The organism is Janthinobacterium saanense (assembly GCF_014200675.1).
In the GTDB taxonomy this organism is placed as follows: domain Bacteria; phylum Pseudomonadota; class Gammaproteobacteria; order Burkholderiales; family Burkholderiaceae_D; genus Janthinobacterium.
This window is the reverse complement of sequence record NZ_JACHCI010000004.1, coordinates 115,056-227,848: the sequence shown is the minus strand read 5'-3', so window position 1 is coordinate 227,848 and position 112,793 is coordinate 115,056. Positions and strand designations below refer to the sequence as shown.

Annotated in this window: 112 protein-coding genes and 10 tRNA genes (2 of these 122 cut by a window edge); 57 read left to right on the top strand and 65 right to left on the bottom strand. The window is 60.5% G+C overall.

Annotation, left to right across the window (positions count from 1 at the left end):
* Nucleotides 1-599, top strand: partial view of a bifunctional diguanylate cyclase/phosphodiesterase gene (locus HDE72_RS08200; RefSeq protein WP_183738741.1) — the 3' portion only. The gene continues 2,278 nt to the left of window position 1, outside the view; 599 of the gene's 2,877 nt are visible here — the last part of the coding sequence; its start codon lies beyond the left edge, outside the window; its stop codon occupies nt 597-599.
* Nucleotides 600-611: 12 nt separating this feature from the next.
* On the opposite strand, the gene HDE72_RS08195 is transcribed toward HDE72_RS08200, so the two are convergent.
* From HDE72_RS08195 to HDE72_RS08175, 5 genes are all read right to left on the bottom strand, one after another.
* A complete protein-coding gene (locus tag HDE72_RS08195; RefSeq protein WP_183738739.1) occupies nt 612-1,661 on the bottom strand; it encodes an MORN repeat-containing protein in 1,050 nt (349 codons plus the stop codon).
* Between the two features lie 90 nt (nt 1,662-1,751).
* Nucleotides 1,752-2,633 carry a LysR family transcriptional regulator gene (locus tag HDE72_RS08190; protein WP_183738737.1) on the bottom strand — a complete coding sequence of 294 codons (882 nt, stop codon included), beginning with the start codon at nt 2,631-2,633 and terminating at the stop codon, nt 1,752-1,754.
* 80 nt (nt 2,634-2,713) lie between these two features.
* Nucleotides 2,714-3,331: a PAQR family membrane homeostasis protein TrhA gene (gene trhA / locus HDE72_RS08185; RefSeq protein ID WP_183738735.1), complete on the bottom strand. Its 618-nt coding sequence runs from the start codon at nt 3,329-3,331 to the stop codon at nt 2,714-2,716.
* 122 nt (nt 3,332-3,453) lie between these two features.
* Nucleotides 3,454-4,953, bottom strand: a complete 1,500-nt coding sequence (locus HDE72_RS08180) for an NYN domain-containing protein (protein WP_183738733.1) — start codon at nt 4,951-4,953, stop codon at nt 3,454-3,456.
* 111 nt (nt 4,954-5,064) lie between these two features.
* Nucleotides 5,065-6,276 (bottom strand): dienelactone hydrolase family protein, encoded by a 1,212-nt coding sequence (locus HDE72_RS08175; protein ID WP_183738731.1) that lies wholly within the window; start codon nt 6,274-6,276, stop codon nt 5,065-5,067.
* Between the two features lie 169 nt (nt 6,277-6,445).
* Between HDE72_RS08175 and HDE72_RS08170 the strand changes: the two genes are divergently transcribed.
* The gene (locus HDE72_RS08170) at nt 6,446-6,808 is read left to right on the top strand and encodes a flagellar basal body protein (protein ID WP_221291200.1); all 363 of its coding nucleotides are present in this window, start codon (nt 6,446-6,448) and stop codon (nt 6,806-6,808) included.
* Between the two features lie 48 nt (nt 6,809-6,856).
* Here the strand turns inward: HDE72_RS08170 and HDE72_RS08165 are convergent, their stop codons facing one another.
* Complete coding sequence (locus HDE72_RS08165; RefSeq protein WP_183738729.1) at nt 6,857-7,453, bottom strand: TetR/AcrR family transcriptional regulator; 597 nt, start codon at nt 7,451-7,453, stop codon at nt 6,857-6,859.
* A gap of 140 nt (nt 7,454-7,593) precedes the next feature.
* On the opposite strand from HDE72_RS08165, the gene HDE72_RS08160 reads away from it, so the two are divergent.
* From HDE72_RS08160 to HDE72_RS08150, 3 genes are read left to right on the top strand one after another with little or no spacing between them, the layout of a single operon-like run.
* On the top strand, nt 7,594-8,646 hold the full coding sequence (locus HDE72_RS08160; protein WP_183738727.1) for a sugar phosphate isomerase/epimerase family protein: 1,053 nt from the start codon (nt 7,594-7,596) through the stop codon (nt 8,644-8,646).
* A gap of 26 nt (nt 8,647-8,672) precedes the next feature.
* The gene (locus HDE72_RS08155; RefSeq protein ID WP_183738725.1) at nt 8,673-9,539 is read left to right on the top strand and encodes an alpha/beta fold hydrolase; all 867 of its coding nucleotides are present in this window, start codon (nt 8,673-8,675) and stop codon (nt 9,537-9,539) included.
* Nucleotides 9,536-10,459, top strand: coding sequence for an alpha/beta hydrolase (locus tag HDE72_RS08150; RefSeq protein ID WP_183738723.1), 924 nt, complete (start codon nt 9,536-9,538; stop codon nt 10,457-10,459). Before HDE72_RS08155 ends, HDE72_RS08150 begins: the two co-directional genes overlap by 4 nt.
* Here HDE72_RS08150 and HDE72_RS08145 read toward each other — a convergent pair.
* On the bottom strand, nt 10,456-10,992 hold the full coding sequence (locus HDE72_RS08145; RefSeq protein WP_183738721.1) for a molybdopterin-dependent oxidoreductase: 537 nt from the start codon (nt 10,990-10,992) through the stop codon (nt 10,456-10,458). The genes HDE72_RS08150 and HDE72_RS08145 overlap by 4 nt on opposite strands.
* 192 nt (nt 10,993-11,184) lie before the next feature.
* Between HDE72_RS08145 and HDE72_RS08140 the strand changes: the two genes are divergently transcribed.
* From HDE72_RS08140 to HDE72_RS08100, 9 genes are all read left to right on the top strand, one after another.
* Nucleotides 11,185-12,021 carry an IclR family transcriptional regulator gene (locus tag HDE72_RS08140; RefSeq protein WP_183738719.1) on the top strand — a complete coding sequence of 279 codons (837 nt, stop codon included), beginning with the start codon at nt 11,185-11,187 and terminating at the stop codon, nt 12,019-12,021.
* 38 nt (nt 12,022-12,059) lie between these two features.
* Complete coding sequence (locus HDE72_RS08135; RefSeq protein ID WP_183738717.1) at nt 12,060-13,214, top strand: acyl-CoA dehydrogenase family protein; 1,155 nt, start codon at nt 12,060-12,062, stop codon at nt 13,212-13,214.
* A gap of 11 nt (nt 13,215-13,225) precedes the next feature.
* Nucleotides 13,226-14,767, top strand: coding sequence for a class I adenylate-forming enzyme family protein (locus tag HDE72_RS08130; RefSeq protein ID WP_260176568.1), 1,542 nt, complete (start codon nt 13,226-13,228; stop codon nt 14,765-14,767).
* A gap of 83 nt (nt 14,768-14,850) precedes the next feature.
* Nucleotides 14,851-16,029 carry an ABC transporter substrate-binding protein gene (locus tag HDE72_RS08125; RefSeq protein WP_183738716.1) on the top strand — a complete coding sequence of 393 codons (1,179 nt, stop codon included), beginning with the start codon at nt 14,851-14,853 and terminating at the stop codon, nt 16,027-16,029.
* Nucleotides 16,030-16,123: 94 nt separating this feature from the next.
* Nucleotides 16,124-16,996 carry a branched-chain amino acid ABC transporter permease gene (locus HDE72_RS08120; protein ID WP_183738714.1) on the top strand — a complete coding sequence of 291 codons (873 nt, stop codon included), beginning with the start codon at nt 16,124-16,126 and terminating at the stop codon, nt 16,994-16,996.
* Nucleotides 16,993-17,964, top strand: a complete 972-nt coding sequence (locus HDE72_RS08115) for a branched-chain amino acid ABC transporter permease (RefSeq protein WP_183738712.1) — start codon at nt 16,993-16,995, stop codon at nt 17,962-17,964. The genes HDE72_RS08120 and HDE72_RS08115 overlap by 4 nt, the downstream gene beginning before the upstream one ends.
* Nucleotides 17,957-18,670, top strand: coding sequence for an ABC transporter ATP-binding protein (locus tag HDE72_RS08110; protein ID WP_183738710.1), 714 nt, complete (start codon nt 17,957-17,959; stop codon nt 18,668-18,670). The genes HDE72_RS08115 and HDE72_RS08110 overlap by 8 nt, the downstream gene beginning before the upstream one ends.
* Entirely contained in the window at nt 18,663-19,364 is a 702-nt protein-coding gene (locus HDE72_RS08105; protein ID WP_183738708.1) for an ABC transporter ATP-binding protein, read from the top strand. The genes HDE72_RS08110 and HDE72_RS08105 overlap by 8 nt, the downstream gene beginning before the upstream one ends.
* A gap of 3 nt (nt 19,365-19,367) precedes the next feature.
* The gene (locus tag HDE72_RS08100; protein ID WP_183738706.1) at nt 19,368-19,952 is read left to right on the top strand and encodes a DinB family protein; all 585 of its coding nucleotides are present in this window, start codon (nt 19,368-19,370) and stop codon (nt 19,950-19,952) included.
* A gap of 1 nt (nt 19,953) precedes the next feature.
* Here the strand turns inward: HDE72_RS08100 and HDE72_RS08095 are convergent, their stop codons facing one another.
* The gene (locus tag HDE72_RS08095) at nt 19,954-20,346 is read right to left on the bottom strand and encodes a VOC family protein (RefSeq protein WP_183738704.1); all 393 of its coding nucleotides are present in this window, start codon (nt 20,344-20,346) and stop codon (nt 19,954-19,956) included.
* An 82-nt stretch (nt 20,347-20,428) separates the two neighbouring features.
* Between HDE72_RS08095 and HDE72_RS08090 the strand changes: the two genes are divergently transcribed.
* The 5 genes from HDE72_RS08090 to HDE72_RS08070 all read left to right on the top strand — a co-directional run bounded on the left by HDE72_RS08090 (nt 20,429) and on the right by HDE72_RS08070 (nt 23,430).
* Nucleotides 20,429-20,968, top strand: a complete 540-nt coding sequence (locus HDE72_RS08090) for a GNAT family N-acetyltransferase (protein ID WP_183738702.1) — start codon at nt 20,429-20,431, stop codon at nt 20,966-20,968.
* 150 nt (nt 20,969-21,118) lie between these two features.
* A complete protein-coding gene (locus HDE72_RS08085) occupies nt 21,119-21,370 on the top strand; it encodes a hypothetical protein (RefSeq protein WP_183738699.1) in 252 nt (83 codons plus the stop codon).
* Complete coding sequence (locus HDE72_RS08080; protein WP_183738697.1) at nt 21,367-21,633, top strand: hypothetical protein; 267 nt, start codon at nt 21,367-21,369, stop codon at nt 21,631-21,633. Before HDE72_RS08085 ends, HDE72_RS08080 begins: the two co-directional genes overlap by 4 nt.
* A 187-nt stretch (nt 21,634-21,820) precedes the next feature.
* Complete coding sequence (gene lepB / locus HDE72_RS08075; protein WP_183738695.1) at nt 21,821-22,507, top strand: signal peptidase I; 687 nt, start codon at nt 21,821-21,823, stop codon at nt 22,505-22,507.
* A gap of 56 nt (nt 22,508-22,563) precedes the next feature.
* Nucleotides 22,564-23,430, top strand: a complete 867-nt coding sequence (locus tag HDE72_RS08070) for an NAD-dependent protein deacetylase (RefSeq protein WP_183738693.1) — start codon at nt 22,564-22,566, stop codon at nt 23,428-23,430.
* A gap of 233 nt (nt 23,431-23,663) precedes the next feature.
* Here the strand turns inward: HDE72_RS08070 and HDE72_RS08065 are convergent, their stop codons facing one another.
* Complete coding sequence (locus HDE72_RS08065; RefSeq protein ID WP_183738692.1) at nt 23,664-24,722, bottom strand: aldo/keto reductase; 1,059 nt, start codon at nt 24,720-24,722, stop codon at nt 23,664-23,666.
* Between the two features lie 148 nt (nt 24,723-24,870).
* Here HDE72_RS08065 and fghA point away from each other — a divergent pair, with 148 nt between their 5' ends.
* Nucleotides 24,871-25,731 (top strand): S-formylglutathione hydrolase, encoded by an 861-nt coding sequence (gene fghA / locus HDE72_RS08060; RefSeq protein ID WP_311735222.1) that lies wholly within the window; start codon nt 24,871-24,873, stop codon nt 25,729-25,731.
* 11 nt (nt 25,732-25,742) lie between these two features.
* On the opposite strand, the gene HDE72_RS08055 is transcribed toward fghA, so the two are convergent.
* The 4 genes from HDE72_RS08055 to HDE72_RS08040 form a co-directional block, all read right to left on the bottom strand.
* A complete protein-coding gene (locus HDE72_RS08055; protein WP_183738690.1) occupies nt 25,743-26,414 on the bottom strand; it encodes an alpha/beta hydrolase in 672 nt (223 codons plus the stop codon).
* 140 nt (nt 26,415-26,554) lie between these two features.
* On the bottom strand, nt 26,555-28,831 hold the full coding sequence (locus HDE72_RS08050; RefSeq protein WP_183738688.1) for a xanthine dehydrogenase family protein molybdopterin-binding subunit: 2,277 nt from the start codon (nt 28,829-28,831) through the stop codon (nt 26,555-26,557).
* Nucleotides 28,824-29,297 (bottom strand): (2Fe-2S)-binding protein, encoded by a 474-nt coding sequence (locus HDE72_RS08045; protein ID WP_183738686.1) that lies wholly within the window; start codon nt 29,295-29,297, stop codon nt 28,824-28,826. The genes HDE72_RS08050 and HDE72_RS08045 overlap by 8 nt, the downstream gene beginning before the upstream one ends.
* Nucleotides 29,298-30,596 (bottom strand): cytochrome c, encoded by a 1,299-nt coding sequence (locus HDE72_RS08040; RefSeq protein WP_183738684.1) that lies wholly within the window; start codon nt 30,594-30,596, stop codon nt 29,298-29,300.
* A 208-nt stretch (nt 30,597-30,804) separates the two neighbouring features.
* Here HDE72_RS08040 and HDE72_RS08035 point away from each other — a divergent pair, with 208 nt between their 5' ends.
* From HDE72_RS08035 to HDE72_RS08010, 6 genes are all read left to right on the top strand, one after another.
* The gene (locus HDE72_RS08035) at nt 30,805-32,469 is read left to right on the top strand and encodes a Na+/H+ antiporter (RefSeq protein ID WP_183738682.1); all 1,665 of its coding nucleotides are present in this window, start codon (nt 30,805-30,807) and stop codon (nt 32,467-32,469) included.
* Between the two features lie 114 nt (nt 32,470-32,583).
* Nucleotides 32,584-33,162, top strand: coding sequence for a regulatory sequestration protein YfiR (gene yfiR / locus HDE72_RS08030; RefSeq protein WP_311735221.1), 579 nt, complete (start codon nt 32,584-32,586; stop codon nt 33,160-33,162).
* The gene (gene dgcN, locus HDE72_RS08025; protein WP_183738680.1) at nt 33,159-34,418 is read left to right on the top strand and encodes a diguanylate cyclase DgcN/YfiN; all 1,260 of its coding nucleotides are present in this window, start codon (nt 33,159-33,161) and stop codon (nt 34,416-34,418) included. Before yfiR ends, dgcN begins: the two co-directional genes overlap by 4 nt.
* A gap of 17 nt (nt 34,419-34,435) precedes the next feature.
* Nucleotides 34,436-34,939, top strand: a complete 504-nt coding sequence (yfiB, locus tag HDE72_RS08020) for an outer membrane lipoprotein YfiB (RefSeq protein WP_183738679.1) — start codon at nt 34,436-34,438, stop codon at nt 34,937-34,939.
* Nucleotides 34,936-35,445 (top strand): gluconokinase, encoded by a 510-nt coding sequence (locus HDE72_RS08015; protein ID WP_260176567.1) that lies wholly within the window; start codon nt 34,936-34,938, stop codon nt 35,443-35,445. Before yfiB ends, HDE72_RS08015 begins: the two co-directional genes overlap by 4 nt.
* 70 nt (nt 35,446-35,515) lie before the next feature.
* The gene (locus tag HDE72_RS08010; protein ID WP_183738677.1) at nt 35,516-35,821 is read left to right on the top strand and encodes a DUF3144 domain-containing protein; all 306 of its coding nucleotides are present in this window, start codon (nt 35,516-35,518) and stop codon (nt 35,819-35,821) included.
* A gap of 34 nt (nt 35,822-35,855) precedes the next feature.
* On the opposite strand, the gene HDE72_RS08005 is transcribed toward HDE72_RS08010, so the two are convergent.
* The 4 genes from HDE72_RS08005 to HDE72_RS07990 form a co-directional block, all read right to left on the bottom strand.
* Nucleotides 35,856-36,398 carry a gamma carbonic anhydrase family protein gene (locus tag HDE72_RS08005; protein WP_183738675.1) on the bottom strand — a complete coding sequence of 181 codons (543 nt, stop codon included), beginning with the start codon at nt 36,396-36,398 and terminating at the stop codon, nt 35,856-35,858.
* A gap of 37 nt (nt 36,399-36,435) precedes the next feature.
* Nucleotides 36,436-37,170 (bottom strand): CPBP family intramembrane glutamic endopeptidase, encoded by a 735-nt coding sequence (locus tag HDE72_RS08000; RefSeq protein WP_183738673.1) that lies wholly within the window; start codon nt 37,168-37,170, stop codon nt 36,436-36,438.
* 118 nt (nt 37,171-37,288) lie between these two features.
* On the bottom strand, nt 37,289-37,906 hold the full coding sequence (locus tag HDE72_RS07995; protein ID WP_183738671.1) for an OmpW/AlkL family protein: 618 nt from the start codon (nt 37,904-37,906) through the stop codon (nt 37,289-37,291).
* 146 nt (nt 37,907-38,052) lie between these two features.
* Nucleotides 38,053-38,949 carry a LysR family transcriptional regulator gene (locus HDE72_RS07990; protein WP_183738669.1) on the bottom strand — a complete coding sequence of 299 codons (897 nt, stop codon included), beginning with the start codon at nt 38,947-38,949 and terminating at the stop codon, nt 38,053-38,055.
* A 304-nt stretch (nt 38,950-39,253) separates the two neighbouring features.
* Between HDE72_RS07990 and fur the strand changes: the two genes are divergently transcribed.
* From fur to HDE72_RS07955, 7 genes are all read left to right on the top strand, one after another.
* The gene (fur, locus tag HDE72_RS07985) at nt 39,254-39,691 is read left to right on the top strand and encodes a ferric iron uptake transcriptional regulator (RefSeq protein ID WP_183738667.1); all 438 of its coding nucleotides are present in this window, start codon (nt 39,254-39,256) and stop codon (nt 39,689-39,691) included.
* Between the two features lie 69 nt (nt 39,692-39,760).
* Nucleotides 39,761-40,114, top strand: coding sequence for a MerR family transcriptional regulator (locus HDE72_RS07980; protein WP_183738665.1), 354 nt, complete (start codon nt 39,761-39,763; stop codon nt 40,112-40,114).
* A gap of 73 nt (nt 40,115-40,187) precedes the next feature.
* Nucleotides 40,188-40,766 carry an NAD(P)H-dependent oxidoreductase gene (locus HDE72_RS07975; RefSeq protein ID WP_183738663.1) on the top strand — a complete coding sequence of 193 codons (579 nt, stop codon included), beginning with the start codon at nt 40,188-40,190 and terminating at the stop codon, nt 40,764-40,766.
* A gap of 171 nt (nt 40,767-40,937) precedes the next feature.
* Complete coding sequence (locus HDE72_RS07970) at nt 40,938-42,164, top strand: SpoIIE family protein phosphatase (RefSeq protein WP_183738661.1); 1,227 nt, start codon at nt 40,938-40,940, stop codon at nt 42,162-42,164.
* Nucleotides 42,165-42,235: 71 nt separating this feature from the next.
* Nucleotides 42,236-42,793 carry a SiaB family protein kinase gene (locus HDE72_RS07965; protein ID WP_183738660.1) on the top strand — a complete coding sequence of 186 codons (558 nt, stop codon included), beginning with the start codon at nt 42,236-42,238 and terminating at the stop codon, nt 42,791-42,793.
* A gap of 22 nt (nt 42,794-42,815) precedes the next feature.
* Nucleotides 42,816-43,214 (top strand): DUF1987 domain-containing protein, encoded by a 399-nt coding sequence (locus HDE72_RS07960; RefSeq protein WP_183738659.1) that lies wholly within the window; start codon nt 42,816-42,818, stop codon nt 43,212-43,214.
* A gap of 15 nt (nt 43,215-43,229) precedes the next feature.
* Entirely contained in the window at nt 43,230-43,958 is a 729-nt protein-coding gene (locus HDE72_RS07955; protein WP_260176565.1) for a GGDEF domain-containing protein, read from the top strand.
* Between the two features lie 3 nt (nt 43,959-43,961).
* Here the strand turns inward: HDE72_RS07955 and HDE72_RS07950 are convergent, their stop codons facing one another.
* From HDE72_RS07950 to HDE72_RS07910, 9 genes are all read right to left on the bottom strand, one after another.
* Entirely contained in the window at nt 43,962-44,684 is a 723-nt protein-coding gene (locus HDE72_RS07950) for a substrate-binding periplasmic protein (RefSeq protein ID WP_183738655.1), read from the bottom strand.
* 206 nt (nt 44,685-44,890) lie between these two features.
* A tRNA-Sec gene (locus HDE72_RS07945) sits at nt 44,891-44,986 on the bottom strand.
* Between the two features lie 18 nt (nt 44,987-45,004).
* The gene (gene selB, locus HDE72_RS07940; protein WP_183738653.1) at nt 45,005-46,954 is read right to left on the bottom strand and encodes a selenocysteine-specific translation elongation factor; all 1,950 of its coding nucleotides are present in this window, start codon (nt 46,952-46,954) and stop codon (nt 45,005-45,007) included.
* Nucleotides 46,951-48,357 carry an L-seryl-tRNA(Sec) selenium transferase gene (gene selA, locus HDE72_RS07935; RefSeq protein WP_183738651.1) on the bottom strand — a complete coding sequence of 469 codons (1,407 nt, stop codon included), beginning with the start codon at nt 48,355-48,357 and terminating at the stop codon, nt 46,951-46,953. The genes selB and selA overlap by 4 nt, the downstream gene beginning before the upstream one ends.
* A complete protein-coding gene (fdhE, locus tag HDE72_RS07930) occupies nt 48,357-49,397 on the bottom strand; it encodes a formate dehydrogenase accessory protein FdhE (RefSeq protein ID WP_183738649.1) in 1,041 nt (346 codons plus the stop codon). The genes selA and fdhE overlap by 1 nt, the downstream gene beginning before the upstream one ends.
* 136 nt (nt 49,398-49,533) lie before the next feature.
* The gene (locus HDE72_RS07925) at nt 49,534-50,199 is read right to left on the bottom strand and encodes a formate dehydrogenase subunit gamma (protein WP_183738647.1); all 666 of its coding nucleotides are present in this window, start codon (nt 50,197-50,199) and stop codon (nt 49,534-49,536) included.
* Nucleotides 50,186-51,109, bottom strand: a complete 924-nt coding sequence (gene fdxH, locus HDE72_RS07920) for a formate dehydrogenase subunit beta (RefSeq protein WP_183738645.1) — start codon at nt 51,107-51,109, stop codon at nt 50,186-50,188. Before fdxH ends, HDE72_RS07925 begins: the two co-directional genes overlap by 14 nt.
* Before the next feature lie 13 nt (nt 51,110-51,122).
* Nucleotides 51,123-54,194, bottom strand: coding sequence for a formate dehydrogenase-N subunit alpha (fdnG, locus tag HDE72_RS07915; protein WP_183738643.1), 3,072 nt, complete (start codon nt 54,192-54,194; stop codon nt 51,123-51,125).
* Nucleotides 54,195-54,439: 245 nt separating this feature from the next.
* A complete protein-coding gene (locus HDE72_RS07910) occupies nt 54,440-56,593 on the bottom strand; it encodes a TonB-dependent receptor (RefSeq protein ID WP_183738641.1) in 2,154 nt (717 codons plus the stop codon).
* A gap of 352 nt (nt 56,594-56,945) precedes the next feature.
* On the opposite strand from HDE72_RS07910, the gene HDE72_RS07905 reads away from it, so the two are divergent.
* The 11 genes from HDE72_RS07905 to HDE72_RS07850 all read left to right on the top strand — a co-directional run bounded on the left by HDE72_RS07905 (nt 56,946) and on the right by HDE72_RS07850 (nt 70,883).
* Nucleotides 56,946-58,667, top strand: coding sequence for a methyl-accepting chemotaxis protein (locus HDE72_RS07905; protein WP_183738639.1), 1,722 nt, complete (start codon nt 56,946-56,948; stop codon nt 58,665-58,667).
* A 366-nt stretch (nt 58,668-59,033) separates the two neighbouring features.
* Nucleotides 59,034-59,690 carry an ANTAR domain-containing response regulator gene (locus HDE72_RS07895; protein ID WP_183738634.1) on the top strand — a complete coding sequence of 219 codons (657 nt, stop codon included), beginning with the start codon at nt 59,034-59,036 and terminating at the stop codon, nt 59,688-59,690.
* A gap of 54 nt (nt 59,691-59,744) precedes the next feature.
* Nucleotides 59,745-60,860 (top strand): CmpA/NrtA family ABC transporter substrate-binding protein, encoded by a 1,116-nt coding sequence (locus tag HDE72_RS07890; RefSeq protein ID WP_183738632.1) that lies wholly within the window; start codon nt 59,745-59,747, stop codon nt 60,858-60,860.
* Nucleotides 60,861-60,870: 10 nt separating this feature from the next.
* Complete coding sequence (cobA, locus tag HDE72_RS07885; protein ID WP_221291199.1) at nt 60,871-61,644, top strand: uroporphyrinogen-III C-methyltransferase; 774 nt, start codon at nt 60,871-60,873, stop codon at nt 61,642-61,644.
* A 266-nt stretch (nt 61,645-61,910) separates the two neighbouring features.
* Complete coding sequence (locus tag HDE72_RS07880; protein ID WP_183738628.1) at nt 61,911-62,210, top strand: type II toxin-antitoxin system Phd/YefM family antitoxin; 300 nt, start codon at nt 61,911-61,913, stop codon at nt 62,208-62,210.
* The gene (locus HDE72_RS07875) at nt 62,191-62,466 is read left to right on the top strand and encodes a type II toxin-antitoxin system RelE family toxin (protein ID WP_183738626.1); all 276 of its coding nucleotides are present in this window, start codon (nt 62,191-62,193) and stop codon (nt 62,464-62,466) included. Before HDE72_RS07880 ends, HDE72_RS07875 begins: the two co-directional genes overlap by 20 nt.
* A 320-nt stretch (nt 62,467-62,786) precedes the next feature.
* Complete coding sequence (locus HDE72_RS07870) at nt 62,787-64,079, top strand: MFS transporter (protein WP_183738624.1); 1,293 nt, start codon at nt 62,787-62,789, stop codon at nt 64,077-64,079.
* A 10-nt stretch (nt 64,080-64,089) separates the two neighbouring features.
* Nucleotides 64,090-66,615 (top strand): nitrite reductase large subunit NirB, encoded by a 2,526-nt coding sequence (gene nirB, locus HDE72_RS07865; protein ID WP_183738622.1) that lies wholly within the window; start codon nt 64,090-64,092, stop codon nt 66,613-66,615.
* Between the two features lie 9 nt (nt 66,616-66,624).
* Complete coding sequence (nirD, locus tag HDE72_RS07860) at nt 66,625-66,966, top strand: nitrite reductase small subunit NirD (RefSeq protein WP_183738620.1); 342 nt, start codon at nt 66,625-66,627, stop codon at nt 66,964-66,966.
* Nucleotides 66,963-68,183, top strand: coding sequence for an NAD(P)/FAD-dependent oxidoreductase (locus HDE72_RS07855; protein WP_183738618.1), 1,221 nt, complete (start codon nt 66,963-66,965; stop codon nt 68,181-68,183). The genes nirD and HDE72_RS07855 overlap by 4 nt, the downstream gene beginning before the upstream one ends.
* A gap of 15 nt (nt 68,184-68,198) precedes the next feature.
* Nucleotides 68,199-70,883, top strand: coding sequence for a nitrate reductase (locus tag HDE72_RS07850; protein WP_183738616.1), 2,685 nt, complete (start codon nt 68,199-68,201; stop codon nt 70,881-70,883).
* Here HDE72_RS07850 and HDE72_RS07845 read toward each other — a convergent pair whose 3' ends face one another.
* The 6 genes from HDE72_RS07845 to HDE72_RS07820 all read right to left on the bottom strand — a co-directional run bounded on the left by HDE72_RS07845 (nt 70,884) and on the right by HDE72_RS07820 (nt 73,575).
* Entirely contained in the window at nt 70,884-71,336 is a 453-nt protein-coding gene (locus tag HDE72_RS07845; RefSeq protein WP_183738614.1) for a hypothetical protein, read from the bottom strand.
* A gap of 32 nt (nt 71,337-71,368) precedes the next feature.
* A complete protein-coding gene (locus HDE72_RS07840; protein ID WP_183738612.1) occupies nt 71,369-72,844 on the bottom strand; it encodes a SulP family inorganic anion transporter in 1,476 nt (491 codons plus the stop codon).
* Nucleotides 72,845-73,162: 318 nt separating this feature from the next.
* Nucleotides 73,163-73,236: transfer RNA gene (locus HDE72_RS07835), tRNA-Cys, on the bottom strand.
* A 41-nt stretch (nt 73,237-73,277) separates the two neighbouring features.
* Nucleotides 73,278-73,353: transfer RNA gene (locus tag HDE72_RS07830), tRNA-Gly, on the bottom strand.
* A gap of 58 nt (nt 73,354-73,411) precedes the next feature.
* Nucleotides 73,412-73,487: transfer RNA gene (locus HDE72_RS07825), tRNA-Gly, on the bottom strand.
* A 14-nt stretch (nt 73,488-73,501) separates the two neighbouring features.
* A tRNA-Cys gene (locus HDE72_RS07820) sits at nt 73,502-73,575 on the bottom strand.
* 457 nt (nt 73,576-74,032) lie between these two features.
* Here HDE72_RS07820 and HDE72_RS07815 point away from each other — a divergent pair.
* The 3 genes from HDE72_RS07815 (at nt 74,033) to HDE72_RS07805 (ending at nt 77,159) form a co-directional block, all read left to right on the top strand.
* Nucleotides 74,033-76,168 (top strand): TonB-dependent receptor family protein, encoded by a 2,136-nt coding sequence (locus HDE72_RS07815; RefSeq protein WP_260176564.1) that lies wholly within the window; start codon nt 74,033-74,035, stop codon nt 76,166-76,168.
* A gap of 164 nt (nt 76,169-76,332) precedes the next feature.
* On the top strand, nt 76,333-76,728 hold the full coding sequence (locus HDE72_RS07810) for a BlaI/MecI/CopY family transcriptional regulator (protein WP_183738609.1): 396 nt from the start codon (nt 76,333-76,335) through the stop codon (nt 76,726-76,728).
* Complete coding sequence (locus HDE72_RS07805; protein ID WP_183738607.1) at nt 76,725-77,159, top strand: hypothetical protein; 435 nt, start codon at nt 76,725-76,727, stop codon at nt 77,157-77,159. Before HDE72_RS07810 ends, HDE72_RS07805 begins: the two co-directional genes overlap by 4 nt.
* On the opposite strand, the gene HDE72_RS27720 is transcribed toward HDE72_RS07805, so the two are convergent.
* On the bottom strand, nt 77,091-77,315 hold the full coding sequence (locus HDE72_RS27720) for a GDCCVxC domain-containing (seleno)protein (RefSeq protein ID WP_260176563.1): 225 nt from the start codon (nt 77,313-77,315) through the stop codon (nt 77,091-77,093). The genes HDE72_RS07805 and HDE72_RS27720 overlap by 69 nt on opposite strands.
* A gap of 95 nt (nt 77,316-77,410) precedes the next feature.
* Here HDE72_RS27720 and merR point away from each other — a divergent pair, with 95 nt between their 5' ends.
* Entirely contained in the window at nt 77,411-77,809 is a 399-nt protein-coding gene (gene merR / locus HDE72_RS07800; protein ID WP_183738605.1) for an Hg(II)-responsive transcriptional regulator, read from the top strand.
* Between the two features lie 66 nt (nt 77,810-77,875).
* On the opposite strand, the gene HDE72_RS07795 is transcribed toward merR, so the two are convergent.
* The 27 genes from HDE72_RS07795 to HDE72_RS07665 all read right to left on the bottom strand — a co-directional run bounded on the left by HDE72_RS07795 (nt 77,876) and on the right by HDE72_RS07665 (nt 98,711).
* Nucleotides 77,876-77,951: transfer RNA gene (locus HDE72_RS07795), tRNA-Gly, on the bottom strand.
* A 48-nt stretch (nt 77,952-77,999) separates the two neighbouring features.
* Nucleotides 78,000-78,075: transfer RNA gene (locus HDE72_RS07790), tRNA-Gly, on the bottom strand.
* 50 nt (nt 78,076-78,125) lie between these two features.
* Nucleotides 78,126-78,201 (bottom strand) — tRNA-Gly (locus HDE72_RS07785).
* 63 nt (nt 78,202-78,264) lie between these two features.
* A tRNA-Gly gene (locus tag HDE72_RS07780) sits at nt 78,265-78,340 on the bottom strand.
* A 94-nt stretch (nt 78,341-78,434) separates the two neighbouring features.
* A tRNA-Gly gene (locus HDE72_RS07775) sits at nt 78,435-78,510 on the bottom strand.
* Nucleotides 78,511-78,629: 119 nt separating this feature from the next.
* Complete coding sequence (gene pgsA, locus HDE72_RS07770) at nt 78,630-79,211, bottom strand: CDP-diacylglycerol--glycerol-3-phosphate 3-phosphatidyltransferase (RefSeq protein ID WP_183738603.1); 582 nt, start codon at nt 79,209-79,211, stop codon at nt 78,630-78,632.
* Nucleotides 79,212-79,324: 113 nt separating this feature from the next.
* Entirely contained in the window at nt 79,325-81,187 is a 1,863-nt protein-coding gene (gene uvrC, locus HDE72_RS07765) for an excinuclease ABC subunit UvrC (protein ID WP_183738601.1), read from the bottom strand.
* A 9-nt stretch (nt 81,188-81,196) separates the two neighbouring features.
* Nucleotides 81,197-81,592 carry a holo-ACP synthase gene (acpS, locus tag HDE72_RS07760; protein WP_183738600.1) on the bottom strand — a complete coding sequence of 132 codons (396 nt, stop codon included), beginning with the start codon at nt 81,590-81,592 and terminating at the stop codon, nt 81,197-81,199.
* A 13-nt stretch (nt 81,593-81,605) separates the two neighbouring features.
* On the bottom strand, nt 81,606-82,367 hold the full coding sequence (gene pdxJ, locus HDE72_RS07755; RefSeq protein ID WP_183738598.1) for a pyridoxine 5'-phosphate synthase: 762 nt from the start codon (nt 82,365-82,367) through the stop codon (nt 81,606-81,608).
* Between the two features lie 38 nt (nt 82,368-82,405).
* Nucleotides 82,406-83,257, bottom strand: coding sequence for a DNA repair protein RecO (gene recO / locus HDE72_RS07750; RefSeq protein ID WP_183738596.1), 852 nt, complete (start codon nt 83,255-83,257; stop codon nt 82,406-82,408).
* A 34-nt stretch (nt 83,258-83,291) separates the two neighbouring features.
* Complete coding sequence (gene era, locus HDE72_RS07745) at nt 83,292-84,194, bottom strand: GTPase Era (RefSeq protein WP_183738594.1); 903 nt, start codon at nt 84,192-84,194, stop codon at nt 83,292-83,294.
* 1 nt (nt 84,195) lies between these two features.
* On the bottom strand, nt 84,196-85,029 hold the full coding sequence (gene rnc / locus HDE72_RS07740; protein WP_183676224.1) for a ribonuclease III: 834 nt from the start codon (nt 85,027-85,029) through the stop codon (nt 84,196-84,198).
* A 98-nt stretch (nt 85,030-85,127) separates the two neighbouring features.
* On the bottom strand, nt 85,128-86,051 hold the full coding sequence (gene lepB, locus HDE72_RS07735; protein WP_183738592.1) for a signal peptidase I: 924 nt from the start codon (nt 86,049-86,051) through the stop codon (nt 85,128-85,130).
* Complete coding sequence (lepA, locus tag HDE72_RS07730) at nt 86,048-87,841, bottom strand: translation elongation factor 4 (RefSeq protein ID WP_183738590.1); 1,794 nt, start codon at nt 87,839-87,841, stop codon at nt 86,048-86,050. The genes lepB (HDE72_RS07735) and lepA overlap by 4 nt, the downstream gene beginning before the upstream one ends.
* Before the next feature lie 297 nt (nt 87,842-88,138).
* On the bottom strand, nt 88,139-88,402 hold the full coding sequence (locus HDE72_RS07725; RefSeq protein WP_183738588.1) for a glutaredoxin family protein: 264 nt from the start codon (nt 88,400-88,402) through the stop codon (nt 88,139-88,141).
* A gap of 54 nt (nt 88,403-88,456) precedes the next feature.
* Entirely contained in the window at nt 88,457-89,962 is a 1,506-nt protein-coding gene (locus HDE72_RS07720; RefSeq protein WP_183738586.1) for a DegQ family serine endoprotease, read from the bottom strand.
* Nucleotides 89,963-90,207: 245 nt separating this feature from the next.
* Entirely contained in the window at nt 90,208-90,501 is a 294-nt protein-coding gene (locus HDE72_RS07715) for an RseA family anti-sigma factor (protein WP_183738584.1), read from the bottom strand.
* Between the two features lie 91 nt (nt 90,502-90,592).
* A complete protein-coding gene (rpoE, locus tag HDE72_RS07710; RefSeq protein ID WP_183738583.1) occupies nt 90,593-91,216 on the bottom strand; it encodes an RNA polymerase sigma factor RpoE in 624 nt (207 codons plus the stop codon).
* 64 nt (nt 91,217-91,280) lie between these two features.
* Complete coding sequence (locus HDE72_RS07705) at nt 91,281-91,856, bottom strand: hypothetical protein (RefSeq protein ID WP_183738582.1); 576 nt, start codon at nt 91,854-91,856, stop codon at nt 91,281-91,283.
* Nucleotides 91,857-91,995: 139 nt separating this feature from the next.
* A complete protein-coding gene (fabF, locus tag HDE72_RS07700) occupies nt 91,996-93,246 on the bottom strand; it encodes a beta-ketoacyl-ACP synthase II (RefSeq protein WP_183738580.1) in 1,251 nt (416 codons plus the stop codon).
* 29 nt (nt 93,247-93,275) lie between these two features.
* Nucleotides 93,276-93,515, bottom strand: a complete 240-nt coding sequence (gene acpP, locus HDE72_RS07695; RefSeq protein ID WP_183676215.1) for an acyl carrier protein — start codon at nt 93,513-93,515, stop codon at nt 93,276-93,278.
* A 178-nt stretch (nt 93,516-93,693) separates the two neighbouring features.
* Nucleotides 93,694-94,437: a 3-oxoacyl-ACP reductase FabG gene (fabG, locus tag HDE72_RS07690; protein ID WP_183738579.1), complete on the bottom strand. Its 744-nt coding sequence runs from the start codon at nt 94,435-94,437 to the stop codon at nt 93,694-93,696.
* Between the two features lie 18 nt (nt 94,438-94,455).
* Nucleotides 94,456-95,397, bottom strand: a complete 942-nt coding sequence (fabD, locus tag HDE72_RS07685) for an ACP S-malonyltransferase (RefSeq protein ID WP_183738577.1) — start codon at nt 95,395-95,397, stop codon at nt 94,456-94,458.
* A 157-nt stretch (nt 95,398-95,554) separates the two neighbouring features.
* Nucleotides 95,555-96,553, bottom strand: a complete 999-nt coding sequence (locus HDE72_RS07680; RefSeq protein ID WP_183738575.1) for a beta-ketoacyl-ACP synthase III — start codon at nt 96,551-96,553, stop codon at nt 95,555-95,557.
* 13 nt (nt 96,554-96,566) lie between these two features.
* On the bottom strand, nt 96,567-97,634 hold the full coding sequence (plsX, locus tag HDE72_RS07675) for a phosphate acyltransferase PlsX (protein WP_183738573.1): 1,068 nt from the start codon (nt 97,632-97,634) through the stop codon (nt 96,567-96,569).
* Between the two features lie 207 nt (nt 97,635-97,841).
* The gene (rpmF, locus tag HDE72_RS07670; RefSeq protein ID WP_034749653.1) at nt 97,842-98,024 is read right to left on the bottom strand and encodes a 50S ribosomal protein L32; all 183 of its coding nucleotides are present in this window, start codon (nt 98,022-98,024) and stop codon (nt 97,842-97,844) included.
* Between the two features lie 189 nt (nt 98,025-98,213).
* A complete protein-coding gene (locus tag HDE72_RS07665; protein ID WP_183738571.1) occupies nt 98,214-98,711 on the bottom strand; it encodes a YceD family protein in 498 nt (165 codons plus the stop codon).
* Nucleotides 98,712-98,925: 214 nt separating this feature from the next.
* Between HDE72_RS07665 and HDE72_RS07660 the strand changes: the two genes are divergently transcribed.
* Both HDE72_RS07660 and HDE72_RS07655 read left to right on the top strand, forming a co-directional pair.
* Nucleotides 98,926-99,534: a Maf-like protein gene (locus HDE72_RS07660; protein ID WP_183738570.1), complete on the top strand. Its 609-nt coding sequence runs from the start codon at nt 98,926-98,928 to the stop codon at nt 99,532-99,534.
* A 35-nt stretch (nt 99,535-99,569) separates the two neighbouring features.
* Nucleotides 99,570-100,337 carry an SAM-dependent methyltransferase gene (locus HDE72_RS07655; RefSeq protein WP_183738568.1) on the top strand — a complete coding sequence of 256 codons (768 nt, stop codon included), beginning with the start codon at nt 99,570-99,572 and terminating at the stop codon, nt 100,335-100,337.
* Between the two features lie 13 nt (nt 100,338-100,350).
* Here the strand turns inward: HDE72_RS07655 and HDE72_RS07650 are convergent, their stop codons facing one another.
* Nucleotides 100,351-101,658, bottom strand: coding sequence for an EAL and HDOD domain-containing protein (locus tag HDE72_RS07650; RefSeq protein WP_311735220.1), 1,308 nt, complete (start codon nt 101,656-101,658; stop codon nt 100,351-100,353).
* Nucleotides 101,659-101,831: 173 nt separating this feature from the next.
* Nucleotides 101,832-102,749, bottom strand: a complete 918-nt coding sequence (locus tag HDE72_RS07645; protein ID WP_183738566.1) for a 23S rRNA (adenine(2030)-N(6))-methyltransferase RlmJ — start codon at nt 102,747-102,749, stop codon at nt 101,832-101,834.
* Nucleotides 102,750-103,024: 275 nt separating this feature from the next.
* Between HDE72_RS07645 and HDE72_RS07640 the strand changes: the two genes are divergently transcribed.
* Nucleotides 103,025-103,453, top strand: a complete 429-nt coding sequence (locus HDE72_RS07640) for a thioredoxin family protein (RefSeq protein ID WP_183738564.1) — start codon at nt 103,025-103,027, stop codon at nt 103,451-103,453.
* 9 nt (nt 103,454-103,462) lie between these two features.
* On the opposite strand, the gene HDE72_RS07635 is transcribed toward HDE72_RS07640, so the two are convergent.
* Nucleotides 103,463-106,618: a bifunctional diguanylate cyclase/phosphodiesterase gene (locus tag HDE72_RS07635; protein ID WP_183738562.1), complete on the bottom strand. Its 3,156-nt coding sequence runs from the start codon at nt 106,616-106,618 to the stop codon at nt 103,463-103,465.
* A 237-nt stretch (nt 106,619-106,855) separates the two neighbouring features.
* Between HDE72_RS07635 and HDE72_RS07630 the strand changes: the two genes are divergently transcribed.
* Nucleotides 106,856-107,362 (top strand): DUF1993 domain-containing protein, encoded by a 507-nt coding sequence (locus tag HDE72_RS07630; protein ID WP_183738560.1) that lies wholly within the window; start codon nt 106,856-106,858, stop codon nt 107,360-107,362.
* 183 nt (nt 107,363-107,545) lie between these two features.
* On the opposite strand, the gene HDE72_RS07625 is transcribed toward HDE72_RS07630, so the two are convergent.
* A complete protein-coding gene (locus HDE72_RS07625; protein ID WP_183738558.1) occupies nt 107,546-107,734 on the bottom strand; it encodes a DUF1289 domain-containing protein in 189 nt (62 codons plus the stop codon).
* Nucleotides 107,724-108,308, bottom strand: coding sequence for a DUF1415 domain-containing protein (locus tag HDE72_RS07620; protein WP_183739242.1), 585 nt, complete (start codon nt 108,306-108,308; stop codon nt 107,724-107,726). The genes HDE72_RS07625 and HDE72_RS07620 overlap by 11 nt, the downstream gene beginning before the upstream one ends.
* A 332-nt stretch (nt 108,309-108,640) precedes the next feature.
* Between HDE72_RS07620 and HDE72_RS07615 the strand changes: the two genes are divergently transcribed.
* The 5 genes from HDE72_RS07615 to HDE72_RS07595 all read left to right on the top strand — a co-directional run.
* Nucleotides 108,641-110,053, top strand: coding sequence for a transglycosylase SLT domain-containing protein (locus HDE72_RS07615; RefSeq protein ID WP_183738556.1), 1,413 nt, complete (start codon nt 108,641-108,643; stop codon nt 110,051-110,053).
* A 126-nt stretch (nt 110,054-110,179) separates the two neighbouring features.
* Nucleotides 110,180-110,968 carry an enoyl-ACP reductase FabI gene (gene fabI / locus HDE72_RS07610; RefSeq protein ID WP_183738554.1) on the top strand — a complete coding sequence of 263 codons (789 nt, stop codon included), beginning with the start codon at nt 110,180-110,182 and terminating at the stop codon, nt 110,966-110,968.
* A 72-nt stretch (nt 110,969-111,040) separates the two neighbouring features.
* Entirely contained in the window at nt 111,041-111,319 is a 279-nt protein-coding gene (locus HDE72_RS07605; protein ID WP_183738552.1) for a hypothetical protein, read from the top strand.
* 5 nt (nt 111,320-111,324) lie between these two features.
* Nucleotides 111,325-111,846, top strand: coding sequence for a helix-turn-helix transcriptional regulator (locus HDE72_RS07600; protein WP_183738550.1), 522 nt, complete (start codon nt 111,325-111,327; stop codon nt 111,844-111,846).
* A 391-nt stretch (nt 111,847-112,237) separates the two neighbouring features.
* On the top strand, nt 112,238-112,793 hold the 5' end (the start) of the coding sequence (locus HDE72_RS07595) for a DEAD/DEAH box helicase (RefSeq protein WP_183738548.1). Its footprint extends 851 nt past the window's final position; 556 of the gene's 1,407 nt are visible here — the first part of the coding sequence; the start codon lies at nt 112,238-112,240; its stop codon lies off the right edge, out of view.

Sequence of the window (112,793 nt, the reverse complement as noted above, 5' to 3'; positions counted from 1 at the left end):
CGGGATTGATCGTGCCGATTGGCGCCTGGGTCATGCGCCAGGCGTGCGCGCAAGTGCAAAGCTGGCATGCGGCCGGCCTGGGACCGCTGCGCCTGGCCGTGAATCTGTCGGCGCGCCAGTTCAATGAACCGAACCTGGTGGCGTCGATCGCCACGGTGCTGGCGGATACGCAGTTGCCGCCAGCGTGCCTGGAACTGGAATTGACGGAAAGCCTGTTCATGCACGACGTGGCGCTGGCCGTCAGCCAGCTGCACGACATGAAGGCGCTGGGGGTGCAGTTGTCGATCGACGATTTCGGCACCGGCTATTCGAGCTTCGCCTATCTGCGCACCTTCCCCATCGACGTGCTGAAGATCGACCGCAGCTTCATCAACGACGTGGCGCGCGATGCCGACGATGCGGCCATCGTGGTCTCCATCATCGCCCTGGCGCACAATTTGAAATTGCGGGTAGTGGCCGAGGGCGTGGAAACGGCCGAACAGCTGGACTACCTGCGCCGCCACGGCTGCGACGAGGTGCAAGGCTTTTACTTCAGCCAGCCGCTGCCGGCGCAGGAAATGGAGACGCTGCTGAGAAGCGAGTTTTCCCTGACACAATGACGGGACGCCACACTATCGCGTGATGCTGAGCGTGTAGCTGAACGGTACCGCCATCGCGCACGGCTGCCCCGCGCAACGGCCCGGCGTATATTTGACATGCATCAGCATGGCTGCCGCCAGCTTGCCCGACTCGCTGTCCGGACTTTTCAGTAAAGTAACACTCTGCGCTACACCATGCTCATCCACGTGGACATTGGCGCGCAATGGGCCACTGGCGCCCTGGTATGAGATCAAACGCCCCATGGCGCGCGAGATCGCCAGCGTGCCCTTTTCCGGATAGGGTGGCACGTCGTCATCCTGCAAGGCTTTATAAAACCCTTTTACAAACAGTTGCTGCTCCGGCGTCAACTCGGCATACGACTTTTCTGGCGGCACTGCATGCCCTGAGCTGTAGACCTGACGAATGTTCGAGCCCGTCCGCGCATCCCGCTTGATGGTGTACAGCTTGGGCGCCGCAGGTTTTTCTGCCTGCTCCTTCAACTGGAAACTGCCATCAAAGCGCGCCTTCAGCACCTGCCCGTTGGAATACAATATCTCGCCGTCACCGACCGGCTTTCCTTCGCGCCATGCTCCCTGATAGGCACCGCCCAGCGCAAATGTCATCGTGCCGCTACCTTCCGGACCATGCTGCCAGCCGCCCTCGTAGCGATCGCCATTGCCATAAGCGACCTTGACATTGCCAACTGGCTTGCCATGCTCGAAGCTGGCTTCCAGTTTGTCCTCGCCTTTCAACATTACCACGGCCGGGCCATGCAATTCACCATCGCGATACCTGCCTTCATACAGACTGCCGTCCTCCCATTGCGCGATGCCCTCGCCTTCCGGCACACCCTTGCTCAAATTGCCTTCATAGCGTTCCGTTGCCTTGCCATCTTTGCTCCACTGCAAGGCACCGTAACCACTGGCATACCCATCCTTGCAAGCGCCATTCCAGTAGGCTTGCTGGCCGGCGACCCGTGCATGTGCAGCCACGCGGCAATTCGCCTTGCCAGCATAGGGCAGATCGGCGGCGCCAGCGCCGGACACGCACAGCATGGTGATCAGGGTAAGGCTTATTCTCATATTAGTTTTGCAATAATTAAAATTGCAATATGATAACAGGCCTTATCTAGGGGAAAATACGTGCATTCTCACGCAAACCCCTGCGGCTGCTTACAGCTTCTGCTGCAGGAACTCCAGAAAACAGCTGATGCGCTGCGACAGCTGCGTATTGCGGTAGTAGACCGCGTGGATCTGCTGGCGGTAGCCCGTGTAGAACGGCTGCAGTATGCGCACCAGCCGGCCGGCGGCGATGTCGTCTCGGGTCATGAAATCGGACAGGCAGACGATGCCCTGGTCATTCAGCACCAGCTGGCGCAAGGTTTCGCCGCTGGAGGCGGCCAGCGCCGGCACGATCTGCAGGCTGTTGCCCGTTGCGTGGCGCAGCGGCCAGTTATTACCCAGTTCGTATTGGGCAAACCCCAGCAGCGCGTGGCCGGCCAGCTCTTCCGGCGTGCGCGGTTCGCCATGCCGTGCCAGGTAGGCCGGCGTGGCCAGCACGTGCAGTGGACTGGAGCTGAGGGGGCGCGCATGCAGGGTCGAATCGCTGAGCGCGCCGATGCGGATGGCGATGTCGGTGCGGTGTTCCAGCAGGTCGGCGATCTGGTCATTGCTGCTCAGTTCCAGGCGGATGTCCGGATACATGGCGCGAAACTCGGCCACATGAGGCACCACGCAATGGAGCATGAAGGGCGAAGCGGCATCGATGCACAAACGGCCGGCCGGCTTCTGGTGGCGGATGCGTATCGACTCCTCCACCTCTTCCATCGCATCGAGGATGGTGCGGGCCCGGTCCAGGAACAGCTGCCCTTCTTCCGTCAGTTCCATGCGCCGCGTGGTACGCGTCAGGAGCGACGTGGCCAGCTTCTCTTCCAGCCGCGACAGGGCGCGGCTGACGCCCGAAGTGGTTTGTCCCAGGTGCACGGCGGCCGCGCTCAGTGTGCCGCTGTCGATGACGGTGACGAAGATTTTCAAGTCGTCCGAATTGATGTCCATGATTGCCTTATTGTTGCCTTGATTTCACATATCTCGCCATTATAGTGGAATCATGGCAACAGTGAGTCCAGCAAGCAATATCAGGCAACGTAGAACAAAATGGCGGCAAAATGGCAGCAACTGCCCGCCAGCACGAACAGATGCCAGATGCCGTGGCCATGGCGCAGCTTGTGGTCGGTGGCATAAAAAACGATGCCGCCCGTGTAGCACAGGCCACCGGCCACCAGCCACAGGAAACCATGCCATTCCAGCGCCGCCAGCAGCGGCTTGATGCCGATCACCACCAGCCAGCCCATAGCCACATAAATCACCAGCGAGAGAATGCGCGCGCCCCTGGCGTACAGATATTCCTGCGCGATACCGAACAGCGCCAGGCCCCACACCACGCCGAATAGCGACCAGCCCCACGGCCCGCGCAGGGTGACCAGCATGAACGGCGTGTAAGTGCCCGCTATCAGCAAATAGATGGCACAGTGATCGAGGCGCTGCAGCACGGCCTTGGCCTTGCCGCGCACGCTGTGGTACAGGGTAGAAGTGAGGTACAGGGTCAGCAGCATGGCCGCATAGACGCTGCAGCTGACAATTTTCCACGGGTCGCCCGTGCGGGCAGCGGCGACAATCAGGATAATGCCGCCGATGGCGGCCAGCGCCGCGCCTACCGTATGGGAAATGCTGTTGAACCGTTCGCCGTAGTACATCGTTGACCGCCAGACTGGGTTAAAACGTATGCGTATAGCCTAGCGGAAATCCGGGGTCAGACCCGCCGGGGGTATGCGTCCCAATGGGACGTATACCGATTCCGTAGGAACTGACCCCAGCCTCACGCTGCTTCAGCTTTCTTGCGCGCAGGACGGCGTGGCGCCGCCTTGCGCGGCGCCTTGGCAGGCTGGTCTTCGGCCACTGGCGCGGTTTCCACTGGCGCCGCTTCGATTACAGGCGCGGCGTCGACGACAGCTTCCACTGCCTTCTTGGCCGGCTTCTTCGCTGCCGCGACCTTGCGCGCCGGTGGGCGTGGCTTGGCTTTTGGCTTGGTGTCAACGACCGGCTCGGGAGCCACGTCGACTACCGGCACAGGTTCTGGAGCAAACGCCACGGCTTCAACGACCGCTTCCACGACGGCAGCACGCGCTTCGCGGCTGGCGTCACGGCCAGCCTCGCCATTCTTGCGGCCACCACGGCCATTGCGGCGCGAACCGCGCTTGGCGTTGCCTTCTTCCGCCACGGCAGGCGCTTCCGCCACCTCAGGCGCCACCTCCAACTGCGGCGCTTCCTGATATTGCTCAACAGCGGCGACAGGCGCTTCCGCCTCGCTCACCGGCACGGCAAGCTGCGGCGCTTCGTTGCGGCGGTGCTCATTCTGCTTGCGTCCACCACGGCCATTGCGGCGCGATTCGCGGCGACCGCCTTCACGCTGATGCTCTTCCGGCGTGGTGGCGGCATCTACTACCACGGCTTGCTGCTCGGTCTCGGCATTGGCTTCAATAATCGCCACTGCGGCTGCGCCGCTGCTGCGGTAAACATAAGCGCCCGATTTTTCATCGCGGCCAAACTCCAGCAAGCCGCGCGTTTGCGCTTCTTCCAGCAAATTGCCGAAGGTGCGGAAACCATAATACGATTCGCTGAAATCGGGTTTGCGGCGCTTGATCGCTTCCTTCAGCATCGAAGCCCAGATCTTGCCGCTGTCGCCGCGTTCGGACACCAGCGCATCGAAGGTGGCGACGGCCATCTCGATTGCCTCGGTCTTGCGCGACTCGTATTTTTCCTTGCGGCGTACTTCTTCGTCCGGCGAGCGCTTGACGGCCGGCGTTTCGCGCGCATCGCGCTTGGCGGCCGTGCGGCGGCTTTCGCGCACCAGGTCATCGTAGAAAATGAATTCGTCGCAGTTCGCCACCAGCAGGTCGGAAGTCGATTGCTTGACGCCGACGCCGATCACCTGCTTGGCGTTTTCACGCAGCTTGGAGACCAGCGGCGAAAAGTCGGAGTCGCCACTGATGATGACGAAGGTATTGACGTGGGCCTTGGTGTAGCACAGGTCCAGCGCATCGACCACCAGGCGGATGTCGGCCGAATTCTTGCCGGACTGGCGTACGTGGGGAATTTCGATCAGTTCGAAGTTCGCTTCATGCATGGTCGACTTGAAGCTTTTATAGCGGTCCCAGTCGCAATAAGCCTTCTTGACCACGATGCTGCCCTTGAGCAGCAAGCGCTCGAGGATAGGCTTGATATCGAATTTTTCGTAGTTTGCATCGCGTACGCCGAGCGCGACGTTTTCGAAATCGCAAAACACGGCCATGCTGAGGTTTTCTGGGGATGACGCCATAGGGGTGTATTCTCGCTTGAAATAAGGGCGGATGGGAGGCGTCTCGCCTCCCTTTTCCCCTAGTATATTCGCCCGCTCCCCATTTCGGCGACAACTATCGTGCGCAGCCGCCTATTCGGCGCCACCGGCGGCGCTGCTGGCGTTGCCTGGAGGAGGCCATACCACGCTGTCATCGACCAGATATAAATGACAGGGCTTGCTGCTGCTTTGCTGGCAAGAAGCCAGCGCGCGGTAATCGGGGCTCTCGCCCTCCTCGGCCCAGCCCCAGGCGCCCGTTTCCGAGACGGCGAATGCGCGCGGCAGTTGCTTGCCCAGAAAAGCGCGGTAGGCGGCGCGGCCCTGGTCGGCCAGGAAAGGCACGGCGCCCACATCGTCCAGCAGCGCAAAATGTGTTTCGGGCGGCGGCGGTGGATCGATCACGCTGTAGACGGGCCGGGTCGGCATGCCGATGGAATCGAGGAAACGCTCGACCCTGGGCAGCCAGATGGCCACGCCGTCGCGGCTGCCCAGGGTCAGGTGCGCGTCGCGCTTGAAGGAACCATAGGCAAACAATTCAGCCTTGCCGCCCGATCCCGTGTAGGAACGGTACCAGCGCTGCGCCAGTTGCGGGCCAAAATAGGAATCGTTGGCGCCATACAGCCACAGACTGGGTACCTGGCTGTAGGCGCCGAAGGTGGCATACGCCTTGGCCAGCGACGACTGCCAGTCGCAAACGGGCTTGTCGACGCGCAGGCCGCCCGCAAAATTGAGCAGGCCGCGCACGCCGGGCAAGTTGGCAGTCGCCAGCGCCATCGCCGCCAGCCCGCCATACGACTGGCCGGCCACAAGGATGCGTTCCGGGTCGACCCAGCTCTGGCGCCGCGCATAGGCCAGCGCATCGAGCACGTCGCGCGCCTGGGCGACGCCATTGGCCGTCATGTCGCAGCCATGATCGCGGTAGGCGCCGGTGGACAGGGCAAAGCCGCTGCGCATCGGCAGCATCACGGCATAACCGCGCCGCACGAATTCAGTCGCCATATAGATGAAACGTTCGCGTTTTTGCTGCCTGGCCGGCCCCTCTTGCTTGCCATGATTCATCAGCAGCAAGGGAAACGGACCGGGGCCGCTGGGACGAAAGATGGTCGTTTCCAGCATCTCGCGCCCGCCGGGACCGGCAGGCACCATGACGATCTGTTCATTGAGCCGCGTATCGAGCGGCAATTGCGCAGGCAGGCGCTGCGCCAGCGACGGCACGGAAAATAGACATAAGCACAGGCACAGCAGCGCCAGCAAGGAAGGATGGGGGCGAAAAATGGCGGACTCCAGGGGATAAACAGAAAACATCCCAAGCAGTCTAGGCAGCAAAACAACCTATCTCAATGTTAAAAAGTTACTGAAAACAATTTTTTTTGAGCAAGCGATATGCTCGCGCCCTTTGACCGTTGATGTTGCCCTACACCAACCACTACCGCCACGAAGCGGAGTACACTAGTACTACTTTCAAGGAATCGCCATGTCCATTTCCGCTCTCACCACCGGCACTGCAGGACTGACCGCCAACCAGCGCGCGCTGGATGTATCCGCCAACAACATTGCCAATGTCAATACGCCCGGCTTCCAGCCACAAAGCGCAAACTTCCAGGAAAACAGCCCGGCCGGTACGGGCGTGACGCTCTCTGTCGAGGGGCGCAAGCTGGCCGCCGATGATCAGGCGGGCAGGACCGAAAACAGGCTGGCCGAAAACCGCCCCAGCGGCGTGGGCCTGGCCTCGGAGCTGACCGATACCCTGATCTACAAATCAGGTTTCAATTTATCAGCCAACGTCGTCAAGACCGCCGACCAGGCGCTGGGCAGCCTGATCGACGTCAAATCCTGAGCGGCGCTGGCTATCAATATCGCAGTCTCATCAAGAGCTAAACAAGCATTAAACAAGCGCCAGATCCAAAGGCGCCATGGCCGGGGCGATTAGCGCCAGCAGGCGTGCTGCGGGAACGCCATCGCGCGCCTGCACCGACAAGCCATGCAGCAGCGCCGCATAATAATCGCCCAGCGCCTGCATATCGACGCCTTCGCGCAACTCGCCCTTGCCTTGCGCATCGCGCAGACGTTCGACAAGACTTTGCGTGCGTGCGCGACGATGCTGCGCCAGCCAGTCGGCAATACCGGCGTTTTCCGCACTGGTGTTGGTCGCCGCCGTGACCACCATGCAGCCTTGCGGCTGGCCGCTGCGCGTGTACAGCAGCACGGCTTCTTCCAGCATGCGCACTAGCGCATCGCGTACGTTCAGCCTGGCGGCCAGCGCGTGCACGGCAAAAGCGCCCTCGCCTGATTTGTACAATTCCACAGCTTCGCGGAATAACTGCTCCTTCGAGCCGAACGCCGCATAGATGCGCGCTGAAGCGATACCCAGCGCCGCGACCAGATCGGCCATCGATACCCCCTCATAACCACGCGTCCAGAACAAGTCGCGCGCTTTTTCCAGCGCCTGCGCGCGGTCAAATTCCCTCGGTCTTCCTGCCATTGTCATCCTCCGCTAGCAAACTGGCGGCCAGTATAACGCCTGGCCGCAAGGGACGTCCGCGCCTTTTTTTGTCATGCCAGCCTTGACCGCGTCGAAAGTTTCATCTATTCTTTGTCAATCGACAAACAATAGGAGCCGATATGAAAACCATCCAAGGACCCAGCCTGCACCTGGCACAATTCGCCGCCGATACGGCGCCCTTCAATAGCCTGCCCGCGATTGCGGAATGGGCTTCCGGCCTGGGCTTCAAGGCCCTGCAGATTCCTGCCTGGGATGCGCGCCTGATCGACGTGGCGCAAGCGGCGCACAGCCAGGCCTATTGCGACGAACTGACCGCCATGCTGGCCCGCCACGGCCTGGTCATCAGCGAATTGACGACGCATATCTTCGGCCAGCTGGTGGCCGTACACCCGGCCTATGACGCTCTGTGCGACAGCTTTGCCCCGCCCGACCTGCAAGGGCAGCCGGAAGCACGCACGGCCTGGGCCATCGAGCAGATCAAGCTGGCGGCAATGGCGTCAAAACGCCTTGGATTGACGGACATGGGAACGTTTTCAGGCTCTTTTGCCTGGCCTTATTTATTCCCGTTCCCGCAGCGCCCACCCGGCTTGATCGAGACGGCTTTCGATGAACTGGCGCGCCGCTGGCTGCCGATACTCGACGTGTGCGAAGAACAGGGCGTCAATCTGTGCTACGAAATTCACCCCAGCGAAGACCTGCATGACGGCGTCAGTTTCGAGATGTTTTACGAACGGGTAGGCCGCCACCCGCGCTGCAAGATGCTGTTCGATCCCAGCCACTTCGTGCTGCAGCAGCTGAACTATCTCGATTTCATCGATATTTATAAAGACCATATCCGCATGTTCCATGTGAAGGATGCCGAGTTCAATCCTAGCGGACGGCAAGGCATTTATGGCGGCTACCAGTCGTGGGAAAACCGCGCCGGGCGTTTCCGTTCGCTTGGTGACGGCCAGGTCGATTTCAAGGGGATTTTCTCGAAGATGGCGCAATACGATTACGCGGGCTGGGCCACCCTGGAATGGGAGTGCTGCCTGAAGGACCAGGAGGTGGGCGCGCGCGAAGGCGTGGCCTTTATCAACGCCCACATCATTCCTGTGACGGGAAAAATCTTCGACGACTTCGCTGGCGCCCCCGTCAGCGCACAACAGATCAACACCCTGCTCGGCATTTAACACAATTAATTAAGTAAGGACGCACCATGCATCAACATGAAAACCACATCACCCACGAGTATGTGCGCATAGCTGGCCAACGCCTGCACTGCGCCATCACAGGAAGCGGCAAGCCGGTGCTGCTGATCCCGGGCTGGCCGCAAACCTGGTATGCCTGGCGCCATGTGATGGCCGCCCTGGCCAGCCAGGGCTATCAGGCAATCGCCATCGACCCGCCCGGTAGCGGCTATTCGGACCGCCCGTCCGGCGGCTACGACACGGGCGCCGTGGCGGCGACCCTGCACCGCGCCATGCTGGCGCTGGGCCACACGCAGTACGACGTGGTGGGGCACGATATCGGCATGTGGGTAGGCTATGCGCTGGCCAGCGATTTTCCGCAAGCCGTGACAAAACTGGCGCTGACGGAAGCCGTGATTCCCGGCCTGGCGCCGGCACCGCCCATCTTTGTCGCCCCTGCCGACAATATCTTTTTGTGGCACTTCATGTTCAATCAGGTGCCTGATTTACCCGAGATGCTCACGGCCGGCAAGGAACGCGAATACATCCGCTTTATCTTTGACCGCTGGTCCTACCGCCGCGACAAAGTCGCCGTGGACGTGTATGCCGAGGCTTACGCCACGCCAGGTGCACTACGCGCCGGCTTCGCCTATTACCGCGCGATACCCGAAACCATACGGCAAAACCTGGAACGGGCAAAACGCAGCCTGGCCATGCCGGTGCTGGCCATCGGCGCCGATCATGCAACCAATGACGCTCCGCTGCTGACCATGCAGGGCAAGGCCAGCATTTTGCAGGGCGCCATCGTCACCGAGTGCGGCCACTTCATCATGGAAGAGCAGCCTGAAGCCTTCATCGCCCACCTGCTGCCCTTCCTGGCGGGAGTGGCAGCATGAGCCTCGATCCACTGATCGCCGCGCATCTGCGCCAGGCGCAAGAGGCACCGCAGCCCGCCTCGCTGGCAGCGCTGCGGACGGCCACGGACGCTAGCTTGCGCCAAATGCACGGCCCTCTGGAAGACGTGGCGTCGATCAGGGATTACATCGTGCCAGGTGAACCTGCGTTGACCGTGCGCGCTTATGTGCCTGCCGCTGCGCAAACCGCAACCGCGCTGCCCGCCATCGTCTTTGCCCACGGCGGTGGATGGTGCCTGGGTAGCCTGGACGTATATGACAACCCTTGCCGCGCGCTCGCCAACGCCACCGGCAACGTCATCTTTTCCGTCGATTACCGGCTGGCGCCCGAGCACCCATTCCCGGCGCCTTTGAACGACGTGTACCGCGCCCTGTGCTGGGTGGCCGAACAGGCAGCGGCGCTGGGTATCGATGCAGGCCGGCTGGCGGTGGGCGGCGATAGCGCGGGAGGCAATCTGGCGGCGGCAGCGGCCCTGATGGCGCGCGACCTCGGTGGTCCTGCGCTGGCGCACCAGTTGTTGCTGTACCCGGCACTCGACTTTTCCTTCGACACGCCGTCTTACCAGCGCTACGCCGAAGGGTATTCGCTGACGCGCGAGGCCATGCGCTTTTGCTGGTCGGCCTATCTTGCCACCCCGGCCGATGGCGAGCAGCCGTATGCGGCCCCGCTGCGTGCCGCTTCACTGCAAGGCTTGCCGCCGGCGACCATCATCGTATGTGAATACGATCCGCTGCACGACGAAGGCGTGGCCTATGCGCAGCGCCTGCGCGAGGCTGGCGTGGCAGTGGCATGCCAGCGGCTCGATGGCCTGATTCACGCAGCCATGCATATGCCGGGAGTGACGCCAGCCGCACGCCGGCTATATGCCTTGGCCGGGGAGGCGATGAACATGCCCGTTTAATCAGCCAGCTTGCGCACTTCGATGCGGTTGAGCCACTTCACGTGGCGCGGCCCCGTGCGGATATCCTTGGCCGAGATCAGCGCGATCTCGCCATCGCGCTCGTCTAGCGGCTTGCCATTCTTTTCCACATACACGATCACGCTGTCGCCAGCGGGCGAGTTATACAGCTCGCCCCATGAAAACACTACCGCGTAGCCATCGGTGGCGCTGGCGATGATGGCCAGCTTTTTCACATCGTTATGGCCGGGCGCGTCCAGCACCGCCTTGTCGAGGATATCGCGCAGGCGCACGCCCTGGTAGCTGGTGATGGTTTCAGCCTGATCGCCGTTCTGGCGCGTGACTGCCAGTTCGCCGCCGCTGGCAGGCGCCATCTGGCGCAGCTCGGCCACCGTCAGGATCAACGGTGTTTTCACCAAGCCTGTCAGCTGCAGGCTGTGGCTCATGCTGTCGCGCGAGGGCGCCGGCGGCCCCGCCTGCGCGCTGACTGGCAGCAGACAGGCCATCAGGGCCAGCGATCGAATAGTTTTCAACATTGGTGCATCCTTTCTTTTGCTGCACGGCCCACCTGCGAAGTTCGCAATATACGCAGGTAGATAGCGATCTTCAAGCAGCGTTTTAATGGTCTTTTTTCTTGCGCCGCAGCATTTCGCTATGCGAACGAATGTTTCACAAAACCGTTGACATGAGGAATTCAGCTAGGCAAACTGGTTTGCAGGGGGACGCACATGAACGCCAAAACAAGCCATCAGCAGCCAGCAGCAGATCCGGATTTGATTGTCTTCAGCGATGACGAGGAAGGCAAGGACCGGCAATTCGTCAACGCGCTGGCGCGTGGCTTGGAAGTGCTGCGCTGCTTCCGCCCCGGCGAAGTTTTCCTGTCGAACGCAGAGATCGCCAAGCGCACGGCCATCCCCAAACCCACCATTTCGCGCCTCAGTTATACCCTCACCAGGCTGGGCTACCTGAGCTACTCCGAACACCAGGGAAAATACCAGCTGGGCGCCGGCGTGCTGGCCCTCGGCTACCGCATGCTGTCCAATCTCGATGTACGCAAGATGGCGCGCCCGCTGATGGAAGAACTGGCCGAACATGCGCAGGCTTCCGTGGCGCTGGGCACGCGCGACCGTCTCAGCATGGTGTACGTGGAAACCTGCCGCAGCAGCGCCAACGTCACCTTGCGCCTCGATGTCGGTTCGCGCATCCCCCTGATGACGACCGCCATGGGCAAGGCCCTGCTGTGCGTCCTGCCGCAAGCGGAGCGCGACTACCTGATGGACCATGCGCGCCTGCACGACACGGAACGCTGGCCGCGCATCAAGGCTGGCATCGAACAGGGCTATAAGGATTACCAGGACCGGGGCTTTTGCATCTCGGCCGGCGAGTGGCAAAACGATGTGCACGCGGTGGGCGTGCCCATGCTGGGCTTTGACGGCGAACAGGTGATGGCATTCAATTGCGGCGGCCCGGCCTTTCTGCTGTCGCGCGACAAGCTTGAAAACGATCTGGGACCGCGCCTGGTGGCCCTGGTCAAAACAGTTGAAACCAATCTGGGACGCGGTTAGACTGCGCGCCCCTCCCTATCAAGTCTCCGAGGACCCCGATGATACGCGACCAAGAAACCCTGAATATCCTGCTCGACAGCATCAGCCGCTTCGTGCGCCAGGTACTGGTGCCGAACGAGGCGCTGGTGGCTGAAACCGACACCATCCCGCCCGCCATCGTGGCGCAGATGCGCGAACTGGGCCTGTTCGGCCTGTCGATCCCGGAACAATACGGCGGCCTGGAACTGAGCATGGAAGAAGAAGTGCGCGTGGCCTTTGAAATCGCCCGCACCTCTCCCGCCTTCCGCTCGCTGATCGGCACGAATAACGGCATCGGTTCGCAAGGCATCGTCATCGATGGCACGCCGGAGCAAAAACAGTACTACCTGCCCAAGCTGGCGTCCGGCGAGATCATCGGCTCGTTCGCCCTGACGGAAGCGGGGTCGGGATCGGATGCCGCCTCGCTGCGCACCAAGGCCGTGCGCGATGGCGACTTTTATATCCTGAACGGCAGCAAGCGCTACATCACGAATGCGCCGGAAGCGAGCATTTTTACGGTCATGGCCCGCACCGATCCGGCCAAGCGCGGCGCTTCGGCCATCTCTGCCTTCATCGTGGAAAAAGACACGCCAGGCCTTACACTGGGCAAGATCGACAAGAAGATGGGCCAGCAAGGCGCGCATACCTGCGACGTGATCTTTGAAAACTGCCGTGTGCCGGCCGCCAATCTGATCGGCGGCAAGGAAGGCGTGGGTTTTAAAACCGCCATGAAAGTGCTCGACAAGGGCCGGTTGCACATCGCCGCCGTCTGCGTGGGCGCGGCCGAACGCATGCTGGCCGATGCGCTGGCCTACGCCATGGAGCGCCAGCAGTTCGGCCAGCCCATCGCCGAATTCCAGCTGATCCAGGCCATGCTGGCCGACAGCAAGGCCGAGATTTACGCGGCGCGCAGCATGGTGCTCGACGCCGCCCGCCGCCGCGACAACAAGCAAGACATTTCGACCGAAGCCTCGTGTTGCAAGCTGTTCGCCTCCGAGATGTGCGGCAGGGTCGCCGACCGCTCGGTGCAGATACACGGCGGCGCCGGTTATATCAGTGAATACGCGGCCGAACGCTTTTACCGCGACGTGCGCCTGTTCCGCATCTACGAGGGCACGACGCAGATCCAGCAAATCGTGATCGCCCGCAATATGATCAAGGCTGCGCAAAAGTGATGGAGACCGTGATGGATATCCCTGCCCTGCTGGCCGGCTTGCCGGCGCGCCTGTCAGCCATTCCTGCCCACTGGGCGGCGCGCACGCCCGATGCACCCGCCCTGCATGAAGATGGCCGTCACTGGACTTACGCCCAGCTGCAGCAAAGTGTGGACAGCGCCGTGCAATTGCTGCGCGCGCTGGACGTGCGCGCCGGCGACCGCCTGATGGTGGTCGGTGAAAACTGCGCCCAGCAAGTGGCGCTGATCTTCGCTTGCGCCAGCATCGATGCCTGGATCGTCAACGTCAATGCGCGCTTGTCGCCGCGCGAAGTCGACACCATCTTTGAGCACGCCGGTGCACGGCGTGTGCTGTTCTTGACCGCCAATTCGCCGGAAGCGGCAGCCCATGCGGCGCGGTACGGCGCAATACCTGCCAGTATCGATGGCATGGGTGGGCTGCTGGCGGGAGAACTCAATATGTCAGCGGTGGCGGAAAACACCGTGACCGGCAATGAACAAGTGGCCGCGCTGATCTACACCACCGGCACCACGGGCCAGTCGAAAGGCGTGATGCTGACCCATCGCAACCTGCTGTTTATCGCCGCCGTGTCCAGCACCTTGCGCGGCTTGAGCCGCAGCGACCGCGCCTATGGCGTGCTGCCCATTTCGCACGTGTACGGCCTCGCCTCGGTCACCCTGGGCACCCTGTATGCGGGCGCCAGCCTGTATCTGGTGCCGCGTTTTACCACGGCCGGCCTGCTGGCGGCGTTAAAAGACGATGGCTTGACCATCGTGCAGGGCGTACCCGCCATGTATGCCAAGCTGCTGCAAACCCTGGGCGGCGCGGACACACCGCTGGCGACGCAGCTGCGCTTCGCCTACGCGGGCGGCTCGCCACTGGCGCCCTCGCTCAAACGCGACGTGGAAAAGCTGCTGGGCACAGCGCTGCACAATGGCTATGGCATGACAGAAAGCGCGCCCACCATCAGCCAGACGCGCCTGGAAACACCGCGTCACGACGATTCGGTCGGCACGCCGATACCGGGCGTAAGCGTGCGCGTGGTCGACGTGGCAGGCAACGATGTCGCCCCCGGCGAGCCAGGCGAACTGTGGATACACGGACCGAACATCATGGCCGGCTATTACCACGAAGCGGCCATGACGGCGGCCACTATGCGCGCAGGCGGCTGGTTGAATACAGGCGACATGGCGCGCCAGGATGCGGACGGCGCGCTGTTCATCGTCGGGCGCACCAAGGAGCTGATTATCCGCTCGGGCTTCAATGTCTATCCGCTGGAAGTGGAAACGGCGCTGAACGCCCACCCGTCCGTGGTGCAATCGGCCGTGGTCGGGCGCAGCGTGGCAGACGGCAATGAAGAAGTCATCGCCTACGTGGAGCTGGACCCGCGCCAGCCTGCGACGGTGGCGGCCCTGCAAGACTACCTGGCGCACACGCTGTCGCCCTACAAATGCCCGTCGACCATCGTCGTCATGGAGGCGCTGCCGGCGGCGGCCACCGGCAAGATTTTGAAAGGCCAGCTGCGGAAAATGGCGCAAGACTGGCAGCAGTAAAACAACAAGAAAGCCGACAATAGCAGCGGCTTGTCAAGCCGGCGCCCATCCTGGCGCCGGCGCATATTACCGGAGGAGACACGATGAAGCACACACTGAATTACGCCATCAAGCGCATCGCCCTTGCCACGCTGGTTTCCAGCGCCTGGATGTCCCATGCCAGCGCCGATGAATTCCTGGTCGGCGCCGAAATCCCTTTGACAGGCAACCTGGCGCGCGTCGGCGCCGGCATGCAGGAGGGGATCATGGTTGCCGCCGAGGTGTTCAACAAAACCAACGGCAAGCACAAGATCAAGATCGTCACCGTCGACGACGAATCGGCGCCGGCCAAGGCGATTGCCGCCGTTGAAAAACTGGCCAGCCAGGGCGTGGTGGCCATCACGGGCGGCTACGGTTCCAACAACATCTCGCCCGCCTCCGACACGGCCAATAAACTGGGCCTGGTCTACATCACCTCGGGCGGCGTGGACGACAGCCTGGTGGCCAGCGGGCGCAAGAATTTTTTCCGCATCAATAACACGGCCGGCTACGAAAAAGCCATGCTGGGACTGCTGCAGGATGTGGGCGCGAAATCCGTCTCCATCGTGTACTCCACCAAGGACGCCACCACCGGCCTGGCCAAGGATGTGGAAAAAGCCCTGGCCGCCAAGGGCGTGAAAGTGACCACCCACTCGTTTGACCCGGCCATCACGGACTTCAAGCCCATCATCAACAAGATCAAGCTGCAGGACAAATCCGAAGTGGTCGCCATGGTCGGTTATGAAAACGATTATGTGGGCATCATCCGCGCCGCCCGCGTGCTCAAACCGAAGGTCAAGGCCATGGTCGGCGTCTGGTCGCTGGCCACGCCCAAGATGGCGGCCGATTTCCCTGATTTGATGCCGAACGTGTTCGGCACGGCGCTGCTGCCCTTCCCTACCGAATTCAAGACGGCCGACGGCAAGGCTTTCAGCGATACCTACCGCCAGTTGTACAAGAAGGAACCCGATTACCTGGGCCAGTTCGGCTATGTGCAATCGATGCTGCTGTTCGAAGCGATCGCGCGCGCGGCCGACAAGGGCACGATTAAAAAAGGCGGCGTGGCCGAGGAAATGCGCAAGACCGACCGCGACACCCTGATCGGCCGGGTGCAGTTCGCCGCCAATGGCGACAACCAGAATTTCGTGCACCGCATGGCGCAGCACCAGGACAAGAAAGTGGTGATCGTCTGGCCCAAGGAAAACGCCACCGGCAAACTCATCTACCCAGCAGTGCCCTGGTAAGCGCCCACTCTTCCTGCATACATGCGTCCACCTTGGGCGTGTTTCGATCAACGGCAGTTCTGGCCCGCGCCGGGCTGCCTGACGGGATAAAGACATGACAGAATTAATCCTGCAAGCCCTGTATTCGGGCCTGCTGCAGGGCGGTTCCTACGCCCTGATCGCGCTTGGCCTGGCGCTGGTGTTCGGCACCATGAAAGTGATCAACCTGGCGCACGGCGAACTGGTGCTGCTGGCCGCCTATATCGCCTACAGCGTGGAGTCCGGCCTGGGCCTGGGACCGATGTTCGCCATCCCCATCGCGCTGGTGATCGTCAGCCTGGCCTCGGTCGGCGTGTACGCCATCGTCAGCCGCATCAAGAAAGACCGCGAAATCAATTCGCTGATACTCACCTACGGCATCGGCGTGATCCTTACCAACGCCATCCTGCTGATCTGGAAGGCCGATATCCGTTCCACTTCTTCCAGCTGGCTGCAGGAAGGGATCGAGATCGGACCATTCTTCAGCATGCGCAGCGAAGTCATTTTCTTCGGCGTCAGCCTGCTGCTGATGGCGGCCCTTTGGCGCTGGCTGTCGACCAGCTGGTATGGCCGCGCCGTGCGCGCCGTGTCCAGCAACCGCGACGCGGCCAAGCTGATGGGCATCGACCCGGGCCGCACGGAGCTGGTTTCCTTTTTGGTGGCCGGCATCCTGGCCGCGTTTGCGGGCGTGGCCCTGTTCAGCTATGGCGTGATCCAGCCAGCCTATGGCGGCGCACTGACGGTCAAGGCTTTCATCATCACGGTATTGGCCGGCATCGGCTCGATCCCCGGCGTGCTGATTGCCGCCGTGCTGCTGGGCGTGGCCGAAGCCTTGACCGTCACCCTGGCCAGTTCGGCGCTGCAGGAATTGTCGGGCATGGTGCTGTTCCTGCTGGTCCTGTTCATCATGCCGAACGGCTTGTTCGGTGCACAGCGGAGGCGTGGATGAAACGTTCAACAGTATTTTCCGTCATTCTGCTGCTGGCGGCCTACCTCGCGGTGCCGCTGGCCCTGGGCAGCAACCAGTATGTGATGAGCATGGTGGTAGCCGCCCTGATCATCGGCGGCGTGGCCCTGTCGTGGGCCTTGCTGGGCAATCTGGGTGGCATGGTCAGCTTCGGCCATGCGGCCTTCTTTGGCGTGGGCGCTTATGTCTCGGCCTTGAGCACCGTGAAACTGGGCCTGCCCGTGTTTGCCGGAATGCTGCTGGGCGGCTTGGGTGCGGCGCTGGCAGCCATCATCATGCTGCCCGTGCTGCGCCTGCGCGGGCCCTATTTTGCGCTGGCCATTCTGGCCTACGCCCACATCTTCCGCATCCTGGCCACCGAATGGAGTTCCGTCACGGGCGGCGCCGGCGGCGTGAACAACATCCCCACCCTGCCCACCGTGTTTGGCTTCGACCTGGCCAGCAAGACGGGCGCCTACCTGGTGGTGCTGACGCTGACCGTCGCCTGCGCATTTGCCTATAGCCGCATCCGTTCCAGCCATTACGGCATCGCCCTGCGCGCCATGCACGACAGCGAAGACGCGACGCGCGTGGTGGGCGTCAACAGCACGCTGCTGAAAGGCGCGATGCTGCTGGTGTCGGCTTTCATGGCCGGCCTGTTCGGCGCCTTCAATGCGCACTACATCAATTTTCTGGAACCCGACTATGCCTTCAGCAGCCTGTGGGTCACCTTGCCTATCGTGGCAGCCATCTTCGGCGGCTACCGCACCATCCTCGGCCCCGTGCTGGGCGCAGTGGTGGTCTACCTGGTCGACCAGTTGATCTTCAAGTCGCTGATCCCCACCGGCCACCAGCTGGTGCTGGGGGTATTGCTGGTGGCGATGATCGTTTTCAGCCCGAACGGCTTGCTGCCGCTGCTGCGCAAACTGTTCAAGGGCAAAGCCAAGGCCGAGGGAGAAAAACATGCTTGAACTCGATAATGTCTCGGTGCGCTTCGGGGGCCTGACGGCCGTCGACAGGGTCACCCTGAAGGTGGGCAGCCACGATGTGATCGGCCTGGTGGGCGCCAATGGCGCCGGCAAAACTACCCTGTTCAACGCGATTTCAGGACTGGTGCGTCCCACCGGTGGCGCCATCCGTTTCGAAGGTCGCGACATCATGGCCACGCCCATGTACCAGCGCGCACGCTTGGGCCTGGGCCGCAGCTTCCAGATTCCGCAGCCTATGCATGAATTGACGGTGCGCGAAAACCTGATCGTGGCGCAGCGCTTCGGCACCGGCAAGGTCGACATGCGCAAGATCGATGAAATCCTGGACTTCACCAGCCTGGCGAACAAAGCCGAACGCGATGCGGCCAGCGAACTGGCGCTGACGGAATTGAAGGCGCTGGAGGTAGCCAAGGCGCTGGCCACGAATCCCAAACTGCTGCTGCTCGATGAAGTGCTGGCCGGCCTGGAAACGAATGGCAAGCGCCGCTTCATGGGCATGCTGAAAGACCTGCATGCGAAGTTCGGCGTGGGCATCGTGATGATCGAGCATGACATCGAAACCATCAGCAATCTGTGCCAGCGCGTGGCCGTGCTCAATTTTGGCCAGCTGATCGCCGATGGTGCGCCGGACACCGTTTTCCGCGATCCGGCCGTGATTGAAAGTTATACGGGAGCGTCCCATGCTTAAGATAGAGAATCTGCGCGCCGGTTATGGCGCCATCAATGTGTTGTGGGATGTCTCGCTGAACATTGAAAAGGGCAAGCTGACCACCATCATCGGTCCGAACGGCGCCGGCAAGACCACCCTGCTGCGTGCCATCATGGGCTTGCTGCCGGCCAGCGCGGGACAGATCATCCTCGATAACAAAATCCTCAATGGCACGCCCACCTGGAAAATGGGCGACACCGGCGTGACCATGATCCCCGAAGGGCGCATGGTTTTCCGCGACATGAGCGTGGAAGAAAACCTGATCATGGGCGTGTTCGGACTGGCGCACCGCGCGCACTGCAAGGCGCGCCTGGAACAAGCCTGGGCCATGTTCCCCCGCCTGCACGAACGGCGCCGCCAGCTGGCCGGCTCGCTGTCGGGCGGCGAGGCGCAGATGCTGGCGATGGCGCGCGGCTTGATGTCCGATCCGTCGCTGTTGATCATCGACGAGCCCTCGCTGGGCCTGGCGCCGCTGGTGGTCAACGAGCTGTTTACCATTTTGGAACGGCTGAAGGATGGCACGCGCACCATTATTTTGGTCGAGCAGAATACGGCCCGCGCCGTGGGCGTGGCCGACCATGTTTATCTGTTGCAAAGTGGTAAAGTGGCGCTCTCGCAGCCAGCGTCCGAAGTGAACCTGGAACATCTGCATGCGCTGTATTTTGCCAGGTAATCCATGAACAACGCGCTAGCCCGCCATGTCGCCAGCCAGGCTTATAACAATGCCTGGGCCAACCACCGTTTGCTGAAAGCGTGCGGCCTGTTGACCCAGGCCGAATTCCAGGCCACGCGCACGAGCTTTTTTCCCACCATCCAGTTCACCCTGAACCATATCCTGACCTGCGACTGGTTTTATCTCGATGCTCTCGAGCGCGAATTGCGCGGCCAGGCGCCACATCCCGACTGTTATGTATTCTTTGAAAAGGATGAACCGTTCGACGATTGCGCCTCGCTGCACGCGGCGCAGCGCGCGTCCGATGAACGCCTGCTCGCCCATTGCCGCAGCTTGTGCGATGCGGACCTTGCGCGGCCCGTGACGATTTTGCGCGACAGGCCGCAGATCGACACCCGCCTGCGCCTGCTGGCGCATCTGTTCCAGCACCAGATCCATCACCGTGGGCAAGTGCACGCCATGCTGGCCGGCACCCGCGTGGAAGCGCCGCAGCTCGATGAATTTTTCTGTGCCGGCGAAGCCGATGAGCGGGCACAGGATTTTCTTGAACTGGGTTGGACCGAATCCCAGGTCTGGCGACAGGGCTGAACTATTCTGCGCGATGGCAGCAGACGCACAGTTTGTTGCCATCCAGATCGCGGAAATACGCGCCATAGTAATCAGGATGGTAATGCGGCCGCAGGCCGGGCGGACCTTCACAGACGGCGCCTTGCGCCAGCACGGCTGCGTGGCATCGGTCCACTTGCGCGCGGCTACCCGCCAGGAAGGCGATCATTTGTCCATTGCCTGGCACTGCCGGCAAGCCGTCATAGGGGGCGCTCAATACGAACAGTGGCCGCGGCGCATCCTTCGCCATCCAGCCTGCAACAGACTGAGCTGGGTGCTGAAATTTTTCGGTCAGATCCAGTTCGTGCATCAGTGCCGTGTAAAGCGGATAAGCGCGGGGGAAATCGTTGGTGCCGATAAAAACATGGGACAGCATGGGTTTCCTTCATGAAGGGAGTCAGTGCGCTGCAAAATGCGCTGCCTGATTATAATGGCGCAACTCTTTTTTACGAGCACCCATGTCAGATTTCAACCACCTCCAACTGCACCCGCTCGCCGGCGCCGACCTACACGAATTGCTGGCCTTCGAGCTTGAAAACCGTGCTTATTTTGAAACCTGGGTTGCCGCCCGCGCGCCCTCGTATTACAGCCTGGAGACCATAGACGCCGTCATCGAACAGGCCCAGCGCGAACGCCAGCAAGATATCTCGCACCAATACCTGGCCAAGCTGGACGGGCAGATCGTCGGACGCATCAATCTGACCGCCGTCACGCGCCCGTATTTCAACAAGGCGCAGCTGGGCTACCGCGTGGGTGAAAAATTCGGCGGACGCGGCTACGCCACGCGCATCGTGGCATTGCTGCTGGAAGAAGCATTCGGCAAGCTGGACCTGTGGCGACTGGAAACGACGATACAGCCGCAAAACCTGGGCTCGATCGCCGTCATGCAGCGCAATGGTTTCAATCAATATGGCAGGGCAGAAAAAGCCATGCTTTTCCAGCAGGAATGGTCGGACTTGCTGTACTTTGAACGGCGCAATGAAAAGCTCGACATCTAGGCAAACCAAGGATTTCCTGACTTAAATTCTCTTTTTGCAGCAGGGCGCGCGACTTTATGCCAGCGCAAGGCAGGACAAGATTGGACTGATAACGTCAAGCTTAGTGAGTTCTCAAAGTTTTTGAATCTTTTATAGCTTGCAGAGTCCAACATGAAACTGCGCAACCGCCTGTTTGAACAGGTGCTGCTGATGCTTGCGTTGGCAATGGTGATTTTTGCCGCCGCCATCATGCTGGCATGGATGACGCAATGGGTGGAAGTGCACGACTTGCCTGCTTACCTGTCACATGGCATGCATCTGATCGGCATGGTGCTGTTCTTTCTCGATGGCTGCTTCGTCATCGCTGCCAGCAGCATCCTTGCCGCCCGGCTGTACCGTATGTTGACCAAGGAGGACTTATGAATACATATATGAATGAGCTGCAGCAGCTATACACCCTCAAGCATCCCCGGCGTTTCTGGTGGGGTTTGCTCACCGTCGCCATCGTCTCGGCAATACTGCTGGGGCCGTGGCTCGCCGATACGCCATGGCTGGTCGCCATTCCCCTGGTCGCAGGCGGTTTGCTGGTCGCGCTGGGCGAACTGTGGGAAGAACTGGGCGGCAAGCAAGTATCCAAAGGAACACGCAAGAAAGACGACACACAGTCGCCTTGCCGGCGCCAGTAAAAGCGGCAGGGGCTGACGCTGACATGCAACACATGCCTGTCCTTCAGCATCCCTGTGCTACCTTTAAGATGCCTATTTAAGACAGTCTTCAGTCTCACCCTGCATCGTAGCTATTGCGCGAGTAATAAGACGAGTAACACGACGCGCATTCCCAACGATCACGGGCACAGGCCCAGAGTGAGACACGATGAAACCATGGATGCGGGCCAACAAAGGCTTTTTGATGTTTTTGCTGCTGTTCGGCGTATTCCGCACGGCCGTAGCTGACTGGAATCCCATCCCCTCCGGCTCCATGCGGCCCAACTTGCTGGAAGGCGACGTGGTGTTCGTCAACCGCCTCGCTTTCAACTTGAAAGTACCGCTGACCAATATCGTGCTGCAGCGCCTGGGCGAACCGGAACGGGGCGATATCGTCACCTTTTTCTCGCCCAAGGATGGCACGCGGCTGATCAAGCGCGTCATTGCCCTGCCCGGCGATACCTTGCAAATGCGCGATGAACATTTGACCATCAATGGCCGCCCGGCCCAGTACACCATGCTCGATAGCGTGCCGGAAACCGTCGACCATGTAGGCCAATTGACGGCCCAGCACATCAGTGAAAGCAATACCGGCAACAACGGCAACGACGGCCATGCGCATCGCATCCAGGTACTGGCGCAACTGCCGGCACTACGCAGCTTTGGCCCCGTCACCGTGCCTGCCGATCATTATCTGATGCTGGGCGATAACCGCGACAACAGCGCCGATTCGCGCTACTTCGGTTTCGTGCCCCGCGAACTGCTGATCGGCAAGGCCGAGCGCATCCTCGTCTCGGCCAATATCCAGGATCACTGGCAGCCGCGCTTGCAGCGCTTTGGCATGAAACTGGAATAAAGCCGCAGGCAACCCCAGCAAACGCCAGCGCCATGCTTCGGTTAGTATGGCGCATCATGCAAATTTTTTCCTTTTCCAGCCTACAACCCGACAAGGAACGACGGGCGGTCGAACAGCTGGCGCAATTCCTGCTACGCCATCCGGACGTGCTGCTGCTGACGGGGGCCGGCATCAGCACGGCGTCCGGCATACCCGATTATCGCGACGCGGATGGCGTGCGGCGAGGAAATGCCCCCGTCCAGGGACCCGAATTTCGCCGCCAGGAAGCCGTGCGCCGCCGCTACTGGGCGCGCAGCATGGTCGGCTGGCCATTGCTGTCGCGCGCCACGCCGAATGCGGGCCACCTGGCCATTGCCCAACTGGCGCAACAAGGCCACGTCGGTGGCTTGATTACGCAAAACGTGGATGGCTTGCACCAGCAAGCGGGCAGCGATGACGTGACGGAATTGCACGGCAGCATACATGGCGTGGTCTGCCTGGCTTGCCATGCCGCTTATACGCGCCGCTTCATCCAGGATATGCTGGAGCAAAACAATCCACAGATGGCGGGCGCCATCGCCACGCCAGCGCCCGATGGCGACGCCCTGCTGGAGCCTTCGCAACTGGCCTCCTTTCATGTTCCGCACTGCCCGCAATGCGGCGGCGTACTCAAACCCGACGTGGTGTTTTTCGGCGATGGCGTAACGCTCGAGTGTGCAGCCGAAGCACAGCGCAAGATGGAAGAAGCCAGCGCACTGCTGGTCATCGGTTCATCCGTAATGGTGTATTCCAGCTTTCGCCTGTGCCGGATGGCGGCAGAAACGGGCAAGCCCTTGGCCGCCATCAACCTGGGCAAGACACGCGCCGATCATTTGCTGGCGTTCAAGACTGAAGCCCCGGCGCAAGTCATCCTGCCTGCCGTGGTGGCATTGCTGAACACATGACAACGCTGCCGCGCAGGCCAGCCCTCGCCGTCACGACGATGGTACTGGTGCATGCGCTGGTGCTGTGGCAACTGGCGAGCCAGCGCAGTCTGCCATCGCCCGCGCCGCCCGCCCCAAATGCGATAACGATTACAAGCCACAAATAGGCAACCTCAAGTTCGAGGGCCTGGCGAAAATCCCTTTCCTGCTCAAGGGCGCTACCGGCGACAGCGGCTGCAAGTGGTGAGGATAAACTAGGCGACAGGAAGGAATGGCGCCCGCAACAAGGTGCCCTGCCCGCCCGTGATATTGCCCGTGCTATTGGCGATCGCCTCGAATGGCGCACCCAAGGCGATGGCGCTGGCGGTGTCCAGGCGCTGCAGTTGCTCTGGCGTCAAGCTCAGCGCCAAGGCACCCAGGGTGGCGTCGAGCTGGCTGCGCGTGCGCGAACCGAGGATGGGCACCAGCGCCGTCGATGAGCGCGCCGCCCTGGCCAGCAGCCAGGCGATGGCAATTTCACCGGGCGCAGCATCCAGCTCAGCGGCGATGGCCAGCACGGCATCGAGGATGGCCGTTTCGCGCGCGCTTTTCTCTGTATGCACCAGCACGCCGCCCAGGCCCGTCAGGCGGCCCTCCTTGCTGTCGCGGTACTTGCCGGTCAACAGCCCGCCACCCAATGGCGACCACAATGCCGCGCCCAGGCCCAGCGCCTCGGCCATGGGCAGCAATTCGCGGTCGGCGCTGCGCTCGACCAGGCTGTATTCGGTCTGGATGGCGATCAATGGCGCCCAGCCACGTAACTCGGCCAGCAGATCGGCGCGGGCGATGCGCCAGGCGGGAAAGTTCGACAAGCCTGCATACAGGATCTTGCCGGAACGCACCAGGTCATCGAAGGCGCGCACGATTTCATCGATGGGCGTGACGCCATCGCTGAAATGCGCCCAGTACAGGTCAATGCGGTCCGTCTTCAGCCGCTTCAGGCTCGCTTCCACAGACTGGATCATATTCTTGCGGCTATTGCCGGTGCGCGACAGGCCGCCATTGGGCGCACCACCGAGTGTGTATTTGCTGGCCAGCACGAAATGATCGCGCTCGGCGGCAATGAAATCGCCGACCAATTGCTCCGATTGGCCCACCTGATAGGTGTCGGCCGTGTCGATGAAATTACCGCCTGCCGCCACATAGCCGTCAAACACGGCTTTTGCCTCTGCGCGCTCGGAGCCATACCCCCAGCCCGTGCCGAAATTGCCCGTGCCCAAAGCCAGTTGCGAGACGCGCAAGCCCGTGCGGCGGCCGAATGTACTGTATTGCATGATTTATCTCCCGTGATTGAATAATTGATGATGATCATCATGTATCTAGCATACACGGAATTTTATATAAATGTCGATCATAATTTATTACATCCTCACGCTGTGCAATGCCACTCTGGCTATACTGTGGGATTGACAAGGAGAATTCATGCTGGAACTGTTGAGTGAGCACGCCTGTTTTGGCGGCGTACAACGTTTTTACCGCCACGACGCACACGCCATCGGCTTGCCGATGCGTTTTTCCGTGTTTATTCCGGCTGGCGCGCAAGCAGCCTCGGCCGATAAGCAACACCCCGCCCTGTTTTACCTGGCCGGCCTGACCTGCACCGAAGAAACGTTCATGATCAAGGGCGGCGCCCAGCGCGTGGCGGCCGAAGAAGGCTTGATGTTGATCGCGCCCGACACCAGCCCCCGGGGCGCCAATATCGCGGGCGAAAGCGAGTCCTGGGATTTCGGCGTGGGCGCCGGCTTTTATGTCGATGCTACCGAAGCGCCATGGAGCAGCCACTACCGCATGTATAGCTACCTGCTGGAATTGCGCGCCCTGCTGGTGCAGGAACTGGGCATCGATCCCCAGCGCACCGGTATTTTTGGCCACTCCATGGGCGGCCATGGCGCGCTGGTGCTGGCCCTGCGCAATCCAGAGCTGTTCCGTTCCGTATCGGCCTTCGCACCGATCGCCGCGCCATCGCTGTGCCCATGGGGCAAGAAAGCATTCACGGGTTATCTGGGCGGCGATACAAGCAGCTGGGCAAGCTACGACGCCAGCGCACTGATACGCAGCCAGCAAGGCCGGCCAGCGTTGTTTCCCCAAGGCATATTGATCGACCAGGGCCTGGCCGACAAATTCTTGCCTGAACAACTATTGCCCGAGGTGTTCGAAGCGGCCTGCCAAGACGCCGGCCAGCCCTTGCAACTGCGCCGCCATGCCGGCTATGACCATGGCTATTACTTTATCGCCAGCTTCATGGAAGAGCATGTGCGCTTCCATGCCCGCAATCTGCGCTAACCCTTGTAAAACTACTGCACCGTACTGGCATGTCCATTGAAATGATGGGTGTACCAGTCGGTGGCCAGCAAGGCGGCCTGGTGGCGGGCGTCCAGGCCGCCCGGTGCGGCGATCTGTTCAAGCTGTTTATCGCAATGCAAGGTGGCAAAGGCCATGCGGTTCAGGCCCAGCACATCCGGGTCGTGGCCGCCCACCATCAGCAGCGAGGGCACGCGCACATTTTCCAGCGTGGTCTTGCCCGCCATGCCCATCTGCCCATCGCAAACGGCCAGCGCAGCGACCTGGTTGCCGCTCCATGCCGCCAGTTGCATCACCACGGCCGCGCTGACGCCATCGCCATACAAGCCGCAAGGCAAGTGCCGCGTGGAAACGTCCACCTGCAGCCAGCGCAAGGCTTTTTCCAGCTGGCGCGCCAGCAAGACGATGTCGCTATGCACAAAGTAGGCATGGCCGTTGCTGCCGCCGGCAGGCGCAACATCGCCCTGGTCGAATCGCAGGGTCGCGATGCCGGCGCGCAAGAAGTCCTGGGAAGTGGCCTGAGTAGCGGCGTTCAGGTAATCGCCGCCGCCAGCCAGGCTGGATCCATGGGCAAACAGCACGATGCCGACCGCTCGTTCGGGTAAAACGAGGACGCCATCCAGTTGCAGTTCATCCGCCGTGATGCTGACAAATTGTTCTTGCATGTCTGCCTCCACAATCGCGCTGGTTAGGCCGAACCGGGCATGGCATTGATACGCTCAATGTTGTGCCAGGCGGCAGCCTTGAGTGTACCAGCCTGCGCCCGCTCGCGCATGGCATGCAACCAACTGTGTGGTCAAGCTGATCACACGGCGCCATGCCGGTCCAGCGCCTTCAAGACCGCTTCCGGCCGTATCGGCAAATGCCGCACGCGCGCCGCCACGGCCGCAAAGATGGCATTGCCGATGGCGGGCGCGACGACAGTGACGGGCGGTTCGCCCAGGCCCGTCGACGGGTAGCTGCTGCTGACAAATTCGATGTCCAGTTCCGGCACGTCGGCCATGCGCAAAGGCAAGTAAGAATTCAGATTGCTATCCTTCACTGCGCCGTTGACGAAAGCCGTGCCTTCATGGAGCGCCATGCTCAGGCCCAGCAGAGCGCCGCCCTCGGCTTGCGCCAGCGCGCCATCGGGATCAATAATCACACCGGCGTCTATCACCAGGGTCAGCTTTTCGACTTGCACCATGCACGTCTTGCGGTCCACCCTGAGCCTGGCCACGCACGCCGTCCAGGTCGGCATATCGCGCTGCTGGCCAGCCGTGGCGGCGATGCCCAGGCCCGTGTCGGCCGGCATGGCCGCACCCCAGCCAGCTTTTTCCGCCGCGCGCCGCAAGACGTGGGCCAGGCGCTCGGCGCCCCCCGCATTGCGCCCCGCCCCCTGCAATAGCGACAAGCGGAAATCGAGCGGATCGGCCTTGGCCGCCTGCGCCGCCTCGTCCATGAAACTTTCCACCGCCCAGCTGGTCCAGCCCGGCCCCGTGGCGCGCAGCCAGCCGGGGCGGAAACTGCTATTGGCCAGGTCGTTGGAAATGGTCCGCACGCGCTGCGCGCCCACCGTGTACCAGTGGTCGGCGCCAGCGATGGCGGACGGGTCATACGGATGGCCTTGCCTGTCCTTGGCCAGCCAGGCAGGATGCATGGCCTGCGCGGGCCAGCCGGCGCTGGCCTCGTGCTGCATGGCCGTCACCTTGCCCGCGCCATCGAAAGCCAAACGCAGATGCTGCAGCGAAGGCGAACGGGGCGAGTCAAAATGGCTATCGTCGGCACGCGTGCAAATCATCTTGACGGGCCGGCCCAGCGCCTGCGCCGCCAGCGCGGCCGGCACGCAATAATCGCCATTCAGGCGGCGCCCCAGATTGCCACCCAGCAGATAGGCGTGCAGAATGATCTGGCTTTCTGGTACTTTCAAGGCTTGCGCCAGCACCGGCAAGATCAGCGATGGCGCCTGGTTGCCGGCATGCACATGCCACACGCCATCGATGTGCTGCACCAGCGCATTGAGCGGTTCGAGCTCAAAATGCAGCACGGTGCTGGTGGTGTAATGGCGCTCCAGCGTCAGTGCCGCGCCCTTGAATGCTTGCTCCAGGCCATCGTCATCGACTACGCGCGCGCCCAGGCTGGCATCGTGGAGTTGCTTGCTAGCATAGGCAAGGATGTCCTGCTCCGACACATGCGCGGCCGCACCCGTGCGCCATTTCACTTGCACCAGTTCGGCCGCGCGGCTGGCCGCCGCATAGGAATCGGCATACACCATGACCCAGCCGGGTACGGTGTTGCTGGGGTCGTTCAAGGCTGCCGCCCCCAGATAACCGGTGATGTTACGGGCCGCCGTGTCGTCGATGGACACCACCCTGGCGCCGTGGCGCGTGGGGGGCATCTTTGGCCGCGCATACACCATGCCCTCGACTTGCACATCGATGCCGTAGATGGCCGAGCCATCCGTTTTCGCGGGGATGTCGAGCGCCTGCACGCCCTGGCCGATCAAAGTACGCTGCGGCGGCGTTTTCAGAGTGATTGCCTGTAATTGCGCGGGCGTGTAGTGGCGGGCCAGCTTGCCACGGCGCACGATTTCGCCAAAAGAAACAGAGCGGCCATGTCCATGCACCACGCCCTTTTTTGCGGTGCATGCCGCGACGGGTACACGCAAAAGCTTGGCGCCCTCCTCGATCAGGGCAATGCGGCCAGCCGCGCCAGCGCGGCTGAGCGGATCGAAATCTTGCCACACGGAACGGCTGCCGGCCGTCACCATCTGCCCCCACTGCGGATCGCTAGCGACATAATGCAGGCGCACTTTGTCCCAATCGGCGTCCAGCTCCTCGGCGATGATGCGCGCCAGCGCCGTGCCGATATGCTGGCCCACTTCTGCCCTGGCAATATTGACGGTGACGATGCCGTCGTGCTCAATATTGAACCAGATGCCGGGATCGAACGCAGGCACAGCCTCTTGCTTTGCTACGGCCGGCGCCAGCTTGCTATCGGCCAGGGAATGATCGGCACGCAAAAAGGCCAGCGTAAAACCGGTGCCGGCGGCAGCGATCAGGAAACCGCGCCGGTCCGGCGAGACAGGCGAGGAATCATGCATGGGGCGGCGCCTCCTGCATGTCGGCGGCGGCCAGCTTGATCGCCTTGCGGATGCGCACATAGGCCATGCAGCGGCACAGGTTGCCACTCATCACGGCGTCGATATTGGCATCGGTGGGTTGCGGATAATCGCGCAGCAAGGTGGCTGCCTGCATGATCTGGCCCGACTGGCAATAACCGCACTGGGGCGCTTGCGCGGCGATCCACGCTTGCTGCAAAGGATGTTTTCCATCTGCCGACAAGCCTTCGATGGTGGTGATGGCGCACGCTTCGACAGAAGCAATCGGCATGATGCACGAGCGCACGGCGCGCCCATCCACGTGCACGGTGCAGGCGCCGCACAGGCCGATGCCGCAGCCAAACTTGGTGCCGGTCAACTTGACGATATCGCGCAACACCCACAGCAAGGGCGTTTGCGGATCGGTATCGATGCTATGGGGCTGGCCATTGACGGTAATCTGATGCATCTAATCTTTTCCATTGAGTGACTTGGCGGCACGGGTGCGCGCCACGGCCGCTTCCAGCTCGGGCCAGGCCGGCTGATGGCTGCGGCTGCGGCGCAGATAAGCCGCCAGTTGGGCGATGTCGGCGTCTGACAACGCTTGCGCAAAACCCGGCATGAGTCCTGGCTTGCTCGAGCCGTGCAAGATCACCTGGATCAGATTGGCCGGATCGGGCAAGCTGACGGCGCTGTTCAAGCTCAGCTCAGGGCGCAGCACCACCGGCCGGCCATCGCTGTTCGAGTGGCACGCGGCGCAGGCCGCCACATACAGGCTGGCGCCCCGGTCATTGTCGACCAGGCTGACCTTTTGCGAGTGTGCGATTCCCTCTTTGACGACGGCCTCCACATCGACCTTGCGCCGGGCCGCACCGGCCACGTCGGCAAAATACACGGACAGTGCGCGCACGTCGCTGTCGGGTGCTTCTTTCAATCCCTGCACCACCTGGGCCATGGGCCCGGCCGCCACGCCGTGCAAGGCCGTGCTGCCCGTGCGCAAGAAGGCGTACAGCTCGTCTGCCGTCCATGGCAACGGCGCCGTGTTGGCGCTGCTCAAGGCCGGTGCATACCAATGATGCATGGGGCGGCCCAGGTAAGCGGAGCTGGCAATCTCGGCGCCCAGCGTATTGCGCGGCGTGTGGCAACTGGCGCAATGGGCCAGCCCTTCAGCCAGGTAGCGGCCCCGGTTCCAGTCCAGCCCCTGCGCGGGATTCGTCTGGAAGGCGGCAGGCTTGAAGTACAACAATTTCCAGCCTGCCTGCAAGGTCCGCAAGTTCAAGGGAAACGGCAAGCTGTTCGCGTGTGGCGCGGCGTACACGGGCGGGCGCGTCATGAAATAGGCGTACAAGGCCGTCAGGTCGGCTTCGTTGACGAGCGTAAAGTGTGTGTAGGGAAATACCGGGTACAAATGTTCGCCATCGCGGCGCACGCCTTCGCGCATGGCGCGCTGGAACGCGGCCAGCGACCAGCGGCCTATGCCGGTCTGCGTATCGGGCGTCAGATTGCTGGCGTAAATCGTGCCGAACGGCGTGGCCATGCCGCGCCCGCCCGCATAATCGGCGCCGCCTTGGGCCGTGTGGCAGGCGGCGCAATTGCCGATGCCGGCCAAGATCCGCCCCTGTTCGACCACCTGTGTTGAGAAAGCGTCTGCTGGCGGCGGCTTGCTGGGCGCCAGGGCGGGACGCCAGTAGCAGGCGGCCACGAGACCCGCAGCAACGAGGAGCAAGGCCAGCATCAGCAGCAGGCCGGTGACTATCTTCTTTATCAAACGACAATTCCATTCAAAACAGGCTGGCCGCGCGCGCTTGTGCGCCATGCGCGGCCTGGCGGTGGCATGCCCCAATCTTAACCGATTGCGACTTGTTGCATGTCCACAAAGACAAGTCTGCCGAGGCTGCCTGCATGGCAGGCGTTCACGGCTGGCGGGTCCGGCGCTTTATAATCATCTTTTTAGCAAGCCGGGTCCTCTCTTTCCCATGCACACCGTTACCATTATTCTCGTCCTGGTCCTGACCGTCGTTCTGTGCGGCTTCGTCGCCCGCACGCGCTGGGTCAGGCTGCCGCTGCCGCTGGTGCAAATCGCCGGCGGCACCGGATTGGCCCTGTTCGGCATGCAACTGCCGCTCGACCCTGAAATTTTCTTTTTGCTGTTCATTCCGCCGCTGCTGTTCCTCGATGGCTGGCGCATTCCCAAGGGCGCGTTTTTCAGCGATGCACGCTCGATCCTGATGCTGGCCATCGGCCTGGTGCTGTTTACCGTGCTGGGCATGGGCTTCTTCATCGACTGGCTGATCCCCAGCGTGCCGCTGGCGGTGGCCTTCGCGCTGGGCGCCATCCTCTCGCCGACCGACCCGGTAGCCGTCTCGGCGATTGCCGCCGGCAACCCGATCCCGCCGCGCCTGATGCATATCCTGGAAGGCGAATCCCTGCTCAATGACGCGTCCGGCCTGGTCTGCTTTACCTTTGCCGTGGCCGCCATGATGACGGGCGGCTTTTCCATCGGCGCCGCCTCGCTGAGCTTTTTGCGCGAAGCCGGTGGCGGCATCCTCATCGGCCTGGCCATTTCCTGGGGCGTGGGCCTGGCCAACAAATGGCTGGTCAGCAAGGTCGGCGAAGAGCCCGGCCTGCAAATCCTGATCAGTATTTTGATCCCCTTCGCCGCCTACCTGGGCGCCGAGCAAATCCATGGCTCGGGCATCCTGGCGGCCGCCACGGCAGGCGTTTCCATGCATTATGCCGATCTGATAGGCCGGCCACTGGCTGCCACGCGCACCCAGCGCAAGGCAGTCTGGGATACCGTGCAACTGCTCTTGAATGGTGTCATCTTCGTCATGCTGGGCGCCCAATTGCCTGCCAGCATAGGCAATCTGCAGGCGGCCTCGGCCGAAGTGGGCGCCGGCAGCGCCTGGAAACTGCCCTTGTACGTGGTGGCTATCACCGTGGGACTGACCTTCATGCGCTTTCTGTGGGTCTTCATTTCCATGAAACTGACCTTGTTCAAGCAAAACAAGAAAGACAGGCTGGCCGGCAATCAGCAAGGCAAGGACGGCAAGCAACTGGTACGCCCCAGCCTGCGTTTGCTGCTGGTGGCCTCGTTCGCGGGCGTGCGCGGCGCGCTGACCCTGGCCGGCATCTTGACCCTGCCCCTGTTCTTGCCCGATGGCACGCGCTTCCCTGCGCGCGACCTGGTCATTTTCCTGGCGATGGGCGTGATCCTGCTATCGCTGGTGCTGGCCAGCATCACCCTGCCCCTGCTGACCAAGGGCCTGGTGTTCGCGCCACCGGCCCGCCGTTCCAGCGAGGAACGCAATGCGCGCTCGGCCGCCGCCGAAGCGGCCATCGTGCGGCTGGAAAAAGTCTGTGCGGGTATCAGTACGGAAGGCAAGCAGCAAGTCGTCACGGAAGCGGCGAATCGATTGATCGAAGCCTACCGGCGCCGCCTCGCGTATGGCGAAAGCAGCAATGACGAAGCGGCCCGCATGCAGGAGCTGGCCAGGACGGAACGGGCGCTGCGCCTGGAAGCCTTGACGGCCGAGCGCGACGAACTGTTCCGCCGCCGCATCTCCGGTGAACTGGACGACGCCATCCATTTGCGCCTCTTGCGTGAAATCGATTTGCTGGAAGCGACGCTGGAAGAGTAAGTAGCCATGCAGGCCACAACGTTAATGTTTATAATGATGCAAGCTCTACGACGAAATTAATTTCTTTTCATCCTAATTGCTTGCAGTCTGAGCTACTTACAGATAAACATCGCCGTGCCTTCCCTCTTCCGCCCCTGGCGCCGCTTGCCGCTATTGCTCGGCAGCCTGTTGCTGGCCTGTGCCAGCACGGGCACAGCGTGGGCGCAAGGCGCAGCGCAAGGAACAAGCGCCCCTGCCAGCGCCGAAGCGAGACGCCCGGCTGATGTTGCCCAAATACTATTCGGCATTATCAGCTATGTGCGCTGGCCCCTGGCGCGGCCGGAAGTGCGCGTCTGCATGGTAGGCACCATGCGCCAGGAGAATGCCATTATCGATACACCTGCATCCGGCATGGGGCAGCGCATCCGCATCAAGATCCAGACCGCCGTCGGCGCCGCTACCGAATGCGATGTCGTCTATATCGGCAGCTTGCCCGACGTTGAACGTGAGCAATTGCTGGCACAAATCATCGGCAAACCCATCCTGTCGGTCAGCGAACCGGGGACGGCCTGCCTGGTCGGCACCATGTTTTGCCTGCGCCTGGTGGAAACGCAGCTGGGCTTTGACGTCAACCTGGACGCCATCGCCCGCAGCGGCTTGCGCGTGCATCCGAACGCGCTGCAGATCGCCCGCCGCAAGGGGCCTGCGCCATGACGGCCGTCAAACACAAGAAAGCCCGGCCCACGCTAGACAGCGTGCTGCGCCGCGCCCATCTGAGCGTCTCGCTGATCGCCGTGCTGGCCGCCGGCCTGACCCTGACCGCCGTGGCGCTGCTGGCCCTGCGCGTGTATTCGGACCAGAATTTGCGCCTGGTGGCGCGCTCGATGAGCTATACGGTGGAAGCGGCCGTGGTGTTTGGCGATCCCATCGCCGCCAAGGAAGCGCTGGCCCTGATCGGCGTCAATGAAGACATCGACCAGGCCTGGGTCAAGGATAAGGAAGGCAAGATCCTGGCGCGCTGGGAACGGGGCGAACATGGCACGCGCTACTACATCGAACGGGCGCTGACGGGCTGGATGCTGCCCAAATCGCTGGCGTTTCCCATCACACACGACGAACAGGAGATCGGCAGCATCGAACTGGTGCCGCACAGCCGCAGCCTGCTGCCCTTCCTGCTTACCGGCCTGTCCTGCCTGCTGGGCTGCCTGGCGCTGAGCCTGGCCGTGGCCGTGCGCCTGTCGCGCCGCATGGAAATCGACATCACGGCGCCGCTGCGCAACCTGGCCGAGACAGCCCACCGCGTGCGGCGCGACCGCTCGTTTGAGTTGCGCGTGCCCAGCGCCAATATTGCCGAACTCAACCAGATCAACGACGACTTTAACGCCCTGCTCGACGAGCTGGAGGCATGGCAAAGCCATCTGCAAAAAGAAAACGCCTCGCTGTCGCACAAGGCTAATCACGACAGCCTGACAGGCTTGTCCAACCGTTCCTTCATGGAAGCCGAACTCGATCGTGCCATCAGCGAGGCGCGCATCAGCAATGGCAAGGTGGCCATGCTGTTTCTCGACAGCGACCGCTTCAAGTACATCAATGATACCTATGGCCATGCTGCCGGCGACAGAGTGCTCGTGACCATCGCTGCGCGCATCAAGCAGCAGTTGCGTGAAGGCGACCTGGTGGCGCGGCTGGGCGGCGATGAATTCGCCATCCTGCTCAAACCCCTGCGCCACAGCAGCGACGCCATGCACATCGCCGACAACATCATCGCCGTGATGTCGCAAGCGATCGACCTGCCAACGGGCAACAGCATCGTTACCTCGCTGACCATCGGCGTGGCCGTCTTCCCTGACCACGCCGTCGATTCGGCCTCGCTGGTGGGCGCGGCCGATGAAGCGATGTACAGGGCCAAGCAAACACAGCGCGGCACGCGCGAAGTGGCCCGCCTTCCTTACAACCATATTCAACCCTGACCGCAAGGAGTTTCACAATGCAATTGATCATCCAGCGCCTACGCCTTGGTTTCCTCGGCTTGCTCATGCTGAGCCTGCTGGCCGCCTGCCAGAGCACGCCGGCGACAAAATCGCCATTCAATGCCGAGCAGATCGCCACCTTGAAAGAACAAGGCTTTTATCAGACGGACGAAGGCTGGGAGCTGAGCTTTACCGACAAGCTGCTGTTCGACTTCGCCGCCTCCAGCCTGACCAGCGCCAGCCGCAGCGGCATCCAGAAAATCAGCGCCGCCTTGATCAAGGTCAATATCACGCACTTGCGCGTGGAAGGCCATACGGATAGCGAAGGAGCCGAAGCGCTCAATAACAAGCTGTCGCTGGCGCGCGCCAACGTGATCGCCGACGCGATGAGCTCGGCGGGTATTCCACGCAGCAACATGGTCGTGCGCGGCCTGGGCATGAGCAAACCGGTAGCATCGAACGCCAGCAAGGCCGGCCAGGCAGAAAACCGCCGCGTCACCGTCATCGTCACCTCGCCATGACCGCAAGCCGGACAAACACGCTGCGCTGGGTCGTGATGGGTGTGTCCGGTTGCGGCAAGAGTTTCATCGGCAGCCTGCTGGCCAGCCAGCTGGGCGTGGACTATGTGGAAGGCGACGCTTTGCATCCGCCGGAAAACGTCGCCAAAATGGCGGCCGGCGTGCCACTCACCGACGCCGACCGCGCCGGCTGGCTGGCCGCCTTGCGCGACCGCATCGCCGCCGCCCGCGCGCAAGGCGTCGGCCTGGTGGTGTCGTGCTCGGCGCTGAAACGCGCTTACCGGGAGCTCTTGCGCGAGGGCGACCCAGCTTTGCGCTTTGCCCACCTGGACGGTCCGCGCGCGGTGCTGCTGCATCGCATGCAAGACCGGCAGCACTTCATGCCCGCCAGCCTGCTGGACAGCCAGTTGCAAACTTTGCAGCCACTGCAAGAGGACGAGGCCGGCATCGTGCTCGATTTCCGCCAGCCGCCAGAGATGCTGGTGGAACAACTACTGCAAGCGGCTTGAAGCCTGCCCTGGCGGCTGGACAGGCTGTGGTCCGCTGTGTAGACTGACGTGCAATTTCATGAGGAGTCGTATGAGCACACCAAAAACGGGCCCCGAATTCTGGGAACGGGCCGACCAGATCATCGCCGTAGCCAATCAGCAATGTGAACACAGCAACGGCGGTGAAGTGGCAACTTCGCTGCTGTACGCCGCTGCCCGCTTCAATGCCTTCCTGATCGCCAGCAAGACCAATGATCCGCTCAAGATGCAGCAAGAAAAAGAAGAGGCTGTCGCCTTTTTCACCGAGCAATACAAGCGCATGCTGAACGATAACTTCAACGACTATATCGCCAACTTCGCCAAATATACCGATCCTGCCGCCGCGCCCAAGGCTTGATCTTTACGCCGGCCAAGGATACCGGCGCCTGACCTCAGGCGTCATCCTTGCCTGCCAGGTAATTATTCTTCACACGCACATAATGCTCGGCCGAATAGCGCAGGTAGGCAATCTCGGCTTCGCTCAAGGCGCGCACTTTCACAGCCGGCCGGCCCACATACAAATGGCCGCTTTCCAGCACCTTGCCTGGCGACACCAGGCTGCCAGCGCCCAGCATCACGTTTTTCTCCACCACCACATCGTCCATGACGATGCTGCCCATGCCGATCAGGCATTCATCGCCAATGGTGCAGCCGTGCAAGATCACGGAATGGCCGATGGTCACGTATTTACCGATGGTCAAAGGCGAGCCTTCGGGCTTGGCCGCGCTCTTGTGCGACACATGGCCCATGGAAAAGTCTTGCACATTGCTGCCCTCGCCGATGACGATGCGGTTGACGTCGCCGCGCAGCACGCTGTTGCACCAGATCGAGCAATCATCGGCTATCTGCACATCGCCGATCACTTGCGCCGTGCCGTGCAGGTAGACGCGTTCGCCCACCACGGGACGGGTATTGAGGTAAGAACTCAGAGGCATGGTTTTCTCGCTTCAGACTAAAAATAAACAGACAGTATTACACCCAGCCGGCTGCCAGCGCAAAGATCGCCAGGCCATGCGCCAGCGACGCGCCCAGCAAGCCGGCACGACTATATACCAGTCCCGCCACCACACCTTCGATCACGGTAAATACGAGTATGGGCGCGCCCACCTGCGTGACGGTGGTGGCCAGGAAAGCATGGCACAGGCCAAACAGCAAGCCCGACACCAGCGCCGCGCGCACGGCCGGCATGTGTTCTTGCAACTGCTGCTGCAGCAAACCGCGAAACAGCAGCTCTTCATAACAATTGGCCGCCAGCGCAAACAGCAGCAACAGCGGCAATAAAGACCTGTCGACGGGCGGCAAGGACGGCATACCGGACAGCGCCTTCAACATGACGGCCAACACCACCACCAGCGCGGCACCGGCCAGACCCCAGGCGGCAGACCTGGCGTATCCCTTCCCTGCCCAACGGATGCGGGCACGCATTTCTTTTTCCAGGCTGAAAATACCGCCGATCAGACCCAGCGACATGGCGCCCAGCGCCAGCAAGATCAAGGGCGGCGCCATAAAGCGCAAGCCGCCAGCTGCTACTTGCCAATAACCATGGACCGTCATCGCATCGCGCGCCAGCACAAAGAACAGTATATGCACCAGCACCCGCAACAGCGGCAACTGGCGCGGCACGGCCAGCAGCAAGGCGCCGCAGACGAGAAACGCGGGCGTAATGGCCAGCAGATATTGCGTCAGGGAAGTCAGCTCAGGCATCATAAAAAGAAGAAATGCAAAAGTATCAATAGATACAACGGCAGCAATTGTATTCGGCAACAAAAGAAATAGGCGAAAAAAATCCGGCTAGGGAGCCGGATTCCATGTCAGCGCGACTTGCTTAGAAGCGGTAGCCGACGCCCACGCCGATCAGCCAGGGATCCACCTTGACTTCGCTGGCCTTGGCGCCAGAGATGAATACGTCGCTGCGGATCTGCACTTTCTTGACGTCGAAGTTCAAGGACCAGTTCTTGTCGAACTTGTAGTCAGCACCCGCTTGCAAGGAAAGGCCCCAGCTGTCGTGTTCCAGACGGCCGGCGCCGTCCAGCAGATTCACGCCCGACATGGTGGTGTAGTTCACGCCTGCGCCCACATAAGGGCTGAACTGTTTTTCCGGCGTGAAATGGTATTGCAGCGACAAGGTCGGCGGCAAGTGCTTGAAAGTACCGATCTTGGCGCCATCGAGCGTGACGTCATGCTTTTGCGGGTAGGTCAAAATCAGTTCGGCGGCGATATTGGGGGTAAAGAAATACGAGATGTCGATTTCAGGAATCGTCTTGCTGCTGACATGCAAACGGTCGGATGCGCCCACGCCGCCGATCGGAGCAGACTTGTCGGCCGGGTCAATATGCACGGCGCGGACGCGGACCAGCCACGGGCTTTCCTCTGCCATTGCATTGCCGGCGTAGGCGCCGATGACGGCCAGGACGAGTGCTGCTGCAGTTGCGGACTTTTTCATTTCATTCTCTCTGTCGTTAAGTAACGCTGTGCAGTCTAAAAGTGCAGTGCAGCAAAAACTTTGATCCACATCAAATAGCTCCCGATGACGATCACAGAGGGATTTTTTCCTTTACTCAAGTCAAGAAAAATCAGGCATTGAGTGCATCAATGCACGCCGGCAAACAGGCTGGCCAGCCAGTCTGCAAATACCCGCACTCTGGACGACAGTTGCCGGTGATGCGGATACATCACGGAAACGGGGACAGGATCAGGACGCAGCGCCGGCAAGATTTCGCACAGCTCGCCGGCCGCAATCGATTTTTCCAGATGATAACGGGGCGCCTGTATCAAGCCCATGCCCGCGCGGCAGCAGGCGTGATACGCATCGGCATTATTGACAGATACGGTACCTGGCAATTCCAGGCTGTGCAGCTGGCCATCGGCCTTGAATTCGAATGGCCACAGCTTGCCGGTATGGGCAGAAAAAAAGTTGACGGCGCGGTGGCCCTGCAAGTCGGCCAGGGTGTGCGGCGTGCCGTGCGCAGCCAGATAGGCGGGACTGGCGCACGTCACTTGCTCGAGCAGCGCCACCCGGCGCGCCACCATGGACGAGTCCGTCAACACGCCCACGCGCAAGACGCAATCGACACCTTCCCGCACCAGGTCGACCAGGCGGTCGCCCATGCCGATCTCCAGTTCGATCAGCGGATAGCGCGCGCAGAACTGGTCCAGCACGGGCATCACGAAATGCATGCCCAGCGTGCTATGCATATCGATGCGCAACTTGCCGGCCGGCTGCTGCACGGCTGCCGAAAACACATTCTCCGTCTCTTCCAGGTCCGCCAGCAAGCGCACGCAGCGCTGATAATACGCCTGACCATCGAGCGTAGGCGTCACCTGGCGCGTGGTCCGGTGCAACAGGCGCACGCGCAAGCGCGCCTCCAGTTGCTTGATCGCATGCGTCACCGTGGCCTTGGGAAAACCCAGATCATGGGCCGCCTTGGTAAAACTGTTCAGCTCCACAATGCGCGTAAAGATACGCATCGCATCAAATCGGTCCATAGTCACCTCATTGTTTATCGTTACTGCACAGTGTAGCGATTTTGTAGGAATATTTCCATAAATGCCAACAAAAGCATGACCCGCCAATCAAATGAGAATAGTAATGATTATCATTTGCGATATAATGATTAAGTAAAAAAATGTTTGCGTACATACGAACTAACAAGGCCTGACGAAACCGTCGCGAGCGGCAGGGAGTTGTGCTTGAGAAGCGCAACCGTGCTGGAGTACGGTGAGCATCGCAGACCGCGACTCACAACGTGCAGCAGGTTTGGTCAGGCGTCATCCACGAGAAAGGGAGACAATGGATATATTGAGGGAACTGCGGGATTCAGGCTTGAAAGTCACCATCCCCCGTTTGCGGATCTTGCAGCTGTTTCAGGAAGGGTCGATCAAGCATCTGAGTGCGGACGATGTCTATAAGCTCTTGCTGGCTGAAAAAATCGATGTGGGCCTGGCCACCATTTACCGCGTGCTGATGCAGTTTGCCGAAGCGGGCATTTTGTTCCGTCGCCACTTTGAGTCGGGCCACGCCGTGTTCGAGCTGAATGAAGGCCAGCACCACGACCACCTGGTCTGCACCGGTTGCGGCAAGGTCGATGAGTTTGTCGATGAAGGCATCGAGCTGCGGCAAAATGAAATCGCCGCCGAGCGTGGTTTTGTGCTGCACGAACATGCACTGTCGCTGTATGGCACTTGCGCCGACTGCACGGCAAAAAAGATACCTCCCCGCAAGGTCTGACGTCACGCTTGAGCAGCCAAGGCAAGCCGGCCTTGCGCTACACTGCGTTCAAGCTTGATAGGAGGAAAAGTGTACATTGGAGAAATTTCCCGACTGGCGGGTGCAACACCCAAGGCCTTGCGCCATTACGAGGCGCTGGGCTTGCTGGGCGAAGTCAGGCGCGCTGGCGCCTACCGCCGTTACACGCAGCAAGACCTTGCCCAAGTCAAACTGATACGCCAGGCCCAGGCGCTGGGTTTTCGCCTGGCCGAACTGCTGCCCGTGCTGGCCGGCGATGACACGGACTGGGCTAGCCTGTCCGAGCTGATCGCCGCCAAGCGCTCGCAACTGCGCGAGGAAATCGCCCGCCTGCGCCAGCTCGATATGCAACTGGGCCAGATCGACGCCGAAATCCATGACTGCCTGCAGTGCCAGGCCGCTTGACTCTGCCGCTTGACCCTACCGCTAGGGGCAAGGTTTAGCATGCAGGCTGTTCTTCTTTCAGAAAGCATGCAGCATGGGCAAACGCATCCTGGTCATCCTCGGCCATCCTTCCAACGATAGTTTCTGTTGTGCACTAGCCGAAAGCTATGCCGACGCGGCACGCAAGCAAGGCCACGAGCTGCGCGAACTGCGCCTGGGCCAGCTCAATTTCGATCCCATCCTGCGTGAAGGTTATCGCCAGGTCCAGCCGCTGGAAGCGGATTTGCTGGCGGCGCAGGCAGACATTAGCTGGGCCGACCACCTGGTGTTTGCCTACCCGATCTGGTGGGGTGGCGCACCGGCCTTGCTGAAAGGCTTTATCGACCGGGTCTTCCTGCCCGGCTACGCTTTCAAGTACCGGCCCGGCAAAGCTTTCCCCGCGCAATTGCTGGCCGGACGCACGACCCAGCTGCTGGTCACCATGGATACGCCGCCCTGGTACTTTCGCTGGATCTACCACATGCCCGGCATCCACCAGCTGCGCAAGACAACGCTGGAGTTTTGCGGCGTCAAACCTGTCAAGGTGGTTAGCTTCGGTCCCATTTTGAATTCCACGCAACAGCAAAGAGAGCGCTGGCTGGCCCAGGTTCGCAAGCTGGCGATTCGCGTGTAAGTAAACTCCCGACTTGCCAAGCATCCATCTTTCATGCGCTTTTGATACATTCCACGGCGACTGGTAATCAAGCTGTCACATTCAGCGGCTACCATGCTGATATTGCCTTTTTGCCAGTCGCCTTGCAGTTGCGGCAACAGGGCACCGACCGTTATGTAAAGGTAGCCGCCTGTGGAGTTCAACGCCTCTCGTCTGCATCTTCCCCGCTATCGCTCTTCCGTGGCGGCCGACCTGTGCATCGCCACCGAGTCGGTGCAGGCCGACGCCAGCAATTTCGACGTGCTGGAACTGTTCACGGAACGGCGCGACATGATGAGCTTGCCCGTGACGGAACAGCAGCGGCCGATCGGCTTGATCAGCCGCAATATCTTCATGTCGCAAATGTCCAAGCCCTTTTACCATGAGGTGTATGGCAAGAAGAGCTGCATCGCCTTCATGGACAAGGAGCCGCTGATCGTCGACTCGGCCATGAGCATCGAAGACCTCACCTTCCGCGCCGTGGAAGCGGGCGAAAAAGCGCTGGCCGACGGCTTCATCATCACCGAAGATGGCGCGCTGGCCGGCGTGGGTTTTGGCTTGCAGCTGATGAATGTGGTGGCCACCATGCAAGCCGAAAAAAACCGCCAGATCATGCACAGCATCGATTACGCCAGCGTGATACAGCGCGCCCTGCTGCGTACCTCCGACGCCGAACTGTCCGCCACCCTGCCCGACGCCCACCTGGAATGGCAGCCGCGCGACGTGGTCGGCGGCGACTTTTATTTTTTCGAGCGCCACGCGGGCGGCTGGTTTGCCGCCATTGCCGACTGCACGGGACACGGCGTGCCCGGCGCCTTCATGACCCTGATCGCTTCATCCGCCCTGAGCCAGGCCTTGCGCGAACTGGGGCCGCATGATCCGGCCGCCCTGATCGGCGCCGTCAGCCGCGCCATCAAGACCCTGCTGGGCCAGGATGGCAGCGCCACCGGTTCAAACGACGGCATGGATTGCGCCTTTTTGTGCTACGACACAGCCAGCGCCAGCCTGCGTTTCGCGGGGGCGAAACTGACGCTGTACCAGCTGGCGCCTGGCGGCGATGCTGACGATGCCGTGCGTGCCATCGATGGTGCGCGCATGGGCGTCGGTTATGTCGACACGCCGGCCGGCTATTGCTGGCATAACGAAACGCTCGAAGCACCACAGGGCAGCCTGCTCTTCATCACCACCGACGGCTTGCTCGACCAGATCGGCGGCAGCCGCGATATCGCCTATGGCAAGCGGCGCATGCGCGAACAGTTGCTGGCCCGCCGCGATGGCCCGGCCCGCGAGGTGGCGGCCAGCCTGCTGCACGATGTCAAAGCCTGGCAAGGCGCACAGCCGCGCCGCGACGACCTGACCTTTTTCTGTTTTCGCCTTTAACTCGCCTGTAGTGCGCCTTCAGGCCTTTCATCCACATCAAGCCGGGCAACCGGCCAGCCAGGAGCACTGTCGTGCTGTACGAAGAATTCAACGAGTTTTGGGATGTGGCGCGCAAGCGCAATATCATCTTTTTTTACGTGGGCTACTTTTCGCAGCACGTGGTCAGCGCAATTTCCGAAACCATCAAGGCGCGCCTCGATACGGCCGGTGCGGCCGGCCCCACGCGGCGGCGCATTTTTTCCTCGTTCATCGAAATGTCGCAAAACATCATGCACTATTCATCGGACAGCCTGACGCCCGATGCGCAGCTGGACCAGCAGATGCGGCGCGGTTCATTTTGCATCGGTACGCGCGGCGACAGTTTTTTTCTGTTGTGCGCCAATCCCGTCTCGACTGACAACGTGGCGCAGATCCGCACCCGCCTCGAACCGCTGCACACCATGACCATGGAAGATATCCGCCTGGCCTACAAGCGCGCCCTGCGTGAAGATACGCCCAGCGACAGCAAGGGCGCCGGCCTGGGCTTTTTGACCATGGCGCGCGACGCCAGCGAGCCGCTGGAATTCGAATTCGCCCAGGACGCGCAGGAACCGGGCAGCACCATCTTCTGCATCAAAGCCATCATTTGAAAGAGCCGACTCAGGAAAGCATATGCAATTACCGTCACCACTGTTCATCACCGCGACCCCGAGTTCGCCCGAAATCGATTTCCGCTTCGAGCAGCATACCCTGTCGATCAAGGGCGAGTCCTATCCGGAAAACGCAGCCGCCTTCTATGGCCCGCTGATCGCCGCCGTGCGCAACTACCTGGAAGGCTGCCGCGAGGTGGAAATCAGCGTGAATGTCTCGCTGGCCTATTTCAACAGCTCCAGCACCAAGATGCTGTTTACGCTGTTCGATATCCTGAACCAGGCAGCCATCGACGGCAACCATGTGCGCCTGAACTGGTACCACGACGAAGACGACGACACCATCCTGGAATTTGGTCAGGAACTGCAGCTCGACTTCACGGCGCTCGATTTCTGCGACCATCCCGTGCGCGGCAACTAGGGCATGGGAACAGCGATGTCCGAGGCCAGCCTGGAAGCCGATCTGTTTACCGCGGAAGCGGCGGCGCTGGCGGCCGCCCGCAGCATGCACGCCGATGTGGACGCGCCCGGCGCGGAACAGCGGCGCGTGCTCGGCGAGCTGATACTCCATTATGAACGCCTGATGCGCGAAACGCGCCGGCTGATACGCCGCAGCGACCGCGCCGAGCGCGACATGCATCAGCTGAACCGGCAATTGCAGGAACTGGCCGGCCAGCTGGAATACCGCGCCACGCACGACCCACTGACGGGCGCGCTGAACCGCGGCGCCGTGATCGAACACGCGCAGGCCAGCCTGGCGCTGGGCGACATGGCCCTGATCGTGCTCGATATCGATTTGTTCAAGCAAGTCAACGACGATTTCGGCCACCCGGCCGGCGACAGCGTGATACAGGCAGTGGTCGACAGCCTGAAGCGATTATTGGGCGAAGAGACGGCCATCGGCCGGGTCGGCGGCGAAGAGTTTTCCGTGGTCTGGCCCACCACCTCGCGCGACGACGCGCTCAAGGTGGCGCAGCAGATTTGCGACACCATCGCCCGCCACCGCCATGCGGCGCCGATCACGCGCGCCATCACGGTCAGCGTGGGCCTGAGCTGGAACCGCGCCGGCACCGTCTTCGAGACCGCCTACAGCCACGCCGACCAGGCGCTGTATCACGCCAAGCGCGAAGGACGCAACTGCGTGCGGCTGTGGCTGGGAAGCTGATTTCTAATATGCGCTGTCGTGGCGCGCCATGCTGCCATCGCGGCGCATGGCTTGCACGGCGCGCTGCATGGCAGCGACCTGCGCTTCGGGCACCCGCTTGTTACAGGCTAAATAAGTCTGCACCCGGTTAAACGTCAGCAGCGGCACCACCCGCGCCTCCCAATCCTTGCCGGCGAACGGCTTGCTGCCGACCGCCTTGCCGACCGCCCACAGGTCGATGCGGCCCAGCAGCAGCTTTTGCGGATTGATCCAGTCCTGCGTCACGGGCGCCACATCGAAGCCGCGCTGGCGCAGATAGTCTTCGCGTGCATCGCCCAGCACCGTGCCTATGGTCAAACCGCGTGCATCGTCGAGCGTACGCAGCACCAGGCGCCGGCCCGCCAGCCCGTATAAAACCCATTCGGCTTCGTTGAGCGGACCGATCCAGCGGAATTGCGCTTCGCGCTCCGGCGTGCGCGTGGTGGAAAACACGCAGGTATCGGCATCGCGCAGCGCCTGCGCATACGCGCGTTTCCATGGCAGCAGCGTCATGCTGTAAGCAATGCCGGCGCGCGCCATGATGTCGCGCACCTTGGCCGTCTCGCGGCCCACGATCTGGTCGCCGTCCATCATGCTCGATGGCGCCAGATGCTGTTCGCCGACGATGCGCAGCCCGGCCGCCACAGCGGCATTCGCCGTCAGCAGCAGCGCCGCCACCAGCAGCCATGCCCTTCGTCCCTGCTTCATGCTCGCCTTCTTGCGCCTGTCTTGTCACCGTGCCAGACCGCCAGACACCGCGCCCAGCCTGCTTCTGCCACCGGTTCGATGTTAGCATCCGATTCAATTTTTCCGCTAGGAAATGTTTCCTCTAAGGTCATTATTTGATAGCGGGCGTGGCGGTGGGCCAACGTTGAAGTCGATCAGGGAGAATAAACAAGAAGGAAGGAAGTGATTGGCGGAAAACAGTAGGAGTCGAACCTACGGGAGAACGTCTGACGCCCTCCACCGGGTTTGAAGCCCGGCCACATCACCGGATGAGTGTGCTTTCCGTGGTGTCTGGCAACTGCTTATATTGCTAATGGGCTATACGACCACTGTGCATGCGGTCGCAATAAATGCCCGTTACCAACACGCCGAGTATAACCGACGCGGTCAAAAAATTCCAAAACCTGTATCGCACGCTTGCGGCCCAGTCCGCTGGCATCGCGAAACACGGCCGCGCCCACGGCGCCGGCACTCGCCTCCAGCCCCTCTTCCTGCGCCGTTTTCCCGGCCAATTCTGCCACCAGCTGCGCCAGCTCGGCCAGCGCTGCCGGGTGATAAAACAGGTCGTGCACCACCTGGCTGATCTGGCCCGCCTTGGCAAGCTTGCGCAGCAAACGCCGCGCTTCGTCTTCGTCCAGACTGAATTCACGCGCCAGGTCGCGCGTCCAGGGCGGATCGTAACGCCCGCGCGCCAAAGCTACCAGCATGGCATCGGCCACCGGCTGTTCCTGCGCCGTCAATGCCACGCTGTGGCCGGGCAGGTGCAGGCTGGCGCCACGGGCCAGCACCTCGCCGTCTGCCAGCAGCTGCTGCACCAGGCTACTCCACAGCGCGTCTTCCATTTCGGTGTCGACGATGCGTTTCAAGCGCCACAGTTCCGGCCCTGCCTCGTCGGGCGCCCGCGCATGGAAGCTGTCCAGCGCCACCAGCACGCGCTGGCGCAGCGCGTGCCAGGCGGCAGGCGCCAAGAGCAAGGCGTCGCCACCGCGCAAGCCTATGCGCCGCGTGTCTGGCGGCAGCGCGATGGCGGCCGCTGGCAGCAGCGATAGCCGCACCAGCAGCGACTCGCGCAGGCCCAGCGGGCTTTGTGCCAGCAAGGCCGCGTAATCGCCATGCGCGATAAAGCTGGCAAGCGCATCGAGCCAGGCCAGTCGCGCTACACTGCGCCGCTTGCGCGCCGGGCCGAACGGATCGAGCACCAGGCCGCCGCCCACCGTCTGCGTCGCTTGCGCATTGCGCACCACGAAGCGGTCGCCCGGCACCGCATGCATGGGCGCGTCAAATACCAGTTGCACCCTGCCGGTTTCTCCCGGCGACAAGCTGTCGCCATCGAGTGGCACGGCGCGCGCCAGCTGGTGCGCCGCGCCCAGGTGCACATGCAGCGGCGACCAGGCTTTCAATTGCATACCCGCGTCGGGCAGCAGGCTCAGTTCCACATCGATGCGCTCCGAACATAAAGCCAGCTCGGGCGCGACGATCCAGTTGCCCCGTTCCATGCTTTCGCGGGCGATGCCGGCCAGGTTCAGGGCCAGGCGCTGGCCTGCCACGCCCGTCTCGGCGGCGCGGTTTTGCGCATGGATGCTGCGTACCCGCGCCTCGGCGCCTCCCGGCACCAGTTGCAGGGTATCGCCTACTTTCGCCATGCCAGCCAGCGCGGTGCCCGTGATGATGGTGCCCTGCCCCGACAAGGTGAACACGCGGTCCACGCCCAGGCGGAACAGCCGCCGTTCATCGCGCTGCGGCAGGCTGCGCGACACTTGGGTCAAGTGGGCCAGCAAGGCGGCCACGCCGGGATCGTCGTCCATGCTGGCGGCAGTCGGGAAAATCGGGCTGCCGGCCAGCGGCGTGCCATCGAGCAGCGCCTCGATATCGGCTTCCACCTGCGCCACGCGGGCGCCATCGGCGCGGTCGATCTTGGTCAAAGCCACCGCGCCCCGTGTCACGCCCAGCAACTGCAAAATCGCCAGGTGCTCCTGCGTCTGCGGCATGATGCCGTCATCGGCCGCCACCACCAGCAAGGCGAAATCGATGCCCGTCACGCCGGAAGCCATGGTGCGGATGAATTTTTCGTGGCCAGGCACGTCGATCACGCCCAGCACCGTGCCATCGGCCAGCGGTAGATAAGCGTAACCGAGTTCAATCGAAATGCCGCGTGCCCGCTCTTCCTTGAGGCGGTCCGTGTGGACGCCCGTCAGCGCGCGCGTGAGCGTGGTCTTGCCATGGTCGATATGGCCTGCGGTGCCGACGATCATGGCCCCAGTTGCCCCAGCTGCTGGGTAAAGGCGGCCATGTGCGCCGCTTCCAGGCAGCGCAAATCGAGCCATAAAGTGTCCTGGCTGATGCGCCCGATCACCGGTTGCGGCAAGGCGCGCAAGCGCTGTTCCAGCACACCGAGCGCGTTGCTCAGGCGCGAGCCGGCAACGCTGCGAATCGCCAGGCCGCAGCTGGGGAGCTGATCGACGGGCAAGGCGCCGCTGCCGATCTGGCTCAGCATGGACTCCACGCCGACCACATACGCGTCGCCCAAGGCTTGCTGCAGCAGCGGCGCCAGTTCCTGCGCCTGGCTGCGCATGGCGGCGGCGGGCCGCGTCAGCAAGCGCAAGGTGGTCAGGCGCTCGGTCAATAAATCCGGGGCGCGGTACAGCTGCAGCACCGGTTCCAGCGCGGCCAGGGTCAGCTTGCCAACGCGCAGTGCACGCTTCAATGGATTGCGCTTGATCTTCGCGATCAGGTCGGCACGGCCCACAATGACGCCACATTGCGGGCCGCCCAGCAGCTTGTCGCCGCTGAAGGTCACCAGGTCCGCCCCCGCTGCGATGGTTTCGCGCACCGTGGTTTCATGCGGCAAGCCGAACTGCGCCAGATCAACCAGGGTGCCGCTACCCAGGTCCACGGCGGTGGGAACCGCGTGCTGTGCCGCCAAGGGCACCAGCGCATCGAGTTCCACGCTCTTGGTAAAGCCGGTAATCGCGTAATTGCTGCAATGGACCTTCATCAGCAAGGCAGTTTTTTCATTGATACCGTTGGCGTAGTCGGCCAGGTGGGTGCGGTTGGTGCTGCCCACTTCGCGCAGCACCGCGCCGGCGCGCGTCATCACGTCGGGAATGCGGAAGGCGCCGCCAATTTCCACCAGCTCGCCACGCGAGACGATCACCTCTTTGCCCTGCGCCAGCGTGTTGAGCATCAGCAGCACGGCAGCCGCATTGTTGTTGACGACGGTAGCCGCTTCGGCGCCCGTCAGTTCGCGCAGCAATTCCTCGACCAGGTCGTCACGGTCGCCCCGCTTGCCCGTTTCCAGGTCGAATTCCAGATTCATCGGCCATTGCAGCGCTGCCACCACCGCTTGTACGGCAGCGTCGGGCAGCAAGGCCCGGCCCAGATTCGTATGCAGCACCGTGCCCGTCAAATTAAAAACGGGCTTCAGGTGCGAGCGAGATTGTTCACGCAGCCGAACGCCTGCCTGCGCCACGATGGCTTCCAGGGTGGCCGCCTCTTCCATCGCCGCGCCCGCCAGCAGGGAAGCGCGCAATTCGGCCAGCAAGACCCGCGCGCACGCCAGGGTTTGCACACGGCCGTATTCGGCGATCAAGGCCAGGCACGCCGCATCACCGAGGATGCGGTCTACCGAGGGCAGGCGCACGGTTTGCTCGCTCATTACTGTGCGCCCCCTTTGCCCAGCCACAGCAGCGGATTGCCGCTGGCGCGCTGGTAGCCGGCCTCGCCCACCAGCAAGTCCAGCATCAGGCTGGCCAGGTCATCGGCCAGCGGTTCGACCTGGTAATCGTGTTCCTGATTGAAGACTTTGCGATAAGTGTGGCAATCGTCGCAGGTTTCCGCGCGCGCCACCTTTTTCGGGTCGTTGGCCTTGTTGACCAATTTATCGTCCTTGGCCGCCACCGGGTCGAACGGCGCCGCATCGGCTGCGTCCAGCCCCTGATAAGCAATCTTGCCATTCTGTTCGCAGGTCGAACATTTCACGCGCACCATATGCCATTCGCTTTCGCAGATGCCGCAATGCAGATAACGGTAGCCTTGCGACTGGCCGCCGATGCGGATCACGCTGGCCACCGGGTGCGAACCGCAGACGGGGCACAAGCTGCCCGTTTCCAGGTCCGGCACGCGGGTGGCGCGCAACTGGCTGGCTGCCACCGACCATAAAATCTGCAGGGCGGCCGCGACAAACGGCGCATGCATGGGGTTGAGGTTGTCGCCATTTTCATCGAGCACCGCATCGGCGCACGCTTCCAGCGCATCGCCGTCCAGCGCGCGCAGCTGCGCCAGCACTTGCGTCAAGCCGCCAGCCAATGCCGGCTGGCGCGCCGCCGTGGCGCTCAACTCGTCGAGCAGACTGTTGAAAATCGTGCGCCACACAGGCGGGCGCGCACCGCTGACGGGCAGCACCGGCATGCGGTGCTGTATCGCGCGGCCCAGCACTTCGGCGTCGGCCACCGGCACCGCGTCCGGCGCCAGACCGGCCACGACGACAGCCTGCGCATCGGCCAGCGCGGCCATCAGCACCAGATAACCCTGCATGCCCGCATCGACGGGGATGCCCTTGATATTGCCCTGCGCCAGTTCGCGCAAGCGCAGGGCGCGCGCCGTAAACAGGCTGGAAGGCTGCGGCAGCAGCAGGCGCGGAATCGCGTTGTGGTCCAGGCCTTCGATTTCGCCTGGCTGGAGTATGCGTTGTACCACTGGAGTTTCCCATCAAAAAAGGCTGCTGTAAAAGTATTTTAATCGATAACGTTCTATGTAGACGCAACGTAAAACCGGGGTCAGACCCGACGGTCTGACCCCAGCTCTTGCACTTGGGGTACAACAAGCAAAAATCTTAGTGCTTGTTGTCGCGCACCACATCTTCAAACCACCGTGGATGGTGCTTGCGCGCCCAGCCGTAGGTGACGGTGCCGCGCACCATGGCGCCTATCGAGCCCTTGACCCACAGGGCGGCATAGATATGCACGATGATGGCGCAGATGATGCCGAAGGCGCACACGGCGTGCAGCACGGCGGCGGCGCGCACGATATCGATCGGGAAATAGAACGCGAAATACGCGCGCCAGATCACGATGCCCGAGACCAGCAAGCCCAGCATGCACAGCAACAAGGTAAAGAACAGCAGCTTCTGGCCGGCATTGTATTTGCCGATCTTGGGCAGCTTTTCTTCACGGTTATTGAGCACGTCGTCCATCTGTTTCAGCCATTGCTTGTCGCCCTCTTCGAACTTGTTGTGATGCCAGAAGCGCACCACCAGGATCGCGAACGAGACAAACATCACCAGGCCGGCAAACGGATGCAAAATGCGCGTCCATTGGCCGCCGCCGAACAGATTGGCCAGCCATGCCATCGAAGGATGGAACATGGACAGGCCGGACAAGGCCAGCATCACAAACGTAATGGCGGTCACCCAGTGATTCGAACGCTCGTTGGGGTTGTAGCGTTGAATCAGCGGATTGCCATCCTTGTCGCGCAGTTGATGATCCTCATTGTGGCTCATGATGTTCCTCCCGGATACGCTGGGCCTCTTCCAAGGCCTCAATCTCTTCATCCTTGCTCACTTCGTTCGGACCGACACGCGTGTAATGGAACAGGCCCGCCAGGGCCGTGACGGCCATGCCAGCGACCGCGAGCGGCTTGGACCAGCCCTTCCAGAAGCCCACCATAGCACTGATGCGCGGGCGTTCCGGCAAGTTCGAATACAGCTTGGGCTTGTCTGCATGGTGCAGCACATACATCACGTGCGTACCGCCCACGCCCAGCGGATCGTACAGGCCGGCGTTTTCGAAACCACGCGACTTCAGGTCTTCGATGCGCTCTTCCGCATGCAGCTTCATGTCTTCCTTGGTGCCAAAGACGATGGCGCCGGTCGGACAGGTTTTCACGCAGGCCGGTTCCTGGCCCACCGCCACGCGGTCCGAACAGAGCGTGCACTTGTAGGCGCGGTCATCCTTTTTCGAAATGCGGGGCACGTCGAAAGGACAGCCGGCCACACAGTAGCCGCAACCGATGCAGTTTTCCTGGTGGAAATCCACGATGCCATTGGTGTATTGCACGATGGCGCCCGGCGCCGGACAGGCCTTCAGGCAGCCCGGATCGTCGCAGTGCATGCAGCCGTCCTTGCGGATCAGCCACTCCAGATTGCCTGCCTCGTTTTCGTGTTCGGCAAAACGCATCACCGTCCACGATTGCGGCGTCAGGTCGGTCGGGTTGTCGTAGGTGCCGTGATTCTCACCCACTTCATCGCGCAAGTCGTTCCACTCCATGCAGGCCGTCTGGCATGCCTTGCAACCGATGCATTTGGACACATCGATCAGCTTGGCAACGGTGCCGGTGACGGGGCTGCGCGCTTGCGGTGGCGTCACCGTGGTAGCGGACAAACGCCGGATATCTAAGGATTGCAAAGACATTATCGATCTCCCATCATGCTTTTTCCACCTTCACGAGGAAGGACTTGAATTCCGGCGTTTGCGAATTCGCATCCCCCACGCCCGGCGTCAGGGTATTAATCAGATACCCCGGCTTGGCCACGCCCGTGAAGCCCCAGTGCAGCGGCAGGCCCACGGTATGCACCTGCTTGCCCTCGATCATCAAGGCCTTGATGCGCTTGGTGACCACCGCCTTGGCGATGATATGGCCGCGCTTGGAACTGACCCTCACCTCGCCACCGGCAATCACGCCGATGCTCTTGGCCAGCTCTTCGCCGATTTCAACGAATTGCTGCGGCTGGATGATGGCGTTCAGCTTGGCATGCTTGGTCCAGAAGTGGAAATGCTCGGTCAGACGATAGCTGGTCGCCACATGCGGATATTCCTCATGCGTGCCGAACATCTTGCGGTCATCGTCAAACACGCGGGCGCCCGGATTGCTGGTCGCTTGCGGGTTCTTCGGATGCATGGGGTTGTAGCCCAGGGGGTTTTCAAACGGCTCGTAATGCTCGGGGAACGGCCCTTCGGCCATCGCTCCGCGCGCAAAGAAACGCGCCACGCCCTCGCCCAGCATGATGAACGGACCCATGCCGTTTTCCGGCGGTTCATCGACCTTGAAGTCGGGCACGTCGGCGCCGGTCCAGTTCGTGCCATTCCAGGCAATCAACTTGCGGGTCGGATCGAACGGCTTGCCCTTCAAGTCGCAGGAAGCACGGTTGTACAGCACGCGGCGGTTGGCCGGCCATGCCCAGGCCCAGCCCAGAGTCTGGCCGATGCCCGTCGGGTCGCTATTGTCGCGGCGTCCCATCTGGTTGCCCGCCTGCGTCCAGCAGCCGGCAAAGATCCAGCAACCGCTGGTGGTCGTGCCATCGTCGCGCAATTGCGCAAAGGAAGCGAGCTGTTCGCCTTTTTTCACCAGCAGCTTGGTGGCGTCCTTCGGATCGTACAGATCGACCAAAGCTTTACCGTTAAATTCCCGTGCCAGCTCTTCCGGTTGCGGGCTATGCGGCTGCGCATAGTTCCACGTCAGGTTGACGATAGGGTCGGGGAACTTGCCGCCCTCTTTCTGGTACAGGGTGCGCATGCGCAGGAACAGGCCCGACATGATTTCAAGGTCGCTGCGCGCCTGGCCCGGCGGCTCCGACGCTTGCCAATGCCATTGCAGCACGCGCGAAGAACTCACCAGCGAACCGCGCTCTTCGGCGAAGCAGCTGGTCGGCAGGCGGAACACTTCCGTCATGATCTTGCTCGGATCGACTTCGTGGTACTGCCCGTGCGGTTTCCAGAATTCACCCGTTTCCACCGCCAGCGGATCCATCACCACCAGGAACTTCAGCTTGGACAACGCTTCCGTGACCTTTTGCTTGTTCGGCGCGGATGCGATGACGTTGAAGCCCTGGCAGATATAGCCGGTCATCTTGCCTTGGTGCATCAGCTCGATGGCTTGCATCAAGTCGTACGGCTTGTCGAGCTTGGGCAGGTAGTCGTAGGCGAAATTGTTGTCCGCCGTGGCGAAATCACCCCACCACGTCTTCATGAAGCTGACGTGGAACTTGCGGTAATTGCTCCAGTAGCTGAGCTGGTTCGGACGCAGCGGCTTGGTGGCGCGCGCGGCGATAAAGGCGTCGAAATCCTGTTCGCCCTCGTTTGGCAGGGTCATATAACCCGGCAACAAGTTCGACATCAGGCCCAGGTCGGTCAAGCCCTGGATATTCGAGTGGCCGCGCAAGGCGTTCATGCCGCCGCCGGCGATGCCCATATTGCCCAGCAACAGCTGCACCATGGCGCCGGTGCGGATGGTTTGCGCGCCCGTCGAATGGTGCGTCCAGCCCAGTGCATACAGGATGGTGCCGGCGCGTCCCGGCACGGCGGTCGAGGCGAGCGCCTCTGCCACCTTGTGGAACTTGTCCGCCGACACGCCGCACGTGCGCTCGACCATCTCGGTCGTGTAGCGCGCATAGTGCTTCTTCATCATCTGGTAGACGCAGCGCGGGTGTTCCAGGGTCGGGTCGACCTTGGCATAACCATCGGCGCCGATCTCGTAATCCCAGGTGGCCTTGTCGGTGTACTTGCCTTTTTCCTTGTCGAAACCCGAGAACAGGCCGTCTTCGAAGGCATAGTCTTCGCGCACGATGAAAGGCATGTCCGTGTAGTTGCGCACGTATTCATGCTGGATCTTGTCGTTCGTCAGCAGATAATTGATGATCGCGCCGAGGAAGACGATGTCCGTGCCGGTACGCGTGGCGCAGTAGTAGTCTGCCACGGATGCGGTACGGGTAAAACGCGGATCGACAACGATCAGCTTGGCCTTGTTATGTGCTTTCGCTTCCGTTACCCATTTGAATCCGCAAGGATGTGCTTCTGCTGCATTGCCGCCCATGACCAAAATCACATCGGCATTCTTGATATCGACCCAATGATTCGTCATCGCGCCACGGCCAAACGTCGGGGCAAGACCTGCCACCGTCGGTCCGTGTCATACACGCGCCTGATTATCAAAGGTCAGCATCCCCATGCTGCGCACTGTCTTGTGGGTCAGGTAACCGACCTCGTTGCTGCCGGCAGACGCGGCCAGCATGCCGGTGGAGAGCCAGCGGTTGACGGTCTTGCCGTCGGCATTTTTTTCGATCAGGTTGGCGTCCCGGTCATCCTTCATCAGGCGCGCGATCTTGTCGAGCGCCACATCCCAGGAGATCGGCTGCCATTCCGTGCCGCCCGGTGCACGGTACTCGGGCACTTTGAGACGGTTGGGGCTGTGGATGAAGTCGATCAAGCTCGCGCCTTTCGGGCACAAGGTGCCGCGATTGACGGGGTGATCGGCATCGCCTTCCACGTGGATGATGCTGGAAATGGCATTCTTTGCGCCATCGCCCAGTCCATATAAGAGGACGCCGCATCCTACCGAACAGTAAGGACAGGTATTGCGTGTCTCGGTGGTGCGAGACAGCTTGTATTGCCGTACTTCCGCCAGCGCCTGGCCCGGTGCAAAACCGAGCATGGCGAGGCTGGAACCAGCAATGGTTGCGCCAGTGACCCTGAGGAACTGGCGCCTGGACATCTGAACCATATCAGGCCTCCATCATGTGAATAAGTAAAAAATCCTACGGCGCCAGGAAAGCGTTATTACCAAAAGGAGTAACGCTGCACTTGTGCCATATCAATGTATTTTACTCCTCAACCACATTCAAGGCCGAACTCGCCTGATACTATTGCAATTAGTCAATGTTTATTTAATTTTATCAGGCGCAAAAAAAGCCCGACTCCTTGCGGATGCCGGGCCATGCTGTTGTCCTCAGACGGCAGGACCGCTGTTTACATGCTGTAGCGCACCGTCAACGCCACGCTGCGCGGCGCGCCTGGCAAGCTCAGGTTCGGGCTGCTGCCGTGGCCGGAAACGATGTAGCGCGTGTCGGTGATGTTGTTCACGTTCAGCTGCACTTCATACTTGCCGGTGCGGTAGGCGGCCATCACGTCGGCAGTCATGTAGCCAGGCAAAATCACCGTGTTGCCCGGATTGGCAAAGCGGCTGCCGACGGCGTTGGCGCCGCCGCCGACCGTAAAGCCGGCGCCCAGGTCTTTGGTCAGCCACAGGTTGCCGCTGTTGCGGGCCGTCAAAGTGGCGCGCTTGCCCTTGAATGGCACCGAGCTGGCAATCGTCGTGCCCGGCAAGTTGACGCTCTTGTCGACGGCGATGGAATCGGTGATCACCGCGTCCAGATAGGCGTAGCCGGCCGTCATCTTCCAGCCACCGCTCAGGTCAGCGTTGAAGGTCAGTTCCAGGCCGTCGGTGCGCTGCTTGCCAACCGGTACGATCAAGTTGGTCAGCGGGTCGGTGGTCTTGATATTGTCGCGTTCCAGACGGAATACCGACACGGTGGCGCTGGCGCGGCCGCCCCACAAATCATACTTGGCGCCCACTTCCGTATTGCGCGTGGTTTCAGGCGCCAGGTCGGCATTGCTGGCGGCCAGGGCCAGGGTTTCGCCGCTAGGCTGGAACGAGCGGCTCCACGATGCGTAGTACGACTGGGTGGCGCCCGGCTGCCAGACCAGGCCGGCGCGCGGACTGAGGGCGGAATCGGTGCGCGACAGGTCGGCGGTGGTCACGCCGGCAGCATTGGCCAGGCGCGACTGCTGCTTGAAGCTATCGTAGCGCAAGCCGGCCAGCGCTTTCCACTCGGCATTGAGGGTGATCGCATCCTGCACATAGCCAGCGGCCGTGTCGTAGACGCCAAAGGTGTCGCTGCGCGGTCCCAGCGCCGTGCGGTCGACTTGCGGCAAGACCGGGTTGAAGATCGACACATTGGTCGCCACCGTGGTGGCAGCCCAGCTATTGGCATTCTTGTTCTGCTTGCCGAACTCCACGCCATACAGCACTTCATGGGCGACGTCTCCCGTCACCAGCTTTTGCGTCAGCTCGGTCTGGTTGAACCAGCCGTGTTCGTCGCGATTGAGCTTGGCGTGGCCCAGGTTCATCAGGCCTTTGACTTCATTGACATTGCCCGAGATATTCGTGTTGTTGCGATCCAGGTGGTAGTCGTAATAGCGGAAGGCATTGCGCAGCGACAAGGTATCGCTGAAGCGGTGCGTCAGGGTGGCGGCGGTGGAGACCACGCGCGACTGGCTGAAGTCTGCATCGCGCGCATTGGCCGCGCCGTAATAGGTACCTGGATCAACGTCTACCGGACGGCCCTGGTAGGAAGGAATGCCGAAGTCCGTCAGGCGGCGGTCTTCCAGGTAATCGGCTTGCAACAACAGTTTTGTATCGCTGGAGAAATGCACCAGGGCCGAGGGCGCCAGCGCCGTGCGGTTCAGCAACTGCTGGTTACGGTAGCTGTCGGACAGTTCGCGCGCGCCCGTCAAACGCCAGTCCACGGTTTCGCCCGTGCGGCCGACGTCGATTTCGCCACGGCGCCCCGCCGTATTGCTCAGGCTCAAGGCCACGTCGGTGATATCGATGCCAGGCTTCTTGGTGATGCGGTTGACCAGGCCGCCCGAGGAACCACGGCCATACAACACGGCGGCCGGGCCCTTGATCACTTCCAGGCGTTCCACGTTCGACAGGTCGCGGAAATACAGGGCGTCGTCACGGAAGCCGTCGACAAACTGGTCGCCGATGGCCGTGAAGCCACGGATGAAGACCTGGTCGCGCTGGCCGTCGCCGGTAGACAAGCCCACGCCAGGGATATTTTTCATCACATCCTGGATCGACAAGGCGTGCTGGTCGCGGATGATGGCGGCAGGCACCACGTTGATCGATTGCGGCACGTCGCGCAAGGCCATCTCTGTCTTGGTACCACTACTTGAAGTAGGCGCCACATAGCCATCCTTGTCCTTGCTGGCCGTGACGGTCACGGCGGGCAAGCTGTCTTGCGCAGAGGCGAAACCAGGCAAGACGGCAGAAAAGGACAAGGCGCCCAATACGGCGAGGGAAATGAGGGAGAGTGCAGGCTTGCGAGGCGACGACATACCGTTCCTTGATAGTTAGATAGTAATGCGAATGATTATCATTAGATTTTACCAGCAAGGTTTCAACGGCAATAAGTACTAGTTACTATCACCATGCAACTTGATGTAAAAATACAACACAAGGAAAATGGTACTAAAAAATCATTTTTTATTTCCATCAGATACTATTTCCTTAAGTAAATGTTATACTGATAGCCATCGGGAGCGTGCCGATAGCGGCACGCCCTCCCAGCACCAAACCCATCGCCACAGCTTGCCGGCCCGGCAGCTTGTAGCCCCGATCTTGCGCACTTCACCGTGCCTGCCCGTCCCGCGACGCGGCGATCTTGATTATTAAACTGTTAGGAAATTCATGAAGAACCTGAAAATCGGCAGCCGCCTCGGTGTCGGCTTTGGCGCAGTATTGCTATTGCTTGCGGCCCTGACCACCACCGCCCTGGTACGCATGCAAGAATCCAGTGATCTGGTCGACCGCCTCGTCAACGTCAGCCTGAAAAACCAGCGCATGGTGGCCGAGTGGACCAAGATTATCGAAGCCAATATCGTGCGCGGTTCCGCCGCCTTCCATATGAGCGATCCGGTCGAAGAAAAACTGCTGGACGAACAGTTGAAGACGGCGGCTTCCCACGCCAGCGAGTTGCAGGAAAAGATAGGCGCTTCCGTGCGCAGTCCGGAAGTGCAAGCGCAATTCGAGGTGGTGCGCAAGGCGCGCGCCGCCTATCTGGCCTCGCGCGCGCAGGCGCAAAAGACCAAGACCGATGGCAACCTGGAGTCGGCCAAGCATATTTTCGATACTGAAACCATGCCGCTCAGCGTGACCTATCTGCAGCAGGTCAATCTGTTTTCCGCCACCCAGATCAAGGCTGCCGACGCCGTTGCCGGCAGCGTGCTCGATGCCTACACCAGCACCCGCACCTTGCTGCTCGAGCTCGGCGTGCTGGCCCTGGCGCTGGGCATCGGCTTTGCCTGGAGCATCACGCGCTCGATCACCGGCCCCATCCGCGCCGCCGTGAAAGTAGCGGAAACAGTGGCCGCCGGCGACCTCAGCAGCAATATCACGGTTGATCGCAGCGATGAAACGGGCCAGCTGATGCATGCCCTGAAAACCATGAATGACAGCCTGGTGTCCATCGTCGGCGAAGTGCGCAGCGGCACGGATACCATCGCCACCGCCTCGGCAGAAATCGCCGCCGGCAACCAGGATTTATCGTCGCGCACGGAACAGCAAGCCAGCTCTTTGGAAGAGACCGCTTCGTCGATGGAAGAACTGACCTCGACCGTCAAACAGAATACCGACCACGCGCGCCAGGCCAACCGCCTGGCCAGCGAGGCGGCCGATATTGCCAGCCGCGGCGGCGCCGTGGTCGCCGATGTGGTGACCACCATGGGCGACATCAACACTTCCTCGAAAAAGATCGTCGACATCATCGCCGTCATCGATGGCATCGCCTTCCAGACCAATATCCTGGCCCTGAACGCAGCGGTGGAAGCGGCACGCGCCGGTGAACAGGGGCGCGGCTTTGCCGTGGTCGCCACCGAAGTGCGCAATCTGGCGCAGCGCTCGGCAGCGGCAGCAAAAGAGGTCAAGGGCTTGATCGATGATTCAGTGCAAAAAGTTGGCGCCGGCACGCTGCTGGTCGACAAGGCTGGCAAGACGATGGAAGAAATCGTGCAAAGCATCGGTTTCGTGACCTCCATCATGAGCGAGATCAGCAATGCCAGCGAAGAGCAAAGCGCGGGCATCGAGCAAGTCAACCAGGCGATCACTGAAATGGATCAGGTCACCCAGCAAAACGCCGCCTTGGTGGAAGAAGCCTCGGCCGCCGCCGAAGCCATGCAAGACCAGGCCAGCGAACTGGCGCGCGTGGTCAGCGTATTTCGCCTGAGCGAGAGCGCAAGCAGTGCCAGCCGCCATCAGCACCAGCCTGCCGTGCGGCAAGCGGTGCCGGTCCGGGTTGCAGCCCCGGTGCGCAAGACCCCGGCCGCAGCGCCGCTGTTGTCGCCACAAGCGCCCAGTGCCAAAGTGCTCAACAAGGTGAGCAACAGCGCCGATGGCGAGTGGGAAGAGTTTTAAGCTGGTTTAATCAAACCCCGAGGCCTGTTGCAACATCCCCGCCCTCCTGCAGCGGGGCGGTTGCGCAAGTCTTCATGCATGGTGATCCAGGTATCGAGCTGTATGCCGGTGCCGGGCCAGCGCCGCCATGGCGCGCAATCACTTGCTCCTGCTGCGGCGCCGTCATGCGCACGGCAATACCGCTTCCCGCTGCAGAGATCCTGCATTTTATTGCTGAGCGTTAATTCCACCTTCAGGTCTGGATGACGTTCGCACAACTCCTGCGCCCCACCAGTCCCATCCATATTGCTTGCAATAGCGAAAACATTGCTCTGGTTCGATTTTTGCTTAGCTACAAGGCATACATCATCAGCAATCAAGTACACCATGCCGTCCAGACCACCCCTGTCCAAGCCCTTGCACAAGCTGCGCATCGTGGTGGTCAATACCATCACCGCTGCCGGCCATGAGATGGATGCCGCCCTGCAAGCCCAGGCCCAGCGTGGCGCGGCCCTGCGCATCGGCTTGCTGGAAGCGGGCTACGACATCGTCGCGTCCTTGCCAGCCGATATCTACCTGCCGGAACGCATCGCGCAGTTGCAACCCGACATGATCATCATCGACGCCGAATCGGATGCGCGCGATGTGCTGGAACACATCGTCATCGCCACCCGCGACGAGCGCCGTCCCATCGTGATGTTCACCGAAGACGCCGCCACCTCCAGCATGGATGCGGCGATGGCGGCTGGCGTGTCTGCCTATATCGTGGCCGGCCTGCAGGCCGAGCGCATCCAGCCGGTGCTGAACGTGGCGCTGGCGCGTTTTAAACAAGAACAGAAACTGCTGGCGGAATTGTCGGATACCAAACACAAGCTGGCCGAGCGCAAGGTGATCGAACGGGCCAAGGGCTTGCTGATGAGCCACCACCAGTTATCGGAAGAGCAGGCCTATCAAAAGCTGCGCAGCATGGCGATGAACAAGAAATTGAAGCTGGCAGAAATTGCCCAGCGAATACTGGACGTGGAAGATTTGCTCGGCAACTGAGCAGACAACATCGCGCAATGCACCGAAATGGTGCGCAATCAGATCAGGAGTGGTATGGCGGACAATGTGAGCGCCTGGGTAGCAGGATCGGACAGGCCGGAAAAACAAGTGCTGAGGATAGGCTTCCTGCCGCTCAGCGATTGCGGCTCGCTGGTGATGGCGTCGCTGCTGGGTTTTGATGAAAAGCACGGCATCAAGATAGAGCTGAGCAAGGAAGCCTCCTGGGCCAGCGTGCGCGACAAGCTGGGCAGTGGCGAACTCGACGCCGCCCATGTGTTGTACGGCCTCATGTATGGCGTGCAGACCGGCATAGGCGGCCAGGCGCGCGACATGGCAGTGCTGATGAATCTCAACCACAATGGCCAGGCGGTCACGCTGTCGAGCGCCCTGGCGCAGCAGGGCGCTGTCGATGGTGCGTCGCTGGCCGGCTTGATACGCAGTGCGCCGCGCCCTTATACCTTTGCGCATACCTTTCCCACCGGCACCCACGCCATGTATCTGCATTACTGGCTGGCCGCGCATGGCATCGATCCGCTGCGCGAAGTGCGCATGGTGACCGTGCCGCCGCCGCAAATGGTCGACAATCTGCGCGCCGGGCGCATGGATGGCTATTGCGTGGGCGAACCCTGGGGCATGAAGGCGGTACACGACGCAATCGGCGTCACGGCGGCCACCACCCAACAAATCTGGCCCGACCACCCGGGCAAGGTGCTGGGCACGACTGCCGACTTTGCCGACAAATACCCGAATAGCTGCCGCGCCCTGATTGCAGCCGTGCTGGACGCTGGCCGCTGGCTCGATGCATCGATGGAAAACAGGCAAACCATGCTCGAGACCATCAGCCAGCCGCACTACGTCAAGACCCGCCAGGTGTGGGAAGAGCAGCACGGCTTGCAGTTCTACAACAGCGGCGCCGTCAACTTCCCTTACTTGTCGGACGGCATGTGGTTCATGACCCAGCACCGGCGCTGGGGCTTGCTGAAAGACGATCCCGACTACCTGGCGGTGGCCAGCAAGGTCAACCGTATAGCCCTGTACCGGCAGGCGGCGGAAATCACAGCCACGCCGCTGCCGCCCGAGGTGCTGCGCAGTTCCACCCTGATCGATGGCGTGGTGTGGGATGGCACCGAACCCGAGCGCTATGCCGCCTCATTCGCCATCCGCAAATAAAGGAATCATCATGCAACAAGGAAACGTGACCCTGGTGGGCGCCGGCCCCGGCGATCCGGACTTGCTGACACTGAAAGCCGTCAAGGCTTTGCAGCAAGCCGACGTGGTCTTGATCGACGACCTGGTCAACCCGGCCATCCTGGCCCATGCGCCAGCGAGCGCGCGCGTGATCGAAGTAGGCAAGCGCGGCGGCTGCAAATCCACGCCGCAGGCATTCATCGAACGCCTGATGATCGCCGAAGCCCAGGCCGGCCAGCGCGTCGTGCGCCTGAAAGGTGGCGACCCTTATCTGTTCGGCCGCGGCGGCGAAGAACGCGCTCATTTGATGGCGCAGGGAATAACCGTCGAGGTCGTGCCCGGCATCAGCAGCGGCCTGGCAGCGCCAGCCAGCATCGGCGTGCCACTCACCCACCGCCGCTGGAGCCAGGGCGCCGTGTTTGTTACGGGCCACGGCAAGGATGCCGCTTCCGAACCGAACTGGGCTGCCCTGGCGCAAAGCCGGCTGACGCTGGTCATCTACATGGGCGTGGCACGCTGCGCACAAATCCAGGCAGGATTATTAGCCGGCGGCATGGCGCCCGACACGCCCGTAGCCGTGGTGCAATCAGCCAGCCGCAGCGACCAGCGCCAGTTGCTGACCACCGTGGGCAAACTGCGCGCCGCCTTGCTGGCCAGCGGACTGGGCAGCCCCAGCATTATTGTGGTGGGCGATGTGGTGCGCTGTGCGGATCAGTGGGATGCGGAAGAAGCCGTTACGCTCATGAACTACGGCAATTCAAACTGAGTTCAAACCAAAAAAGAGGGCTGACTGTCGAGCGCCTCAGGGGCTGGTAAGGACGACTAAAAATTCAATCATATCAAAAAATAATCAAAATGATCATTTTGCCTCATTTGACTTTTTAAACCCTTTAGAACACAATGAACTCTATGTCACAGGGAGGATTCCCGTGCTTATCATTCATTTTCTGTCAAAGGCTAGGCTTTTTAGCAATTACAGGTGCGGACGACCTTCGGAGTTCCCAACCGATCTCGTTTGAAAAGGAGAGAACCATGGGCGAAGCAGCAGCCTTCACTATTTTCAGTGCGAGGGATGCGAAAACTCGTTTCGGCGAATTGTTGGATGAAGCGTTAGGCCAACCTGTCGGCATTACCAGGCATGACAGGCTAACGGCCTACGTCGTGTCGAAGCGTCATTTCGATGCAATGCAGAATAAAATTCAAGAACTCGAGGATCAGCTTTGGCTTGCAAAAGCTGATCTCGCTCGCAAGGAAGGCTTTGCGAGCACCGACCGGGTCGACGCATTCCTAAGCGATTTTAGGGATACCGACAATGTTGAAATTAGCAATTAGCAAAAGTGCGGAAAGGTTTTTAGCTAGCCTGGACGCAAAGCAATATCGTCAGGTAGGCCAGAGCATGTTTAATTTGCTTTCGAACCCTATGCCCCATGACAGCTCTCCATTGAAGGGAGCAACCAATGGGGGCCGACGTGTAGATGTGGGGGAATACCGCATTATCTATGTGTTGGCCGACGATACACTTGAAGTGCTCGTCATTGGCAAGCGCAATGGCGACGAAGTGTATAAAATCTGGGAGCGGATGAAATAGGCCGAGAGAAGCATGGTCTGCGGACAGCCACCGCAGACCATGCTTTTTTTATCGCCTCAAATACAGTCACCGCACCACAATCGCGCATCCTCGCACCATCATCTGGCCTTTCTTTCGTATCAGCCCCCTGCCCCACCCCGTGTAGCCCGTGCGCATCAGCTGGCACAAGGTTTGCTAGAGAGTAGATGCGGATCAATGGCGATCCCCTGAACAATAAGTGTCGGTCCAACGAGGGGCTGGCAAGGACAACGGCGTCCGCCCGGCTTGGTTTCTCAACCTTGCAGGGCGGACGCTTTTTTGTTTTTAACGGGATACGAAAAATGGCCAGCAAAGCAAACAGCATCACTCTCTTTTCCCTGGGCACGCCGCAGATGCGCGCCTTCCACCTGACATGGATGGCGTTCTTCGTCTGCTTTTTCGCCTGGTTCGCCTGCGCGCCGCTGATGCCGGTGATCAAGGGTGAATTCCATCTGTCGATGGGGCAGATCGCCAATATCAATATCGCCGCCGTCGCCATCACGATTCTGGTGCGCCTGCTGGTGGGGCCGCTGTGCGACCGCTACGGTCCGCGCAAGACGTACACGGGGCTGTTGTTGCTGGGCGCCATCCCCGTGCTGGGCGTGGCCCTGTCGCAAAGTTATGAAAGTTTCTTGATCTTTCGCCTCGGTATCGGCGCGGTGGGCGCCAGTTTTGTGATCACGCAATATCACACCTCCGTGATGTTCGCACCCAACGTGGTGGGCACGGCCAACGCCACCTCGGCGGGCTGGGGCAATGCCGGCGCGGGCGCTGCCCAGGCGCTGATGCCTTTGCTGCTCGGTGCGCTGGTGATGCTGGGCGTCACCGAGGCCATGGGCTGGCGGGTGGCCCTGCTGGTGCCGGGCGTGCTGATGCTGGTGATGGCGGCTTTGTACTGGCGCTATACGCAAGACTGCCCGGACGGCAATTACGATCAGCTGCGCGCCGATGGCGTGGCGATTGAAGGCGGCAAGAAAGGCGGCTGGGCCAGCTTCAAGGCGGCCAGCGCCAACTACCGCGTCTGGCTGCTGTTCGTCACCTATGGCGCCTGTTTCGGCATCGAACTGTTTATCCATGGCGTGGCCGCCGTGTATTACGTCGACCACTTCGGCTTGTCGCTGAAATCGGCCGGCTTTGCGGCGGGCAGCTTCGGCTTGCTGGCCCTGTTTGCACGCGCCCTCGGCGGCTGGCTGTCGGACAAGCTGGCCTTGCGCGGTAACCTGAACAGCCGTGTCACCTTGCTGTTTATTTTGATGATAGGCGAAGGCCTGGGCTTGCTGTGGTTTGCCCATGCGGGCAGCGTCACGTTTGCCGTGGCCGCCATGCTGGGTTTTGGCCTGTTCACCCACATGGCCTGCGGCGCGACCTATGCGCTGGTGCCCTTCATCGACCGCAAGGCTCTGGGCGGCGTGACGGGCATTATCGGCGCCGGCGGCAATGTCGGCGCGGTGCTGGCCGGTTTCCTGATGAAGGGTACCGGTGATGTGCAGCAAACATTGAGCATCCTCGGTGCGCTGGTGCTGGTGTCGGCCGTCTGTGCGATTGCCGTGCGTTTCAGCAATGCCGCCGACCAGGCCGCGCTGGCCGCCGCCTGAGGACGCCATCATGAAAATCATCGTCATCGGCCATGGCATGGTCGGCCATAAATTCCTGGCGCAGCTGGCGGACAGCGGCGCACCGCAGGAAGTGACCGTGCTGTGCGAAGAACCGCGCCCGGCCTACGACCGCGTGCACTTGTCCGAGTTTTTTGCTGGCAAGTCGGCCGAGGACCTGTCGCTGGTGCCGCCCGGCTTTTTCGAGCGCGGCAATGTGCTGCTCAAACTCAATGCCCGCGCCAGCGCCATCGACCTGCAGGCAAAAACCGTCACCGTCAGCAGCGGCGAAGTGCTGCCCTACGACAAGCTGGTGATCGCCAGCGGTTCCTATCCCTTCGTGCCACCGCTGCCAGGCAAGGATCGCAAGGATTGTTTTGTCTACCGCACCATCGAAGACCTGGAAGCGATGCTGGAATGCGGGTCACGCTCAAAAACCGGGGTGGTGATCGGCGGCGGCTTGCTGGGGCTGGAATGCGCGAAAGCCTTGCGCGACATGCAGCTGGACACGCACGTGGTGGAATTTGCGCCGCGCCTGATGGCGGTGCAAGTCGATGAAGGCGGCGCCCGCGTGCTGCGCCGCAAGATCGAAGACTTGGGCGTGACGGTGCATACACAAAAAAACACTCTGGCGATCACCGATGGCGAGCAAGGCACGCACCGCATGCGCTTTGCCGACGGCACGCATCTGGACGCCGACATGATTGTGTTTTCGGCTGGCATCCGCCCCCGCGACGAGTTGGCGCGCAGTTGTGGGCTGGAAGTCGGCCCGCGTGGCGGCATTGCCATCGATGACAGTTGTTTGACGTCAAACCCGGACGTGTATGCCATCGGCGAATGCGCCCTGTGGGGCGGCCAGACCTTTGGCCTGGTCGCGCCCGGTTATGAAATGGCCCGCATTGCCGCCCGCCACCTGCTCGGCGAGCAAGGAAGCTTCACCGGCGCCGACATGAGTACCAAATTGAAACTGATGGGCGTGGACGTGGCCAGCCTCGGCGATCCGCACGGCCTCACCGCCGGCAGCCGTTCGTACCAGTTCACCGATGAGCGCAAGCAGATCTACAAGAAAATCGTCGTCTCCGATTGCGGCAAGTATTTGCTGGGCGGCGTGATGGTGGGCGACGCCAGCGAGTACGGCACCCTGCTGCAAATGATGCTCAACAGGATAGAACTGCCGGCATCGCCGGAATTCTTGATCTTGCCGCAATCGGATGGCCAGGCCAAACCCGGTCTGGGCGTGGACGCCCTGCCCGATAGCGCGCAAATCTGTTCCTGCAACGACGTGTCGAAAGGGACACTGTGCGCAGCGGTGGCCGATGGCAATACCTCCATCGGTGCCCTGAAAAGCTGCACCAAGGCCGGTACGGCTTGCGGCGGTTGTCTGCCGCTGGTGACGCAGATCATGAAGGCGGAAATGAAAAAGCTGGGCATGGATGTCAACAACCATGTCTGCGAGCATTTCGCTTACTCGCGCCAGGAATTGTTTCATTTGGTGCGCGTCGGCAAGATCCGCAACTTCGAGGAATTACTGGCGCTACATGGCAAGGGCCTGGGCTGCGATGTGTGCAAACCGATGGCGGCCAATATCCTGGCCTCGTGCTGGAACGATTTTGTGCTCAAGAAAGAGCACGCCAGCTTGCAGGATACCAACGACTATTTCCTGGGCAATATCCAGAAAGACGGCACTTATTCCGTGGTGCCGCGCATGCCGGGCGGCGAAGTCACGGCCGATGGCTTGATCGCGGTGGGCCAGGTGGCCAAGAAATATGGCTTGTACACCAAGATCACGGGTGGCCAGCGGGTCGACCTGTTTGGCGCAAGAGTCGAGCAATTGCCGCTGATCTGGGAAGAACTGATCGCCGCAGGCTTTGAATCGGGCCACGCCTACGGTAAATCCTTGCGCACGGTCAAATCATGTGTCGGCTCCACCTGGTGCCGCTATGGCGTGGCCGACAGCGTCGGCTTTGCGATCACACTGGAAAACCGCTACAAGGGCTTGCGCACGCCGCACAAGATCAAGTTTGGCGTGTCCGGCTGCACCCGTGAATGCGCCGAGGCGCAAGGCAAGGATATTGGCCTGATCGCCACCGAAAAAGGCTGGAATCTGTATGTGTGCGGCAATGGCGGCATGAAACCGCGCCACGCGGAATTGCTGGCGTCCGACCTCGACAATGCCACCCTGGTGCGCTATGTCGACCGTTTCCTGATGTTTTATATCCGCACCGCCGACCGTTTGCAACGCACCAGCGTGTGGCGCGACAACCTTGAAGGCGGACTCGACTATCTGAAAGCCGTAGTGATCGACGACAAGCTGGGTATCGGGCAAGAACTGGAAGCGGACATGCAGCACGTGGTCGACACCTACGCCTGCGAGTGGCAAGCGGCCGTCAGCGACCCGGCCACGCGCCGGCGCTTCCGCCATTTCGTCAATAGCGATGCACAGGATAGCAACGTGGTGTTCGTGGAGGAGCGGGGTCAGATACGCCCGGCCACCGTAGACGAACGCAAGTTTATTCCGATTGTCGCCAGCTCAGTCTGAGGAAGCATCATGCACAGGGATTCAATCAAGAACAACTGGACCGCCGTTTGCCCGCTGGACGCCATCGTGCCGGACACGGGCGTGTGCGCCCTGGTCAATGGCGAACAGGTGGCGGTATTCCGGCTCGGCGACGAACGTCTGTTTGCCATCGACAATTACGATGGCAATGCCGGTGCCTCGGTGCTGTCGCGCGGCTTGCTCGGCAGTATGGGCGAACGCATCGTGGTGGCCTCGCCCATCTATAAACAGCATTTCGACCTGCTCACGGGCGACTGCCTGGAAGCGCCCGAACATTCGGTGGCCACCTGGCCCGTCAAGGTAGAGAACGGTGTGGTCTGGGTAGGCGCATGACAGGCGCCAGGGCAAAGCCATCGCTGGTGGTGATCGGCAACGGCATGGCCGGCATGCGCACGGTCGAGGAATTGCTGAAGCTGGCGCCAGACTTGTACGACATCACCGTGTTCGGCGCCGAGCCGCACGGCAATTACAACCGCATCCTGCTCTCGCCCGTATTGGCTGGCGAAAAGAATATGGATGACATCATGCTCAACACGCGCGAGTGGTATGCACAAAACGGCATTGCCCTGCACGCGGGCGACCCAGTCGTGCATATCGACCGCGTGCGCAGGACGGTGCGCGCGGCATCTGGCCTGGCTGTGCATTACGATAGATTGCTGCTGGCGACCGGCTCCAAACCCTTCATGCTGCCCGTGCCCGGCCACACTTTGCCTGGCGTGATCGGTTTTCGCGATATCGACGATGTAGCCACCATGCTCGATGCAGCAAAAAATCACCGTCATGCGGTGGTGATAGGCGGCGGCTTGCTGGGACTGGAAGCGGCCAATGGCTTGTTGCGCCAGGGCATGGAAGTCACCGTAGTGCATGTCAGCGATACCCTGATGAACCAGCAACTGGACAAACCAGCGTCCGCCCTGTTGAAGCAGGCGCTGGAAGTCAAGGGCCTGCGCTTTCTGCTCAATGCGCATACGGCGGAAATCGTCGGCAACGCAAGAGTCACGGCCGTGCGCTTCAAGGATGGTAGCGAGATCCCCGCCGACCTGGTGGTGATGGCCGCTGGCGTGCGGCCCAATATTGCGCTGGCGCAGCAAGCCGGCTTGTTTTGCGAGCGGGCTATTGTTGTGGACGATACCTTGCAAAGCTACGATCCCCGCGTGTATGCGGTGGGCGAATGCGTGCAGCACCGCAGTGCTACCTTCGGCCTGGTGGCGCCGATCTGGGAACAGGCGAAAGTGTGCGCCGCGCACCTGGCGGGGAACGGCCACCGCCGTTATGTGCAGCAAGCCAGCCCGACCAAGCTGAAAGTGACGGGTATCGACCTGTATTCAGTCGGCAATTTCATCGGCGGCCCCGACAGCGAAGACCTGGTCTTGCGCGATCCGCGCCGCGGCATCTACAAACGGCTGGTGGTGGAACACAACCGCCTGGCCGGCGCCGTGCTGTATGGCGACGTGGCCGACGGGCCATGGTATTTCGACCTGATACAGCAGCGCAGCGACATTTCCGCCATGCGCCAGCGCTTGCTGTTCGGCAAAGCCGCCGCGACATAACCATCAGGCATCATCGTGAACCTTTCCTCTCCGCCTTTTTCCGTACGCACCACCTGCCCGTATTGCGGCGTCGGTTGCGGCGTGTCAGCCACGCCCCTGCCCGATGGCGCCATCCAGATCGCCGGCGACAACAACCACCCTGCCAACTTCGGCAAGCTATGCGTCAAGGGTTCGGCCCTGGGCGAAACCGTGTCGCTCGATGGCCGTTTGCTGTATCCGCAAGTGCGCGGCCCGGAAGGTTTGCAGCAAGTGAGCTGGGATACCGCGCTGGACAAAGTGGCCGATGGCTGGAGCCGCACCATCGCCGAACATGGCCCGGATGCCGTAGCGCTGTATGTCTCCGGGCAATTGCTGACGGAAGACTATTACATCGCCAACAAGTTGATGAAGGGCTATGTGGGCAGCGCCAATATCGACACCAATTCGCGGCTGTGCATGTCATCGGCCGTAGCGGGCCACAAGCGGGCCTTCGGCGAAGACCTGGTGCCCGGCTGTTATGAGGACCTGGACCAGGCCGACATGGTGGTGCTGGTCGGCTCCAACACGGCCTGGTGCCATCCGATCTTGTTCCAGCGCATGGCAAAGGCCAAGGAAGCGCGGCCTGACTTGAAACTGGTGGTGATCGATCCGCGCCGCACCGCCACTTGCGAACTGGCCGATTTGCATCTGCCCGTGAAACCCGGCACCGATGTATGGCTGTTCAATGGCTTGCTGTGCTACCTGGCCTTGCATGGCGTGGTCGATGAAACTTTCGTGGCGCAGCATACGAATGGCCTGTTTGACGCATTGACAGCGGCCAGGGTCGATTGTGCCGACCCGGCAGCGGTGGCAAAGATTTGCCGCATCGACGAGCGCGACTTGCTGGCGTTCTACCGTTCCTTTGCCGCCACGACCAAAGTCGTCACCGCTTTTTCGCAAGGCGTAAACCAGTCGTCGGCCGGCACCGACAAGGTCAACAGCATCATCAATTGCCATTTGGTCTGCGGGCGCATCGGCCAGCCCGGCATGGGGCCGTTCTCACTGACCGGCCAGCCCAATGCCATGGGCGGGCGCGAAGTAGGCGGCCTGGCAAATATGCTGGCCGCGCATATGGATCTCGATAATCCGGCCCACCGCGAGACAGTGCAAACTTTCTGGGACTCACCCAATATCGCCAGCAAACCCGGCTTGAAAGCGGTGGACCTGTTCCGCGCCATCGAAGACGGCAAGGTCAAGGCCGTGTGGATTATCGCCACCAACCCCATGGTCAGCATGCCGGACGCCAGCCAGGTACAGCGCGCGCTGCAAAAATGCCCGCTGGTAGTGGTGTCCGACATCAGCCAGAGCACCGATACCAATGCCTTTGCCCATATATTGCTGCCAGCCCTGGGCTGGGGCGAGAAAGATGGCACGGTCACCAATTCGGAGCGGCGCATTTCACGCCAGCGCGCTTTCGTGCCAGCACCGGGTCAGGCGCGCGCCGACTGGAAAGCGCTGTGTCAGGTGGCGCAGCGCATGGGCTATGACGGCTTCGATTTCGATAGCCCGCAGCAGATTTTTGATGAACATGCGCGCCTGAGTACTTACCGAAACGAGGGCGTGGCGGCCCGTTTCTTTACCCTGACAGGCCTGGAAGGCTTGAACGCACAACAGTATGACCAGCTGGACCCCGTGCAATGGCCGCTGGGCCAGGCGCGGCTGTTCGAGGATGGCCGCTTTGCGCATGCCGACGGCCGTGCGCGTTTTATTGCCACCGTGCCACGCGCGCCGGTCAACGCCGTCAGCGAGGATTATCCGCTGGTCCTGAATACGGGCCGGGTGCGCGACCAGTGGCATACCATGACGCGCACCGGCAAGTCGGCGCGGCTGGCGGACCACGTGCCGGAATCGTTTGTCGATATCCACCCGCAAGACGCCTTGCTGTACGGCGTGCGCGCCGGCGACCTGGCGCGGGTGGCCACGCCCTGGGGCGCGATGGTGGCCAGGGTGCAGCATGGCGGCGGGATTGCGCGCGGCGCGATTTTCGTGCCCATCCACTGGAACGGCCAGACGGCGTCCGATGCGCGGGTCGGCCCGCTGGTCAATCCGGTGGTCGACCCTGTCTCGGGCGAGCCGGAATTCAAGCATACGCCGGCGCGGGTCGAGCAATTCCGTGTCAACTGGCATGGTTTTGCCTTGAGCCGGCGCGAGCTTGACCTGGAAAGAGTGGCGCACTGGACGCGTATCCAGGGCAAGGATTTTGCCCGTTATGAATTGGCTGGCAGAAATACCATCAAGGACCATACAGCCTGGGCGCGCCGTTTGCTGCAAGTCGATGACGAACAGGCCGACTGGCTGGAATACGAAGACAGCAGCGCCGGCCTGTACCGCGCCGTGCACCTGGTGGACGAGCGCATCGATCAATGTATATTTTTATCGCTGCGCCCGGACTTGCCCTCGCGCGCCTGGCTGGCCAGCCTGTTTGCCCTTGAAGCGTTGCCGCCAGCAGACCGGGTCGGCTTGCTGCTGGGTCAGCCGATAGAAAAAGGCGCCGATACCGGGCCTACCGTATGTTCGTGTTTTGGCGTCGGCCGCAACACGATATGCGAGACGATCCGCAGCCAGAAGCTCGTTAGCGTGGCTCAGGTGACGGCTTGCCTGAAGGCGGGCGGCAATTGCGGCTCGTGCGTACCGGAAATCAAGAAGTTGCTGGTGGAAACGCGGGCCGAGCTACTAACGTAATCAAGCCAGCTGCGCTTGTCTATCTTCGATCAGCTTGGCCAGTTCGCGCGGCACCGGGCCGGACAAAAACGCCAGCGCCAGTTCATCGGGATCGATGGCGGCGTCCAGCGGCAAGCCCTGCTCGAAACCACCCACCATGTAGCGGCAGAAATACGGCGACTCGGGGCGGGTTTCCACATACCAGCAGCCTGCGTATTGCTGTACGAAATATTCGCCGATAAAGTAGCCCAGCGTGGTCTTTACCCATTGCCAGCTTTCATCGCGAATGGCGATGGTGCGCATGGCTGCATCGATATACGGCAAGTATTCTGCGGCATTCGTCAGCACTTCATGCGCAGGCTGTATGCCCAGGCGCTCGACGAAATTGACCAGCGCCGAGCCCAGTGCATCGTAATAAGTATCGAAGCCAGCCTGGCTTTCCGCAATACGCAGTTCTTGTTCCTTGCTCAGCATTGAGCTCTCCCTCTTTTCCTGAAAATAAAAGCCTACACCGCGTCGGCGGCGACACCTGCACGCTGCAGCAATTGTTGATTGCGCGCCGACAGATTTTTCACCTGCAACTGCTTGCCCACCTTGCCGTAGCGTTCGTACAAGCTCTCCAGCGCGGCAATCGCCGAGTGATCGCTCATGTGTAAGTGGCGGCAATCGATGATCACCCGCTGCGGGTCATCAGCATGATTAAACAATTCCTGGAACTGCACGGTCGACGCAAAAAACAGGGTGCCGTGCGGCAGATACACGCGTAGGCCTGCTGTGCTGTCATCGGTCTCGGTGCGCATTTCTCGTGCATGTTGCCAGGCAAAATTCAAGGCGGCAATCACGATACCGCACAGCACGGCCGTCGCCAGGTCCGTCAGCACGGTGATGACCGTGACGGCCACGATCACCAGCGCATCGTGCAACGGCACCTTGCCCAGCACGCGCAAGGAACCCCAGGCAAAGGTTTGCTGGGCGACAACGAACATCACGCCCACCAGCGCGGCCAGCGGGATGCGTTCGATCAGCGGCGACAAAAACAGGATGAACAGCAAAATCATCACACCGGCTGTCAGACCCGACAGACGCGTACGCCCGCCCGAGGTCAGGTTGATCATGGTTTGCCCTATCATGGCGCAGCCGCCCATGCCGCCAAACAGGCCGGAAACCACATTCGATGCGCCCAGCGCCACACACTCGCGGTTGGCTTGCCCCCGCGTTTGCGTGATGTCATCGGTCAGGTTGAAGGTCAGCAAAGTTTCCAGCAAGCCCACCATGGCCATCAAGGCCGCATATGGCAAGATGATGTGCAGGGTTTCAGCGGTGAATGGCACGCTGGGGAAATGCAGGCTGGGCAAGCCGCCCGCGATATGCGCCAGGTCGCCCAGGGTACGCGTGGGCAGGTGCAGCAGCGTACTGAGCAGCCCCACACCGACGATGGCGGCCAGCGCCGGCGGCACCGATTTGGTCAGGCGCGGCAAGCCATACACGATCACCATGGTCAAGCCCACCAGCGCGCACATCACGGCCAGGGAGCTTCCCTGCAGCCAATGCTGACCCTGGTGAAAATGTTCCAGCTGGGCCATGGCGATGATGATGGCCAGGCCATTCACAAAACCCAGCATCACCGGGTGCGGCACCATGCGGATCAGCTTACCCAGGCGCAAGATGCCGAACAGCGCCATCAGGATGCCGCTCAGCACCACAGTGGCCAGCAGGTATTGCACGCCATGTTGTGCCACCAGCGCCACGATGACCACGGCCATGGAGCCGGCAGCACCCGAAATCATGCCGGGACGCCCGCCAAAGATGGCGGTCAGCGCACAAATGATGCAAGCGCCATACAGGCCCATCAGGGGATTGAGCTGGGCCACCAGGGCAAACGCGATGCATTCGGGCACCAGCGCGAACGAGGTGGTCAGGCCGGCGAGAAAGTTTTTTTGCAGGTTCGAGAACCATACGTCTCGAAACGTTGTCGTCATCATTGATATATATCCAAAGTCGAAATAGAAAAACATGCCTGCATGCTTGCGACCAGGCGCAGCCATACCAGCTGGCGATGCAGGAGCTCATGGGAAGGCATAGGGACTGAAGCTATATCGATGACTACATGGGTATGGCGGAAAGGGGTGAAGGAGTACGGCGTGCGGCATTGCCGAGCCTGTTCACATTATACAAGATGGCATTCGGATAGGCCCACGTCCAACAAGGTACAGGCAATGAGGCGAGATGGCGGCAAAGGCATGCCTGGCAATCTTCCAGGCAAAAAAATAGCCCACGCGAAGTGGGCTATTTTTTTCATCTGGAGGCGAGGACGGGAATCGAACCCGTCTAAACGGCTTTGCAGGCCGCTGCATAACCTCTTTGCTACCTCGCCAGAGGACTTGCTTGGGTGTGCTGCTCAGCACACCGTGAAACTGGAGCGGGAGAAGAGTCTCGAACTCTCGACCTCAACCTTGGCAAGGTTGCGCTCTACCAACTGAGCTACTCCCGCATGGAGTGTTTTTTACATCTGCTGCACAACAAGTCCATCGAACTTGCTGCTTGAATTTTGGAGCGGGAGAAGAGTCTCGAACTCTCGACCTCAACCTTGGCAAGGTTGCGCTCTACCAACTGAGCTACTCCCGCTTGGAGTGTAATACTGGAGGCGAGGACGGGAATCGAACCCGTCTAAACGGCTTTGCAGGCCGCTGCATAACCTCTTTGCTACCTCGCCCAAGTTATGCCTTTTGATCTGAATTACTTCTAAGCTATTGATTAGCAAAGAGTTTTTTGCTTTCGCAATATCAGATCAGGGCGCTATTATCGCCTCGTTCCCTCTGCTTGGCAAGTGCCTCGCCAACTTATTTTCCAGCAATGCTTGCGAAATGGATAATTTGTGCATAAGAGACAGTTTCTTTCTTTGCGGCAAACACTTACTTGATAATGAGGTTGATTATCATTTACACTTTCAATTGCATATACATCATGCCTGCAAAACATCGTTGTTTGCAGGCATTTCTTTTTCAGTCGTCATGGGCCTGATTGCCGGCTCGGCCTCTTGCCATGCCTGACTGGACAACGTAGGCGCCCCATGGGGCGAGAAAGACATTTTGCAGATGGCACGTTTCAATAGTCGCAAACCAGTCACGGCTTTATCGTTAAGCGTATGTGCAGCTGCCGTCGCAGTCGCCATGCTGACCCTGTCCAGCGCGGCGCAGGCGCAGCAAGTTACCGACACACCAGCCCCAGCTAACGATACACCAGCACCGCACACAGTAAAAGTGACGGGCAACTGGCTGAGCACGCCCAGCAATGCCAAGGTACTCGAACATCCGGGCGCGCGCAGCATCGTGGTGCGCCAGCGCATCGAAGAAAGCGGCTCGACCAGCGTGCGCGACGTGCTGCGCCAGATTCCTGGCGTGCAAGTGCAGGAAAGCAATGGCACGGGCGGCAGCGATGTCTCGCTGAACGTGGGCATCCGCGGCTTGACGGCGCGTTTGTCGCCCCGCTCCACCGTGCTGATGGATGGCGTGCCGATGTCGTATGCACCGTATGGCCAGCCACAGCTGTCGCTGGCGCCGCTGGCGCTCGACAACCTGGAATCGGTGGACGTGGTGCGCGGCGCCGGTTCCGTGCGTTATGGCCCGCAAAACGTGGGCGGCATCATCAACTTCGTCACGCGCGCGATTCCCAAGGATTTCAAGGCTGGCATCAGCCTGGGTTCGGAACTGTATAGCCACGGCGGCGATGTCAAGGGCACGCCGAGCTTCTATCTGGGCGGCACCAATGAGCAGGGCCTGGGCGGCATGATCCTGTATTCGGGCGTGCACGGCGACGGCTACCGCGCCGCCAACGACAAGATCAGCATCGACGACCTGATGCTGAAAGGCTCTTACCGCATTTCACCCAACGACACGCTGTACGGCGCCGTGCACCACTTCGAAGGCCAGGGCGATATGCCTGGCGGCCTGACGACGGCGCAATACGCGCAAAACCCTTTCCAGTCGACCCGCCCCTACGATCAATTCTCGGGACGCCGCACGGACACTTCACTCAAATATGCACACAATGACGGCGTCAACAATGCCGAAGTGCTGGCCTATTATGTCGATTCCTTCCGTGGCAGCTTCATCGAGCAGGAAGGTGCTGGCGCCAGCAACGGCCAGCGCCGCTTGACGACCGCACCGCGCAGCTACCATTATTTCGGCATCGAGCCACGCTACTCACGCCTATTTGAAACGGGCCCGGTCAGCCAGGAAATCAGCGTCGGCTACCGTTATCTGAAAGAAAGCAGCGCGGAAGTGGCGGGCCGCACCGGCTATTACAAGCCGGCCGCCGGTTTCGACGCCTTCGGCATCCCGATGCTCACTTACCAGACCAGCCAGGGCGGCACCACCGCGCATGCCGTCTACATCGATAACCGCATCAGCATCGGCAACTGGACCATCACGCCAGGCGTGCGCGTGGAAGATATCAGCACCTTTAACAATGTGACGAACTTCGCCACCAATGGCAAGGTGACCAGCGCCCTGTACCCGAGCATCGATTCGCGCGAAACCTTGCCTACCCTGTCGGTGCTGTACCGCCTGAGCGACCGCTGGACAGTGTTTGCCAATGCCGGCAAATCCTTCGGTCCGCAGCAATACGCGCAACTGGCATCGACCACCGATGGCTTGCACCCGGAAATGGCCACCACCTATGAAATCGGCACGCACATCAATGGCACGGCCTGGGGTGGCGAAGTCACGCTGTTCAATATCGACTTCGATAAAGAATTGCAACTGGCCCGCTCCATCGTCGGCGACGGCATGTGGACCGACCTGGGCGCCACCCGTCATCGCGGCGTGGAATCGGCCGTACGCTACGACCTGAGCGACTTGAATCCTGCACTGAAAGGCTGGTCGGTCTCGGCCAACTTCACCTACACCCAGGCCTTGTCGCAGGCAGGCGCGTTCCAGGGCATGGATTTGCCGTTTTACTCGCGCCAAGTGGGTTCCCTGGGCGCCCGCTACGTGGTCGACCGCTGGACCTTCAACGCCGACGTGTTTGCCAACTCGAAACAGCGCTCGCCTGATTCGCCGGTGGCCGGCGCGACCTACGTGACCAAGGAAGACGCCACCGGCCGCCTGGGCAATATTCCTGGCTACGGCACCCTGGCAGTGCGCGGCGGCTACGACTTCGGCAAGCAGTTCAGCAACCTGAAACTGGCCGTCGGCATCAAGAACGTGCTGGACCGCCGCTACTTCACGCGCTCGACCGATAACAACGGCGGCAAATACGTGGGCCAGCCGCGCACCTTGTACTTCCAGAGCTCGCTGGCGTTCTAAGCCAGTCTTTTAGTCAAACCAGTCTGCGGGCTGGTGTGCGGCGCAAGCCCACACCAGCCCATTTTTTATGGCTGAACATATTTAGCCTGCCCTTTCTTGACGCAATCACGACCGATGTAGCACAATCGTGACATTAGTCACAAAACTACCCCATACGGAATACTATGAAGCAACAGGAACACGCCATCCCCTCCGTCTCCGAACTGAGTTTACTGAAAGCGCTCTGGCGCCAGCAGCCGCTGAGCGCGCGCGAAATTCATGACCAGGTCGCCGAGGAACTGGGCTGGTCGTATTCATCGACGCGCAAGACCCTGGAACGCATGCTGGACAAAGGTTCGGTGCGCATGTCGGTACTGCATGGCGTGCAAGTGTATGTCGCGGTGCTGGACAAGGTCGATACCCTGGCCGCGTTTGCGCGCGATTTTGGCCAGCGCGTGATGGAAATGGATAGCCCTTTGCCCGTGAATATGTTTACCGGCAGCAAGCTGGTCGATAAAGAGGAACTGGCGCAGCTGGAGCAATTGCTGCACGACTGGCCGCAGGATAGCAACACGCCTTGACAGGAGTCGAGCGGCTGCGCGTGGCGCCAGCCATCGACTTGCCCGACACCAGCACCGCGCCCCCATCAGCGCCCCCAGGCCTGGCTTTAAGGAAGGCAGTCAACCGGAGCTTGCCGGTAACGCAGCACGCCTATGACGTGACGATGCGCATCCTGCCGTCTAAAACCCTGGCAAATGGCTGGCGCATCCATGGCAAGACGTGCACCGCAAACGCCGCCCTGCCCGATGGCAGACGCGATGCGCAGCATCGTCTTCAGCCGCATGGCGCAGCTGGACAGGGAAAACGGCAATGCCGGGGGCGAGTCAAGCAAGCGATGCTGCGCGAACTGAGGGCGCGGCTCGATACGCTGCAGGCCGCCACCTCAGGCGACACCTCTCCCACAGCAGGGGCGCTGCAGCTGAATCGGCGGGCATTTGACCGTACCGTATGAGCAAAAGACGCAGCAATCACCCGCCTTCGGGCGCAGCACAGCGGAACACGCTGTGCACGCATAAAAAAACTGGCAGGCGTCGGTCGGCATGGTCTCTTGCTTGCTCAGTCCGCAGTGCGGACAGCTCAGGACCGATTCCAGAATGGCGTCAGCCATGGTGTCATCCCTCTTCGTTCCGAATGTCATCTCCACTCCGATTGGTTTTACACAGGAATAGAATACACTCCGTACCTATCTACGGAGTCAAGTGCATGAACGGGAAAATGACCATCAGCCGCCTGGCCGAGGCTGCAGCAGTGCATGTGGAGACGGTCCGCTTCTATCAGCGAAGCGGGCTGATCGACGAACCGGCGCGGCCGGACAGCGGCTACCGCACCTATGGCAGCGCAGACGTGCGGCGGATCCGCTTCGTGAAGCGGGCGCAGCTTCTTGGCTTTACGCTCGATGAAATTGCAAGCTTGCTCAAACTGGAGGGATCACAGACCTGCGCCAGCACACGCGAGCTGGCGGCAAGAAAACTTGCCATGGTAGAGGCCAAATTAAGCGACCTGCTGGCGATGCAGAGCGCGCTTGCCACCATGGTATCGCGTTGCGACAGCGAAGGGCCTGGCGCAGGCTGTCCGATGATACAGGCACTGATCGACGACTGATGCTGCTGGCATCGCCCAGCAAGGCCAGAAACGAAAAAAGGACCCGAAGGTCCTTTTGTCACTATCTGGAGCGGGAGAAGAGTCTCGAACTCTCGACCTCAACCTTGGCAAGGTTGCGCTCTACCAACTGAGCTACTCCCGCATGGAGCTTTTACTACACAACAAGTTATCGAACTTGCCGCTTGAATTTTGGAGCGGGAGAAGAGTCTCGAACTCTCGACCTCAACCTTGGCAAGGTTGCGCTCTACCAACTGAGCTACTCCCGCATGGAGTCTTTACTGCTGCAACAAGTTATTGAACTTGCCGCTTGAATTCTTGGAGCGGGAGAAGAGTCTCGAACTCTCGACCTCAACCTTGGCAAGGTTGCGCTCTACCAACTGAGCTACTCCCGCTTGGAGTGTTACTGCTTGTACTACAGACTACGCCACTACTTTTACGCTATGTCCAGCAAACGCTGGAGCGGGAGAAGAGTCTCGAACTCTCGACCTCAACCTTGGCAAGGTTGCGCTCTACCAACTGAGCTACTCCCGCAGCGGAACAACATTTTATCAGAAAGCTTGCTGCACTTCCAGTACTACTTTGCTACCCTTGCTAACTTACCATCCTTGACGCAGCTCCGAAAAACTGGAGCGGGAGAAGAGTCTCGAACTCTCGACCTCAACCTTGGCAAGGTTGCGCTCTACCAACTGAGCTACTCCCGCGTCATCAACAACAGGCCAGCATTATAGAGTAATTACAGGGGCTGTCAACGGTATAAATGATTAACGTTTATAAAGTTTCAAACCGCCCCTCTTCCCTATGAAGCGGCGCTGTCATCCGCTTACAGATTGCCGGCCTTTTCCTTGATCAAGGGCCAGGCCAGGCGCAGGTAGTAAAACATCGACCAGACGGTCAAGACGCAGGCGATCCACAGCAGGCGCTCGCCCCAGACGTGGGTGTCGATCGCGCCGAAAATCACTTCGTGGTACAGCAGCAGCGGAATCGCCGTCATTTGCGCAGCCGTCTTGATCTTGCCGATCGAGCTGACGGCCACCGATTTCGAGGCGCCGATTTGCGCCATCCATTCGCGCAGCGCGGAAATGGTGATTTCGCGGCCGATGATGATAAACGCCAGCACGGCGCTGACGCGGTCCAGCTGCACCAGGATCAGCAAGGCGCCCGTCACCATCAGCTTGTCGGCGACCGGGTCGAGGAAGGCGCCGAAGGCCGAAGTCTGGTTCCAGCGCCGCGCCAGGAAGCCATCGAACCAGTCCGTAATGGCGGCAACGATGAAGACCAGGGTAGCTACCAGGTTCTGGTCGCCATGCAGCAGCATCGACGACGGCAGATAAAACACGCCGACGACCAGCGGGATCAGGGCCACGCGCAGCCAGGTCAGGAGAATGGGAATATTAAAAGGCATAAGAAAGCAATCGGCCGACGGATAAATTGGTGAACAAAGCGCCACTAGTCTACATGGCGCGCGGGTATTAGCCTAGTCCGGTTGCGGCGCAGCCGGACCGAGCTTGCCGCTGATTAATGCAACTGCCTGTAAATCTCTTCCGCAAGCTGTGTCGAAATGCCTTCCACCGACATCAAATCCTCGACACTGGCGTCGACCACGCCGCGCAAACCACCAAAGCGCGACAGCAGTTTCTGGCGGCGCTTGGCGCCTATGCCTTCGATCTCTTCCAGGCGTGAAGTCTGGCGCGTCTTGGCCCGTTTGGCGCGCATGCCGGTAATCGCAAAGCGGTGCGCCTCGTCGCGGATTTGCGCGATCAGCATCAGCGCGGCCGATTCCTTGCCCAGCTCCTGGGCCGCGCGGCCATCGACAAACAGCAGCGTTTCCAGGCCCACGCGACGGCCCTCGCCCTTGGCCACACCGACAATCAAGCTGATATCGAGTCCCAGTTCGGCAAACACCTGGCGCGCCATTTCAATCTGGCCCTTGCCGCCGTCGATCAGCACCACGTCGGGCATCACGCCGTCGCCATTGGCAACCTTTTCATAACGGCGCATCAGCACCTGGCGCATGGCCGCGTAATCATCGCCGGGCGTGATGTCGTTGATGTTGTAGCGGCGGTATTCGCCATTTTGCATGGCGTGGTGGTGGAATACCACGCAGGACGCCTGGGTCGCCTCGCCCTGCGTGTGGCTGATGTCGAAACACTCCACGCGCAGGCTGTCGAGGTCCTCGTTTTCCAGGCGCAAGGCTTCGGCCAGCGCGCGCGTGCGCGACTGCTGGGAACCCTGTTCGGACAACAGCCGCGCCAGCGAAATCTCGGCGCCCTTCTGCGCCATCTCCAGCCACTGGCGGCGCTGGCCCTGCGGCTGGAACACCAGGTTGATGCGGTGGCCGCATTGCTCCATCAAGGCCACCATCAGCGCCGGCTGGTCGAATTCGATATTCAAAATCAAGGTGCCCGGGATGAATTTTTCCGTGTAATGCTGGGCCAAAAAGGCGCTCAGCACTTCCACTTCGAGCGGCTCTTCCGCGATCGCCGCCGCATCGTTCAGCTGGCTGGGGAAGTAGGCGCGGTCGCCCAGATGGCGTCCGCCGCGCACCATGGCCAGGTTGACGCAGGCGCGCCCGCCCTGCAACAGCACAGCGATGATGTCGACATCGGCGTCACCCGTGGTTTCCATGCTTTGCTGGTGCAACACGCGCGACAGCGAAGTGATCTGGTTGCGCACCACCACCGCCTGTTCGAATTTCAGGTCGGCCGCGTAGGCGTGCATCTTTTGCTCCAGGTCAGCCATCACTTCGCTCTGGCGCCCGCGCAGGAAGCGCGCCGCGTTTTCCACGTCGAGCTTGTAATCTTCCTTGCTGATCAGGTCCACGCAGGGCGCGCTGCAGCGGCCGATCTGATGCAGCAAACACGGCCGCGTGCGGTTGGCATACACGCTGTCTTCGCAAGTGCGGATAAGAAACACCTTTTGCAGTATCTGCATCGATTCCTTGACGGCCCAGGAACTGGGAAACGGCCCGAAATACTGGTTTTTCTTGTCTACCGCGCCCCGGTAATACACCATGCGCGGCGCCTCGCCACCGGTGATCTTCAGATAAGGGTAAGACTTGTCGTCGCGAAACAAAATGTTGTAGCGCGGCTGCAGCGCCTTGATCAGGTTGTTTTCCAGGATCAAGGCTTCCGCCTCGCTATGCGTGACCGTGGTTTCCAGCCGCGCGATGCGCTCGACCATCATGGCGATGCGCGGGCTGGCCAGGTTTTTCTGGAAATAGCTGGAGACGCGCTTTTTCAGGTCGCGCGCCTTGCCCACGTACAAGACCTTGTCGGCCGCGTCGAAATAGCGGTACACGCCAGGCAAGTTCGGCAGCTTGGCGACGGTGGCCAGCACGAGCGCGCGCGGGTCTGGAATTTCAGGAACTGCTTCGGTCATAGCGTACTTTTACGGGGCTTGTTCCACGATCACGAAGGCGACGGCATATTCTTCTTCGTCGCTGATCGTCACTTGCGCGCTCAGGCGGTTTTTTTCCATGAATTCGGCCAGCACGCCGCTGCAGACGATCATCGGCTTGCCGCTGGGGTGGTTCAGCATTTGTGCGGCGGGCCAGGTCATCGGCATGCGCAGGCCCAGGCCGATGGCCTTGGAAAACGCTTCCTTGGCCGCAAAACGGGTCGCCAGGAAGCGCACGCCGCGCACGGCGTTCTTGGCGCTGCGGGCGCGGAATTTCTCCAGCTCCTGCGGCCCCAGGATTTTTTTTGCGAAACGCTCGCCGTGGCGCAGCAGCGCTGCCTCGATGCGGGGGATCTTGCAAATATCAGTACCGATGCCGTAGATCATGACGCCCTTCTCCTCAGGTTTTACTGCCCAGGCGCGTGGCCACCATGATGGCCTTCATTTCGCGCACGGCGTTTTCCCAGCCGACAAACACGGCGTGGGCGACAATCGCGTGGCCGATGTTCAGTTCAGCGATATCGGGGATGGCGGCTATCGCCTGCACATTGCTGTAATGCAAGCCGTGGCCGGCATTGACTTTCAAGCCGCGGCCCACGCCAAACAGCACGCCCGCCTTGATGCGCTCGAGTTCCGCCAATTGCGCGGCGCCTGCCGTATCGGCATAGCGGCCCGTGTGCAGCTCGATCACGGGCGCACCGAGCTCGGCGGCGGCGGCGATTTGCTGCTCGTCGGCATCGATGAACAGGCTCACGCGGATGCCCTCGCCTTGCAGCTGCTGCACGGCAGCCTGCACTTCCTTGAAATAGCGCACCACGTCCAGGCCGCCTTCGGTGGTCACTTCGGTGCGTTTTTCAGGCACCAGACATACATCGGCAGGCTTGATGCGGCAGGCAAAATCGACCATTTCCTGGGTAACGGCCGCTTCCAGGTTCATGCGCGTGATCAATTGCGGCGCGATGGCGATCACGTCGGCATCCTTGATGTGGCGGCGGTCTTCGCGCAAATGCAGGGTAATGGCGTCGGCGCCAGCCTGCTCGGCCAGCAAGGCTGCGCGGATAGGATCAGGGTATTGCGTGCCGCGCGCATTGCGTAGGGTGGCCACGTGGTCGATATTGACGCCCAGGTCGATGACGGGGCCAGAAGGCTGCAAGAAACTCATGAGGTGGTATCCGTAAAAATGCTGCAGTTACTCGGCAACTACAGCTGCATTAAATCGATCAGTATCTGGCGCGTATTCAAGGTCGCGCCACCCAGTTGATGGGCCAGCAAAAAACGCATCAGCAACTTGCTTTGCGCTTGCGTGGCGGCATCGCCATAGTCTTCGCTCTCCATGTCGAGCAAGGTCTTGCCCGTGATTTTAGGCCAGGCGTCGCTGGCGCGTGCGGGACGCGGTCCGCGCTCCGGGTCGACCACGTACACCTGGCCCGTTTCGACGGCCTGGCGCGTGCCCGTACAACGCGTCAAATCCGCCGCCACGCCGGTTTCCTTGAGCAAGGCGCGCTCGAACTTGCGCAGCACGATGGGCGCCGGCTCATTGTGCGCCAGTTGATTCAAGGTGGCAACGTAGTGGTCGAACAGGACGGGGTGGGCGTCATCGCGTGCCAGCAGTTTGACCAGCAATTCGTTCAGGTAAAAACCGCACAGCAAGGCGGTCTTTTCCAGCGGCAACATGCCACCCACCCACTCGGCGCCCGTCAGGATGCGCAGCTCGGACTTGCCCGTCCAGCCCGCTTGCAGCGGCTGGAAGGTTTGCAGCACGCCGCGCAGCTGCGAATGGGGCCGCTTGGCGCCCTTGGCAACGAGCGCAATGCGGCCATAGTCGCGCGTAAATACGTCGACGATGAGGCTGGTTTCTTTATGGGGATAGCTGTGCAGCACAAAAGCTGGCTGGCCAGTGACCTTGCCGTCGCGCTGAGGCGGACGGCTGCGGCGGGGAGCAACAGGTGCAGCAGGTGCAGAAAGTGTGGCCGGTGGCGTACTGGCCACCGGCACAGGTGTGACGAGGAGGGCTGGCGCGGTATCAGGCTGCGCTGGCGTGGTGGTGCTCATGCTCATGCGTCTGGCGTCGCCCCCGGAGTGCAGATTACTCGTAGCCGTAGGCGCGCAAGCCCGCCTCGTTGTCGGCCCAGCCCGATTTGACCTTGACCCAGATTTCCAGGTACACGGGGCCGCCGAACAGTTTTTCCATGTCCAGGCGGGCCTGGGTGGAGACATCTTTCAGGCGCGCGCCCTTGTTGCCGATGATCATAGATTTGTGCGTATCGCGCTCGACCAGGATGGCGGCGAACACGCGGCGCAGATCGCCTTCCTGCTCGAATTTCTCGATCAGCACGGTGCTGGTGTAAGGCAGTTCGTCGCCGACGAAGCGGAACAGTTTTTCGCGCACGATTTCCGAGGCGAGGAATTTCTCGCTGCGGTCGGTGATATCGTCCGGTCCGAAGATCGGTTGATTCTCTGGCAGGAAGCGCTTGATTTCATTCTGTAAGCCTTCCAGCTGGAAATGCAGCTTGGCCGAGACGGGCACGATGGCGGCGAAGTCGCGCATGGCGGCCACTTTTTGTGCGAACGGCAGCAGCACGGCCTTGTCCTTGACGCGGTCCGATTTATTGATGACCAGGATGCAAGGCACTTCTTTCGGCAGCAGATCCATCACTTGCTGGTCGGCCGGGCCAAACGTGCCCGCCTCGATCACGTACAGGATCAGGTCCGAGGAAATCAGGGTGTTGGTGACGGTCTTGTTGAGCGTCTTGTTCAGCGCGTTCGAATGGCGCGTCTGGAAACCTGGCGTATCGACGTAGATGAACTGGGCGTCAGGCAAGGTCTGGATGCCGGTGATGCGGTGGCGCGTGGTTTGCGCCTTGCGCGAAGTGATGCTGACCTTCGCGCCGATCAGCACGTTCATCAGGGTCGATTTGCCCACGTTGGGGCGGCCCACGATGGCGATATAGCCACAGCGGAAGTTGTCGGGCATTAAAGTGGCTGTCATGCTAGTGTCGATTCTGTTTAGTGTGAGCGGCAACGGCGGGCGCGGCTGGAGCAGCAGAGGCTGCAGCAGTGGCGCCGTCATCGCTCTGGATGGTGGCTATGCCGGCCAGCTTGAGCTGGGCGGCGCGCGGTTTGGGCTTGCGGCTGGCGGCAGGCGACTTCAGCAGTGCCTGCTCGGCCACGTCCAGCGCCAGTTTGGCGGCGGCTTGCTCACCGGCGCGGCGGCTTCCGCCACGGCCGTAGACCTGGATATTCAATTTTGGCACCAGGCATTCGATCTCGAATTCCTGGCTGTGGGCGGCGCCGTGGGTGGCCACCACATTGTATTGTGGCAGCGAGATTTTCTTGCTTTGAAGAAATTCCTGCAGCAGGGTCTTGGCGTCCTTGCCGAGGGTTTGCGGGTCGACCGTATCGAGGATGGGAATGTAGAAGGCGCGTATCACATCGCGCGCCGCATCGAAACCCGTGTCGAGGAAAATCGCACCCAGCAAGGCTTCCAGGGTATCGGCCAGGATCGACGGACGGCGGAAACCGCCCGACTTCAGCTCGCCTTCGCCCAGGCGCAAAAATTGCGACAATTCGAGCTTTTGCGCGATTTCATACAGCGATTGCTGCTTCACCAGATTGGCGCGCAGGCGTGACAGGTCGCCCTCGTCGATCGCCTTGAAGCGCTCGTACAAAATGGAAGCGACCACGCAGTTCAGGATCGAGTCGCCGAGAAATTCCAGCCGCTCGTTATGCAAACTGCTGTGGCTACGATGCGTCAAGGCTTGCTGCAACAGGCCAGCATCCTGGAACGTATAGCCTAAACGGGTTTGCAATAACTGAAGATTCATTGTTGTTTCTGTGTCATCTGATTAATTCGACTGGCTGCCGCGCGGGGAAACGGCGCGGCAGCCATGGGTGTTGCATGAGTACCAATAACTAAACTGGCTTAATGGATGCCGCCTACGCGTTTCGGATTACTGAAATTCATCCATACCAGGAAAGCCTTGCCGACGATGTTCTCGTTCGGCACGAAACCCCAGTAACGGCTGTCCGCGCTATTGTCGCGGTTATCGCCCATCATGAAGTAATTACCTGCTGGTACTACACACGTAAAACCGTCTTCGTTATAGTCGCAGGCTTCCTTGTGCGGGAAATCCTTGACTTCGCTCAAGTTCAGGGTTGGCGCCGGATCATCGTTGAGGATGCGGTGGCTCACGCCCGTCAGGTTTTCTTTCAGCTGCTTGTGGTAAACCGTGCTTTCGTCGTCGAGGTAGTCGTCGAGCGCCGTGTATTCCACTGGCTTGCCATTGACCGTCAGGCGCTTGTTTTCATAAGTGATCTTATCACCAGGCACGCCGATCACGCGCTTGATGTAATCCTGGGTCATGTCTTTCGGATACTTGAAGACCATGACATCGCCGCGCTGCGGATCGTTCACTTCAATGATGCGCTTATTGACGATAGGCAAACGGATACCGTAGGTGAACTTGTTCACCAGGATCAGATCGCCTACCAGCAAGGTCGGCACCATCGACGACGATGGAATCTTGAATGGCTCGTACAGGAACGAGCGCAGGCAAAAGACCAGCGCGATGACAGGGAAAAAGCTGCCCGAATACTCGACCCAGGTCGGCTGGCGCAACAGCGCTGCCTCGATCGCGGCGCGGCTGCCGCTATTGCCCGCATCGGACTTGATGCCTTCGGCCGACAGCTTCGATTGACGTGCATCAAAGTCAGCCAGGGCGCGGTCGGCCGCCTGGCGGCGCTGCTTGGACAGATAAAACACATCCAGGCACCAGACCAGGCCCGTCAGCACCATCAGTACAAACAGGATTAAAGCGAAATTTCCTAAGATCACTTGCAGGTTCATTTATCGTCCACTTGTAAAATTGCCAGGAATGCTTCTTGCGGGATCTCTACCGAGCCCACTTGTTTCATGCGCTTCTTACCCGCTTTTTGTTTTTCCAACAATTTCTTCTTGCGGCTGATATCGCCGCCGTAGCACTTGGCCAGCACGTTCTTGCGCAAGGCTTTCACGTTTTCACGCGAAATGATGTTGGCGCCGATGGTCGCCTGAATCGCCACGTCGAACATCTGGCGCGGTATCAGTTCACGCATCTTGGCAGCCACCTGGCGGCCACGGTACTGGCTGTTCGAACGGTGGACGATGATGGCCAGCGCATCGACTTTTTCGCTGTTGATCAGCATGTCGACCTTGACCACGTCGGCCGCGCGGTATTCCTTGAACTCGTAATCCATCGAGGCGTAACCACGCGAGGTCGATTTCAAACGGTCGAAGAAGTCCAGCACGATCTCGGCCATCGGCATTTCATACACCAGCTTGACCTGGCGGCCGTGGTAGCTCATGTCCAACTGGATACCGCGCTTGGCGATACACAGGGTGATCACGGAACCGACGTATTCCTGCGGCATGTACAGATTGACGGTGACGATAGGCTCGCGCACTTCTTCGATACGCGACGGGTCCGGCATCTTCGATGGATTATCGACGTTGATCAGGCTGCCATCGCGCTGGATCACTTCATACACCACGGTCGGCGCCGTAGTGATCAGGTCCATGTCGAATTCGCGTTCCAGGCGCTCCTGCACGATTTCCATGTGCAGCAAGCCCAGGAAGCCGCAGCGGAAGCCGAAGCCCAGCGCCTGCGACACTTCCGGCTCGTACATCAGCGCGGCGTCGTTCAGTTTCAGTTTTTCCAGCGAGTCGCGCAGCGCGTCGTACTGGTTCGCTTCCACCGGGAACAGGCCGGCAAATACTTGCGGCTGCACTTCCTTGAAGCCTGGCAATGGTTCGGCCGCTGGATTGTTGACCAGCGTGACGGTATCGCCCACTTTTGCCGCTTTCAATTCCTTGATGCCGGCAATAATGAAACCTACCTGGCCAGCCGACAGCGTCGGCAAGGATTGCGAACGCGGCGAGAACACGCCGATATCTTCCACCAGCTGCACCGAATCGGTGGCCATCAGGCGGATCTTGTCTTTTGGTTTCAATGTACCGTTGACCACGCGTACCAGCATCACCACGCCCACATACGAGTCGTACCACGAATCGACGATCAAGGCTTGCAGCGGTGCATTCGGGTCACCCTTCGGTGGCGGCACCTTGGCGATCAACGATTCGAGCACGTCCTGCACGCCCAGGCCGGTCTTGGCCGAGCAATGCACGGCGTCGGCCGCGTCGATGCCGATCACGTCTTCAATCTCGGCAATCGCATTCGGAGGGTCGGCGTTCGGCAAGTCGATCTTGTTGAGCACAGGCACTACTTCCACGCCCAGGTCCAGCGCCGTGTAGCAGTTGGCCACGGTTTGCGCTTCCACGCCTTGCGAGGCGTCGACCACCAGCAGCGCGCCTTCGCAGGCGGACAGCGAGCGCGACACTTCATAGCTGAAGTCGACGTGGCCCGGCGTATCGATCAGGTTCAGGTTGTAGATCTGGCCATCGCGGGCCTTGTAATGCAGGGCCGCCGTTTGCGCCTTGATGGTAATGCCGCGCTCGCGCTCCAGATCCATCGAATCGAGCACTTGCGCTTCCATCTCGCGGTCGGACAAGCCGCCGCACAATTGAATGATGCGGTCAGCCAGGGTCGATTTACCGTGGTCAATATGGGCGATGATGGAGAAATTGCGTATGTTATTCATTAACTAATATATGTGCGAGTGACAACACTGCTTTAACAGGAATCAAGGGGATCATGCTCGGGCCAGACCAGGCCAAAACCGGGCACCCCACTCATGATGAAAAAAGCGCTCCGAGCAGGACATCTGCATGCCCAGGCGAGCGCTTTTGAAGCGACAGAAGCTGCTGCCTCGGACAGGAGCTTTTTCGACCACCCCATTTTACCGGATTTCAGAGTAGAAAGCCCGTCTTTCAGAGACTGCCGCCGGGGCAACGATACAAATTAGCCATATTTAGCACCAAAATGGTGCATAAGCACGTCAGGCAGTTGTTTTAGCGTTCTCCAGATAGCGTTGAACAAGGGCGTGGTCGAGAAAATAGTGGCATAGCTCAGGCTGCGCCAAATCGCCAAACAGCACGGGCACCAGCTCGTCGAAGCGCTCCAGCAGGCTGGAGTCTGGCGACGTATCGATATCGATCACCTCGACGGTAAAAGGCTGCTCTGGCCTTTGCAGCAAGAGCAAGGCATCGAGCATGTCCTGGCAAAGATGGCAATAACTGCGGGAATAGAGGGTGAAGTGCATGGAGAAAGGAATGATGCATCCCGGCCAGAGCCGGGATGCGGGGTGATATCAGCGTTACTTGGCAGATGGTTTGAGCGGCACAAACTGCGCCGTGTCGCCGCGGCGCACCAGCACCGCCGCCTGCTTCTTCGGATCGAGCTTGGCCACCAGGGCATTGAACTGCCTGGCGTCTTTCACTGCCACATTGTTCAGTTGCAAAATCACGTCGCCAGCCTGCAGGCCAGCCTGCTCTGCCGCGCCGTCGGCATCATCGACTTGCACGCCTGAATCGACTTTCAACTCCTGCTTCTTGGCAGCCGTCAAATCGCTGACTGTCAGGCCCAATGCATTGCTGGCGGGTGCCTCCGCTTCCTTGGCACCTTTCGCCGCCACCTTGTCACCATCGAGTTCGCTAATGGACACCGCAATATCCTGCTGCACGCCCTTGCGCCAGACGCTGATGGTGGCCTTGCTATTGACAGGCGTGCTGCCCACCAGGCGCGGCAGGTCGGAGGAACGGTCGACGATGGCGCCATTGAATTTCACGATGATATCGCCCGGCTTGATGCCAGCCTTGTCGGCAGGGCCGCCCGGCTCCACCATCGATACTTGCGCGCCCTTGGCGTTCGGCAAGCCCAGCGAGTCCGCCACTTCCTTGCTGACTTCGCCTATCTGCACGCCGATACGGCCACGCACCACCTTGCCCGTTTTCTTCAGCTGCTCGCCCACGCGCATGGCTTCATCGATGGGCACGGCAAAGGAAATGCCGTTATAAGCGCCAGACAAGGTCGCGATCTGCGAATTGATGCCGATCACCTCGCCGCGCATATTGATCATCGGGCCACCCGAGTTGCCGGGATTGACGGCCACATCGCTCTGTATCAGCGGCAAGTAATCGCCCGTATCGCGCGACTTGGCGGAAATAATGCCGGCCGTGACTGTATTTTCCAGGTTGAATGGCGAACCGATGGCGATCACCCACTCGCCCACGCGGATCTTGTCCGAGTCGCCGATGGCCACCACCGGCAGCTTGCTGCCCTCGATTTTCAGCAGCGCCACGTCGGTGCGCGCATCGGCACCGATCACCTTGGCCTTGAATTCGCGCTTATCGGTCAGTGTCACATAGACTTCATCGGCGCCATCGACCACGTGCGCATTGCTGAGCACATAACCATCGGCCGAGATGATGAAACCGGAACCGACGCCGCGCTGCACTTCCTGTTCCTGCGGCGCGGCACGGCGGCCACGCGGCGTTTGCTGGCGCGGCGCTGGGGCAGGTGTCGGCATGGCGCCGCCAAAGAAGCGGCGCAGGAATTCCTGCATTTCCTGCTCATCCTGTCCACCCGTACCCTGGGCGCCCAGCTTCAGGCGCTCGGTGGTGCGGATATTGACGACGGCAGGACCAACGGCATCGACCAGGTTGGCAAAATCAGGCAGATTCACGGCCGGCACGGCGGCGGCCGCCTGTGGGGCCAGGCCCAGCATGGCGGGCGCAAAAAAGACACCGGCGGTCGCCAGGCATACGGCGGAAAGCGTCTTCGCTGAAAACGTTTTTCTGTCTGCACAAATATTTTTTTTCATGGAATCATCTTTCGAATGTTGAATCGGATCAAGCCCTTGCCCGCCACTGCGCTTCCTCTGGCCGGGCGGCCCGGCAGGCGTACTTAAGCGTGGCAAACCATACAACAATATATCGTATAAGCAAGATATTGCCTGCCCCTAGTGTCAATCGTGCAGAAGGCAGGTGTCAAGAGGGAGTCGCAGGCATTAAGCCCGGCGTAAGCTGCAGCTTACGGGGGCAAGCAGGCTGAATGGACTGTATGAGCTTAACGTTGCGGCAAGGAACCTGCTTCTGCGGATGCAGGGGCATCCTGCCCGGCTTCGGCCTCATGGGCGGTTTCACCGGCCAGACGATGGGCCAGACGTGCTTCAAAACCAGCACTGAGTTCGCCATCGCTGTGTGCCGAGCGCAAGGCATGGCCAATATGCTGATAGGCATCCCAGGCCTGCCTGCCGGCTGGCGTATCGAGGGCGGCGAAAGCCAGTTCGAGTTCGCTGGCCGCCAATTCGCCATCGGCCAGTGCTGAAATATTCTCGTGCAATCGTGCGTGCGTGTCCATGATAGACCCTGCCATATCAAGAAGAGTGCTGCGGAAGCGAATATCTGTGCGGAAACCGAGCGCGACAATACCGTTTCCCATACTCATCAAATTACCAGCGCTTGTCAATCGGCATGTCCAACAAAGGTTTCAATTTTTCGGCGATCACTTCGCGCGCGCGAAAAATCCGGCTGCGCACAGTACCGATGGGACAAGCCATGATTTCCGATATCTCTTCGTAGCTCAGCCCCTCGATTTCGCGCAGCACGATGGCGGTACGCAACTCGATCGGCAAAACATCCATGGCCGCGTTGACGGTGGCGGCAATCTGCTTGCTGGCCAGCACGGATTCGGGTGTATTGTTATCGCGCAAGCGGTGTCCATCATCGAAGGACTCGGCCTGCTCTGCATCGGTATCGCTCGAGGTGGGCGTACGCCGCCCTTGGGTGACGAGATAATTCTTGGCCGTATTGATGCCAATTCTATACAGCCAGGTATAAAAGGCGGCGTCGCCACGAAAATGTCGCAGCGCCCGGTAAGCCTTGATAAACGTTTCCTGCACCACATCTTCAGCCTCCGCCGTATCATGTACCAGGCGCGACACAAGACGCATCAGCCGACGCTGATACTTGGATACCAACACATCAAATGCACGCTTGTCACCGGCTTGCACCCGCTCGACCAGCAATTGGTCACTCTCACGCTCTGTCCTCACGCCCGATGCCCCTGGTAGCATGCAAGGCGGGCACTGATATGGATATAGAGTTGGCCCGCTGCAAGAAGTTCAGTGTTCGCCCCACTTATTTCTCCCTCCCCCGCGCCGCGATGCTGCGGCATGCCACTGCCAATGGGCGAAATACATGACAGGAAGACGCCCCCTGCTGCACCAGCACGCTGAGCACCCGCCCCTCGCCATCGCCCAGGCGCAGCAGCAGCCAGCCCGGCCATAAGGTCGAGGCCGGCAGCAGCCGCAGCACCGCCCGCCTCTGCTCCAGCGCCTGTCGCTGTTCCTGCCACTGCGCCTGCCGCTGCTCCTGCCCCTGCTTCTGCCCCTGTTCCGCTGCGCCATCGCGCGCATCCAGACCCACGCCATGCTCCAGATATACCGTCAGGCGCAGCTGGCCAACCGGCGAAATATCAAGCGTCTGCGGCTTTGTGCGCCGGCACGACAAGGCCAGCAAAAACAGGCCGCCACATGCGCTGAGCACGGCTGCAGGCCAGCCCAAGGCGTAGCCCCCAGCCAGCCCCGGCGCATGCGCAATCGGCCAAACGCCGGACAAGGGCCAGGCCGCCAGCAGCGCGCAACTGCCCAGACAAGCTTGTAACAGGCGCAAACCAACAGGCGTGCGAATGACAGCCGAGACAGCAATAGACATTTCAATAACTCAAAGGGAAAAATCAGGCGCGCCGACAACATGCCGGGCAAATTCAACCGCCAACGAGTGTTGGCGGCGAATCAGCGCTCACCATGGTTTGACCATGATGAGCGCTAAAAAGTTCAGACTTGGTGCAGGCTTATTTTGCTCTGCCGAAGACCAGCGAGCCATTCGTTCCGCCGAAGCCGAACGAATTCTTGACTGCATAGTCGATCTTCATTTCACGTGCCGTGTTGGCACAGAAATCGAGATCGCAAGCCGGATCCTGGTTGAAGATGTTGATGGTAGGAGGCGACACCTGGTGGTGTATTGCCAGTACCGTAAACACTGCTTCCAGACCGCCAGCGCCACCCAGCAAATGGCCCGTCATCGACTTGGTCGAGTTGACGACCAGATTCTTGGCATGGTCGCCGAAGGTACGCTTGATGCCCATCACTTCAGCCATGTCACCTTGCGGTGTCGATGTGCCGTGCGCGTTCAGGTAATTTACCTGATCCGGGTTCACGCCTGCATTTTTCAATGCTGCGATCACCGATTTGCTGCCGCCGCTACCATCTTCCAGCGGCGAGGTCATGTGATAAGCATCTGCGCTCATCCCGAAACCGTGCAGTTCCGCATAGATCGTGGCGCCACGGGCAAGCGCGTGCTCATACTCTTCCAGCACCATCACGCCAGCGCCTTCACCGAGCACGAAACCGTCACGGTCCTTGTCCCACGGACGCGAAGCCGTTGCCGGATCGTCGTTGCGGGTCGACAGAGCGCGTGCCGAGGCGAAACCGCCCAAGCCCAGCGGCGACACGGTCGATTCCGCACCGCCAGCGATCATCACGTCAGCATCGCCATATTCGATCAAACGCGCCGCCGCACCGATACAATGCAAACCGGTGGTGCAGGCGGTGACGATGGCCAGATTAGGGCCACGCATGCCGTATTTGATCGACAGGTCGCCGGAGATCATGTTGATGATCGAGGCTGGCACGAAAAATGGCGAAATGCGGCGTGGGCCGCGCTTGTCATATTCAGCCTTGGTTTCTTCGATCAGCGGCAAGCCGCCAATGCCGGAACCGATGATCACGCCGATACGGTCAGCGTTCTCTTCGGTGACGGCGATCCCGGAATCGGCAATCGCCTGGATGCCGGCTGCCATGCCGTAATGGATAAAGGTATCCATATGGCGGGCTTCCTTGCCGGAGATGTAGTCTTCGATATTGAAACCTTTGACTTCACCGGCAAAGTGGGTGCTGAATGGCAGTGCATCGAACTTGGTGATCGTGGCGATACCGGATTTGCCCTCGACGATGGCACTCCACGCGTCGGCAATAGTATTGCCGACAGGTGAAATGCAGCCCAGGCCGGTAACGACGACACGACGGTTTTTAGATCCGCTCAAGCGATTCTCCTGAAATCGGTCAGACAGACTTAGGCCTTGACGTGCTTGGTGGCGTAGTCGATCGCCTGTTGCACGGTGGTGATTTTTTCTGCTTGTTCGTCAGGGATTTCCATTTCGAATTCATCTTCCAGGGCCATCACCAGTTCCACGGTGTCCAGGGAATCAGCGCCGAGGTCGTCGACGAAGGAGGATTCGATTTTGATGTCTGCTTCTGCAACGCCCAGTTGCTCAGCGACGATTTTCTTAACGCGTTGTTCGATATCCGACATGTTATGGCTCCAAAGTGTGTGTTACGGAAAGTGCGCGCATTTTATCAGGTTTGCGCGTCCGAATACTAATTTCGGTGTCTGCTGCTAATTCAACCGAAGCTGCTGCTAAAAGATGCGATTATAGACAAAAACGGCCGTTGAATCATGCCACAAACGGCCGTCGTGTCTAGCGCTCACATCAATTCATGTACATCCCGCCATTTACGTGCAGGGTTGTACCGGTAATATAAGCCGCTTGCGGCGAGGCCAGGAAGGCCACGGCGGCCGCCACATCTTCAGGCTTGCCCAGGCGCGACAGCGGAATTTGCGTCAACAGGGCCGCATGCTGCTCTTCGCTCAGCGCCTTGGTCATATCCGTGTCGATAAAGCCGGGGGCGATGCAATTGACCGTGATGTTACGGCTGCCGATCTCGCGCGCCAGGGCGCGGCTCATGCCTTCCACGCCAGCCTTGGCCGCCGCGTAATTCATCTGACCCGGATTGCCCGACGAGGCAACTACCGAAGTGATATTAATGATACGCCCAGTTTTCGCTTTCATCATCCCGCGCAGCACGGCGCGCGACAAGCGGCCAACGGCGCTCAGGTTGGTGGTGATGACGTTGTCCCACTCCTCATCCTTCATGCGCATGGCCAGCTGGTCTTGCGTAATGCCCGCATTATTGACCAGCACGGACAGGCTGCCATAGGTCTTTTGCACTTCATCGACCACCGCTGCGCAGCGTGCCGCATCGGTCACATTCAATACCAGGCCCTTGCCGGCCACGCCAGCATCCGCCAGGTATTGGGTGATCGCCTGCGCGCCTGCTTCGGAAGTGGCGGTACCGACCACGGTAGCGCCCTGCTTGCCCAGTTCGGTGGCGATGGCGCGGCCGATGCCACGCGAAGCACCCGTCACCAGCACCACTTGATTTGCTAAATTCATGAGTATCCTTTATCTGTATTAATTGATCTGCGTCAAAATGCGTTCCAGCGACGCCTGATCGACAATCGCGTCGCCCACCAGTACCGGATCGATACGCTTGGCTAGGCCCATCAAGACCTTGCCCGGACCGCACTCGATCACCTGGGTGATGCCATCGGCAGCCACTTTCTGCATGGTTTCCACCCAGCGCACGGGGCTGGCAGCCTGGCGCACCAGCGCATCCTTGATGCCGTCCACGTCATTGACGATGGCCACATCGACGTTATTGATCAGGGCGATTTGCGGCGCCGAGAAGTTCAAGCCAGCCATGTATTCGCGCAAACGGTCCGACGCCGGCTTCAGCAGCGAGGAGTGGAATGGCGCCGACACCGGCAATTTCATGGCGCGCTTGGCGCCCTTGGCCTTGGCCAGTTCGCAGGCGCGCTCGACCGCAGCCGTATGGCCGGCGATCACCACTTGCGCAGGTGCATTGAAGTTGACGGGTTCGACCACCAGGGCCGGGTTTTCTGCCGCCGCTGCCGCGCAGACGGCACGCACGTCGTCATCGGACAAGCCCAGCACGACAGCCATCGTGCCCTGGCCGACCGGCACGGCTTCCTGCATGGCTTGCGCGCGGAAACGCACCAGCGGCACGGCATCCTTGAAGGCGATCACGCCAGCGGCGACCAGCGCCGAATATTCACCCAGGCTATGGCCGGCAACCACCGTCGGCAGCTTGCCGCCGGCAGCTTGCCAGGCCCGATAAAACGCCACGGCAGCCGTCAGCATCACCGGCTGGGTGTTGGTGGTCAGGTCCAGTTCTTCTTTCGGACCTTCGGCGATCAGCTTGCCCAGGTCAAATTGCAGGGCTTCGGACGCTTCGGCCACGGTTTGAGCCACCACCGGGTTGCCAGCGAAACCATCGAGCATCGCAATCGCTTGCGAGCCTTGACCAGGGAAAACAAATGCAAATTGTGTCATGGTGACTCCGTTTGATTTTTTCTATATTCGAGTTGCAGTAACTTGAGACTTTTAGCCCACAAGCAAAGGCTGGGGTACGTCCCTGCGGGATCGGAATGCACCCCATTGGAGTGCATCCCCCCCATCGGGGTCGGACCCCGAAGTCAGCCTTCGGTTATCACATTTTTGCCAGGACTGCGCCCCAGGTGAAACCGCCGCCCACGCCTTCCATCATGACGTTGTCGCCTTTTTTCACGCGGCCATCGCGCACGGCCAGGTCCAGCGCCAGCGGGATCGATGCGGCCGAGGTATTGCCATGCTGGTCAACCGTGACGACCATTTTTTCCGGCGGCAAGCCGAGTTTCTTGGCGGTGCTGTTCATGATGCGGATATTGGCCTGATGCGGGATCAGCCAGTCGATCTGGTCTGGCGTCATATTGGCGTGCGCCAACGCTTCATGCGCGACTTTTTCCAGCACGGAAACGGCCAGCTTGAACACGGCCGGGCCATCCATGTAGAGGAAGGCGCTGCCCGCCAGGGCGCCGCCAGCCAGGCTGCCCGGCACGCTGAGGATGTCCGAGTGACGGCCATCGGCATGCAATTTGGTGGCCAGGATGCCTGGCTCGCTGGATGCCGTCATGACGATGGCGCCAGCGCCGTCGCCAAACAGCACGCAAGTGCCGCGGTCTTCAAAGTTGAGGATGCGCGAAAACACTTCGGCGCCGATCACCAGCACGTTCTTGTGCATGCCCGACTGGATGAAACTGTCGGCCGTGGCCACCGCATAGACGAAGCCGCTGCATACGGCTTGCACATCAACCGCGGCGCAATTATTGGTAATGCCCAGCTTGTTTTGCACGATGCAGGCGGTGCTGGGGAAGCTGCCGAAAAAGTCGGGCGTCGAGCTGGCGACGATAATCAGGTCCAGCTCGTTCGCGTCCAGACCCGCCATTTCCAGGGCCTTTTTGGCCGCTTCCACGCCCAGGTCCGAAGAATTTTGCGTCGGCGCCGCATAGTGGCGCGCGGAAATACCGCTGCGCGACACGATCCACTCATCCGAGGTCTCGATACCCTTGGCGGCGAGCTGTTCGGTCAAATCATGATTCGTTACGCGCTTCTCTGGCAGATAGCTGCCGGTACCGATAATTTTGCTGTAAATTCTGCTAAAGGTAGTCATGCGTACCCATCCACTAAATGCTAGAGCTTGTTGATTGAGGTTCTTCCGATGCTGGCAGGCGCGGCATCAGCTCGGCGATCATGCTGGCCAGATGCGCTTGCACATCATTTTTTGCCGCATCAAAGGCGCGGCGCAAGGCCCATTCAAACGAATAGGCATCGGCGCCGCCATGGCTTTTGAATACCAGGCCACGCAGGCCCAGCAGGCTGGCGCCATTGAAACGCGAGGGATTCAAACGGTTGCTGATGGCGCTCAAGGCGCTGCGCGCGATGAAGGCGCCCAGCATGGTCATCGGATTACGCTTGAATTCGGACGTCAGCACCATTTTGACGTAGCGCGCCAGGCCTTCGATGGCTTTCAAGGTCACATTGCCGACAAAGCCGTCGCAGACGACGATATCGGTAGTGCCTTTAAAAATATCGTTGCCTTCCACGTTGCCGTGGAAATTGAGCGCACCGCGCTCATGGTCGGCTTGCAGCAATTTGGCGGTGAGTTTCACCACTTCATTGCCCTTGATATCTTCCGTGCCCACGTTCAGCAAGCCGATCGTGGGGCGTGCGATACCTTCCATGGCCGACACCAGCACCGAACCCATGATGGCGAACTGGTGCAAATGATGCGGCTCGCAATCGACGTTGGCGCCCAGGTCCAGCATATACGTCGGGCCGTTCTTTTGATTTGGCAAGATGCTGCAGATGGCCGGGCGGTCGACGCCCGACATGGTTTTCAATACATAGCGCGATACGGCCATCAGGGCGCCGGTATTGCCGGCCGAAACGCAGGCTTGCGCCACGCCGTTCTTGACCTGCTCTATGGCCACGCGCATGGAGGAATCCTTCTTGCGGCGCAGGGCCACTTCAAGCGGATCGTCCATGGTAACTTGTTCGGATGCATGCAATACCGTCAGGCGCGGATGCGACTCGGCTTTGTGCTTTTTGAGTTCGGCGCGGATCACGTCTTCCAATCCCACCAGGATCAGTTCAGCATCAGGCTCGTGTTTTACAAAGGAAATTGCTGCGGGGATAGTGACTGAGGGCCCATGATCTCCGCCCATGCAGTCGATAGAAATTTTGATTGTCATTTTTTTTGATTCAGTACCGCTGCGGGCTTGCGGCAAGATGTCAATCGGACTGGCGTATATGCAGGGCGCATAATGTCATGCACAGACTGAGTCAGCTTGATTCAAAATGACGGTGTGCAAGATGAATTGCAGCCGAGAAAAAGAAAAAGCGGTGCCACGCCGAATAACCACGCAACACCGCTTTCATCTTACCCAACAAAACGTCGATTACTCGTCGTTTTTGGTCTTCAGCACTTTACGGCCACGATAGAAGCCGTTAGGGCTGATATGGTGACGCATGTGTGTTTCGCCGGTAACTGGCTCGACGCTCAATTGCGGCGCGACCAGGAAGTCGTGCGAACGGTGCATGCCGCGCTTGGAAGGGGTTTTCTTGTTCTGTTGAACTGCCATGATGACTCCTAATACATAAGTTCTAAAATTTTAGCACAATCGATTAGCAAATACATGCGAATCGAGTATCCCAGCGGCAAAGACTATCCTAAAACAGGCTTTACCGACATCGTTTATTACATGCTACGTTTCACTACACATTGCCATACTCGATTACTACACGCGTTTGACACGTTCTTTACACACTACTTATTCTGGCTTCAAGTCTTTCAAGGCGGCAAATGGCGACTTCTTTTCCGTCTTGAGAGCGTCTAGCTGCTCGGTACTCGGGCAGACTTCATGTTTGGGTACTTGCGGCAGGGCCAGCAAGGCTTCATCTTCGATCAGGGCCATGGCATCCATGCTGCGGCTGCCGACGATCACATCAATCGATTCATCGCCGATGATTTCTTCGATCTCGTCTGCATGCTCGTCATCCTTGCCGAGCATCAAAACAGTCGAAGAAGCGATGTCATACGCATACGGAGTCAGGCAGCGCTGGCATACCAGCTGAACGGTGCCGTTGACCGACAAGGTCAGTTGCGGGTAGCCCAGCTTGCTGGTGCCGCCGACGATCTTCCAGGCAATGTTGCCGGAAGTATCTGCACAATCCTTGGTCAACCGGGTCATTTCAGCGACAGGAGTAACACCCTCGCGGCTCCCGCTGATACGACAAAAATCAAAGGCGTCGATCACAAAAGCATTCATTGGTAGAAAATTTCCCCGGAAAACCTGCGATAATAACAGGGTTTTTAGCGCCGAGTCAAAGGCTAAGCATCTTTTTTGATGCTTTTATTGGCATATTTATCAACTTATACGTCATGCCGTTTTGAGCCGCCATCCGGGCTCTGCGCTGCGGGAGCTCCTTGAAACCCCGCTGACACCGACTATCACGGCCAGACAGGCCGCCATCAGCCACCGAATGATACCAACTTCTGCCCCATTGCGCTTGATACTTGCATCGAGCTCTGTCTACCGCAAGCAATTATTATCGCGTTTGCGCCTGCCTTTCGAGGTGGCCGTGCCCGATCTCGATGAACGGCCCTTGCCCGGCGAAAGCCCCAGCGCCACCGCCCTGCGCCTGGCCCAGGCCAAGGCGCAAGCCGTGCTCGACCGCTTTCCCGGCAGCCTGGTGATAGGCTCAGACCAGGTCGCCACCCTCGATGGCGCACAAATCGGCAAGCCCGGCAACCACGCCAAGGCCCTGCTGCAGCTGCAGACCATGCGCGGACGGCAAACCATTTTCCATACGGCGCTGTGCCTGCTCGACGGCCGCCATGCCGCACCGGTGGTCCAGGTGGAAGATATCCAGACCCTGGTCACCGTGCGCGACCTGCCGGACGCCGAGCTGGACGCCTATCTGCGCATCGAGCAGCCATATGACTGCGCCGGCAGCGCCAAGAATGAGGGACTCGGCATCGCCTTGCTCGAACGCATAGACAGCACCGACCCGACCGCCCTCACCGGCCTGCCGCTGATCGCCCTGACTGGCATGCTGCGCAAGGCTGGCGTGGCGTTTTTCACCAATTGATTTTTAGCAACTCATTACCTCAGACAAGAACAACCATGAGCACTCGCGGCACCCTGTATTTGATCCCCAACCACCTGGGCCTGTCCGACACCGCTGCCGATGGCGCGGCAGACGCGCTGGCGCACATCATTCCCGAGCAGGTGCGCCAGATCACCTCGCAACTCGATTATTTCGTCGCGGAAAACGCCAAGACGGCGCGCGCCTTCCTGAAATTGATCGGCGCCAAGCATCCGCTGGCCAAGCCACTGCAGGAAATCACCATTTCCGAGCTGAACATCAATACCCCGGCGCAAGCACTGGCCGGCTTGCTGGCGCCGCTGCTGGCCGGACGCGATGCGGGACTGGTGTCGGAAGCGGGCGTGCCGGCCGTGGCCGACCCTGGCGCCGACCTGGTGCGCCTGGCCCACCAGCACGGCATCAAGGTGCGCCCGCTGGTAGGTCCATCGTCGATCCTGCTGGCGGTGATGGCCAGCGGCTTGAATGGCCAGAGTTTTGCCTTCAACGGCTATCTGCCGACAGACGCCGCCCTGCGCAGCAAGCGCATCAAGGAGCTGGAAAGCCGTTCGCGCACCGAAAAGCAAACCCAGCTGTTCATCGAAACGCCGTACCGCAACGCCGCCATGCTGGAAGCGCTGGTAGCCCAATGCGCACCATCGACCCTGCTGTGCGTGGCTACCGACCTGAGCATGGAAACGGAAAGCATACAAACCTTGAACGCCGGACAATGGAAGAAACAATTGGCAGCCGGCAAAACGCCTGACTTCCACAAGAAACCGACCGTGTTCCTGCTGCTGGGACAGTAATCAAGGCAGGACGTCAATGGCTGGCGTGCAGTGAAATATCCTGCACATAGCTGTTGACCCACTCATAGGCCGACACCTGTATCGTATTCAGGTCGTCTTGCGACAAATGCAATTCATCCAGCATGGCGCGCGTGGCGGGGCCGTCATCGGCTTGCTCCACCTGCTCCACCAGCGCCAGCATATGGCCCAGCTCGCCATGGCGGAATAGCAGCGCGTCGCTGACCCGGCCATGCACGCGCACACTGCTGACCACCTCGCTCATCTGCATGGAAAACAGCGCATCCATCAGCGACATGATGCCCACCGTAAAGCCGATATCGGCGTATTGATGCTGGCCGGGACGCAATTTTTCCGTCATCAATTCCAGCTGCTTGCCGCGCGTGGTGGCCAGTTGCAGCAAGGGCGAGGCGAACGGAGCGCCTGAGCCCGGTTTGACGTACAGCAGGATTTGCAGCCAGCGCTGCAACTGGCGCCGCCCCAGCAGCATCAGGGCCTGGCCCAGCGTATCGATGCGGGCGCCCGCGCTGACAGCCGGCGTATTGACCAGACGCAACAGATTCAGGCTGATGATCGCGTCATGCTGGATGCAGCGTTCGATGTCGCGGTGATCGGCATCGCTCTGCACCATTTCCAGCAAGCGCAGGATGGTCAGTTCGGAGGGCGACATTTTCTTGCCGGTGAGTATCACCGGGCGGGCAAAATAATAACCCTGGAAAAAATCAAAGCCCAGGGCCAGGCATTGCTCGAACTGCGCCACCGTTTCGACTTTTTCAGCCAGCAATTTTTTGCGCGATAAAGCCAGCGTGGGCACCAGCCCGCCCAGCGCATCGGGAGACAACTGGGCAATATCGACCTTGATGACATCGATCAGGGGCAGCAACTGCTGCACATCGCTGGACTCCCCCACCACATCATCGAGCGCGAAGCGAAAGCCCGCCTGGCGCAACTGGCTGATGCGCGCCAGCAATTCAGGCGTGACGCGCACGGTTTCCAGTATTTCAAGCACCACGCGGTGATGGGGCAGGAAACGGATGAAATCGCTCATCAGCGCCACGGCATCGACATTGATAAACGCCAGTTGCAAGCCTACCACCTGTTCCATGCCCAGTTCGGCGGCATGCGCGATCACGGTGGCAGTGGCTTCCACGTCATCACTGACGACGGCCGTCTGTTGCTGGCCCGTGCTGCGGAACAGCAATTCATACGCCACCAGGCGCTGTTCACGGTTCAAAATGGGTTGGCGAGCGAGGAAAAAATCGTGCGGGGACGAGGCGGAAGATGCAGCAGATGCGGCAGATGGCAGCGGAGTAATCATGTTCATGACAAGCCCAAGCACACGACGGGGCCGCGTGCAGGCTGCGGCAAGGCCAGGCATCGGACGCTCCGGCGCCTGACAGCAGTATAGGCCATCTATTTTTTATGCGGCGTTCTGCAGCGCAACATAAATCGGCCCGCCAGCATGGCGCCAGGGGCCGTTCAGCAATCAAGCGATACTTAAACGCGGCGCGTGCCCGTATTCCTGATGCCGCCCTTGCCCGTTTCCAGTACAAATTTGGCGCCATCGTCGCGGCCCAGCACCTTGACCAGGTAAGGCATGACTTCGCGCAACATCGGCTCCAGCGTGTACGGCGGGTTCAAAATGAACATGCCGCTGCTGTGCAGGCCGAAACCGTCTGGCGATGGGGTATTGACGGTCAGGGTCACATGCAGCCATTCGGTGGCTGGCAACTGCTTGAGCTTGTCGGCGAACTGGCGCGATTCCATGCGCTGCAGCACCGGATACCAGACGGCGTAGATGCCCGACGGGAAACGCACCAGCGCATCAGCCAAGGTGTCCTTGACCTTGCGGTAGTCCATCTTGTCTTCATACGGCGGATCGATCAGCACCAGCGCGCGGCGCGACGGCGGCGGCAGCAAGGCTTTCAGGCTCTGGAAACCATCGGCCTTGGTGATCAGCACGCGCTTGCCGCGCACGCTCGAACGCACGCCCTGCTCGGCGGCATGCGCCTCGACCTTGCGGAAGTTGTCCGCCAGGATCTTGGCGTCCGCCGGATGCAGCTCGAACAAACGCAAACGGTCTTGCTCGCGCGCCACCTGGTCGGCGCAATATGGCGAACCCGGGTAGTAGCGCATCTTGCCGCTTGGATTCATTTCCTTGATCAGATTCAAGTACTCGGCCAGCGAGGCAGGCAGGTCCGTACGGTCCCACAGCGGGGCAATCCCCGTTTCATATTCCGCATTTTTCGAGGCATAACCGCCGTCGAGCGCATACACGCCCGCGCCGGAATGGGTATCGATATAACTGTAGGCAGTATCTTTTTGATTCAAATACTGCAACAACTGTATTTGTACATAATGCTTCAACACATCGGCGTGATTACCCGCGTGAAAGGCGTGGCGGTAACTCAACATAAGCTGGCTAATTCCATAAAGAGGGTCAAGGTGGGGCTGTGCTTGCAGGGAACAGACTGGAAGGAGCAGACTGCCGGCCGGGAAACCACGCAGGCTGATGTTAGCAGCGGGCAGATTCAGCACATAATTAACAGCATTATCCACTAGAAACCGCTGTTATATCAAAAAACACGGTAGATAGGCCAGCAGCGGCCTGATGCATTAAGCAAGGACTGCCGCCGCCGGGCGCGGTAGAATACGCCCATTCGGCGCCTTTGCCGGCATTTGAACAAGACATGCATAGCCTGACCCTCACTACCGACAACCGTGGCGACATTGCGGCAACCCTGGCCAGTTCACACTGGACGGTGGCCTGCCTGTGCGCGCAATGGTGCGGCACTTGTGGCACTTACCGGACTACTTTCGAGGAACTGGCAGCGCGCCATCCCGACAAGACTTTCGTCTGGATCGATATCGAAGACCAGGCCGAGGTGGTGGGCGACCTCGATATCGAAAACTTCCCCACCCTGCTGATACAGCACGAAGACAACGTCGCCTTCTTTGGCACGGTGCTGCCCGACGGCGCCCTGGCGCACCGCATGGTGCAGGCGCAGGCAGCACTGAGCGCCGAAGAGCTGGCGGCGCTGTCGCACAGCAGCGCTGAGCGGCGCAACTGGCAAACTGAAAGCAATCTGCGCACCTTGCTGGCGGCAGCACTGGCTTAAAGCACTAACTTAACCTTCCAGCCAGCGCTCCAGCAAGTCTTGCGCCAGCACCGGCTGGCTATACCAATAGCCCTGCGCCAGCTTGCAGCCATGACGCAGCAGGAAGGCGGCCTGTTCCTGGGTTTCCACGCCTTCCGCGATCACCGACAAGTGCATGCTCTTGCCCAGCTGAATGATGGCAATCGCGATGGCTTCGTCATTCGGGTCGGTCGAGATATCCTTGATGAAGGAGCGGTCTATCTTCAGGGTTTGCACCGGCAGTTGCTTCAAATAGGCCAGTGAGGAATAACCGGTGCCGAAATCGTCGATGGCCAGGCCCACGCCGATGGCGTGCAAGTCGTTGATGAAACCGAGCGCGTCGCCCGTATTCATGATCACCGATTCCGTCACTTCCAGCTGCAGCCGCTGCGGCTCCAGCCCGGTTTCAGCCAGGATGTCGGCCACCATGCTGGCGATGCTGCCCCGCTCGAACTGCTTCACGGACAGGTTGACCGCCATCTTCGGCACGCGCAAGCCTTGCGCCTGCCAGCGCATCATCTGGCGGCACGCTTCGTCCAGCACCCATTTGCCCAGCTGATTGATGAAACCGCTGTCTTCGGCCAGCGGAATGAAACGGGCCGGCGGCACCAGGCCCAGCTCCGGGTGATTCCAGCGCACCAGCGCCTCGACGCCGACCAAACGGCCCGTATCGATTTCCACCTGTGGCTGGTAGTTCAGGAAAATCTCGTGCTTTTCAATCGAGCGGCGCAAGAAGGTTTCCAGGCGCAAACGCTCCACGCCCTCGCCCGTCATCGATGGCGCATAAAAACGGTAGCCATTGCGCCCGCGCGCCTTGGCCTGGTACATGGCCACGTCGGCATTGCGTATCAGCATATTCAAGTCCAGCGCATCGTCCGGGTACAGGCTGATGCCCACGCTGCAGGTAACGAACAATTCGTGATCGGCCACCGTGAACGGCTGCTCGAACACGGTCATCAGTTTTTCCGCCACCTGGGTTGCGCCATACTGGCCGTCGATACGTTCGAGCAAGACAATGAATTCATCGCCGCCCAGGCGCGCCAGGGTATCGCCCTCGCGCAGCCGCGCCGACAACTGGCAGGCGACTTTCTGCAGCAATTCGTCGCCGATATGGTGGCCCAGGGTGTCGTTGACGTTTTTAAAACGGTCGAGGTCGATGAACAGGATCGCCAGCTGCTCCTGGTCGCGCGCGGCGCGCTGCAGCGCGTGATGCAAGCGGTCGTGGAACAGCAAGCGGTTCGGCAAGGCCGTCAGCGGGTCGTGGTGCGCCAGATGGTCGAGCTTTTCCTGCGCCTGCTTGACCAGGGTGATGTCGCTGAAGACGCCCACATAATGCGTGGTGACGGCATTGGTGTCGCGCACGGCGCTGATGGTCAGCCATTCCAGGTAAATTTCACCATTCTTGCGCCGGTTCCAGATCTCGCCGCGCCAGAAACCGCAGGCGGCCAGCGCATTCCACAGCGCCTGGTAAAAGACCTCGTCATGGCGTTCGGAACGCGTCAGCGAAGAAGGCTGGCCCAGTGCTTCGGCCTCGGCATAACCGGTGATCTGGGTGAACGCGGGATTGACGGCAACGATCACGCCGTCCGCATCGACCACCATCACGCCATCGGCGATGTGTTCCAGCACGGTGGCAGATAAACGCAGCTTTTCCTCGGCTTCCTTGCGCGCCGTGATATCGGCATACACCCAGATGCTGCCTTCGTTGGGACGGTGCGGGTCGAGCGCGCAGCCGCTGACCATGGCCCAGAAATAGCTGCCATCGCGGCGCTGGTAGTGGCGCTCTTCGCTGAAGTCGCCGCCTTGCGCCAGGATGCGGTACTGGCGCTCGCCTGCCGCCTCAAATTCATATGGCGAGGGGAAGACGATGGCGGTCGAGCAGCCGGCCATCTCGCCACTGGCATAACCGAACAATTCCTCGCAACGGCGGTTCAGCGAAACGATGCGGCGGTGGCGCACGAACATCACGCCAAACATCACATTGTCGAGGATCGCGCTCTGCTCCGTCAGCAGCGCCTCGATGCGCATCTCGTGGTGCTTGCGCTGGCTGATGTCGGTAATGATGCCGTCGACCCAGATCACGCCCTGCTCATCGATTTGTGGCTGGCCATGCTCGGACACCCAGCGCTCGGCGCCGGAGGCATTGAGGATGCGGTATTCCAGCTCGTAGGGCTGCATCCCGGCCACCGCTTCACGCACAGCGTGGCGGTGCTTGCGGCGCTCTTCAGGGCAGATCAGGTCCACCCAGGCATGCGTGGTGCCGCGCATGAACTGCACTGCCGTATAGCCGGCGATATCAACGATGGCCTCGCTGACGAAATCGATGGCGCTGTCAGGGCGGTAACGGAAGACGGCGCCCGGCACCTGCGTGACGATGGTGCGGAAGCGTTCTTCGCGCTGGCCCACGTCTTCGAACAACTGGCGGATGGCGGCACGCATGCGTTCGAGCTGGTCGGTCAGGCGACCCAGTTCATCGTTGCTGCCCGATTCCAGACGGGTATCGAAATCGCCATGCGACAGGCGGTCGGAAAAACGCATCAGCCGGCGCAGCGGCTTGAGCAGGCGCCGGTTCAAGAACAGCACGATCAGCGCCATCGACACGGCCAGCTGCGCGCCCAGCACGAAAATATAGGAGACCTGCTTTTCGCGCAGCTCCTGCTGGCTGCGCGCATCGTCCATTTCGACGATGACATGGCCGATGCGCTCGCCATGCACGAGAATATCGCGCTCGGCCCGGTACAGATTGCCGACCGGGCGCTGCGGCGCCTGCATGCGCATGAATTCCCCATCCGCCTGCCCCAGCACCGTCACTTGCAGCACGGCGCGGTCGCGCATCACCGATTCCACCAGCGAATGGGCCGACTCGGCATTCATATTCCACAACGATTCCTGCATGCCCAGCGCCAGGATATCGGCATTGCGCTGCAAGGCTTCATTCAGGCTGGTGTGCGCCGACTGGCGTTCGTGCACGCCGACCAGCAGATAACTGCCGATGATGGCGGGAATGACGAGGCCGCCAAACACCACCAGCAGCAAGGCGCCATAAATTGAGGATACGGACATGGTCGAGGCCGACATGGACGGCAGCGACGCGCCATGCAAGGCGCCCAGGCGGGTACGCAAACGGCGATACGAAGAGTTAACCATGCAGGCACGGAACAGAAAAGATCATGCGGGCGATCATCGAACTTTATAGGGGAGTCAGCGAACAGTGGTGAGAAGAAACTTTTTCAAAAGCAATTATGCATGGAAAAAGTGCAGGAAGTCACCAATAAACACGCTCGGCAAGGCAGTCCATGTCGTCCAGGCCGCTTGAAAAACCACAAGCCAGCAGAAAAGTGCGCGGCTTGCTATCATCGCGCCACTTTACCAAGAGGAACTACCATGACCTTCTCCATTTATTCCGCATCCATCCCCGTCTTCAAACAAATCCTGGGCAGCCTGTCGGCCATCCTCGACAAGGCTGAAACGCACGTGCAGGACAAGAAAATCGACCCGAACGCCCTGCTGCACTTCCGTTTGTTCCCGGACATGCTGCCTTTCGTGCGCCAGATCCAGATCGCCACCGACTTCGCCAAGGGCGCCGGCGCGCGCCTGGCCGGCGTGGCCGTGCCGCCGTATGAAGATAGCGAACAAAGCTTCGCCGAACTGAAAGCGCGCATCGCGAAAACCATCGCCTTCCTGGAAAGCCTGCCACAAACCGACATCGACGGCAGCGAAACGCGCGCCATCACCACCGGCAGCGGCGAAAAGACCAAGCACTTCACGGGCCAGACCTATCTATTCCACTACGCCCTGCCACACTTCTTCTTCCACGCCACCACCGCATACGACATCCTGCGCCATAACGGCATCGAAGTGGGCAAGAAAGATTTTATCGGTAGTTATTAATTAGCTTAACTCAGCTAAGCCAGCGGACAGCATCAAAATGCTGGCTCAGTCACAGGAGCAACGGTGCCTCTAGAAACCGTAGCGAGCAAGCTCAATGCCGGGTTGAGTAGCGCAGCTGTATGTCAATACAGCGAGCAACGGATGCCCGGAAGTGAGCTGCGCAGTAGGTTTATAGAGGTACCATCAATTACGGCGCGGGTAGCCTTGTGAAAGGATCCGCACCCACACGACTTCTTTCTCTTCCGCCGTCATCGACACCCAGTGGGCGACTTCCGAGACGGTGCGGCCGCAGCCGCGGCAGATTTCGTCGAAAGTAGTCGAGCAGACGGCCACGCAGGGTGTGTCGGGCCGCAGCGGCAGATCATCGGCCATCGTGCGCCACCTTCGGTATACCGAGTTTTTCCCAGCCGTCGAGACCGAGCTTTTCCAAGGTCGCGATATTCTTGTCGAAAATTTCCGATGCTTCCGGGAATGCTTCCACCGCGCGTTCGATGCTGTCTTCGCGCAGCAGGTGCAAGGTCGGATACGGCGAGCGGTTGGTGTAGTTGCTGATGTCGTCTTCAAACGTTTCGGCAAATTGATAATCCGGATGGAAACTGGCTACTTGCAGCTCGCCTTCCAGGTGCATGTCTTCCACGGCCGCGTCGGCCACGTCGAGAAATTCGTTGTAATCGAGGAAATCGTTCAGCGCGTACGGGTGGATCAGCAGGGTCGTGTCGATCTGCTCCGGGTCCGTATCGGCCAGGGTTTGCAGCTCGTCCATCAGCATCGCCAGCAAATCCTCGGGATTGCTGGAATCACATACCACGTAGCGTATCTGTTTCTTGACGTGCACGGCCTTGGCGAACGGGCACAGGTTCAGGCCGATGACGGCCTTTTCCATCCAGGCGACGGTGTTGGCGATGATCAGGGCATGGTCGTCGTCGTGACGCGGCGGGGTATTCATCATTAATGCTTTCCTAATAACATGAGCGGCGACATAGCCGCCCAAAGCCAAATTGTACGCACTGTGGACACTCTTTGCGCATTGTCATACTTCAGGGCCGCCCCGCTTGCGCCAGGGCGTGACCCGGCTATGCTGGAACGACGGCCAAACGGGGGAATCGGCAAATTTTATAGTAGTCATTGCACTATTAACGAAGGGAAAATTACGTAAAATTAATCCTTTTCCTGTCATCACGCTGACATAATTCTTGACTCCGGCATGTGGATATACGTACACTCGCTTCTTAATTCTTGGTCAGTCCGATGTTTCTTCGACGACAACAATGGAACACTATGCACGAAAACTCCTTAAAACCTACCGTCCTGGTGGTGTTGGCACTGGCGCTTGCGCCGGCCCTCAGCCAGGCGTATGAAGCCGGTGTTGAGAGCGATAACGCGCCAGTCGCCGCCACCAACCCCGCACTGATACCGATGACTTCCCAAGTCACGGCGAAACTCCCCACACTCGACAACCGCCTGCAAAAGACCGACAAGCTGATGAAGAATCTCAGCGACAGTTCCGATCCGCTGCGCGAAGCCGACGTCTGGGGCCGTATCCGCAGCGGTTATGCGATTCCCGACATTAACAATCAGTTGGTGACCAACCACGTCAACTGGTACGCCACCCGCCCTGACTATATCGCCCGCACCACGGCGCGTGCCTCGCGCTACATCTTCCACGTGGTGCAGGAACTGGAAAAACGCGGCATGCCGACCGAACTGGCCTTGCTGCCATTCATCGAATCGGCCTTCAATCCGCAAGCGTTTTCCAGCGCCAACGCAGCCGGCATGTGGCAATTCGTGCCCGCCACCGGGCGCGATTTCAACCTCAAGCAAAACATGTTCAAGGACGAGCGCCGCGGCATCCTGGCCTCGACCGATGCGGCGCTGACGTATCTGCAGCGCCTGTATGACATGTTCGGCGACTGGCAACTGGCCCTGGCCGCGTATAACTGGGGCGAAGGCTCGGTGCAGCGCGCCATCAAGAAAAACCAGGCACTGGGCAAACCAACCGACTTTGAAAGCCTGTCTGACCTGATGCCGGCCGAGACGCGCAACTACGTGCCCAAGCTGCAAGCCGTAAAAAACATCATCGCCAACCCGGCCCAGTATGGCATCACGCTGCCGGTGGTCGAGAACCAGCCCTACTTCACGGCGGTCGACAAGACCAGCGATATCGACGTTACCGTGGCGGCGCAGCTGGCCGAACTGTCAATGGACGAGTTCAAGGCCTTGAATCCTGAATTCAACCGCCCCGTCATTATCGGCAGTGAAAAAACCAAGATCTTGCTGCCACAGGAAAACGCGGCCAAGTTCACCACCAACCTGGCGCAATGGGGCCATGCCCTGTCAAGCTGGACCACGCACAAAATCCTCAGCGCGCGCGAACGGATTGAAACGCTGGCGTCGAAGTTTGGCACTACGGCCGATGTGCTGCGCAAGGCAAACAATATCCCGCAGAACACACGCTTGCGCGCCGGCTCCACCATCCTCGTGCCCAAAACGGCAGCCACGATGAATATGGACATCACCCAGGAAATCGCCGACAACGCCACCATGCTGCTGGAAGCGGACCGGCCCGAGCGTGCCAGCAGGAATGTGCGCCACGCCAAGGGCAGCAAAGGCGGCAAGGCACAGTCCGGGCCTATTTCGCTGGTCAAACCACGCATACAGCGTGGCGCCCACAACCGCAAGGCGCACCACTGAGTATCGCTTGATCAGCACGATCATGCCCGCAACACGCCACCGGCCGCCACAGCTTAGCTGTCGCGGCCGGTTGTACTTCCACACACCTACCTACAGCCTCGCCAACACTACCGAACAGGAGTCGCCATGGCCTTCTTGCAAGGAAAAAAGATCCTCATCACGGGCTTGCTATCGAACCGCTCGATCGCCTATGGCATCGCCAGGGCGTGCCACCGCGAAGGCGCCAGCCTGGCGTTTACTTATGTCGGCGAGCGCTTCAGGGAGCGCATCACCGAATTTGCGGCAGAGTTCGGCAGTGAGCTGGTGTTCGACTGCGATGTCAGCAGCGATGCGCAGATCGCCGCCGTGTTTCACGATCTGGCGCGTCACTGGGAACAATTGGACGGCCTGGTGCACGCCATCGGTTTTGCCCCGCGCGAGGCGATTGCCGGCGACTTCCTCGACGGCCTGTCGCGCGAAAGTTTCCATATCGCGCATGACATTTCCGCCTACAGCTTCCCCGCCATGACCAAGGCCGCCCTGCCAATGCTGCATCCCGGCGCCGCCGTCCTGACCCTGACCTACCTGGGCGCCCAACGCGCCGTCCCCTATTACAACACCATGGGCCTGGCCAAGGCCTCGCTCGAAGCCTCGGTGCGCTACCTGGCCGTATCGCTGGGCCCCAGAGGCATCCGCGCGAATGGCATTTCAGCGGGGCCCATCAAGACCCTGGCCGCCTCCGGCATCAAGGATTTCAGCAAACTGCTGGGCTTTGTAGCCGAGCACGCCCCCTTGCGGCGCAACGTCACCATCGAGGAAGTGGGCAACACGGCCGCCTTTTTACTATCCGACCTGGCCTCGGGCATCACGGGTGAAATCACCTATGTCGACGGCGGCTTTTCGCAAGTCATGGCCGTCAACCCGGAAGTAGACTGAGGCGGTGACAAACGAGATTCTTCGGTTGTCACTTGACAACCGAAGAATCTCTTCCTACACTGGAGACATCGCATGACGCGCTCCTCACATCCCAAGAAAGAAGTTGAAGCGGCGCTGCGCCACGCGGAAGACGAAGGCTGGCGCGTGCAAGTCGGTGGCAGCCATGCCTGGGGCAAGATTTACTGCCCCTACAATGATGACGGCTGCCGCTGCGGTGAATTTTGTATCGCCTGCATCTGGAGTACGCCCAGGAACCCCGGCAATCACGCACGCGCGATCCGCCGGGTGGTCGACAACTGCACACTGCAAAAACTGATGCACGACCTCATGCAACGCACATCAAAAGGATAGCCGCCATGGAATACATCTTCACCCTCAAATACCGCCTGCCCGATAGCGAACACGATCTCGACGCGCTGGCCGGGCGCCTGGGCCACGCTGCTTGCGACGACGCCTTGATCGGCATCGGGCAGCCCGGCCGCCTGGCACTGGAATTTACGCGCGAAGCTGCCAACGCACAAGAAGCACTGCTGAGCGCCCTGGCCGACGTGAAAGCCGTCGTGCCCGATGCCATGCTGGTGGAAGCGGCGCCCGACTTCGTGGGGCTGACCGATGTGGCGCAAGTGCTGGGGCTGAGCCGGCAAAACATGCACAAGCTGATGAACAGGCACCGCCACAGCTTTCCCGCTCCCGTGCATGAAGGCAGCGCCACGATCTGGCATTTGGCGCCCGTGTTGTCATGGCTGCATGGCAAGGGTAATTATCAGCTGGAACACAGCCTGATCGAACTGGCGCAGGCGACCATGCAAATCAATCTGGCCAGGGAAGTGGCCACGGCCGCGCCCCTGCCGCCCGATCTGGTCGCCCTGTTCAGTTGACATAGTTGCCACCGAATAAATACCGGTATCGGCCGCGCTTCCTGATGATGTCAGGGGCGAGTGTGGCAGGACTTTCCTTTCGCCACATTTAAGCAGTGCAAAACCGCTGAAAATACGGTATAGTGTCGTTTGTGCGCTGCAATATGCTTTCGCGAAATGAAAGCAACACCGCAGCAACATCGAATACCAAACTTAGCAGCTTCGCAAGCCTTAGCGCATCCACAGGATGCCGCTTATAAAGCCCTCCCGCCTTGTGTGTCGCCCTTGACACCGTCCCGGCGCAAAGCTTTTGTGCCGAAATTTCTTTTTAGTTGAGTCATTTCGTTTTGGTTGGCGTTGCTATTTTGCGTTCTGCTTTTTGCAAGAACGCTGATTTTTACGAAAGAAAAGAATGACATTTGAATCCTTAGGCCTGCATCCGTCCCTCCTCGCCGCTCTGACCGAATCGGGCTACACCGCGCCAACCGCGGTACAGTCGCAAGCGATTCCTGCCGCGATCGAAGGCCGTGACTTGCTGGTCTCGTCGCAAACCGGTTCGGGCAAGACCGCAGCATTCATGCTGCCGTCGCTGCACAAACTGGCCAGCGCCGAACAAAGCGCCGCCGGCAAGACGCCTAACCAGGAAATGCAGGCATCGCGCGCCCGTGGCGAGCGTCCACGCTTCAAGGCTGCCCAGCCAAAAATGCTGGTGTTGACCCCGACCCGCGAACTGGCACTGCAAGTCACCACCAATACCGACAAGTACAGCACCGGCATCCGCCGCATCAAGGCTGTGTCGATCCTGGGTGGCATGCCTTACCCTAAACAAATGCAATTGCTGGCCAAGAACCCGGAAATCCTGGTGGCGACGCCTGGCCGTTTGATCGACCACATGGAATCGGGCAAGATCGACTTCTCGCAACTGGAAATCCTGGTGCTGGATGAAGCTGACCGCATGCTGGACATGG

Bases quoted from the DNA above. Each gene is read 5' to 3' on its own strand.
- HDE72_RS08195 (WP_183738739.1), bottom strand. From the start codon at position 1,661: ATGAGAATAAGCCTTACCCTGATCACCATGCTGTGCGTGTCCGGCGCT.
- HDE72_RS08190 (WP_183738737.1), bottom strand. From the start codon at position 2,633: ATGGACATCAATTCGGACGACTTGAAAATCTTCGTCACCGTCATCGAC.
- trhA (WP_183738735.1), bottom strand. From the start codon at position 3,331: ATGTACTACGGCGAACGGTTCAACAGCATTTCCCATACGGTAGGCGCG.
- HDE72_RS08180 (WP_183738733.1), bottom strand. From the start codon at position 4,953: ATGGCGTCATCCCCAGAAAACCTCAGCATGGCCGTGTTTTGCGATTTC.
- HDE72_RS08175 (WP_183738731.1), bottom strand. From the start codon at position 6,276: ATGTTTTCTGTTTATCCCCTGGAGTCCGCCATTTTTCGCCCCCATCCT.
- HDE72_RS08170 (WP_221291200.1), top strand. From the start codon at position 6,446: ATGTCCATTTCCGCTCTCACCACCGGCACTGCAGGACTGACCGCCAAC.
- HDE72_RS08165 (WP_183738729.1), bottom strand. From the start codon at position 7,453: ATGGCAGGAAGACCGAGGGAATTTGACCGCGCGCAGGCGCTGGAAAAA.
- HDE72_RS08160 (WP_183738727.1), top strand. From the start codon at position 7,594: ATGAAAACCATCCAAGGACCCAGCCTGCACCTGGCACAATTCGCCGCC.
- HDE72_RS08155 (WP_183738725.1), top strand. From the start codon at position 8,673: ATGCATCAACATGAAAACCACATCACCCACGAGTATGTGCGCATAGCT.
- HDE72_RS08150 (WP_183738723.1), top strand. From the start codon at position 9,536: ATGAGCCTCGATCCACTGATCGCCGCGCATCTGCGCCAGGCGCAAGAG.
- HDE72_RS08145 (WP_183738721.1), bottom strand. From the start codon at position 10,992: ATGTTGAAAACTATTCGATCGCTGGCCCTGATGGCCTGTCTGCTGCCA.
- HDE72_RS08140 (WP_183738719.1), top strand. From the start codon at position 11,185: ATGAACGCCAAAACAAGCCATCAGCAGCCAGCAGCAGATCCGGATTTG.
- HDE72_RS08135 (WP_183738717.1), top strand. From the start codon at position 12,060: ATGATACGCGACCAAGAAACCCTGAATATCCTGCTCGACAGCATCAGC.
- HDE72_RS08130 (WP_260176568.1), top strand. From the start codon at position 13,226: ATGGATATCCCTGCCCTGCTGGCCGGCTTGCCGGCGCGCCTGTCAGCC.
- HDE72_RS08125 (WP_183738716.1), top strand. From the start codon at position 14,851: ATGAAGCACACACTGAATTACGCCATCAAGCGCATCGCCCTTGCCACG.
- HDE72_RS08120 (WP_183738714.1), top strand. From the start codon at position 16,124: ATGACAGAATTAATCCTGCAAGCCCTGTATTCGGGCCTGCTGCAGGGC.
- HDE72_RS08115 (WP_183738712.1), top strand. From the start codon at position 16,993: ATGAAACGTTCAACAGTATTTTCCGTCATTCTGCTGCTGGCGGCCTAC.
- HDE72_RS08110 (WP_183738710.1), top strand. From the start codon at position 17,957: ATGCTTGAACTCGATAATGTCTCGGTGCGCTTCGGGGGCCTGACGGCC.
- HDE72_RS08105 (WP_183738708.1), top strand. From the start codon at position 18,663: ATGCTTAAGATAGAGAATCTGCGCGCCGGTTATGGCGCCATCAATGTG.
- HDE72_RS08100 (WP_183738706.1), top strand. From the start codon at position 19,368: ATGAACAACGCGCTAGCCCGCCATGTCGCCAGCCAGGCTTATAACAAT.
- HDE72_RS08095 (WP_183738704.1), bottom strand. From the start codon at position 20,346: ATGCTGTCCCATGTTTTTATCGGCACCAACGATTTCCCCCGCGCTTAT.
- HDE72_RS08090 (WP_183738702.1), top strand. From the start codon at position 20,429: ATGTCAGATTTCAACCACCTCCAACTGCACCCGCTCGCCGGCGCCGAC.
- HDE72_RS08085 (WP_183738699.1), top strand. From the start codon at position 21,119: ATGAAACTGCGCAACCGCCTGTTTGAACAGGTGCTGCTGATGCTTGCG.
- HDE72_RS08080 (WP_183738697.1), top strand. From the start codon at position 21,367: ATGAATACATATATGAATGAGCTGCAGCAGCTATACACCCTCAAGCAT.
- lepB (WP_183738695.1), top strand. From the start codon at position 21,821: ATGAAACCATGGATGCGGGCCAACAAAGGCTTTTTGATGTTTTTGCTG.
- HDE72_RS08070 (WP_183738693.1), top strand. From the start codon at position 22,564: ATGCAAATTTTTTCCTTTTCCAGCCTACAACCCGACAAGGAACGACGG.
- HDE72_RS08065 (WP_183738692.1), bottom strand. From the start codon at position 24,722: ATGCAATACAGTACATTCGGCCGCCGCACGGGCTTGCGCGTCTCGCAA.
- fghA (WP_311735222.1), top strand. From the start codon at position 24,871: ATGCTGGAACTGTTGAGTGAGCACGCCTGTTTTGGCGGCGTACAACGT.
- HDE72_RS08055 (WP_183738690.1), bottom strand. From the start codon at position 26,414: ATGCAAGAACAATTTGTCAGCATCACGGCGGATGAACTGCAACTGGAT.
- HDE72_RS08050 (WP_183738688.1), bottom strand. From the start codon at position 28,831: ATGCATGATTCCTCGCCTGTCTCGCCGGACCGGCGCGGTTTCCTGATC.
- HDE72_RS08045 (WP_183738686.1), bottom strand. From the start codon at position 29,297: ATGCATCAGATTACCGTCAATGGCCAGCCCCATAGCATCGATACCGAT.
- HDE72_RS08035 (WP_183738682.1), top strand. From the start codon at position 30,805: ATGCACACCGTTACCATTATTCTCGTCCTGGTCCTGACCGTCGTTCTG.
- dgcN (WP_183738680.1), top strand. From the start codon at position 33,159: ATGACGGCCGTCAAACACAAGAAAGCCCGGCCCACGCTAGACAGCGTG.
- yfiB (WP_183738679.1), top strand. From the start codon at position 34,436: ATGCAATTGATCATCCAGCGCCTACGCCTTGGTTTCCTCGGCTTGCTC.
- HDE72_RS08015 (WP_260176567.1), top strand. From the start codon at position 34,936: ATGACCGCAAGCCGGACAAACACGCTGCGCTGGGTCGTGATGGGTGTG.
- HDE72_RS08010 (WP_183738677.1), top strand. From the start codon at position 35,516: ATGAGCACACCAAAAACGGGCCCCGAATTCTGGGAACGGGCCGACCAG.
- HDE72_RS08005 (WP_183738675.1), bottom strand. From the start codon at position 36,398: ATGCCTCTGAGTTCTTACCTCAATACCCGTCCCGTGGTGGGCGAACGC.
- HDE72_RS08000 (WP_183738673.1), bottom strand. From the start codon at position 37,170: ATGATGCCTGAGCTGACTTCCCTGACGCAATATCTGCTGGCCATTACG.
- HDE72_RS07995 (WP_183738671.1), bottom strand. From the start codon at position 37,906: ATGAAAAAGTCCGCAACTGCAGCAGCACTCGTCCTGGCCGTCATCGGC.
- HDE72_RS07990 (WP_183738669.1), bottom strand. From the start codon at position 38,949: ATGGACCGATTTGATGCGATGCGTATCTTTACGCGCATTGTGGAGCTG.
- fur (WP_183738667.1), top strand. From the start codon at position 39,254: ATGGATATATTGAGGGAACTGCGGGATTCAGGCTTGAAAGTCACCATC.
- HDE72_RS07975 (WP_183738663.1), top strand. From the start codon at position 40,188: ATGGGCAAACGCATCCTGGTCATCCTCGGCCATCCTTCCAACGATAGT.
- HDE72_RS07960 (WP_183738659.1), top strand. From the start codon at position 42,816: ATGCAATTACCGTCACCACTGTTCATCACCGCGACCCCGAGTTCGCCC.
- HDE72_RS07955 (WP_260176565.1), top strand. From the start codon at position 43,230: ATGTCCGAGGCCAGCCTGGAAGCCGATCTGTTTACCGCGGAAGCGGCG.
- HDE72_RS07950 (WP_183738655.1), bottom strand. From the start codon at position 44,684: ATGAAGCAGGGACGAAGGGCATGGCTGCTGGTGGCGGCGCTGCTGCTG.
- selB (WP_183738653.1), bottom strand. From the start codon at position 46,954: ATGATCGTCGGCACCGCAGGCCATATCGACCATGGCAAGACCACGCTC.
- selA (WP_183738651.1), bottom strand. From the start codon at position 48,357: ATGAGCGAGCAAACCGTGCGCCTGCCCTCGGTAGACCGCATCCTCGGT.
- HDE72_RS07925 (WP_183738647.1), bottom strand. From the start codon at position 50,199: ATGAGCCACAATGAGGATCATCAACTGCGCGACAAGGATGGCAATCCG.
- fdxH (WP_183738645.1), bottom strand. From the start codon at position 51,109: ATGTCTTTGCAATCCTTAGATATCCGGCGTTTGTCCGCTACCACGGTG.
- HDE72_RS07910 (WP_183738641.1), bottom strand. From the start codon at position 56,593: ATGTCGTCGCCTCGCAAGCCTGCACTCTCCCTCATTTCCCTCGCCGTA.
- HDE72_RS07905 (WP_183738639.1), top strand. From the start codon at position 56,946: ATGAAGAACCTGAAAATCGGCAGCCGCCTCGGTGTCGGCTTTGGCGCA.
- HDE72_RS07895 (WP_183738634.1), top strand. From the start codon at position 59,034: ATGCCGTCCAGACCACCCCTGTCCAAGCCCTTGCACAAGCTGCGCATC.
- HDE72_RS07890 (WP_183738632.1), top strand. From the start codon at position 59,745: ATGGCGGACAATGTGAGCGCCTGGGTAGCAGGATCGGACAGGCCGGAA.
- cobA (WP_221291199.1), top strand. From the start codon at position 60,871: ATGCAACAAGGAAACGTGACCCTGGTGGGCGCCGGCCCCGGCGATCCG.
- HDE72_RS07880 (WP_183738628.1), top strand. From the start codon at position 61,911: ATGGGCGAAGCAGCAGCCTTCACTATTTTCAGTGCGAGGGATGCGAAA.
- HDE72_RS07875 (WP_183738626.1), top strand. From the start codon at position 62,191: ATGTTGAAATTAGCAATTAGCAAAAGTGCGGAAAGGTTTTTAGCTAGC.
- HDE72_RS07870 (WP_183738624.1), top strand. From the start codon at position 62,787: ATGGCCAGCAAAGCAAACAGCATCACTCTCTTTTCCCTGGGCACGCCG.
- nirB (WP_183738622.1), top strand. From the start codon at position 64,090: ATGAAAATCATCGTCATCGGCCATGGCATGGTCGGCCATAAATTCCTG.
- nirD (WP_183738620.1), top strand. From the start codon at position 66,625: ATGCACAGGGATTCAATCAAGAACAACTGGACCGCCGTTTGCCCGCTG.
- HDE72_RS07855 (WP_183738618.1), top strand. From the start codon at position 66,963: ATGACAGGCGCCAGGGCAAAGCCATCGCTGGTGGTGATCGGCAACGGC.
- HDE72_RS07845 (WP_183738614.1), bottom strand. From the start codon at position 71,336: ATGCTGAGCAAGGAACAAGAACTGCGTATTGCGGAAAGCCAGGCTGGC.
- HDE72_RS07840 (WP_183738612.1), bottom strand. From the start codon at position 72,844: ATGATGACGACAACGTTTCGAGACGTATGGTTCTCGAACCTGCAAAAA.
- HDE72_RS07815 (WP_260176564.1), top strand. From the start codon at position 74,033: ATGCTGACCCTGTCCAGCGCGGCGCAGGCGCAGCAAGTTACCGACACA.
- HDE72_RS07810 (WP_183738609.1), top strand. From the start codon at position 76,333: ATGAAGCAACAGGAACACGCCATCCCCTCCGTCTCCGAACTGAGTTTA.
- HDE72_RS27720 (WP_260176563.1), bottom strand. From the start codon at position 77,315: ATGGCTGACGCCATTCTGGAATCGGTCCTGAGCTGTCCGCACTGCGGA.
- merR (WP_183738605.1), top strand. From the start codon at position 77,411: ATGAACGGGAAAATGACCATCAGCCGCCTGGCCGAGGCTGCAGCAGTG.
- pgsA (WP_183738603.1), bottom strand. From the start codon at position 79,211: ATGCCTTTTAATATTCCCATTCTCCTGACCTGGCTGCGCGTGGCCCTG.
- uvrC (WP_183738601.1), bottom strand. From the start codon at position 81,187: ATGACCGAAGCAGTTCCTGAAATTCCAGACCCGCGCGCGCTCGTGCTG.
- acpS (WP_183738600.1), bottom strand. From the start codon at position 81,592: ATGATCTACGGCATCGGTACTGATATTTGCAAGATCCCCCGCATCGAG.
- pdxJ (WP_183738598.1), bottom strand. From the start codon at position 82,367: ATGAGTTTCTTGCAGCCTTCTGGCCCCGTCATCGACCTGGGCGTCAAT.
- recO (WP_183738596.1), bottom strand. From the start codon at position 83,257: ATGAGCACCACCACGCCAGCGCAGCCTGATACCGCGCCAGCCCTCCTC.
- era (WP_183738594.1), bottom strand. From the start codon at position 84,194: ATGACAGCCACTTTAATGCCCGACAACTTCCGCTGTGGCTATATCGCC.
- rnc (WP_183676224.1), bottom strand. From the start codon at position 85,029: ATGAATCTTCAGTTATTGCAAACCCGTTTAGGCTATACGTTCCAGGAT.
- lepB (WP_183738592.1), bottom strand. From the start codon at position 86,051: ATGAACCTGCAAGTGATCTTAGGAAATTTCGCTTTAATCCTGTTTGTA.
- lepA (WP_183738590.1), bottom strand. From the start codon at position 87,841: ATGAATAACATACGCAATTTCTCCATCATCGCCCATATTGACCACGGT.
- HDE72_RS07725 (WP_183738588.1), bottom strand. From the start codon at position 88,402: ATGCACTTCACCCTCTATTCCCGCAGTTATTGCCATCTTTGCCAGGAC.
- HDE72_RS07720 (WP_183738586.1), bottom strand. From the start codon at position 89,962: ATGAAAAAAAATATTTGTGCAGACAGAAAAACGTTTTCAGCGAAGACG.
- HDE72_RS07715 (WP_183738584.1), bottom strand. From the start codon at position 90,501: ATGGACACGCACGCACGATTGCACGAGAATATTTCAGCACTGGCCGAT.
- rpoE (WP_183738583.1), bottom strand. From the start codon at position 91,216: ATGCTACCAGGGGCATCGGGCGTGAGGACAGAGCGTGAGAGTGACCAA.
- HDE72_RS07705 (WP_183738582.1), bottom strand. From the start codon at position 91,856: ATGTCTATTGCTGTCTCGGCTGTCATTCGCACGCCTGTTGGTTTGCGC.
- acpP (WP_183676215.1), bottom strand. From the start codon at position 93,515: ATGTCGGATATCGAACAACGCGTTAAGAAAATCGTCGCTGAGCAACTG.
- fabG (WP_183738579.1), bottom strand. From the start codon at position 94,437: ATGAATTTAGCAAATCAAGTGGTGCTGGTGACGGGTGCTTCGCGTGGC.
- fabD (WP_183738577.1), bottom strand. From the start codon at position 95,397: ATGACACAATTTGCATTTGTTTTCCCTGGTCAAGGCTCGCAAGCGATT.
- HDE72_RS07680 (WP_183738575.1), bottom strand. From the start codon at position 96,553: ATGACTACCTTTAGCAGAATTTACAGCAAAATTATCGGTACCGGCAGC.
- plsX (WP_183738573.1), bottom strand. From the start codon at position 97,634: ATGACAATCAAAATTTCTATCGACTGCATGGGCGGAGATCATGGGCCC.
- rpmF (WP_034749653.1), bottom strand. From the start codon at position 98,024: ATGGCAGTTCAACAGAACAAGAAAACCCCTTCCAAGCGCGGCATGCAC.
- HDE72_RS07665 (WP_183738571.1), bottom strand. From the start codon at position 98,711: ATGAATGCTTTTGTGATCGACGCCTTTGATTTTTGTCGTATCAGCGGG.
- HDE72_RS07660 (WP_183738570.1), top strand. From the start codon at position 98,926: ATGATACCAACTTCTGCCCCATTGCGCTTGATACTTGCATCGAGCTCT.
- HDE72_RS07655 (WP_183738568.1), top strand. From the start codon at position 99,570: ATGAGCACTCGCGGCACCCTGTATTTGATCCCCAACCACCTGGGCCTG.
- HDE72_RS07650 (WP_311735220.1), bottom strand. From the start codon at position 101,658: ATGAACATGATTACTCCGCTGCCATCTGCCGCATCTGCTGCATCTTCC.
- HDE72_RS07645 (WP_183738566.1), bottom strand. From the start codon at position 102,749: ATGTTGAGTTACCGCCACGCCTTTCACGCGGGTAATCACGCCGATGTG.
- HDE72_RS07640 (WP_183738564.1), top strand. From the start codon at position 103,025: ATGCATAGCCTGACCCTCACTACCGACAACCGTGGCGACATTGCGGCA.
- HDE72_RS07635 (WP_183738562.1), bottom strand. From the start codon at position 106,618: ATGGTTAACTCTTCGTATCGCCGTTTGCGTACCCGCCTGGGCGCCTTG.
- HDE72_RS07630 (WP_183738560.1), top strand. From the start codon at position 106,856: ATGACCTTCTCCATTTATTCCGCATCCATCCCCGTCTTCAAACAAATC.
- HDE72_RS07625 (WP_183738558.1), bottom strand. From the start codon at position 107,734: ATGGCCGATGATCTGCCGCTGCGGCCCGACACACCCTGCGTGGCCGTC.
- HDE72_RS07620 (WP_183739242.1), bottom strand. From the start codon at position 108,308: ATGAATACCCCGCCGCGTCACGACGACGACCATGCCCTGATCATCGCC.
- HDE72_RS07615 (WP_183738556.1), top strand. From the start codon at position 108,641: ATGCACGAAAACTCCTTAAAACCTACCGTCCTGGTGGTGTTGGCACTG.
- fabI (WP_183738554.1), top strand. From the start codon at position 110,180: ATGGCCTTCTTGCAAGGAAAAAAGATCCTCATCACGGGCTTGCTATCG.
- HDE72_RS07605 (WP_183738552.1), top strand. From the start codon at position 111,041: ATGACGCGCTCCTCACATCCCAAGAAAGAAGTTGAAGCGGCGCTGCGC.
- HDE72_RS07600 (WP_183738550.1), top strand. From the start codon at position 111,325: ATGGAATACATCTTCACCCTCAAATACCGCCTGCCCGATAGCGAACAC.